At 72.2% G+C, this 104246-nt stretch carries 148 protein-coding genes and 1 pseudogene (1 of these 149 running past the window's edge); 116 read left to right on the forward strand and 33 right to left on the reverse strand.

Annotated features, from left to right (window positions below):
- The 5 genes from J2S42_RS00005 to J2S42_RS00025 form a co-directional block, all read right to left on the reverse strand.
- Positions 1-221: hypothetical protein (locus tag J2S42_RS00005; protein WP_307233875.1), on the reverse strand; the 221-nt coding region annotated here is incomplete at its 3' end.
- 146 nt (positions 222-367) lie between these two features.
- Positions 368-958, reverse strand: coding sequence for an HD domain-containing protein (locus tag J2S42_RS00010; RefSeq protein WP_307233876.1), 591 nt, complete (start codon positions 956-958; stop codon positions 368-370).
- Positions 955-2160, reverse strand: coding sequence for a hypothetical protein (locus J2S42_RS00015; protein WP_307233878.1), 1206 nt, complete (start codon positions 2158-2160; stop codon positions 955-957). The genes J2S42_RS00010 and J2S42_RS00015 overlap by 4 nt, the downstream gene beginning before the upstream one ends.
- 204 nt (positions 2161-2364) lie before the next feature.
- Positions 2365-3153, reverse strand: a complete 789-nt coding sequence (locus J2S42_RS00020; protein WP_307233879.1) for a GntR family transcriptional regulator — start codon at positions 3151-3153, stop codon at positions 2365-2367.
- 4 nt (positions 3154-3157) lie between these two features.
- Positions 3158-3688, reverse strand: a complete 531-nt coding sequence (locus J2S42_RS00025; protein ID WP_307233881.1) for a GntR family transcriptional regulator — start codon at positions 3686-3688, stop codon at positions 3158-3160.
- 287 nt (positions 3689-3975) lie between these two features.
- Between J2S42_RS00025 and J2S42_RS00030 the strand changes: the two genes are divergently transcribed.
- The 28 genes from J2S42_RS00030 to J2S42_RS00165 all read left to right on the forward strand — a co-directional run bounded on the left by J2S42_RS00030 (position 3976) and on the right by J2S42_RS00165 (position 11666).
- Entirely contained in the window at positions 3976-4290 is a 315-nt protein-coding gene (locus J2S42_RS00030; RefSeq protein ID WP_307233883.1) for a hypothetical protein, read from the forward strand.
- 70 nt (positions 4291-4360) lie between these two features.
- Positions 4361-4732, forward strand: coding sequence for a TroA family protein (locus J2S42_RS00035; RefSeq protein ID WP_307233885.1), 372 nt, complete (start codon positions 4361-4363; stop codon positions 4730-4732).
- Positions 4729-4980: a hypothetical protein gene (locus J2S42_RS00040; protein WP_307233887.1), complete on the forward strand. Its 252-nt coding sequence runs from the start codon at positions 4729-4731 to the stop codon at positions 4978-4980. Before J2S42_RS00035 ends, J2S42_RS00040 begins: the two co-directional genes overlap by 4 nt.
- Positions 4977-5165: a hypothetical protein gene (locus tag J2S42_RS00045; RefSeq protein ID WP_307233889.1), complete on the forward strand. Its 189-nt coding sequence runs from the start codon at positions 4977-4979 to the stop codon at positions 5163-5165. Before J2S42_RS00040 ends, J2S42_RS00045 begins: the two co-directional genes overlap by 4 nt.
- Positions 5162-5431 (forward strand): hypothetical protein, encoded by a 270-nt coding sequence (locus J2S42_RS00050; protein WP_307233891.1) that lies wholly within the window; start codon positions 5162-5164, stop codon positions 5429-5431. Before J2S42_RS00045 ends, J2S42_RS00050 begins: the two co-directional genes overlap by 4 nt.
- Complete coding sequence (locus tag J2S42_RS00055) at positions 5428-5685, forward strand: hypothetical protein (protein WP_307233893.1); 258 nt, start codon at positions 5428-5430, stop codon at positions 5683-5685. Before J2S42_RS00050 ends, J2S42_RS00055 begins: the two co-directional genes overlap by 4 nt.
- The gene (locus J2S42_RS00060; protein WP_307233895.1) at positions 5682-5918 is read left to right on the forward strand and encodes a hypothetical protein; all 237 of its coding nucleotides are present in this window, start codon (positions 5682-5684) and stop codon (positions 5916-5918) included. The genes J2S42_RS00055 and J2S42_RS00060 overlap by 4 nt, the downstream gene beginning before the upstream one ends.
- A 231-nt stretch (positions 5919-6149) precedes the next feature.
- A complete protein-coding gene (locus tag J2S42_RS00065; protein ID WP_307233897.1) occupies positions 6150-6362 on the forward strand; it encodes a hypothetical protein in 213 nt (70 codons plus the stop codon).
- Between the two features lie 5 nt (positions 6363-6367).
- Complete coding sequence (locus J2S42_RS00070; protein ID WP_307233899.1) at positions 6368-6673, forward strand: hypothetical protein; 306 nt, start codon at positions 6368-6370, stop codon at positions 6671-6673.
- A complete protein-coding gene (locus tag J2S42_RS00075) occupies positions 6670-6798 on the forward strand; it encodes a hypothetical protein (protein WP_307233901.1) in 129 nt (42 codons plus the stop codon). The genes J2S42_RS00070 and J2S42_RS00075 overlap by 4 nt, the downstream gene beginning before the upstream one ends.
- A complete protein-coding gene (locus J2S42_RS00080) occupies positions 6795-7028 on the forward strand; it encodes a hypothetical protein (protein WP_307233903.1) in 234 nt (77 codons plus the stop codon). Before J2S42_RS00075 ends, J2S42_RS00080 begins: the two co-directional genes overlap by 4 nt.
- Positions 7025-7258: a hypothetical protein gene (locus J2S42_RS00085; RefSeq protein WP_307233905.1), complete on the forward strand. Its 234-nt coding sequence runs from the start codon at positions 7025-7027 to the stop codon at positions 7256-7258. The genes J2S42_RS00080 and J2S42_RS00085 overlap by 4 nt, the downstream gene beginning before the upstream one ends.
- Entirely contained in the window at positions 7255-7407 is a 153-nt protein-coding gene (locus J2S42_RS00090; RefSeq protein ID WP_307233907.1) for a hypothetical protein, read from the forward strand. Before J2S42_RS00085 ends, J2S42_RS00090 begins: the two co-directional genes overlap by 4 nt.
- Positions 7404-7847, forward strand: coding sequence for a Pycsar system effector family protein (locus tag J2S42_RS00095; protein WP_307233909.1), 444 nt, complete (start codon positions 7404-7406; stop codon positions 7845-7847). Before J2S42_RS00090 ends, J2S42_RS00095 begins: the two co-directional genes overlap by 4 nt.
- Positions 7848-7933: 86 nt before the next feature.
- Positions 7934-8245 (forward strand): hypothetical protein, encoded by a 312-nt coding sequence (locus tag J2S42_RS00100; protein ID WP_307233911.1) that lies wholly within the window; start codon positions 7934-7936, stop codon positions 8243-8245.
- A gap of 91 nt (positions 8246-8336) precedes the next feature.
- Positions 8337-8516 carry a hypothetical protein gene (locus J2S42_RS00105; protein WP_307233914.1) on the forward strand — a complete coding sequence of 60 codons (180 nt, stop codon included), beginning with the start codon at positions 8337-8339 and terminating at the stop codon, positions 8514-8516.
- On the forward strand, positions 8513-8761 hold the full coding sequence (locus tag J2S42_RS00110; protein ID WP_307233916.1) for a hypothetical protein: 249 nt from the start codon (positions 8513-8515) through the stop codon (positions 8759-8761). The genes J2S42_RS00105 and J2S42_RS00110 overlap by 4 nt, the downstream gene beginning before the upstream one ends.
- 196 nt (positions 8762-8957) lie before the next feature.
- Entirely contained in the window at positions 8958-9188 is a 231-nt protein-coding gene (locus J2S42_RS00115) for a hypothetical protein (protein WP_307233918.1), read from the forward strand.
- An 81-nt stretch (positions 9189-9269) separates the two neighbouring features.
- Positions 9270-9434 carry a hypothetical protein gene (locus J2S42_RS00120; RefSeq protein ID WP_307233920.1) on the forward strand — a complete coding sequence of 55 codons (165 nt, stop codon included), beginning with the start codon at positions 9270-9272 and terminating at the stop codon, positions 9432-9434.
- Positions 9434-9646 (forward strand): hypothetical protein, encoded by a 213-nt coding sequence (locus J2S42_RS00125; RefSeq protein ID WP_307233922.1) that lies wholly within the window; start codon positions 9434-9436, stop codon positions 9644-9646. Before J2S42_RS00120 ends, J2S42_RS00125 begins: the two co-directional genes overlap by 1 nt.
- Positions 9643-9864: a hypothetical protein gene (locus tag J2S42_RS00130; protein ID WP_307233924.1), complete on the forward strand. Its 222-nt coding sequence runs from the start codon at positions 9643-9645 to the stop codon at positions 9862-9864. Before J2S42_RS00125 ends, J2S42_RS00130 begins: the two co-directional genes overlap by 4 nt.
- Positions 9861-10058 (forward strand): hypothetical protein, encoded by a 198-nt coding sequence (locus J2S42_RS00135; RefSeq protein ID WP_307233926.1) that lies wholly within the window; start codon positions 9861-9863, stop codon positions 10056-10058. The genes J2S42_RS00130 and J2S42_RS00135 overlap by 4 nt, the downstream gene beginning before the upstream one ends.
- Positions 10055-10258, forward strand: a complete 204-nt coding sequence (locus J2S42_RS00140; protein ID WP_307233927.1) for a hypothetical protein — start codon at positions 10055-10057, stop codon at positions 10256-10258. Before J2S42_RS00135 ends, J2S42_RS00140 begins: the two co-directional genes overlap by 4 nt.
- The gene (locus J2S42_RS00145) at positions 10255-10569 is read left to right on the forward strand and encodes a hypothetical protein (protein ID WP_307233929.1); all 315 of its coding nucleotides are present in this window, start codon (positions 10255-10257) and stop codon (positions 10567-10569) included. Before J2S42_RS00140 ends, J2S42_RS00145 begins: the two co-directional genes overlap by 4 nt.
- Entirely contained in the window at positions 10566-10973 is a 408-nt protein-coding gene (locus J2S42_RS00150; RefSeq protein ID WP_307233931.1) for a hypothetical protein, read from the forward strand. The genes J2S42_RS00145 and J2S42_RS00150 overlap by 4 nt, the downstream gene beginning before the upstream one ends.
- Complete coding sequence (locus tag J2S42_RS00155; RefSeq protein WP_307233933.1) at positions 10970-11284, forward strand: hypothetical protein; 315 nt, start codon at positions 10970-10972, stop codon at positions 11282-11284. Before J2S42_RS00150 ends, J2S42_RS00155 begins: the two co-directional genes overlap by 4 nt.
- Positions 11281-11529 (forward strand): hypothetical protein, encoded by a 249-nt coding sequence (locus J2S42_RS00160; protein ID WP_307233935.1) that lies wholly within the window; start codon positions 11281-11283, stop codon positions 11527-11529. Before J2S42_RS00155 ends, J2S42_RS00160 begins: the two co-directional genes overlap by 4 nt.
- Positions 11526-11666: a hypothetical protein gene (locus J2S42_RS00165; protein ID WP_307233937.1), complete on the forward strand. Its 141-nt coding sequence runs from the start codon at positions 11526-11528 to the stop codon at positions 11664-11666. The genes J2S42_RS00160 and J2S42_RS00165 overlap by 4 nt, the downstream gene beginning before the upstream one ends.
- Positions 11667-11728: 62 nt before the next feature.
- On the opposite strand, the gene J2S42_RS00170 is transcribed toward J2S42_RS00165, so the two are convergent.
- From J2S42_RS00170 to J2S42_RS00210, 9 genes are all read right to left on the reverse strand, one after another.
- Positions 11729-12031 (reverse strand): hypothetical protein, encoded by a 303-nt coding sequence (locus J2S42_RS00170; protein WP_307233938.1) that lies wholly within the window; start codon positions 12029-12031, stop codon positions 11729-11731.
- Positions 12032-12267: 236 nt separating this feature from the next.
- Positions 12268-12528, reverse strand: a complete 261-nt coding sequence (locus J2S42_RS00175) for a hypothetical protein (RefSeq protein ID WP_307233940.1) — start codon at positions 12526-12528, stop codon at positions 12268-12270.
- Positions 12525-12746: a hypothetical protein gene (locus J2S42_RS00180; protein WP_307233942.1), complete on the reverse strand. Its 222-nt coding sequence runs from the start codon at positions 12744-12746 to the stop codon at positions 12525-12527. The genes J2S42_RS00175 and J2S42_RS00180 overlap by 4 nt, the downstream gene beginning before the upstream one ends.
- A gap of 122 nt (positions 12747-12868) precedes the next feature.
- Positions 12869-13219, reverse strand: coding sequence for a hypothetical protein (locus J2S42_RS00185; RefSeq protein ID WP_307233944.1), 351 nt, complete (start codon positions 13217-13219; stop codon positions 12869-12871).
- A gap of 96 nt (positions 13220-13315) precedes the next feature.
- On the reverse strand, positions 13316-13525 hold the full coding sequence (locus J2S42_RS00190) for a hypothetical protein (protein ID WP_307233946.1): 210 nt from the start codon (positions 13523-13525) through the stop codon (positions 13316-13318).
- Between the two features lie 15 nt (positions 13526-13540).
- Positions 13541-13849 (reverse strand): hypothetical protein, encoded by a 309-nt coding sequence (locus J2S42_RS00195; RefSeq protein WP_307233948.1) that lies wholly within the window; start codon positions 13847-13849, stop codon positions 13541-13543.
- 93 nt (positions 13850-13942) lie between these two features.
- Positions 13943-14194 carry a hypothetical protein gene (locus J2S42_RS00200; protein WP_307233950.1) on the reverse strand — a complete coding sequence of 84 codons (252 nt, stop codon included), beginning with the start codon at positions 14192-14194 and terminating at the stop codon, positions 13943-13945.
- The gene (locus tag J2S42_RS00205; protein WP_307233951.1) at positions 14194-14385 is read right to left on the reverse strand and encodes a hypothetical protein; all 192 of its coding nucleotides are present in this window, start codon (positions 14383-14385) and stop codon (positions 14194-14196) included. Before J2S42_RS00205 ends, J2S42_RS00200 begins: the two co-directional genes overlap by 1 nt.
- A gap of 90 nt (positions 14386-14475) precedes the next feature.
- On the reverse strand, positions 14476-15138 hold the full coding sequence (locus J2S42_RS00210) for a hypothetical protein (protein ID WP_307233953.1): 663 nt from the start codon (positions 15136-15138) through the stop codon (positions 14476-14478).
- A 244-nt stretch (positions 15139-15382) separates the two neighbouring features.
- Here J2S42_RS00210 and J2S42_RS00215 point away from each other — a divergent pair, with 244 nt between their 5' ends.
- The 6 genes from J2S42_RS00215 to J2S42_RS00240 all read left to right on the forward strand — a co-directional run bounded on the left by J2S42_RS00215 (position 15383) and on the right by J2S42_RS00240 (position 18070).
- On the forward strand, positions 15383-15793 hold the full coding sequence (locus J2S42_RS00215) for a hypothetical protein (RefSeq protein WP_307233955.1): 411 nt from the start codon (positions 15383-15385) through the stop codon (positions 15791-15793).
- On the forward strand, positions 15790-16092 hold the full coding sequence (locus J2S42_RS00220; RefSeq protein ID WP_307233957.1) for a hypothetical protein: 303 nt from the start codon (positions 15790-15792) through the stop codon (positions 16090-16092). The genes J2S42_RS00215 and J2S42_RS00220 overlap by 4 nt, the downstream gene beginning before the upstream one ends.
- 28 nt (positions 16093-16120) lie before the next feature.
- Positions 16121-16384, forward strand: coding sequence for a hypothetical protein (locus tag J2S42_RS00225; RefSeq protein WP_307233959.1), 264 nt, complete (start codon positions 16121-16123; stop codon positions 16382-16384).
- 165 nt (positions 16385-16549) lie between these two features.
- A complete protein-coding gene (locus J2S42_RS00230) occupies positions 16550-16858 on the forward strand; it encodes a hypothetical protein (RefSeq protein WP_307233961.1) in 309 nt (102 codons plus the stop codon).
- Positions 16859-16934: 76 nt separating this feature from the next.
- Positions 16935-17558, forward strand: a complete 624-nt coding sequence (locus tag J2S42_RS00235) for an Aca2/YdiL-like domain-containing protein (RefSeq protein ID WP_307233963.1) — start codon at positions 16935-16937, stop codon at positions 17556-17558.
- Positions 17555-18070 carry a hypothetical protein gene (locus J2S42_RS00240; protein ID WP_307233965.1) on the forward strand — a complete coding sequence of 172 codons (516 nt, stop codon included), beginning with the start codon at positions 17555-17557 and terminating at the stop codon, positions 18068-18070. Before J2S42_RS00235 ends, J2S42_RS00240 begins: the two co-directional genes overlap by 4 nt.
- Positions 18071-18120: 50 nt before the next feature.
- Here J2S42_RS00240 and J2S42_RS00245 read toward each other — a convergent pair whose 3' ends face one another.
- Complete coding sequence (locus J2S42_RS00245; protein WP_307233967.1) at positions 18121-18882, reverse strand: hypothetical protein; 762 nt, start codon at positions 18880-18882, stop codon at positions 18121-18123.
- A 95-nt stretch (positions 18883-18977) separates the two neighbouring features.
- A complete protein-coding gene (locus tag J2S42_RS00250) occupies positions 18978-19634 on the reverse strand; it encodes a hypothetical protein (protein ID WP_307233968.1) in 657 nt (218 codons plus the stop codon).
- A 142-nt stretch (positions 19635-19776) separates the two neighbouring features.
- On the opposite strand from J2S42_RS00250, the gene J2S42_RS00255 reads away from it, so the two are divergent.
- From J2S42_RS00255 to J2S42_RS00350, 20 genes are all read left to right on the forward strand, one after another.
- A complete protein-coding gene (locus J2S42_RS00255) occupies positions 19777-19953 on the forward strand; it encodes a helix-turn-helix domain-containing protein (protein ID WP_307233970.1) in 177 nt (58 codons plus the stop codon).
- A 155-nt stretch (positions 19954-20108) separates the two neighbouring features.
- Complete coding sequence (locus J2S42_RS00260; protein ID WP_307233972.1) at positions 20109-20306, forward strand: hypothetical protein; 198 nt, start codon at positions 20109-20111, stop codon at positions 20304-20306.
- Positions 20303-21781 (forward strand): DNA primase family protein, encoded by a 1479-nt coding sequence (locus tag J2S42_RS00265; protein ID WP_307233974.1) that lies wholly within the window; start codon positions 20303-20305, stop codon positions 21779-21781. Before J2S42_RS00260 ends, J2S42_RS00265 begins: the two co-directional genes overlap by 4 nt.
- 199 nt (positions 21782-21980) lie before the next feature.
- Positions 21981-22220, forward strand: a complete 240-nt coding sequence (locus tag J2S42_RS00270) for a hypothetical protein (RefSeq protein ID WP_307233976.1) — start codon at positions 21981-21983, stop codon at positions 22218-22220.
- The gene (locus tag J2S42_RS00275; RefSeq protein WP_307233978.1) at positions 22217-22561 is read left to right on the forward strand and encodes a hypothetical protein; all 345 of its coding nucleotides are present in this window, start codon (positions 22217-22219) and stop codon (positions 22559-22561) included. Before J2S42_RS00270 ends, J2S42_RS00275 begins: the two co-directional genes overlap by 4 nt.
- 15 nt (positions 22562-22576) lie before the next feature.
- Positions 22577-23044: a hypothetical protein gene (locus tag J2S42_RS00280; protein ID WP_307233980.1), complete on the forward strand. Its 468-nt coding sequence runs from the start codon at positions 22577-22579 to the stop codon at positions 23042-23044.
- Entirely contained in the window at positions 23041-23235 is a 195-nt protein-coding gene (locus tag J2S42_RS00285) for a hypothetical protein (RefSeq protein ID WP_307233982.1), read from the forward strand. Before J2S42_RS00280 ends, J2S42_RS00285 begins: the two co-directional genes overlap by 4 nt.
- Positions 23232-23459, forward strand: a complete 228-nt coding sequence (locus J2S42_RS00290; RefSeq protein WP_307233984.1) for a hypothetical protein — start codon at positions 23232-23234, stop codon at positions 23457-23459. The genes J2S42_RS00285 and J2S42_RS00290 overlap by 4 nt, the downstream gene beginning before the upstream one ends.
- A complete protein-coding gene (locus J2S42_RS00295; protein WP_307233986.1) occupies positions 23456-23737 on the forward strand; it encodes a hypothetical protein in 282 nt (93 codons plus the stop codon). The genes J2S42_RS00290 and J2S42_RS00295 overlap by 4 nt, the downstream gene beginning before the upstream one ends.
- Positions 23734-23985 carry a hypothetical protein gene (locus tag J2S42_RS00300; RefSeq protein ID WP_307233988.1) on the forward strand — a complete coding sequence of 84 codons (252 nt, stop codon included), beginning with the start codon at positions 23734-23736 and terminating at the stop codon, positions 23983-23985. Before J2S42_RS00295 ends, J2S42_RS00300 begins: the two co-directional genes overlap by 4 nt.
- 2 nt (positions 23986-23987) lie before the next feature.
- On the forward strand, positions 23988-24377 hold the full coding sequence (locus tag J2S42_RS00305) for a hypothetical protein (protein ID WP_307233990.1): 390 nt from the start codon (positions 23988-23990) through the stop codon (positions 24375-24377).
- The gene (locus J2S42_RS00310; RefSeq protein ID WP_307233992.1) at positions 24377-24595 is read left to right on the forward strand and encodes a hypothetical protein; all 219 of its coding nucleotides are present in this window, start codon (positions 24377-24379) and stop codon (positions 24593-24595) included. The genes J2S42_RS00305 and J2S42_RS00310 overlap by 1 nt, the downstream gene beginning before the upstream one ends.
- A complete protein-coding gene (locus J2S42_RS00315) occupies positions 24592-24828 on the forward strand; it encodes a hypothetical protein (protein ID WP_307233994.1) in 237 nt (78 codons plus the stop codon). The genes J2S42_RS00310 and J2S42_RS00315 overlap by 4 nt, the downstream gene beginning before the upstream one ends.
- On the forward strand, positions 24825-25058 hold the full coding sequence (locus tag J2S42_RS00320; protein ID WP_307233996.1) for a hypothetical protein: 234 nt from the start codon (positions 24825-24827) through the stop codon (positions 25056-25058). Before J2S42_RS00315 ends, J2S42_RS00320 begins: the two co-directional genes overlap by 4 nt.
- Complete coding sequence (locus tag J2S42_RS00325; protein ID WP_307233998.1) at positions 25055-25585, forward strand: HAD domain-containing protein; 531 nt, start codon at positions 25055-25057, stop codon at positions 25583-25585. The genes J2S42_RS00320 and J2S42_RS00325 overlap by 4 nt, the downstream gene beginning before the upstream one ends.
- On the forward strand, positions 25582-25800 hold the full coding sequence (locus tag J2S42_RS00330; RefSeq protein ID WP_307234000.1) for a hypothetical protein: 219 nt from the start codon (positions 25582-25584) through the stop codon (positions 25798-25800). Before J2S42_RS00325 ends, J2S42_RS00330 begins: the two co-directional genes overlap by 4 nt.
- On the forward strand, positions 25797-25997 hold the full coding sequence (locus tag J2S42_RS00335) for a hypothetical protein (protein WP_307234002.1): 201 nt from the start codon (positions 25797-25799) through the stop codon (positions 25995-25997). The genes J2S42_RS00330 and J2S42_RS00335 overlap by 4 nt, the downstream gene beginning before the upstream one ends.
- A gap of 111 nt (positions 25998-26108) precedes the next feature.
- On the forward strand, positions 26109-26357 hold the full coding sequence (locus J2S42_RS00340; protein ID WP_307234003.1) for a hypothetical protein: 249 nt from the start codon (positions 26109-26111) through the stop codon (positions 26355-26357).
- Positions 26354-26839 (forward strand): hypothetical protein, encoded by a 486-nt coding sequence (locus J2S42_RS00345; RefSeq protein WP_307234006.1) that lies wholly within the window; start codon positions 26354-26356, stop codon positions 26837-26839. Before J2S42_RS00340 ends, J2S42_RS00345 begins: the two co-directional genes overlap by 4 nt.
- Positions 26836-27351, forward strand: coding sequence for a DNA-processing protein DprA (locus J2S42_RS00350; protein WP_307234007.1), 516 nt, complete (start codon positions 26836-26838; stop codon positions 27349-27351). Before J2S42_RS00345 ends, J2S42_RS00350 begins: the two co-directional genes overlap by 4 nt.
- Here the strand turns inward: J2S42_RS00350 and J2S42_RS00355 are convergent.
- Complete coding sequence (locus tag J2S42_RS00355; protein WP_307234009.1) at positions 27348-27743, reverse strand: hypothetical protein; 396 nt, start codon at positions 27741-27743, stop codon at positions 27348-27350. The genes J2S42_RS00350 and J2S42_RS00355 overlap by 4 nt on opposite strands.
- Positions 27744-27811: 68 nt before the next feature.
- Here J2S42_RS00355 and J2S42_RS00360 point away from each other — a divergent pair, with 68 nt between their 5' ends.
- The 21 genes from J2S42_RS00360 (at position 27812) to J2S42_RS00460 (ending at position 37147) form a co-directional block, all read left to right on the forward strand.
- Complete coding sequence (locus J2S42_RS00360; protein WP_307234011.1) at positions 27812-28198, forward strand: hypothetical protein; 387 nt, start codon at positions 27812-27814, stop codon at positions 28196-28198.
- A gap of 192 nt (positions 28199-28390) precedes the next feature.
- The gene (locus tag J2S42_RS00365) at positions 28391-29362 is read left to right on the forward strand and encodes an ATP-dependent DNA ligase (RefSeq protein ID WP_307234012.1); all 972 of its coding nucleotides are present in this window, start codon (positions 28391-28393) and stop codon (positions 29360-29362) included.
- A 48-nt stretch (positions 29363-29410) separates the two neighbouring features.
- Complete coding sequence (locus J2S42_RS00370) at positions 29411-29968, forward strand: hypothetical protein (protein WP_307234014.1); 558 nt, start codon at positions 29411-29413, stop codon at positions 29966-29968.
- Positions 29965-30237, forward strand: a complete 273-nt coding sequence (locus J2S42_RS00375; protein WP_307234016.1) for a hypothetical protein — start codon at positions 29965-29967, stop codon at positions 30235-30237. The genes J2S42_RS00370 and J2S42_RS00375 overlap by 4 nt, the downstream gene beginning before the upstream one ends.
- A 102-nt stretch (positions 30238-30339) precedes the next feature.
- A complete protein-coding gene (locus J2S42_RS00380; RefSeq protein WP_307234017.1) occupies positions 30340-30681 on the forward strand; it encodes a hypothetical protein in 342 nt (113 codons plus the stop codon).
- An 85-nt stretch (positions 30682-30766) separates the two neighbouring features.
- The gene (locus J2S42_RS00385) at positions 30767-31624 is read left to right on the forward strand and encodes a phage antirepressor (protein ID WP_307234019.1); all 858 of its coding nucleotides are present in this window, start codon (positions 30767-30769) and stop codon (positions 31622-31624) included.
- 14 nt (positions 31625-31638) lie between these two features.
- On the forward strand, positions 31639-31827 hold the full coding sequence (locus J2S42_RS00390; protein WP_307234021.1) for a hypothetical protein: 189 nt from the start codon (positions 31639-31641) through the stop codon (positions 31825-31827).
- Positions 31824-32015 carry a hypothetical protein gene (locus J2S42_RS00395; protein ID WP_307234023.1) on the forward strand — a complete coding sequence of 64 codons (192 nt, stop codon included), beginning with the start codon at positions 31824-31826 and terminating at the stop codon, positions 32013-32015. The genes J2S42_RS00390 and J2S42_RS00395 overlap by 4 nt, the downstream gene beginning before the upstream one ends.
- A complete protein-coding gene (locus tag J2S42_RS00400) occupies positions 32012-32248 on the forward strand; it encodes a hypothetical protein (RefSeq protein WP_307234025.1) in 237 nt (78 codons plus the stop codon). Before J2S42_RS00395 ends, J2S42_RS00400 begins: the two co-directional genes overlap by 4 nt.
- Positions 32248-32484 carry a hypothetical protein gene (locus tag J2S42_RS00405; protein WP_307234027.1) on the forward strand — a complete coding sequence of 79 codons (237 nt, stop codon included), beginning with the start codon at positions 32248-32250 and terminating at the stop codon, positions 32482-32484. Before J2S42_RS00400 ends, J2S42_RS00405 begins: the two co-directional genes overlap by 1 nt.
- Positions 32484-32696 carry a hypothetical protein gene (locus tag J2S42_RS00410; protein ID WP_307234029.1) on the forward strand — a complete coding sequence of 71 codons (213 nt, stop codon included), beginning with the start codon at positions 32484-32486 and terminating at the stop codon, positions 32694-32696. The genes J2S42_RS00405 and J2S42_RS00410 overlap by 1 nt, the downstream gene beginning before the upstream one ends.
- Positions 32693-33370: a hypothetical protein gene (locus tag J2S42_RS00415; RefSeq protein ID WP_307234031.1), complete on the forward strand. Its 678-nt coding sequence runs from the start codon at positions 32693-32695 to the stop codon at positions 33368-33370. The genes J2S42_RS00410 and J2S42_RS00415 overlap by 4 nt, the downstream gene beginning before the upstream one ends.
- A complete protein-coding gene (locus tag J2S42_RS00420; protein ID WP_307234033.1) occupies positions 33370-33783 on the forward strand; it encodes a DUF6283 family protein in 414 nt (137 codons plus the stop codon). Before J2S42_RS00415 ends, J2S42_RS00420 begins: the two co-directional genes overlap by 1 nt.
- Before the next feature lie 13 nt (positions 33784-33796).
- Positions 33797-34063: a hypothetical protein gene (locus J2S42_RS00425; protein WP_307234035.1), complete on the forward strand. Its 267-nt coding sequence runs from the start codon at positions 33797-33799 to the stop codon at positions 34061-34063.
- Positions 34064-34092: 29 nt separating this feature from the next.
- Entirely contained in the window at positions 34093-34488 is a 396-nt protein-coding gene (locus J2S42_RS00430) for a hypothetical protein (protein ID WP_307234037.1), read from the forward strand.
- The gene (locus J2S42_RS00435) at positions 34485-34772 is read left to right on the forward strand and encodes a hypothetical protein (protein WP_307234039.1); all 288 of its coding nucleotides are present in this window, start codon (positions 34485-34487) and stop codon (positions 34770-34772) included. Before J2S42_RS00430 ends, J2S42_RS00435 begins: the two co-directional genes overlap by 4 nt.
- Positions 34769-35035 (forward strand): hypothetical protein, encoded by a 267-nt coding sequence (locus J2S42_RS00440; RefSeq protein WP_307234041.1) that lies wholly within the window; start codon positions 34769-34771, stop codon positions 35033-35035. The genes J2S42_RS00435 and J2S42_RS00440 overlap by 4 nt, the downstream gene beginning before the upstream one ends.
- The gene (locus J2S42_RS00445) at positions 35032-35244 is read left to right on the forward strand and encodes a hypothetical protein (protein WP_307234044.1); all 213 of its coding nucleotides are present in this window, start codon (positions 35032-35034) and stop codon (positions 35242-35244) included. Before J2S42_RS00440 ends, J2S42_RS00445 begins: the two co-directional genes overlap by 4 nt.
- Complete coding sequence (locus tag J2S42_RS00450; protein WP_307234046.1) at positions 35241-35564, forward strand: DUF4326 domain-containing protein; 324 nt, start codon at positions 35241-35243, stop codon at positions 35562-35564. The genes J2S42_RS00445 and J2S42_RS00450 overlap by 4 nt, the downstream gene beginning before the upstream one ends.
- Before the next feature lie 386 nt (positions 35565-35950).
- A complete protein-coding gene (locus tag J2S42_RS00455; protein WP_307234048.1) occupies positions 35951-36358 on the forward strand; it encodes a winged helix-turn-helix domain-containing protein in 408 nt (135 codons plus the stop codon).
- Between the two features lie 303 nt (positions 36359-36661).
- A complete protein-coding gene (locus J2S42_RS00460) occupies positions 36662-37147 on the forward strand; it encodes a hypothetical protein (RefSeq protein WP_307234050.1) in 486 nt (161 codons plus the stop codon).
- Here J2S42_RS00460 and J2S42_RS00465 read toward each other — a convergent pair.
- Together J2S42_RS00465 and J2S42_RS00470 are read right to left on the reverse strand one after the other, a co-directional pair.
- Complete coding sequence (locus J2S42_RS00465) at positions 37144-37332, reverse strand: hypothetical protein (protein WP_307234051.1); 189 nt, start codon at positions 37330-37332, stop codon at positions 37144-37146. The genes J2S42_RS00460 and J2S42_RS00465 overlap by 4 nt on opposite strands.
- 44 nt (positions 37333-37376) lie before the next feature.
- Positions 37377-39059 (reverse strand): recombinase family protein, encoded by a 1683-nt coding sequence (locus J2S42_RS00470; RefSeq protein WP_307234053.1) that lies wholly within the window; start codon positions 39057-39059, stop codon positions 37377-37379.
- Here J2S42_RS00470 and J2S42_RS00475 point away from each other — a divergent pair.
- The 3 genes from J2S42_RS00475 to J2S42_RS00485 all read left to right on the forward strand — a co-directional run bounded on the left by J2S42_RS00475 (position 38952) and on the right by J2S42_RS00485 (position 42962).
- Positions 38952-40037 (forward strand): DUF4331 domain-containing protein, encoded by a 1086-nt coding sequence (locus J2S42_RS00475; RefSeq protein ID WP_307248566.1) that lies wholly within the window; start codon positions 38952-38954, stop codon positions 40035-40037. The genes J2S42_RS00470 and J2S42_RS00475 overlap by 108 nt on opposite strands.
- 73 nt (positions 40038-40110) lie before the next feature.
- On the forward strand, positions 40111-41388 hold the full coding sequence (locus J2S42_RS00480; RefSeq protein ID WP_307234055.1) for a tetratricopeptide repeat protein: 1278 nt from the start codon (positions 40111-40113) through the stop codon (positions 41386-41388).
- On the forward strand, positions 41385-42962 hold the full coding sequence (locus J2S42_RS00485; protein ID WP_307234057.1) for a hypothetical protein: 1578 nt from the start codon (positions 41385-41387) through the stop codon (positions 42960-42962). Before J2S42_RS00480 ends, J2S42_RS00485 begins: the two co-directional genes overlap by 4 nt.
- A 63-nt stretch (positions 42963-43025) precedes the next feature.
- Here the strand turns inward: J2S42_RS00485 and sodN are convergent, their stop codons facing one another.
- The 3 genes from sodN to J2S42_RS00500 form a co-directional block, all read right to left on the reverse strand.
- On the reverse strand, positions 43026-43430 hold the full coding sequence (gene sodN / locus J2S42_RS00490; protein WP_307234059.1) for a superoxide dismutase, Ni: 405 nt from the start codon (positions 43428-43430) through the stop codon (positions 43026-43028).
- A gap of 1 nt (position 43431) precedes the next feature.
- Positions 43432-43938 (reverse strand): flavin reductase family protein, encoded by a 507-nt coding sequence (locus J2S42_RS00495; protein WP_307234061.1) that lies wholly within the window; start codon positions 43936-43938, stop codon positions 43432-43434.
- 91 nt (positions 43939-44029) lie between these two features.
- The gene (locus J2S42_RS00500; protein ID WP_307234063.1) at positions 44030-44287 is read right to left on the reverse strand and encodes a YbaB/EbfC family nucleoid-associated protein; all 258 of its coding nucleotides are present in this window, start codon (positions 44285-44287) and stop codon (positions 44030-44032) included.
- 195 nt (positions 44288-44482) lie between these two features.
- Here J2S42_RS00500 and J2S42_RS00505 point away from each other — a divergent pair, with 195 nt between their 5' ends.
- Together J2S42_RS00505 and J2S42_RS00510 are read left to right on the forward strand one after the other, a co-directional pair.
- Positions 44483-46048: a flavin monoamine oxidase family protein gene (locus tag J2S42_RS00505; protein WP_307234064.1), complete on the forward strand. Its 1566-nt coding sequence runs from the start codon at positions 44483-44485 to the stop codon at positions 46046-46048.
- Positions 46049-46190: 142 nt separating this feature from the next.
- Positions 46191-46460 carry a hypothetical protein gene (locus J2S42_RS00510; RefSeq protein ID WP_307234066.1) on the forward strand — a complete coding sequence of 90 codons (270 nt, stop codon included), beginning with the start codon at positions 46191-46193 and terminating at the stop codon, positions 46458-46460.
- 25 nt (positions 46461-46485) lie between these two features.
- Here the strand turns inward: J2S42_RS00510 and J2S42_RS00515 are convergent, their stop codons facing one another.
- Positions 46486-47250, reverse strand: a complete 765-nt coding sequence (locus tag J2S42_RS00515) for an SDR family NAD(P)-dependent oxidoreductase (protein WP_307248569.1) — start codon at positions 47248-47250, stop codon at positions 46486-46488.
- Positions 47251-47436: 186 nt separating this feature from the next.
- Between J2S42_RS00515 and J2S42_RS00520 the strand changes: the two genes are divergently transcribed.
- From J2S42_RS00520 to J2S42_RS00530, 3 genes are all read left to right on the forward strand, one after another.
- Positions 47437-47844 carry a YciI family protein gene (locus tag J2S42_RS00520; protein ID WP_307234068.1) on the forward strand — a complete coding sequence of 136 codons (408 nt, stop codon included), beginning with the start codon at positions 47437-47439 and terminating at the stop codon, positions 47842-47844.
- Entirely contained in the window at positions 47841-48962 is a 1122-nt protein-coding gene (locus tag J2S42_RS00525; protein ID WP_307234071.1) for an RNA polymerase sigma factor, read from the forward strand. The genes J2S42_RS00520 and J2S42_RS00525 overlap by 4 nt, the downstream gene beginning before the upstream one ends.
- A gap of 215 nt (positions 48963-49177) precedes the next feature.
- Positions 49178-50590: a glycoside hydrolase family 43 protein gene (locus tag J2S42_RS00530; RefSeq protein WP_307234073.1), complete on the forward strand. Its 1413-nt coding sequence runs from the start codon at positions 49178-49180 to the stop codon at positions 50588-50590.
- A 150-nt stretch (positions 50591-50740) separates the two neighbouring features.
- Here J2S42_RS00530 and J2S42_RS00535 read toward each other — a convergent pair whose 3' ends face one another.
- From J2S42_RS00535 to J2S42_RS00545, 3 genes are all read right to left on the reverse strand, one after another.
- Positions 50741-51895: an EAL and HDOD domain-containing protein gene (locus J2S42_RS00535; RefSeq protein WP_307234075.1), complete on the reverse strand. Its 1155-nt coding sequence runs from the start codon at positions 51893-51895 to the stop codon at positions 50741-50743.
- A gap of 55 nt (positions 51896-51950) precedes the next feature.
- Positions 51951-52460 carry an HAD domain-containing protein gene (locus J2S42_RS00540; protein ID WP_307234077.1) on the reverse strand — a complete coding sequence of 170 codons (510 nt, stop codon included), beginning with the start codon at positions 52458-52460 and terminating at the stop codon, positions 51951-51953.
- 84 nt (positions 52461-52544) lie between these two features.
- Positions 52545-53294 (reverse strand): SDR family NAD(P)-dependent oxidoreductase, encoded by a 750-nt coding sequence (locus J2S42_RS00545; protein WP_307234079.1) that lies wholly within the window; start codon positions 53292-53294, stop codon positions 52545-52547.
- A gap of 96 nt (positions 53295-53390) precedes the next feature.
- Here J2S42_RS00545 and J2S42_RS00550 point away from each other — a divergent pair, with 96 nt between their 5' ends.
- The gene (locus J2S42_RS00550) at positions 53391-53999 is read left to right on the forward strand and encodes a TetR/AcrR family transcriptional regulator (RefSeq protein WP_307234081.1); all 609 of its coding nucleotides are present in this window, start codon (positions 53391-53393) and stop codon (positions 53997-53999) included.
- Positions 54000-54275: 276 nt separating this feature from the next.
- Here J2S42_RS00550 and J2S42_RS00555 read toward each other — a convergent pair whose 3' ends face one another.
- Entirely contained in the window at positions 54276-55526 is a 1251-nt protein-coding gene (locus tag J2S42_RS00555; protein ID WP_307234082.1) for a saccharopine dehydrogenase family protein, read from the reverse strand.
- A 114-nt stretch (positions 55527-55640) separates the two neighbouring features.
- On the opposite strand from J2S42_RS00555, the gene J2S42_RS00560 reads away from it, so the two are divergent.
- The 10 genes from J2S42_RS00560 to J2S42_RS00605 all read left to right on the forward strand — a co-directional run bounded on the left by J2S42_RS00560 (position 55641) and on the right by J2S42_RS00605 (position 69690).
- Complete coding sequence (locus J2S42_RS00560; RefSeq protein ID WP_307234084.1) at positions 55641-56357, forward strand: TetR/AcrR family transcriptional regulator; 717 nt, start codon at positions 55641-55643, stop codon at positions 56355-56357.
- 135 nt (positions 56358-56492) lie between these two features.
- The gene (locus J2S42_RS00565) at positions 56493-57179 is read left to right on the forward strand and encodes a hypothetical protein (RefSeq protein WP_307234086.1); all 687 of its coding nucleotides are present in this window, start codon (positions 56493-56495) and stop codon (positions 57177-57179) included.
- A 154-nt stretch (positions 57180-57333) separates the two neighbouring features.
- Positions 57334-58512 carry an alpha/beta hydrolase gene (locus J2S42_RS00570; protein WP_307234088.1) on the forward strand — a complete coding sequence of 393 codons (1179 nt, stop codon included), beginning with the start codon at positions 57334-57336 and terminating at the stop codon, positions 58510-58512.
- A gap of 195 nt (positions 58513-58707) precedes the next feature.
- The gene (locus J2S42_RS00575; RefSeq protein ID WP_307234090.1) at positions 58708-62181 is read left to right on the forward strand and encodes a PA14 domain-containing protein; all 3474 of its coding nucleotides are present in this window, start codon (positions 58708-58710) and stop codon (positions 62179-62181) included.
- A gap of 19 nt (positions 62182-62200) precedes the next feature.
- Positions 62201-64123: a glycosyltransferase gene (locus tag J2S42_RS00580; protein ID WP_307234092.1), complete on the forward strand. Its 1923-nt coding sequence runs from the start codon at positions 62201-62203 to the stop codon at positions 64121-64123.
- The gene (locus J2S42_RS00585; protein ID WP_307234093.1) at positions 64120-65520 is read left to right on the forward strand and encodes a glycosyltransferase; all 1401 of its coding nucleotides are present in this window, start codon (positions 64120-64122) and stop codon (positions 65518-65520) included. The genes J2S42_RS00580 and J2S42_RS00585 overlap by 4 nt, the downstream gene beginning before the upstream one ends.
- Positions 65510-67054 (forward strand): hypothetical protein, encoded by a 1545-nt coding sequence (locus J2S42_RS00590; RefSeq protein WP_307234095.1) that lies wholly within the window; start codon positions 65510-65512, stop codon positions 67052-67054. The genes J2S42_RS00585 and J2S42_RS00590 overlap by 11 nt, the downstream gene beginning before the upstream one ends.
- Before the next feature lie 123 nt (positions 67055-67177).
- Entirely contained in the window at positions 67178-67726 is a 549-nt protein-coding gene (locus J2S42_RS00595) for an RNA 2'-phosphotransferase (protein ID WP_307234097.1), read from the forward strand.
- 9 nt (positions 67727-67735) lie between these two features.
- Positions 67736-68749 carry a class I SAM-dependent methyltransferase gene (locus J2S42_RS00600; protein WP_307234098.1) on the forward strand — a complete coding sequence of 338 codons (1014 nt, stop codon included), beginning with the start codon at positions 67736-67738 and terminating at the stop codon, positions 68747-68749.
- Positions 68746-69690 carry a pyridoxal-phosphate dependent enzyme gene (locus J2S42_RS00605; RefSeq protein ID WP_307234100.1) on the forward strand — a complete coding sequence of 315 codons (945 nt, stop codon included), beginning with the start codon at positions 68746-68748 and terminating at the stop codon, positions 69688-69690. The genes J2S42_RS00600 and J2S42_RS00605 overlap by 4 nt, the downstream gene beginning before the upstream one ends.
- 321 nt (positions 69691-70011) lie before the next feature.
- On the opposite strand, the gene J2S42_RS00610 is transcribed toward J2S42_RS00605, so the two are convergent.
- A complete protein-coding gene (locus tag J2S42_RS00610) occupies positions 70012-71148 on the reverse strand; it encodes an acyl-CoA dehydrogenase family protein (protein WP_307234102.1) in 1137 nt (378 codons plus the stop codon).
- A gap of 52 nt (positions 71149-71200) precedes the next feature.
- On the opposite strand from J2S42_RS00610, the gene J2S42_RS00615 reads away from it, so the two are divergent.
- From J2S42_RS00615 to J2S42_RS00625, 3 genes are read left to right on the forward strand one after another with little or no spacing between them, the layout of a single operon-like run.
- Positions 71201-72178 (forward strand): aldo/keto reductase, encoded by a 978-nt coding sequence (locus J2S42_RS00615; RefSeq protein ID WP_307234104.1) that lies wholly within the window; start codon positions 71201-71203, stop codon positions 72176-72178.
- 56 nt (positions 72179-72234) lie between these two features.
- On the forward strand, positions 72235-74520 hold the full coding sequence (locus J2S42_RS00620) for a hypothetical protein (protein ID WP_307234106.1): 2286 nt from the start codon (positions 72235-72237) through the stop codon (positions 74518-74520).
- A gap of 18 nt (positions 74521-74538) precedes the next feature.
- Positions 74539-75000 carry an Lrp/AsnC family transcriptional regulator gene (locus J2S42_RS00625; protein WP_307234107.1) on the forward strand — a complete coding sequence of 154 codons (462 nt, stop codon included), beginning with the start codon at positions 74539-74541 and terminating at the stop codon, positions 74998-75000.
- Here J2S42_RS00625 and J2S42_RS00630 read toward each other — a convergent pair.
- The gene (locus J2S42_RS00630; protein WP_307234109.1) at positions 74975-75541 is read right to left on the reverse strand and encodes a histidine phosphatase family protein; all 567 of its coding nucleotides are present in this window, start codon (positions 75539-75541) and stop codon (positions 74975-74977) included. The genes J2S42_RS00625 and J2S42_RS00630 overlap by 26 nt on opposite strands.
- A 131-nt stretch (positions 75542-75672) precedes the next feature.
- Here J2S42_RS00630 and J2S42_RS00635 point away from each other — a divergent pair, with 131 nt between their 5' ends.
- Entirely contained in the window at positions 75673-75873 is a 201-nt protein-coding gene (locus J2S42_RS00635) for a CsbD family protein (RefSeq protein WP_307234111.1), read from the forward strand.
- 120 nt (positions 75874-75993) lie between these two features.
- Here the strand turns inward: J2S42_RS00635 and J2S42_RS00640 are convergent, their stop codons facing one another.
- Both J2S42_RS00640 and J2S42_RS00645 read right to left on the reverse strand, forming a co-directional pair.
- Positions 75994-77151: a flavin monoamine oxidase family protein gene (locus J2S42_RS00640; protein WP_307234112.1), complete on the reverse strand. Its 1158-nt coding sequence runs from the start codon at positions 77149-77151 to the stop codon at positions 75994-75996.
- Between the two features lie 10 nt (positions 77152-77161).
- Complete coding sequence (locus J2S42_RS00645) at positions 77162-78496, reverse strand: KamA family radical SAM protein (RefSeq protein WP_370879131.1); 1335 nt, start codon at positions 78494-78496, stop codon at positions 77162-77164.
- Between the two features lie 89 nt (positions 78497-78585).
- On the opposite strand from J2S42_RS00645, the gene kdd reads away from it, so the two are divergent.
- The 7 genes and pseudogenes from kdd (at position 78586) to J2S42_RS00680 (ending at position 86614) form a co-directional block, all read left to right on the forward strand.
- The gene (gene kdd, locus J2S42_RS00650; protein WP_307234116.1) at positions 78586-79584 is read left to right on the forward strand and encodes an L-erythro-3,5-diaminohexanoate dehydrogenase; all 999 of its coding nucleotides are present in this window, start codon (positions 78586-78588) and stop codon (positions 79582-79584) included.
- A 153-nt stretch (positions 79585-79737) separates the two neighbouring features.
- On the forward strand, positions 79738-81249 hold the full coding sequence (locus tag J2S42_RS00655) for an amidohydrolase (protein ID WP_307234118.1): 1512 nt from the start codon (positions 79738-79740) through the stop codon (positions 81247-81249).
- 17 nt (positions 81250-81266) lie between these two features.
- Positions 81267-82838: a lysine 5,6-aminomutase subunit alpha gene (kamD, locus tag J2S42_RS00660; RefSeq protein WP_307234120.1), complete on the forward strand. Its 1572-nt coding sequence runs from the start codon at positions 81267-81269 to the stop codon at positions 82836-82838.
- Complete coding sequence (gene kamE / locus J2S42_RS00665) at positions 82835-83545, forward strand: lysine 5,6-aminomutase subunit beta (RefSeq protein WP_307234122.1); 711 nt, start codon at positions 82835-82837, stop codon at positions 83543-83545. The genes kamD and kamE overlap by 4 nt, the downstream gene beginning before the upstream one ends.
- Positions 83542-83904 (forward strand): annotated as a pseudogene (gene kal / locus J2S42_RS00670) (3-aminobutyryl-CoA ammonia lyase); the annotation flags it as partial. The gene kamE and the pseudogene kal, both read left to right, overlap by 4 nt.
- Before the next feature lie 489 nt (positions 83905-84393).
- Positions 84394-85995, forward strand: coding sequence for an apolipoprotein N-acyltransferase (gene lnt / locus J2S42_RS00675; protein WP_307234124.1), 1602 nt, complete (start codon positions 84394-84396; stop codon positions 85993-85995).
- A 70-nt stretch (positions 85996-86065) separates the two neighbouring features.
- Positions 86066-86614, forward strand: coding sequence for an FxsA family protein (locus J2S42_RS00680; protein ID WP_307234127.1), 549 nt, complete (start codon positions 86066-86068; stop codon positions 86612-86614).
- A 717-nt stretch (positions 86615-87331) separates the two neighbouring features.
- Here the strand turns inward: J2S42_RS00680 and J2S42_RS00685 are convergent.
- On the reverse strand, positions 87332-87676 hold the full coding sequence (locus J2S42_RS00685) for an RNA polymerase-binding protein RbpA (protein ID WP_306829562.1): 345 nt from the start codon (positions 87674-87676) through the stop codon (positions 87332-87334).
- Positions 87677-87902: 226 nt separating this feature from the next.
- Positions 87903-89027, reverse strand: coding sequence for a serine/threonine protein kinase (locus tag J2S42_RS00690; RefSeq protein WP_307234129.1), 1125 nt, complete (start codon positions 89025-89027; stop codon positions 87903-87905).
- Positions 89028-89173: 146 nt separating this feature from the next.
- Between J2S42_RS00690 and J2S42_RS00695 the strand changes: the two genes are divergently transcribed.
- The 11 genes from J2S42_RS00695 to J2S42_RS00745 all read left to right on the forward strand — a co-directional run.
- Complete coding sequence (locus tag J2S42_RS00695; protein WP_307234131.1) at positions 89174-91066, forward strand: ABC transporter ATP-binding protein; 1893 nt, start codon at positions 89174-89176, stop codon at positions 91064-91066.
- A gap of 115 nt (positions 91067-91181) precedes the next feature.
- On the forward strand, positions 91182-91811 hold the full coding sequence (locus J2S42_RS00700; RefSeq protein ID WP_307234133.1) for a carbonic anhydrase: 630 nt from the start codon (positions 91182-91184) through the stop codon (positions 91809-91811).
- Between the two features lie 87 nt (positions 91812-91898).
- On the forward strand, positions 91899-94457 hold the full coding sequence (locus J2S42_RS00705; protein ID WP_307234134.1) for a DUF4132 domain-containing protein: 2559 nt from the start codon (positions 91899-91901) through the stop codon (positions 94455-94457).
- 133 nt (positions 94458-94590) lie between these two features.
- Positions 94591-95262, forward strand: a complete 672-nt coding sequence (locus tag J2S42_RS00710) for a TetR/AcrR family transcriptional regulator (RefSeq protein ID WP_307234136.1) — start codon at positions 94591-94593, stop codon at positions 95260-95262.
- Between the two features lie 12 nt (positions 95263-95274).
- Entirely contained in the window at positions 95275-96159 is an 885-nt protein-coding gene (locus J2S42_RS00715) for an ABC transporter ATP-binding protein (RefSeq protein ID WP_307234139.1), read from the forward strand.
- The gene (locus J2S42_RS00720) at positions 96156-97754 is read left to right on the forward strand and encodes an efflux permease Rv1217c-related protein (RefSeq protein WP_307234140.1); all 1599 of its coding nucleotides are present in this window, start codon (positions 96156-96158) and stop codon (positions 97752-97754) included. The genes J2S42_RS00715 and J2S42_RS00720 overlap by 4 nt, the downstream gene beginning before the upstream one ends.
- 241 nt (positions 97755-97995) lie before the next feature.
- Positions 97996-101589, forward strand: a complete 3594-nt coding sequence (gene metH / locus J2S42_RS00725; protein ID WP_370879132.1) for a methionine synthase — start codon at positions 97996-97998, stop codon at positions 101587-101589.
- Positions 101590-101675: 86 nt separating this feature from the next.
- The gene (locus J2S42_RS00730; RefSeq protein WP_307234141.1) at positions 101676-102338 is read left to right on the forward strand and encodes a maleylpyruvate isomerase N-terminal domain-containing protein; all 663 of its coding nucleotides are present in this window, start codon (positions 101676-101678) and stop codon (positions 102336-102338) included.
- 76 nt (positions 102339-102414) lie between these two features.
- A complete protein-coding gene (locus J2S42_RS00735; RefSeq protein WP_307234143.1) occupies positions 102415-102939 on the forward strand; it encodes a PadR family transcriptional regulator in 525 nt (174 codons plus the stop codon).
- Positions 102936-103610 carry an ABC transporter ATP-binding protein gene (locus J2S42_RS00740; RefSeq protein WP_307234145.1) on the forward strand — a complete coding sequence of 225 codons (675 nt, stop codon included), beginning with the start codon at positions 102936-102938 and terminating at the stop codon, positions 103608-103610. Before J2S42_RS00735 ends, J2S42_RS00740 begins: the two co-directional genes overlap by 4 nt.
- A protein-coding gene (locus J2S42_RS00745; RefSeq protein WP_307234147.1) for an FtsX-like permease family protein crosses the window boundary here: on the forward strand, positions 103607-104246 show its start. 1622 nt of this gene lie beyond the right edge of the window; only the first 640 of its 2262 coding nucleotides appear in the window; it begins with the start codon at positions 103607-103609; its stop codon lies off the right edge, out of view. Before J2S42_RS00740 ends, J2S42_RS00745 begins: the two co-directional genes overlap by 4 nt.

Consider the following 104246-nt stretch of genomic DNA (forward strand, 5'->3'; position numbering starts at 1 on the left):
TCGGCGTCCTTGACCTCGACCTTCGTGACGGTCCACGTGGCCTGCACGGCGCCGGTGTCGACGGTGAGCGCCTGGCCCACCTTCACGGACTGCGGGGCCGCGGTCGTCGCGGCCGGCGCGGGCGCGGCGCCGGTGTCATCTGCGGTGATGTCGGCGGCTGACCCGCAGCCGAGCACGGCGAAGGCGACTGAGGCGAGCAGGGCGGCGGTGGTCTTCCGCATGACGGGTACTCCCGGGGTGGACTGCTACCGGACTGCAGCAGCCCCGCCGGGCAGTCCGGAGCCGGCGGGGCGCGCAGGAGGGAGTCCGGTAGCGGTACGGAGTTACGCGTGTCTGACCGACCGGCGGTAACCGGTGACCGAGTCGGCTAATCCGTTCCGGGTCGGCCGTAGGAGGCGACGATCTTGTGCCACCACGCGTCCACCGGCTGCGATGCGGCAGCCTCAGCCAGCCGCCGGCCGGTCTCGGTCTTGACGGCGGCGAGCATGGTGTCGATCCACGGCTGCACGAGCGTGTTCCCGGCCGCCTGGTAGGCACGGGCCTGGAGCAGGCACTCCAGCTTGTCGGCGTCCTTCGCGCACACCGCCTCGATGGTTTCCTTCGCCTCGAACTCGGCGACCAGGCCGCGGATGCGCGCGGCGAGGCCAGGCGGCAGCCCTGCCGTCTGGACGGCGGCGACGTCGTTGGGGTCCTGGAGTGTGACGTGCTGCTTCCCGACCGACGGCACATCCCCGGTGCGGGCCTCTGGCACGTCGTGGAACAGGCCCAGCGTGGCCGCCCGGTCCGCGTTCGCTCCCTCCAGCGTCGCGATGACGTAGGCGATGATCCCGACCCGGTAGGAGTGCTCGGCGACGGACTCCGGCTGCCGGATCCCGGCTAGCAGCCAGCCGGCCCGCGGCAGGTTCTTCAGGTGCCCGGCCTCGGCCAGGAACGCCACGGTGGCGTCGTCGGCGCTCATGCGACTTCCTCCCCTTCGATGATGTTCGGGTCGTCCAGGGCGTACAGCCGTCGAGCTGGCGATTCCCGGCGTGCCAGCCGTCGCTCAAAGAGCTGCTCGATCGTGGGCATTACTCCGCCGTTCGCGTCGACCTCGGCCTGAAGCTCGGCAGCAGCGTCGCGGGCTCCTTGGGCGCGCTTTGTGCCGGTTGACATCGGCCGTTCGGGTTCGGTTGCGGCCTTTGCCTGTTTGGTGGCCTGCCGGCAGAGGAAGCAGGGCTGCCAGCCGTCCCCAGGCATGGGTAGGTTCCCGCCGGGCTCGCCGTGCTCGCAGCGCGGCTGGGTTTCGCAGTGGGCGTTGTGGGCGGCGATGCGCTCCTCGCGGCTGGCCGGCCGGGTCTGCTCCTCGGCCTGCGCCCACCACGGGCCGTCGTGCGGGAACCGGCCGGGGCTCATCGTCGCGGTGTCGGCTGCGCAAAGGGGGAAGGCGGCGACGATGAGGGGCCAGGGCCGTCCCTCATCGGTAGCGCTTTTGATCGCGTCGAGGATCTTCCGCATGGTCCAGGCGGGCCGGATGCCGCGGATGGTCTTCGCTAGTTCTTGCTCCTTCGAAGATTCGATCTCCTCCTCCCACTCCCCGGGTTTGGGCGCGACGGTCGGCGTTGCCGCCGCCGGGCCTGAGGGGGTAGGGGGAGGTGAGGTAGTTCTTTGAGGAGATCTTTGAGGAAAAACCTGAGGGTTAGGGCCTACCAAATTGGTAGGCCTGTCCTTGCCGTTTTGGTAGGCCTGAGGCCCCCCATTTTGGTAGGCCTCAGGGGGGCCATTTTGGTAGGCCTGATCGACGGCAGGCCCCCCATTTTGGTAGGCCTCAGTAGCCGGTGCACCACGGAACGCGGCCAGGACGTCGCGAGCCGGGAACCGGAAGCGGGTCCGGACCCCGGTGCGCGAGAAGTACGGCCTACCGTCCTTACCGACACCGAGCGGCACCCGCAACTCGATCCACTTGCTGGCAATCCGGGCCAAGGTCACCCCGATCTTGTCCTCGCGGATGTCGGTTTTCTCGGCGAGCCAGTCGAAGCCGGGCCAGCCTTCACGGGCGGGGCCGTTGTCGTCGCTGTCGTCGCGGCAGTTGTCGGCCAGCTCCAGGACGAGGAGCCGCTCGTTTGCGGTCAGCACGCCGGGCGGGAGGAGGTCGCGCACCTCGCGGCGAAGCTTGAAGCCCACGGTCAGACCTCCCCGGTCGTGGAAATCCGGGGGAGCGTTACCGGTGCGCTGCCGCTACCCTTGGAGGAGCAGACGTAAGGGGCAGGCTTAGCCTGCTTCATGGTCACTCGCTTTCTGATCCTGGTTGCAAGCTCGGACTGCTGGTGAGTGGCAAGGCCCCGGACTGGTGTTGGCGCACCGGCCGGGGCCGACTTGTTTCTGCTGCTAGGCGCTCGTTTCCGGCTTCCACCGATAGCGCAGTTGCCACCGATTGCCCGGCTTAACGATCACCTCGGCGCTGATGACGGCGCCGTCGCTGTCGTGAACGACCCGGAACGTCCGGAGCATCGGTACGGCCTTCGACAGGCCGAACACCTCGAGTTCCTTCATCGTCGCTCCGCGGGTGGCGAGCAGGTCGTCGAATGCTGCTGGTGCTCGGCCCATCTCCGCAAGTACGGCCGGCGCCCCGCCCTTGATCCTCCGGGCCTCGGCGAGGCGAGTGCCGCGGCCGAGGTCGACGGGGAAGTAGATGTGGTCGTATTCGACGGGCGCACCGTCGAGGAGAAAGACCTGCTCGCGGCAGATGACCGGGTCGCCGAGCTGGATGCCGAACGCCGCCGCAACCTGGCCGGGCGCGGGCACCTCTCCGACACTGCGCAGGTCGATCGAGCGGGGGCGGCCTTCGGTGGCTGGCCGGGTGATCCACGGGTATGCCTCGCCGGCAAGCGGGACGCGTCCGTAGTCGGCCGGCTCGATGGTCTCGTGCGGGGTGGTGCGGACGAAGGTGCCGCTGCCACGGCGCCCTTCGAGGTAGCCCTCCTCTTTGAGGAGGTCGTAGGCGTTCTGGGCCGTCGACCGGCCAGTGTCGTACTGCTCGGCGATGGTCGGGATGGATGGTGCTTGCGAGCCGGGCGGCAGGTTGCCGTCCATGATCTGTGCACGGATCTCGGCGGCGATCTGTGCGCTGCGCTCGCGGTCGACTTTGGGCTTGGGCGGTGGAGTGGGGCTGTTCACCGGGTCACGCGGCCTGCATCTGGTAGCGCAGGTGCTGACCGTCAGACATGGTCATGGCCGCGTACTCGAAGGGTGTGCCGTCGGCGGTGAGGCTGAGCCGGGTCAGGACGAGGACGGGTGCGGTGGGCGTTAGGTGCAGGATGGCGGTCTCCTCTGCGGTGGGGTGACGTGCGGTGACGTCTTCGTGGATCTCGGCGGCGTGGTAGCCGAGCTGGTCGAGCAGGGTGACGGCGCCGCCAGGGATCTTGCCGGGTGTAGCGAGGGCGGTACCGTCGGCGATCGCGGTGGGGTAGTAGGAGTCGGCGATCTCGACGGGTCGTTCGTCGGCGAGGATGAGCCGCCGCCGGAGGACGACGGACGTGCCGGGTTCGACGCCAAGGGCGGCGGCGACGTCGGCGCGTGCAGGAACCGGTCCGGCGTGCAGGATGCGTTGGGTGCCGGTGCGGGACGTGGCCTGCGCCTGTTTGGCCCAGGCGTCTCCCTGTCCGGGTGTGAGGTAGATGGTGGAGTCGCTGGTCCACTTTTCGCTGGTCATGTCCCACCTCCTAGTGCTTGATCGCGGGTCGATCTAGCTGTTCGGAACATTACCGCCGACTCGGTCAGGTTTCTTCGGTGTCATCTGCCCGAGAGTGCTTGTGACTTTACCGTCACGGCGGTAACGTCCTCAGCATAGGTAAAGGAAAGCCCCACGTCGATCACAGTCCTGGCAGACCTCGACGCGGGGCACCCGCAACCCCCACGAAAGGGGCTACGCGTGCACGCTACCAAGCCGCGTACCGCACTCACCGTCACCGGCCGGACGTTCGCCCGTGAGGTGACCGCATGACCCGGCCCATCTACCCGCTGTCCGAGCTCGGCGAGCCGCACCCCGGCTGGTGCCACATCCGCCACAACGGCGAGGTCCCGCACCGCTCGCACCCGCGGGACGTCGACACCGAGCAGGGCCCGCTGTCCGTGTGGGTGTCCCTGCACGACGGCGACCCGGCCCCGACCGTGCACCTGCTGCCCCCGGGCAGCACGAAGCCGATCAACCTGACCGGCGCCGACGCCGTCCGGCTGGTCTCGTCGCTGACGTACCTGACGGACTCCCGCGCTGTCGACCCGCTGCCGGTCCGCCGCGCGCACGCCAACTCCTGACCCACGTCTCTCGCAGCCCATGTCGGCCGAGAGCCGCGGGCTGATTCCGCCGGAATCAAGGAGCTTCAGCATGTCCAACACCGTCACTGCGGGCCGCCCGGTCCCGCCGCCGTTCACCCCGCCGGCCTCCCCGTTCGCCGACGAGCTGCACCCCGACTGGTGCACCGCGACCGACGCCCGCGGCTGCGGTGTCTGCGGCGCCGCCCACGTCGAGATCGGCTCCACGTTCGACGACTACTCCAAGTCCGCGCAGATCGCCCCCGTCATGGACTCCGAGACCGGGAAGCCGGGCGTGGACATTACGCTCACCTCGGCTGTCGGCGAGACCAGCATCTACTTCACCCCGGACGAGGCCGAGAAGGTCGCCGCCGAGATCCTCGCCGCGGCCCGTACCGCCCGGCGCCCGGTGGCCCGTGCGACCCGGCCGGCGGTCACCCGATGAGCGCCCCGGCCGTTCTCGCCCAGACCGAGGCGCTGACCCCCGGCGACTACTCGTTCGCCGCCGCCTACGCCCTGACCGGTCACGCCCTGCCCGAGAACTTCGCGGGCGTCACCACGGTCGCCGCCGGCCAGTCCGGTGACGACGTCCGGGACGCGCTCACCGCCCGGTTCGCGGACGCGATGGGTGTCGACCCGGCCGACGTGACCCCGCTGGCCCTGCGGCTGCGGCGTACGGCGGTGACCCGATGAAGATCGTCGCCACGGTCACGCTGCAGGTCGGGGAGCGCGTCGAGACGTTCACCGCCGTCACGGACGCGCCGACCGGCCCGGACTTCTGGATCGACGCCCGCGTCACCCTGGACGCCGCGCACCTGCAGGCCACGAACTGGACGCACGACGAGCACCTCGCCGCGCACAAGGCGGCCCGCCGATGACCGCCCCCGCCCTGACCGCGCTCGCGACCGGCGACCACCAGCCGTGGTGCGTCGAGCACCACGGCACCACCTGCTACTCCGCGCCCGACCTCATCCCGAACGTGGACGGCGGGCACTTCGGGCAGCTGATCGTCGAGGCGCACGACGACGGGACGCTCCTCGCGTCCCTGGACGTCGGCATGGTCGCTCTCGACGAGACGGGTCTGCTGGACCTGGCCGCGAAGGCGACCGCTGCGGCGGCCCGGATCGCGCAGGCACGTCGATGAGCACCTGGAAGCCGATCGACCTGGAACTCGCCCACGCCCACAACCTGGAAGAGATCCTGAATTACGCCGCGACCCACGACATCGTCCTCACCCCGACCGGCGACGAGTTCGGCGGGATCGACGACCAGGGTTGGATCAACCTGGAGCACGTCCAGGACCTCGGCGACCTGCTGGAGAAGACCGGCCCGTGGTCGTGGCGGATCTCGGAGGCAGGCCGCCGCCGACTGGCCGTCGCGAACGGGTGGCGACCGTGAACGCCGCCGAACTGGCCGCCGCCGCAGAGGCTGACGTTCTGGCCGCGCTCGCCACGGCCGGTGACGTGCCGGTCCTGGTCGAGGCCGGGCACGTCTGGCACGGTGGCCGGCTGGTCGCGGACGAGGACGCGGCCCTGAACCTGATCGCCCGCGGCCAGGTCCGTGAGGTCGGTACCCAGCTGCAGCTGACCGCGGCCGGCCACAACGCCTACGCCTCCGGTGGTGTCGCGTGACCGGCGAGCAGCAGCCTGCCCCCGAGGCGGACCCGGGTATCGCCCGGCTCCGTGCGGAGCAGCGCGACCCGGCCCGGGTTGCCCGCCGGACCCCCGTGAACGAGCACCCGCGTGAGGAGCGGTCCCGGCGCTGACCGGCGGCTCTGGCCCTCTAACCCGCGTGCACGACGGCACGGGTGGAGGGCTGGGGCGGCCGGGCCAGACCGGGCCCGCCGAGACAAGGAGAACAGCATGGACGCGATCGTCACGATCACCGTCGAGGTCGACGGGAACAGCAAGACGTTCACCGCCAGCACCGCCACGGACGGCAGCCCGCACCGTGCCGCTGACAGCCTCCTGTCCGCCCTCCGCGGCGACGCGGGCGAGTGGGTGCGGGAGCGGAGCGAGGCCGCCCGCGGTCGGCCGGACCGGCTCGTCACCGCCCCGTTCCTGACCGGCCGGTGACCGGCATGGAGACACGCACCTTCGCTGACCTGACCGAGGCGGCGACGATCACCGTCCAGCCCGGAATCTACGACGCGTCGATGAACCTCGCCATCTTCCGGCGCGACGACGCCGTGGCACCCGACATGAGCTGGCTGAACAAGACCGTCCTCGTCGACACAACCCGGACTCTCGACCTACTGATCGCCGACCTGGGCAAGGACATGCTTGTCGAGTCTGGCTGCCCGAACCCGTACTCGTGGTCGGTGCACAGCGCGGCCGTGACGGGCCTGTTCGGTGGCGTGCTGACGCGGATGGAGCTGGCGGCATGACCCCGACCCGCCTGTCCGACGGCTTCACCCGCCGCGCCCCGCTCGCCGGCCGCCGCCGCAACATCGTCCCCGTGCCGTTCGGTCGGCGCCGGATCCGGCGCCGGCGCGTGGAGGTGGCCCGGTGAGCGCCGTAGACGCAGGCTCCGTCGAAGCCCTGCTGCTGGAGGCCGTCGGCCGGGGCGAGTTCACCGTCGACGCTGACAGCCCGACCTGGTTCCGGCGCAACGGCACCCAGGTCGAGTACGACCTGTACGCAAAGTTGAACAACCTGGGCTGCGACGGGTTCCTCGACTACGACGACGCCGACGGCGCCCCGGTCGAACTGACCGAGGCGGGCCGGGAGGTGCTCCGATGAGCCTGGTGTGGACGGCCTGGTTCTCGGGCGTGCTGACCGTGATGGTCGCGACCGGCCCGACGTCCCGCCGCGTGTACGAGTGCCACGACGGCACGTGGGTGCGGGTCACCGACGACCTGCACCCGACCCAGTCGAACACCTGGGAGGAGCACCGGATCGACCCGGTGCCGGCCGCGTCCGCCGTCGAGGTGACCCTGACCGCGCTGGCCGCTGAGGAGATGGCTCGGTGACCGCCGCCCTGACCCCGGAGGAAACCCAGCGGGCCGTCGCCGCCCGGGCGACCGAACTCGCCGCCGCCCGCGGCCAGTCGACGCGGGCGGCTCAGCTCGCGGAGGCATCCCGTCAGGCCGCCGCCCGGAACGAGCGGAACGGCCGATGACCGCCGCCGTCGACCTGACCGGCCCGGTCGAGGCCGCGCACGCCCGGGTCGAGCAGCAGCTGGCGAAGGCGGACACCAAGGCGGGGATCGTGTCCACGTCCGCGGTTGCCGCCGTCGCGGTGTTCGCCGCAGCCGCCGCTGCCACCCACGGCAGTGTCCGGGCCGGGCTCGTCACCGCCGCCGTGGGTGCGTTCGCCGCGCTCGGGGCGACGCTGTCCGCGCTGTGGCCGCGCCTCGGCGGGGACCACGGGTTCGTGCGGTGGGCGGGCATGGCCCCGGACGCGCTCGCGGCCGAGCTGGTCGAGTCGCCGCCGGTGGATGCCGCCGCGGTGGTGGGCCTGTCCCAGACGGCGTGGCGCAAGAACAGGGCGATCCAGGCCGCAATCGTGCTGCTGTTCGTGGCGCCGCTGGCCGGCGTGGTGACGGCGGTCGCGGTCTGAGCGGCGCCCAGAGCCCACCCGACGCGAGCCGGGTGGGCGTGGGGACCGGGCCAGCACACGGCCAGCCCGGAGATGAGGAGATCCACATGAACGTGAACAACATGCAGGAGCACCGCGACCTGGTAGCGCAAATTGTGAGTGAGTTCGGCATCCACCCGAGCTGGGTGGGGATCGATGCCGTCGGTGACCTGAAGATCGGCTGGGACGCCAGCGGCGGTAACGCCATCGTCGACACGAGGGTCGAGCGGTTCTCGGACGGCCTGTGGGGCGTGTTCCGGCACGAGCGCCTGAACCACGAGGCCGAGAGTTTCGAGACGGCGCTGCGCTGGGCTCTGAAGCCGCTGGCCGAGGAGGGCCTCTACAAGACCGGTCCGGTCGGCGCCTTCACGGTCGGCTAGGTCGGCGTCTGACGGCCCCCGCGACGCATCCCGGCGGGTGCGTCAAGGAGACCGCCAGAGCATCCGGCTCAGCGGAGACAAGGAGATCAGCATGAGTTTGACCGAGACGCAGTCCCGTCTCTACCAAGACGTGATCGGCGCCGCCGACGGCGACGACCACCGGGACGTCCTCGCCGGCATGGACGCGTCCCTGGACGACAAGGTGGCGGTCGCTGAGGAGCTGGGCGGCCCGGGTGCGGGCGAGGCGTACCGGCAGGAGGTCGGCCGGTGAGCAGCCCGGTGCAGATGTGGCCGGGCCTGGTCGAGCAGCCGCGCCCCGGCTACGGCTACCTGGTCACCGCCCCCGACCGTAAGTGGTGGGTGTCGGAGGTCGGGCAGCAGTGGGACGCGTGGCCGTGGCCGGAGTGCGAGGCGCCCGGGTTCGACGACCAGGCGTACATGTGGGAGCACCTGCGCGGCCGGGGCACGTTCACGGCCGTCGAGAAGATCACCGAGCTGATCGGGGACCCGCAGTGACGGACGCGTTCACGGCGGTCGTCGCCCAATTCCAGGAGTGCCCGGCCGGACGCCTGTGCTCCTGCCAGCACCCGGGCGGCGAGTACAGCTGTGTCCACTGCCGCTGCGACTGCCCGTTCCCGGACCCGTGCACGGGCGTGGAGTCCCCGGACGCCTGCCAGTGCTGCGGCCGGGACTTCTTCCACCGAGGTGAGCGGTGAGCGCCTACGCCAGCGACGACCGGGTGGTCGTGTTCGGCGGCGGTCACCTCGGCGTGTATCTGCCGCAGGACGACCGGAACGAACGTACCCCGTCCGGCGATGTCCGGCCGCGGACGGAGGGCTGGTTCGCGGCTTACGTGGCCGGCGAGCCGCAGGGTTCGTTCCGGTCGCTGGATGAGGCGGTGGAGTCGTTGATCGGCCCGCCGCGCACCACCGAGGTTCTGTAGTTCCGCGCGGGGAGCAGCGTCCACCTGCCAAGACGAGCGCTGCTCCCCACCACCAACCACCCCCCGAAGGAGGGGATCAGCATGCGACAGGATACGACCTGCAACCACCAGCCCTGCCACTCCTACTGCCCGCGGATCGGCCGTCTCGCCGCCGACGAGGGCCGCCCGCCCGTCCAGCGGACCGGTGTCGGCGCGCTCGCCTCGACCGACACGGTGACCACGTCCAACTCGACCAAGGCGGCGTGATGAAGACCGACTCCCGATCCGCGCACCGATGCCGGCCGCTGACCCGCAGGGCGCCCGGTGGTGATCCGCAGCCGCTCGTGATGCGCGAGTCGTCGATCGCCGCGCTCGCCCTGAACCCGCCGCCCCGCCACGACGTGCTCCTCGGCGCGGGCGGGGTCCTGACCGAGGTGACCGTGGCGGGTACGCCGGTCGCGTCCTGGAGGCTCGTATGACCGGCGCGCAGATGACCGGTGCTCAGATCGACAACGCCGTACACAGCCTCGAAGCCGCCGGCGTCCACACGGCGATCTCGGTCGAGTCGGGGACCGTCAAGGTCGCGGTGCTGTCTACCGTCTACGGCCGGGAGGCGACGATCCGGGTCCTCGCCGGGTTGCTGCCGGACGGGGTCGCGTTCGAGGTCGTCTCCTGGCCGAAGGGGGTGGCGTCGTGAGCCGCACCTGGGTGACCGCCGACGACGGTGTGACGCGACTGGTCGAGATCGTCGCCGACGACGCGATCGCCGGCTACCGGGCCCGCTGTACGACGCACGGCTGGCTGGACACGAACGGCGAGCACGGACTCAACCCGGTGATCGGGTACGCCGGGAACCACATCGACTACGACCACCGGGAGGTGGCGGCATGAGCGCCCCGGTGCTGGCGGAGCCGATCGAGTGCCTGTGCGCGGACCTGGCCGCCGCCGGCCTGCCCGTCACGTGTTGCGTGGAGGGCGGCCGGGTGTGGCTGACCCCGAACGGCCCGGTCGACACGGTGATCGAGGTGCGGGCGCTCGCGGTCGCGCTGCGTCGCGTGCCGGATCCGGTGTGGCGGGAGGCGAGCCGATGAGCGACGACCGGCCCGCAATCCGCTTCGTCAACTACATGTCGGACCGGGAGACGATGAACGCCCGGCTGATCATCGGCCCGTACGAGACGACTGCCGAGCGGGACGCCGACCTGGACCGCCTGTCCGGGCTGCCGCTCGGTGACGACTGCTTCTACGGCGGGCAGGAGTTCGACGCCGCGACGATGGCCGAGGCCAGCGACGGCTGGCATGACGAGACGGTCGAGCCCGCCCAGGTCGCGCACGCCACCACCATCCGCGGCTTCCACGCCGCGTTCGACGGCGTGCCCGAGGACGAGGAGGACGACGAGTGAGCGACCTGTTCTTCGACTGGATGTTCACGCGCCGGTTCGCCAAGCACGCCTACGACGACCGGTTCCTTCTCCACGACGGCACCCGGTACATCGTCTGTAACCTGTCCGACCGCGACCATCAATGCTGGGTCGCTGCGTGGACGGCCGACGGGCAGATGCCGCTGACACCACTCAACGTTCTCAGCGAGCAGCACGTGTGGGAGCGTCAGTATCGGCCCGCCGCGGAGATGATGGCGCTGTGGAACGGGATCTTCAAGCCGGGCGATGACCTGCCCGGGTGTGTGTTCACCGGCCGGTCCTGGGACGGGGTCGCTGTCCGGGACGTGTTTCGGGACTCGGGCTGGTCGACGGACGCCGTCCGCGGTGAGTTGGTCGCGCTGCTCGACGCTGTGGAGGCGTCGTGAGGCCGTCGCGGGAGCTCGACCACCTCATCTGGCCGCACTCCGACATCACGCACATCTGGCCGGACCTAAAGCCCGGCATGACGATCGGCTGGTGGGAGGGGCCCGACGGCCCCGACTACCTGAACGTCCTCGCCGTCCACCCGCCAAACCCGGACGACGAGGAGTGGGTGTACATCGACGCGGTCGAGGGCCGCTTCCGGCGCCTGCCCGGCGACATCTTCGAGGAGATCACACCGGAGATGGCGGACCTGATGGGTGTGATCGTCGTGGCCGAGTCGGCACGGCTGGCCGCGAACGGCGGTGCCTCGTGACCACCATCTACGAGGAGCCGCTGCTGGCCCTCCAGGACACCACGACCCGCGAGACGATGCAGATCGCCTGGGACGGCGACGGGCCCGCGCTCGGCCTGCACTTCGCGCTCAAGCCCGGCATCCGCTGGGTGACCGTCACCAGCGCGGTCGTCGACGACGAGAGCGGGCAGATCACCGTCACGGTCGACGGGGTCGAGTCGACCTGGACCCGCTACTTCCCGGCGACGTACCGGAGGGCGTTATGACCGCCGCGCACGAGGCGGAGCCGGCCGCCCAGACTGCGGAGGAGCTGCTGGCCGAGTTCGGGCGGGACGGCCTGGACGCGACCACAGAGCCGGTCCTGGATCAGATCGTGGCGGGGGAGTGGCCCGCCGGCGAGTAGAGCACGCACGTGAGAACGCCCCGCACGGCTTCGGCCGGCGGGGCGTTGCGCTGCCTGGGGTTCTACTCGCCGGCGAGGGCCGTGTTCGCGGCGGTCGCGAGGGCGAGTGCGGCGGTGCGGACCTGGGCGAGCTGGGCCGCGTTCAGGCCTGCCTGGCTGCCTGCGGCGAGCGCGGCGGTGAGGGCCTGCATCTGGCTGGCGAGGGCGGCTGCGGTCGGCTGGCTGGCCGGGGACGCCGGTGCGGCCGGTGCGGGGGTGGGGCTGTGGGGGGTGGGGAAGCCGAGCACCTGCGACAGGGTCGGGCCGGCGGCGGCGGTGGAGCGGAGCAGGGCGTACCTGGCGGCTGCGGACGCGGATGCGGGCATGGGGTGCCTCCTGGGGCTGGTGCGGGGGTTTGGGGGTTGCCCTCGCGGCGTGGCCTGCGGTGGGGCTGACACCAGCTTGCGGGCTGAGAAATTCGGGGTCAAGGTGGGCGAATGTGTTTCCCTGACTGGGTGACACGCGCTGCGCGTCCACTGTGGAGTCCGTGCCGGTTTGGGGGCGTGCGGACGCGGGAACGCCCCGCCGGCGGGGGCCGTGCGGGGCGTTCTGCTGTCCGGGATCAGGTGATCGGCTGGCCGGCGGCGAGCCGGGACAGATAGCCGATGACCTCGTCGGCGGTCAGCCCGTCCATGACGATGACGCCGCGGGCGGTGTCGGTGGCGGGTTCGTCGTCGGTCGGGTCGACCTCCAGCTCGTACAGCCAGATGCTGTGCGGGTCGGTGGTGACGTTCGCGCCGCGGCCGGACGGGAACTGGTAGTGGGCGTGGCCGGGCGCCGAATCGGTGATGAAGAAGTCCAGGTCGGCGAGGGTGGCCGTCATGCCGCCGCCAGCTGGAGCAGCTTCGCGGTCGCGTCGTCCTCGGACAGGCCGCGCATGCTGGGTCCGTCGGAGACGGCGATGCTCCAGGTGGTGCCGTTGAAGACGATGGACGCCTCGGTGCCGTCCGGGAACTGGTAGCGGGCGGAGTCATCGTTACGGCTGACGAGGTGCTGGTCGAGGCCGTCGCGCCACGGCAGGGTGTTGGTCGGTGCGGTCATGCGGGGCTCCTTGCGGGGGTGAGGGGTCCGCCGCCGTCCGGGGAAGAGAACGGCGGCGGCTGGCCGGTTGGCCACCGTGCCCGCCCGAGCAGGTGCGATCGGGCGGGCCGGAAGCACAGCGGTCAGTACCGGCGTTCGGCGTCGGGCCGGTTGAGGGTGTTGACCCCGTTGAGCGCGTCGTTCCAGGCGTCCTGCTCGCCGGCGGGAAGCGTGATCCCGGAGCCGAGCATCGCCGCGGTCTGGGCGAGGACGGCGAGGGTGTGCGCGGACTCGCGCAGGTGCGCGGCATACACGCCCGGGCCCTCGTTGCGGTGCTCGCGGTTGTAGACGTGCTGGCCGTTGAAGCGGTTGTAGACGCCGCTCCCGGCAGGGTTGTTCATCTGGGCGACCACCCGGTCGGCCTCGTAGAGGCGGCGGATCGATTCGGCGGCGAGTTCGGGGCCGGAGTAGAGGCGGACGGTCGTGTCTGTCACGTGCTCTCCTGCTGGTCGAGGTCCGGGCTGTCCGGCCTGCCACCGCCACAGCACCCGCCACATACGGGCGCGGATGCTGGACGGGGCCAGGCCGGGCTACCGGAACGTGACCGTGATCCCACGGGCCGCCCCGTAGTCGACGATCAACTTGGTGCGCTCCTCCCCGAGAACGAAGAAGCCGAGGTCGAGCGTCAGGCTGGTCGCGGTGTGTGCGGCCACGGTGACGAACGCGCGGACGTCGAGCGCAACCATCTCGGCGTGCTCGAATACGTCGGTGACGGTCGGGGTTCGGTCGGTGCTGTCCATGCTGGTGTCCCCCGGTCAGCCGATGTTGTAGGTGCCGGAGTGCTCGACGTGCTCGATCTCGACGGGCCGCACGCCGTCCGCGGTGGCGACCGTGAACGAGCCGCCGTTGATGCCGGTGACGACGCCCTCGACGCGCTTACCGCCGTACAGGACCGCGATGAACCCGGTCAGGGTCGGGGCGTTGAAGCTGAACTGGGCGTGGGCGGTGATCGTGGCGATGGCCTGCTCGCGGTGGCGGCGCTCGCGTGGGGTCTGCGGCTCGGCGTGCTGGATGGCGTCGTTGCGGGTGCTGATCTCGTCGAGCATGGCGCGGATGTCGCTCATCGGGTGGTCTCGCTTTCGGTGTCGGGTGGGCTGGCCGGGCGCGTCCAGCGGGGGTCTGTGACACGCCCGGCCAGCAGGGGGAGGGAGGAAAGATCAGTTGATGCAGCAGAGGTACGAGCCGCACGGGCCGTCCGGCTTGCAGTCGCCGTCCGGGTCGTGGTGGTGGCCGCAGCCGCAGCACGCCCAAGCGCCGAGGTCGTGGATGTCGCCGCAGCAGCAGCGCATCTGCGCGTAGACGGTCCAGTGCTGGCCGCCGCACAGCCGGTGGCCGGTCATCGTGCCGACCTCGCCGTCGACGACCTCAGGCTGTACGACCTGGCTGGGGCGGGGGACGAGGCTGCCCATCAGGCGGCGATCCGGGCGAGGCCCGCGGTCCGGGCGCGCTGCACGCCGATCGACTCGGCGATCGCGGCACGGCGGGCGGTCTGCCGGCCAGGGCGGCGCCGGGGGCGGGCGGGGCGGGTGTCGTCGAGGTCCAGGTCGCGGGCGGGGCGGGTGTCGTCGAGGTCCAGGTCGCGGGCGGTGATGGCGCGCATGGGGTGCTCCTTCAGAGCTGGATGGGGGCGGCTGGCCGGGCGGTCCTGTGCCGGACGCGCCCGGCCAGCCATTACGGGGGAGAAAAAAGATCAGGCGGCGGTGAAACCGAGCAGCGCGGTCGCCTTGCCGGTCGGCTGCCCGCCGGCCAGGTAGCCGTACGTCTCCAGCCAGCACCGCCCGGCGGCGTTCAGGCGGCCGGCGGACCAGTTCCCGCGGCAGGTGTCGCCGGGGGCGGTGTCGAGGTCCATGAGCAGGCGGGTCCCGGCGGCGTCAAGGGCGTCACGGCGGGCGGTCCGGTGCTTGTCCCGGCCGCGGCCAGCGCGCCAGACGATGCCGTCGATCGCGGCGATGAGCATGGCGCGGATTGCCGACGGGCCGGGCGGGGTGGTGGAGGCGCCGCCGCGGCGGATCGGGACCTGGCGGCCGCGGTCGACGGCGAAGTCCTTCAGGCGGGCGGTCGGCTCGGCCGGCGCGGGTGCCGGGGCGGTCCACTTGGCGCTGCCGTCGGCGGTGGCCATCTTCTCGACGATCTGCGCCGCGCTCATCTGCGCCTGGGCGAGGTAGGCGACTCGGGCCCAGTAGTCGCGGGCGCTGTCCTTGTTCTCGAACGGGTTGGTGAGCTCGTCGTGGCGGGTCATGCCGGAGCGGGCGGTGACGGTGTAGCCGTCGACGGCGGTGGAGAGGGACAGCGTCAGGGTGCCGTAGGTGCGCTCGGCGACGACGGTCCCGGGCGAAGCGGTAGTGTTCTGCATTGCTGATCGCTCCTGGTAGCTCAGGGTCGGTCGGTTCGCGGTTGGCATTCGCAGTGCTTTCCGCGTGGCCCGGTCGGGAGTTCGCAGCTCCTGGCCGGGCCGTCTTGCGTTGTGCCGGGGTTCGCAGCCCCGGCGGCCTTGCTGGGGACTACTTTGCCCCACGCCGACCGTAAGTGTCAAGTGACTTGGCACAGTGGCCTTGCTTAGTTGCTTGGCAAAGCTGCTTTGTGTCATTCTGTGGAGGATGACCGACTACTCACGCGCGCTCCACAACGCCGCAGACGAATACCGGGCCGCAGAAGCCCAGCTCAACCGCGCCCGCGACAACCTCGCCGCCACCATCCGCGCCGCCTACTTCGACACCACGAAGAAAGCCGACGTCCTCCGCGGCATCAACTACGAGTGGTCCCGCACCCATCTCGACGACACCATCATCAAAGCCTGGTGGAACGAACTCGACGACGCGCTCCGCCAGCGCCTCCTCGCCGCCGTCGACCAGCCGCACCTACCCACGGAGCTGATCCCCGAACTCGCGGAGGCCGGCGTCGCCGTCCAGTTCTGGAGATTCGCCGGCGAAATGGAACCCGTCTGGCCGCGCGGACTCAAGCACTTCCTCGCCGAACGCAAGCCCCGGACCCCCAAGGAGCCCGCATGATCCTCGAAGGCCAGAGCGGCAACTACCTCGACAGCGACGCGTTCGACGCCGCCTACCGCGCCCTCATGCCGTTCAACCCGATCGCCCAGGCCCGCGCCACCATCGCCGAGACCGTCGTCGCCACACTCATCGAACAGCGCGCCACCAACGGGATCGACCACCTGCGCGACCTGGCGCAGTCACCGACCCTCCGCCTGCCCCTCGTCGAGCAGATCAAGGCGCAGCTCTCCGGGTCGCTGAACGCGCCGCGCACTGGGGTCGACGAGGCGATCGCGGCTGGCGCCGCCGCCCTGTCCTGACCGCGGTCAAGAGGCAGAAGGAGCCCGCATGACGATTCCGACTTCTGCGGAAGGCGACGTCCCCTGGGATGCCGTCGATGGTTGGGGTGGGCACTACCGGTCGAGAATCGACCCGGCGTGGGAAGTGCATGAGGCTGCCGGTGGCGCGGGCTGGGAGCTGCGTAACACTGCGACCGGCTCCGTGCGGCCGATCGATACGCGCGGCGGACTGTATGCGGCGCTGGATATCGCCGAGGCTGCGATTCGCAGCGTGGTGCACGGTGATCCTGGCAGCCAACGCTGGACAACCTGACCTGTGTCGCCCGATGCCCGGCGTGCCGCCTTCCCGGTGGCGCGGCCGGGCATCGTCGCGTCTGGCCCCGTTGGAGTGACGAAGCTTTTGCTTCCTAAATTAGGATGCTAATGTTGGTGCATCGCCAGGGGACAGCCCCAGGCAACCACAGACAGGAGACCCACCATGGTCACCACCACCAGCTACGGCACCTGGGCCAACCACGGCGACGGCGAACTCACCCTCGAAGCGGGCGTCGCCACCTCCCTCGGCGAATACGCCAACGACTACGACCTCGACGCGCTCACCACCGCCTACCGCGACGCGATCAACGACGCCCTCCCGGACAGCATCAGCCTCGCCGGCAGCGACTTCTACGGCCCCGCCTACGACACGGACCGGGACTTCACCGGCGAGCCCGCCGACGCCATCCGCGAGGCGATCGCCTCCGTCGACTTCTGGTCCCTTGCCGCGAAGTACGACAAGACCGCCTGACCCGTCCCGCCCAGCTGGCCCGGACCCCCACGATGGGGCCGGGCCGCTCGTCATAGAGGAGCCCACCGTGCCGCACATGACCGGCGCCGCCCTGCACATCCACCGCCGCGGGCTCGGCCTGACCGGCGACCAGCTCGCCGCGATCGTCGCGGTCACCGGCCGCACCATCCGAGCCTGGGAAGCAGGCCGCGACCCGATCCCCGCCGGCGCCGCAACCGAGATCGAGCGGCTGCGCGAGCGAACCCGGGAGGCGATCACCGCCCTGACCGTCGACCTCGCCGACCACGACGGCGACCCGACCATCGCCGTCTACCGCGGCGACGACGAGTTCTGGGCCGCCCACCCCGACGCCAAACCACTGCCGGCCGCCTGGCACCAAATGGTCGCCGCTCGCGTCGCCGAACACGTCCCGACCGCCCGGATCGTCTGGGCCGGCGCCACCGGCGATCAGCCGGTCCGGCGCTGGCCGCTGACCCGGCTCGCCGAGGCCGCCGCAGCCGCCAGGCAGAACCGGGACGCTGGCGCCGTGAAGAAGATGCTGCCGCACCTGCGGCTCCTCGCCCTCGACGAGCGCGTCCAGGCCGAGACCCGGATCAACGTGCTCCTCTCGGCCGCGCGCGCGATCGACCCGCGCATCGGTCGCGCCGCCAGCCCAGCCGACGCGCTGGACGTGCTCCTCGTCGCGGCCGACGCCCGATGAACGACCGGCAGCTCGTGGCGCCGCCGGTCGTCCGGGTCACGCCCGGCACGGCGGCGCACCGCGAACTACTCGCCGACCTGGGCCGTGAGCCGCTGGCGGGGGAATGGTGGGAGGACGCCGAGTCCGCGGTGGACGCAGACAGTGCACGTACCTCGTACATGGTCGTCTACGCGGACGGGCCGGACAACCGACCGGTGCCCGCAGCGTGGGCCGGCTGGCGGCTGGAGGCCGACGGCACGCGGCTGAAGTGCGTCGACAACTACGTCCGGCGTGGCTTCCGGCAGCGCAGCCCCGAGCTGTATCGGCTCGTCTACGCGGCCCGGCACCGCCAGGTCGTCCTCAAGCTGCGCCTGCCCGCCGAGACGTACCTGTTCCCGGAGCCGATCGGCCGGCACCTCGCCTCCGGCTGGCAGATCGACCCGGCGCCGGGCGCGGCTGGGGAGTCCACGCCCTACGGCGGCGGGCCGGTCCACCGGTGGCAGCGGCTCGTCTGGACGCCACGGGCGCGCTGACTGCAGTTCGGCGCGCCGCAGGGAGGGCAGCATGCCGGGGAACGGCGCGTCTACCACCGGTGCTGGCGCCACTGCCAACGATTCCGCAGGTCATGCCACCGATTCGACAATCCTCCGCGCTGGTTCATCGACCGTACGTAGGCGGCATGATGCGGATGCCTTTGCAGTAGATCAACGAACTCGCGCAACTCCACTGCGGCGTCAAAGGAGCGGCCGTCCAAGACCGCCGCCCTCGTCCGGTCCACGAAGGCGTTCAGGACCGGATCGTCGCTGACCTGCAATGCACGCATCAGTGCAGGGATATGATCGTCAATCAGGGCCCGCAGGTGCGCGAGGAACCTTTCTTCGCCGTCGGCGTCAATGAACGGTAGCTCCGCTGGAAGCGTGTGCTCGTCCATGAAGTCGAGCCCGTCCCACCGCATGTGAAGAACTTCCTTCAGTCCATGGCAGTGCACCGCATGCAGGGGCGGGTGAGGCAAGGCGGAGCTATGGAGCATACGGTTTGCCGACCGCTCCGGAGCCGCCAGGAGGGCGGTGGCGGCATGGATTTCGCGTCGCCACTTGCGTGCTGCCAAGACGACGGCATCCTTGCGCTCTTGGGCTCGCTCGCTGGCGGCCGCCCGGTTGAACAGCGTGGCCGCGATCAGCGCCGTGGTAGAGAAGCCGGTCGCCCCGGACAGCAGGTTGACGAAGTACGGGTGCCCCTGCAGGAAGTCGAGCGCGAGCCACTCCAGCAGCACGCCGGCTGCGAACGTGGTGACGGCGACTACGGCGAGCCCGCGCAAGACCGAACCGGGGAGACGCTGCTGCATGACGTTCAGTGTCCCAGCGGAAGTCCACCATCGAACGTGCTCGTTGAAGGCCCGCGCGCTTCCGATGGGGGCGGCGGGCCTTCAGCATGTCCGGGCTACGCGCTCGGCCCTTCCGCGTCTGCATCGGAGGCGGATCGTTCGCTCGACTGCTCTGCGCCTAGCGACGCCTCAATATGCTCGATGCCGCGCTGTGCTTCGTCACGCCATCCTGTGACGACGAAAATGTCGCCGTCTGTTTGGTGAGTCGTCGGCGCTGACCCTCGTGCAGAAGTCGTCTTCATGCCGCGGGCTGGCGGTAGCAGGCCGGCCAGGCGCGCCTCTCGAATCCACGAGTAAATCGTGTTCTCCGGGTGCCCTGACGCGCGTGCCATGTCCCGGCTGGGCTTTGGGGAGTACCGCGACCAGGTCTTGAAGTGTTCGGCGACGAGCGTCAGAAATTCGCCCTTGCTCAGGCTGCCGCGTTCGAGCGGCGGCAGGGCGGCGAGGTCTTCGGCTTGCTTGCTGGTGCCGACACCCGCGAGCGCGTCTTCGAGGGCGCTCGCGGGAATTTTCCGCAGTGCGTCGGTGGTGACTCTGTCGGTGAGCAGCAGCATGCCGGTGATGACGGGCCGGCCGTGTTCGTCTGGCTGGTGCTGGGTCCAGAGTGTCGCGCCGGGGATGCCCGCGTCGTCGCCGGGCCATTGCGTCCAAGCGCCGCCGAACTGCGCCTTCAGCTGCTCGGCGATGTCGGTTCTGTCAGTTTCGGCGGACACAGGTGTCGAGGCTAGCAGGACGGCTTCCGTCCATGATCGGAACTTGGGGGTATCGCAAGGGTTTCGCGGGAAGCTTGCGTGGCTCGGTGGGATGTGATGGGATCTACGCAAGCTTTCCGCGATTTGCTTGGAGTGATCGAGATTGAACGAGTACCTCACGCCGGCCGAAGCCCGCACCCGGATCAAGGTCTCCAAAACCTTTATGAGCGACCTGCTCACCAGCGGCCGACTGCGGTCCTCAAAGGTCGGCAGGCTCCGGCGCATCGCCGCCACGGACTTGGAGGAGTACATGAAGGCCCGCATCGACCGCGCCGCCTGACCCCCCAAAGCGCAAACGCCGGGGTGGCTAGACCCCGGCGTTGCAGTGACCTCGAAAGGCCCACAGTGACCACAGCATCGCACACCCGGGAAGCGTTCGGAACCATCCCGAACCAAGTCACACCCGAAGACGCCGGCTCGCCCGAGGTCATCGTCTTGACCCGCGCCGAGTACGAACAGCACGCCACCCTCCACTGGCGGCTCGGACACCAAGCGGGCATCGTCGCCGGCATCCGCTGGGCCGACCGGCAGTACAACAACGCCATCGCCGAGGTCGCCGCCGGCATCCCCGCACCCGCACACGAGATCGTCGCCGCATACGTCCGCCGCCTCGACCGGCAGGCCGCCGCGTGACCGACGCCGCCCGGCCGCGCGGCGCCGACATGTTCCCCGACGACCCGCAACTCGCCGCGGAATGGGACCGCGCCGACGCCCCCGAACAGCCCAAGCGGCGCGGCCCGGCCGCCGCCAAGCTCACGTTCGGGCCGATCAAGCTCGCCGACCTCGTCTACCCGCACATGGTCGGCGTCTTCCGATGGAACGCGCAGCTCGGCTGGATGCACTACACCGGCGCGAAATGGGCGACCGGCGCCGACCCGGCGGCCCTGCTCTGCGTCGTCGACACCGTCAAGCAGTACGCGCACCAGCTCATCGACGCTCGGCCGCTCGGCCCGACCGCCGACGACCTGAAAGAGCTCGCCGCGATGTCGTCCGGCGCTGTGCACTCGCACGCCCTGAAGATCCTGCGCGGGATGGACGACATCTTCACCCCGGTGGAGGAGTTCGACCGGCCGCCCGATCCGGGCCAGCCGTGGCGGCTGCACTGCGCGAACGGCGTCACGCTCGTTCTGCGCGCCGATGGCACCATGAGCCGCCGGCAGACGTCGCCCGACGACCGGAACACCCTCGTTGCCTGCGACTACCTGCCGGATGCCGAAGCGCCCGCGGTCGGTGCGGCGTTCGCCGCCTACCAGCCCGACGCCGAGGTGCGCCGCTACCTGATGCAGATGTGGATGCGCGGACTGTCCGGGCTCGGCGCGGAGAAGTTCATGGTCAACCTCGGGGCGACCGGCGGGAACGGCAAAGGCACCATGCAGGCGATCCTGACCGGCGTTGCCGGCAGCTACTCGGCCGAACTCCCCGTCGAGGTCATCCTCAAGGGCAACCGTGCTGCCCGCGAGGTCTACCGGTCCGAGCTCGCGCTGCTGCGCGGCGCCCGCCTGGTGTGGTGCGACGAGCCCGAGGAAGGCGCCCGCTACGACACCGGCGTGCTGAAGAAGCTCACCGGCGGCAACGAGGTCTCCGGCCGCGGCATGGGCAAGGAGGCGGTGACGTTCGCCGGGCACTGGCTGTTCTCGATGGCGTCGAACAGCCGCCCGTCGTGGTCGGCGGACGGCGGCATGGACCGCCGCTACATCGAGGTCCCGTGGGACTACCAGATCCCCGAGAGTCAGCGCCGCGAGGACTTCAAGGAAGCCCTGCGCGCCGAGGCGCCCGGCATGTTGAACGAGCTGCTGAAGCACTGGCTCGGGACCGCGCAGCCGCCGGTGCCGGCCGTCGTGGCGAAGCAGACCGCGGAGGGCCGCAACGAGTCGTCGCCGGCGGCCGGGTTCGTTCGGGACGCGATCGAGGAGCGACCGGAGGAGTCCGTCTCCGGCGTGAACATGTACGCCGCGTATTCGGAGTGGGCGCGCCAGAACGGCATCCGGCCGGTGTCGTCGACCAAGCTCGGGGCCGAACTGACCCGCCTGGGCTTGGAGAAGGAGCACACGAGGAGCGGGAAGAGGTATCTGGGGGTGTCCGTCGTGCCCGAATACGTCCGCATTTAGAGCGTGGAGCGTGACGGGTGTGACGGGTTGAGGCCCGTTTCCACATAGCTCCTTACATATACGCGAAGGGCCTACCCCAAAAACGCCCTCAACCCGTCACACCCGTCACAGAGATCAACAGCACGGTAAGTAGCCAACCCGAGCCCACCTTCCATCGGTGCGCTCTTGGCCCTCCCGACCACGAACCGAGGAGACCCCGATGACCATCACCACCAGCGACGTGGACGACGTCCTCGCCGCCTGCATCGCCGCCGGCCTGCCCCACCCGCGGGGCATCGTCACAGACGGCACCGCCATCCGCTTCCACATGGCGACCGCCGCCGACGTGGACACCTACGCCGAACGCCTGGACGCCTCGCCCGTCGTCGACGGCGACCAGACGCTCGTCGAGTTCGCGTCCGACGGCCACCAGATCATCATCACCGGGCCCACCGCATGACCGCTGACGGCGACCTGCTCACCCAGGCCGCCGACTACCTCGACAACGTCCTCGCCGCCTGCTCGCCCGGCCCGTGGCGGCGCACCGGCCACGGCGACTTCGGGCCCGGCGTCAGCGCAACCCCCGACCGCTGGGACCCGACCGACCCGCACCTGAGCGTCGAAACCGACGACGGCGATCGTGGCCGGGCCGACGCCGCCTACATCGAGGCCGTGAACCCGATCGTCGGGCACGCCCTGCGAGATCTGCTGCGCGTTGCCGTGCAGTCGTCCGCGCCGTCCGACTACCTGCTTGCCGCGGCCCGGGAGATCCTGGCCGGCCGCGACGCCTACCCGTACTGACCGAAGGAGACGACCATGACCACGATTGACATCACCGACGAGATGATCGCCGCCTACATCGACGGCACCCGCGCCGGTGCACACCCGCCCCGCACCGAGGCCCAGGTGACCCGCGCCGGCCTGGCCGCCGTCCTCAACCACCCCGCCGTCCTCAACCACCCCGCCGTCCGGCGGGCCGTCCTCACCGCGGTCTCCGCCGAGCACGCCGAGATGATGGCCGGCTTGCCCCGCTGGGACGACCTGTCCGACCTCGACAAGGGCGCCGTCCTGCTGCACCTCGCCAAGGTCGAGAACGAGGGCGCCGCGTACGCCGCCGAGAACTACCCGGCCAAATTTATCGACGACCCGCGCCTGACCGCGCTCGACGACGAGGACGCCTGCGACCACGCGCTCGCGCTGGAGAGCGAGTGCGAAGACCTCGACGACGGCGAGCGGCGGCGGCTCTACAACCTCGCCCTCAACCACAAGCGGGGTACGGCGTGACCGACCCGCAGCCGGCCGAGGACTTCAACGACCCCCGGCACATCTACCAGGCCCGCGCCGCTCAGGCCGCCCGCGAGGCGGAGCACGACTTCGTGCGCGGCATCGACGCTGAGATCAGCACGCCGGCGCCGGGCATCGGCACCCTGATGCGGCGGGCGCTGAGTAGCCTGCCCGACGAGGAGGACGCGTGACCTCCCCGCTGATCCTGATCCCCACGCACCGCCTGGACCCGGCCGAGCCGCACATCATCGCCGAGCCGGACGCGTGCACCCTCTGCGGCATCCCGCGACGCGAGCACGGCCAGCACTACTTCGCCGGCCACGAGGGCGATGACCGGAAGGGCTGGGTCGCCCCGGACAACCAGACCAGGCTGGCCCGGATGCGGGCGCGGCGCGCGGCAAGGACGACAGCATGAACGCCGACGCGTTCTTTGAGGGCGCCGCCGAACTCGGCCGGATCATCGCCGCCCAACGGGCCGTCATCCGCGAGGAGGAGAACGCCGCCCGCCAACGGCGCAAGGACGCCACGAACGCCCGCCGCCGGGCCCGGTACGCGGCAACGAAACGCCTGCGGCCCGCGCGTACGGCGGTCGCCACCGAGGACGACCACGAGGAGACGTGCACCTGCTTCCGCGGCTTCGCGCCGTGCTCGTACTGCACCACTTACGACCCCGACGCCGAGGAGACCGCATGATCGAGCCCGACGACCACACGATCGTCATGATCGGCAGCCTGGTCGACAACGACCCCTGGCACCTCGAACTCTGGGCCCGCGACGACACGAACGCGAAAACGCCCACGAGGCCGGAAGCGCGCTGGTTTCGGACCGGTGACGGTGTCGACAGCGACGAGCCCCACCCGGGCATCGAGTGGCGGCTCCTGGAGCGCCGCGCCGAGCTGCGCAAGGACAAGCTCACCGTGCTCGGATCGGCGGCGCCGTGACCGTGGACCACGACACCCTGACCACACTCCTCGGCGACCTGTACGAGGAGTGTGACGGCGGCCGGCCCTACGTCGACCCCGAGTACGCCGGCCTGCTCCTCGACGTCGTCACCGCCACGCTCGACCCGGCCGAACTGGCCGGCTACCCGACCACCCTGCGGGCGTTCGTGCAGTTCCACCACGACGACCTCGCCGAGATGATCCGCGACTACGGCCCGGACAGCGCGTTTGCCAAGCACGTGTGGCCGTACCAGCTCGTCCGGACCCCGCACGCCATCGCCCTGTGTGAGCGGCTGACGGTGAAGCCGATCGACCTGACCTACTACTGGAACGAGAACTTCGAGTCGGACACGCCGATCGACGACCTCGCCTGTGCGTGGGGGAGAGGCTGATGGGCGCCCGCCTGCGCAAGCTGTGGTGGACGTACGGGCCGACGTTCCAGTGGCGCACCTTCCGTCTCCACGGCGACCCGCCGAACGGCGCCTGGCGGTTGATCCGCATCACCCAGATCTGCGGCGGCAGGAACTGGTCGCTGGCCATCACCCAAACCGGGCCGGTCCAGAACGCGCCCGACCAGCCGCGAACCACCACAACCGAGGAGGCCCGATGACCATCCCGACGTACACGTTGCGCTGCCACAGCGCCGACGACGCCACCCGGCTCGTGCCGTTCCTGCACCGCATGGGCCTCATCGGAGCCGAAGCCGACAACGGCACCGTCACCTTCCCGTACGGCAGCCCGAACCCTATGAACACCCTCATCGAGGTCATGGAACTCGCCCGGCACCTCGACCTGGCCGGCGACATCGATGCGTCCGAGCTGCTGATCCAGGGCACCCGATGACCGCTGACCTTATGCCCGACGACGAGTTCGACGCGATGATCGCCGAGCTGGACGCCGCGATCGCCAAGGCCGGCGGACGGGTCCGGTTCTGGACCTGCCCGGTCCGCGCCCACCGCGAACGCCTCGATGAGAACGGCTGGCCGGTCGTGACCGTCGAGTGGCGGAACGGGATCGCCCACTGCACCGCGCCCCGCTGCAACCAGACGAGCCGCCAGAGGAGCACCACATGACCACCCGGCCCGTGTGGTTGCTCGACGTCGACGGGGTCATCAACGCCTGGGACGCCGACTGGGGCACCGGCCCGACCAAGACCCGCGTCGACCGGCTCAACATCCGCTGGGCACCGGAACTCGCCGCACGCATCCGCGCCGTCGCGCCCGCCGTCGACATCGTGTGGGCGACCACCTGGTGCGGATTCCCCGACCAGCTCACCGCGCTCGGGCAGATGCTCGGGCTGGAAGGCCTGCCGTCCGCGTTCGACGGCCGGCCACTCAGCAAGACCTGGGCCGACCAGAAGCTCGAAGCCGCGCTCCGCGTCCTCGACGGCGGGCGCCGGCTCATCTGGACCGACGACACCGAAGTCCAGGCCGCCGCCGACCTGTACCCGCAGATCGCCGCGGCAGCCCGCGACAGGCGGGCGCTGCTGATTGAGCCGGACGGTCGGCGCGGCCTGCGGCCCGCACACCTGGACGCGATCGAGGCGTTCACCCGGCCGTTGACCACCACGACCACCGCCAGCACCGAGGAGAGCCGATGACCACGCCCCGCACCGACACCCAGCGCCTCGCCGACGCCGCCGAGGCCCTGTCCGGAAACGCCGACAACGGCCCGTGGCGGACCATCGAAGACCCGCGCATCCGCAGCTTCGTCGCCGAGCACGTCATCGGGGCGTGCCGGGACGTGGCGAAAGCCGCGGGCCTGGACGACGTGGCCGCCGAGTGCACGAAGCTCCTCGCCGAGGAGGCACGATGACCGATCTGTCCACCGGGCCGCGCGCCCTGAACCCTGCCGAGCTGGCTGGCGCGGTCGAGGACGGCGTCGAGTGCGGCACCTGCGCCAGCCCGCCGACCGCCGGCACTCTCGGCTACGACCGCACCCGGGCCGACCAGCCTGCCGTCTGGACGTACGAGTGCGCGGCCGGGCACACGTGGACGGACACGAGCAGCTGAGCCCGTCGCCCGTCCGGCTGCACCACGGCGCCGGGCGGGCGTGTCCCGCCGCACCTGCGGCACCCTGATCAAACCGCACCTCGCCGGGCACCTCAACGACAAGGAACCCACATGATCGACCGTGAGTACCACATCTACCAGCACCAGTGCACCAGCTGCGCGACGCCGTGCGACCCGGCCCGGTCGTGGCGGTGGGACGTCATATCCACATCGACGGAGACCGGCAACGAGACCGACCTGATGATGCCCGGCATGTACGCCACCGAGGCAGCCGCGCAGGCTGCTGCGGACGCCTACGAGGAGAACCAAGTGCGGATGGACCGCAAGGCGCTGGGCCTGCCGTACGAGGAGCCGGTGTGACCGGCGGGAAGGAAGTGGGAGCCGCAGCCGGGCTCGCTCGGCCACGGCAACCACTCGACGTCGACCAGCTCCCTCCGACCCAGGCGCTGCTGTTGGAGGTGCTCGCCGCCCGGTACCGGCTCGGCGAGCACCTGTGGACGTTCCCGAGCTCGTGCACGTCCGCTGCCCGCGGACTGTCCGGGCGCGGGCTGATCGGCTGGAAGGGCGGGGTCGCCCCGCGCACGATCCAGGCGTGGCTGACCGACGCCGGCCGCCAGGTGTGCCTGCTCGACGGGTACGAACCCGCACCGGTCAAGGCCGCGCGCGAGGCCGAGCGGAAGCGGATCGCTTACCGGATCCGGGCCGAGCTGGTCTGTTGCGACATCTACGACCGCGACCACGGCACCAACCGCGCCGGGCGCACCCACCCGATCTGCTTCTGGGGTGAGGCCGGCGCCCAGATTGCCGAGGACCCCAGCGGGCCGGATGAGGTCGCACCGTGACCTGGCCCGCGGTCGCGCTCACCGGCCACCGGGACCTGGGCGACGCCACGGACTGGGTTGCCGGCCAACTCGCCGACGGCGCCCGCCGTCTCGCCGACCAGGGCACGACGGTCGGGGCTTCCGGGATGGCGCTCGGCGCGGACACGCTCTGGGCCCGCGCCGTACTGGCCGCCGGGATGCAACTGCACGCCGTGATTCCGTTCGAGGCGCAGGCCGACCGATGGACGCCCGAGCAGCAGGCGCAGTGGCTGCGGCTGCGCGGGCTCGCCGCCCGAGAGACGGTCTGCGGTCCGAACCCGCGCGACCACGTGCGGGCGACCGCCGCGCTGCACTATCGGAACCAGGTGCTCATCGCGGCAGCGGAAGGGCTCGTGGTCGTCTGGGACGGCCGCCGGCGTGGCGGCACCTGGAGCGCGCTGCTGTTCGCGGCCACGCTCCACCACGAGGTGGTTTGGATCGACCCGGTCCGGCGGCAGACGATCAGGACCGCGGCCGCCGCGCTGGCCAGCTAAGCCGGGTCGGGTGCGAGGAGATCCCCAGCGGCGCGGGTGATCGCATACGTCCACCAGGTCGCGTGCCCGTGCACATACAGCATCGGCGACGTTGACCCCTCGCCGCGGGCGAGCGCGTCCCGGCCGATGACGATGTCGAGCGGGGCGCCGGGGATCCGCACCGGCACCTCGACGCCGTTCGTGCCGGTGAGCGTCCACCCGAACCGGCCGTCCGCGGACGGCTCGCTGCCCCCGTGCAGCACGTGCACGTCCAGGTCGGGGGAGCGGACGGGCTCGCCAGCCAGGACGGCGCCGTGCTCCTGAACGGCCTTGACGAACGCGGCCAGGACTACGGCGGCGGCTTCCTCGGTGGCGCCTTCGACGGGATCAGTCCCCGGGTTGATCACACTCACGCGAACACGGTAACCCGGACGGGTGAAGCGGCGGAGCGCGCGGGACCGGAAAGCGCAACCATCAAAGAATGACAGAAGGTAAGCGCCTCGCTCCGGAACAACGCCTAGCTGACCTCATCGCCGCCTACCGTTCCACCTTGGCGGCGCATGGCCGGGACCGCGCCGTGCGCGACCTAACGGCAAACCTCACGGAGATGAACCATTGGAGCCTCGCCCCGATTGTGATCGCAGCGATCGAACGCATAGTCCCGGCCGCGCCACCCGTCGCATCACCACTGGATAAAGGATTCACGCCATACACACCGCTTCCCCGCGATCCCCTCGCTGGCTGGCTACAGGAACCCCGAAATGACCCTCTGGGGCCTGGCATCAAGCGCTTGACCCCGAAGGCGAAGCGCGGCAAGCGTTCCAGCGGTGATGACGACGATTCTGCGGCAGGCGCCGATCAGGGTTGACGCACGTGGGTGGCGGTCGCCGCGGATTCAATGGCTCGCCCGGCGGGACCGGACACCGGAGTGACGTGCTCTCCGAGCGATTAACGGCCAGGCACGCAACTTCGCTGTTTCCACAGTTCGCGGCCCCTGCGCGTCGTACGGTGGCGGGTGTCGCACCACCGGGACGGCCCGCTCCGGCCGCCCATCGAACCCATGCGCGCCGCCACCGCCCCGCACCTACCGGAGACCCGCGGCTGGCGGCACGAACCCAAGTGGGACGGCTACCGGGCCACCGCCTGGCGGCTCGACAACGGCCGGGCCGTCATTTACTCCCGGCACCTCCGCGACCTCACCGCCTACTTCCCCGACGTGGCCGCGCACCTCGAGGCGTGGCTGCCGCCCGGCACCGTTCTCGACGGCGAACTGGTCTCCTGGAACCCGCAGACCGGGCGGACGGACTTCGCCGCGCTCGGCCGCCGCATCACCGCGGGGCGCGGACTCGGTGCGGAAGCCGCCGCCAACCCGGTGCACCTGGTCGCGTTCGACTGCCTCGCCGAGCGCGGCACCGTCCTGCTGCGCCGCCCGCTCGCCGAACGCCGCCAGCACCTCGAACAGCTGCTCGCCGGCGCCCCGGCCGCGCTGTCGCTGTGCGCGCAGACCGACGACCCAGACGAGGCCCGGGCGTGGATGGCCGACTACGCGCCCGCCGGCATCGAAGGCATCGTGAGTAAACCCGCTGCGAGCGTGTACACGCCCGGGCGGGCCGGATGGGTCAAGGTGAAGACCAGGGCCAGCGTCGAAGCGCTCATCGGCGGCGTCACCGGCAGGCTCGACCACCCGTCGTCGCTGCTGCTCGCCCGCTACGACGCCCGCGGAGGATTGCGGTACGTCGGTCGCACCCACCAGCTGCCCGCCGCCGTCCGTGCCGAACTCGACGGGCTGCTGCTGCCCGCGGACCGCCAGGTGTGGCCGGTGCCGCTCCCGGCGCGCTGGGCCGGCGACCTGACCGACCCGAAGCCGGTCCCGTACGTGCCGGTGGAGCCGCTGGTCGTGGTCGAGGTCGCGGCTGACGTCGCTTACGAACACGGCCGATGGCGGCACCGGCTACGGGCACTGCGGGTCAGGCCCGACCTCGACCCGGCTGTGCTGCCGCTGTGGACGCTCGACGCTGGAAGTGCTGCCTAACCCGGCGGAGGGCCTGATGGACGTCGATCGCGCATCGTATCCTTCGGCGTGGCCTCATGGACCCAGTACGTCATCCCCGCTCTCATCGCCGCCGTGGTTGCACTCACTGTTGGGATCTCCACAATCCTCACAACTCGTGCCGGTTGGCGGCGGGAAGCCGAACGCGAGCACCGTCGTTGGGCACGCGAGCAGCGCGTTACCGCATATCTGGAGTTTCTTGATCGATGCTGGGAATGCTGCGTCAATGCCCGGGATCAGTACTGGGAAGCCCCTGATCTGACCAGGGAGCCGCAGTGGTACGAGGAGGTGAATCGGGCACTTCTGCGTGTGGAGGCCTTCGGGTCGCCGGAGGTTGCCGAGCAGGCGCGTAGCACTGTAAAGGCTGTCGCCAAGGCCATCGACGAAGAATCTCGTGGTCAGTGGGCCGGTTCGTTCATCCCCGGCGGCGAGGGGGAGGTGCTGCTGCCTTTCATCGACGCAATGCGGCGTGACCTGGGCATTGGTGCTAATGGTATAGGCGGGCTGATGGCAGGCGTGGCGCTACCTCGACGTGGGCCTGATGAGAGCGACCCAGAATCCCAAACATCTGCCAGTCTGGATGCATGACCCCTGGTGAACGAAGCCTGGACGACATCGAGGCGAACCTGAACAAGGCGGCGGAAGCCCTGACGGCCGAGCCCGAAGGGCGCTTTCCGGAGTGGGCGTATCAGCTCGCGCACGTCCAGATCAGTATCGCCCGCGAGCAACTGAAGGAGCGGCGGGCGCTGGCCACTGTGCGGGCGGAGCTTGAAGTGGAGCTGAACGCCGCGAAGCTGGTCGTCCGGCGGCTGGGCGAGCGCCTGACCGAAATCGAAGGCTGGCGAAGGCGGCTGTAAGCGCGGCTCCACAGACTGAAATCGGTAGAAGTTATTGCTCTCAAGCCTGGCGGTCGCCTAACTTGGTAGATCAAGCATCTATCAACCAGGGAGATCGCCAGGGTGAGCACCGGAGTCCTCTATCGTCGGCGCGGTAACTTCCATCAAGTTCCGGAGGCTCCCGTGCCCGACCGCCCGTTCCTCAACCGCGACGACGTTGCGGCGATCGGCGGCGTCGAGCCGAAGACCATCTCCCAGCACCTCTACGAGTCGCAGGTTGAGATCGGCGCGGACAAGCGCGACGGCAAGTTCGCCGACGACCCCTTCCCGATCCCGGACGGCCGTGCCGGGCGCGCGCCGTGGTGGTACCTGGAGCGACGCGACGAGATCGCCTCCTGGTTTGAGCGGCACCCGCGCCGGCGCAAGGGCGACGGCATCGGGGGGCGCCCCCGTAAGGCTGATTGACCCCAAAACTCGGTAGAAGTTATTGACCGCAATGGCTCGTGCTCCTAAATTGGTAGTAGTTGAAGACACCGATTTCGGAGACCTGATGCAGAGCACCACCGCGAACCTCCCCGAGCCGGCCGCCGCCGATCCGCTGACCTTCACCAACCCGGACACCGGCGAGCAGATCCAGACCATCACCGCCGACGGCACCGTCTGGATCGTCGCAGCGCCCGTTGCCCGAGCCCTCGGTTACCGCGACGCCAACGACCTCGTTCGCAACCTCGACGCCGACGAGAGGGGTACGCAGACTGTGCGTACCCCCGGTGGTTCGCAGGTCATGACCGTGATCAGTGAGCCGGGCCTCTACCGGGCGCTCGCCACCCGCCGCTCTGGCGCGATCCGGAACCCGCAGATGAAGGACCGCGTCGAGCGCTTCCAGCGCTGGGTGTTCCACGAGGTGATCCCCGCCGCCGCCCGCGGAGGGCGGCCGCTCCCGCGCAACTTCGCCGAAGCTCTCCAGCTCGCCGCCGACCAGGCGCGCGCCATCGAGGAGCACAAGGCGCAGATCGCCGAGCTGGAGCCACGCGCCGCGCAGGCCGACCACTACCGGGCCGCCGACACCCTCGTCACGATCAGCTCGTTCGCCAACGACCTGCAGCTCTGGGCCAAGGAAACGCACAACGTGCGGATCCTCCACGAACACGTCTTCAACTTCATGGCCGAACTCGGCCTGCTCATTCGCGGCAACACGCTCCGGAACAACCAGCCCACCGCGAACGCGATCGACCGCGGCCTGCTGCGCCCCAAGCACACGGTGATCGAGCGGACCGCCGGCCCCGAGGAGAAGATCTCCGCCCGGCTCACGCAGAAGGGCGTCTCGTACGTGTGGGACAAGGCCACCGCCCGGATCGCCGCGAACGGCAACCTTGCCCCCAGTACCGCGCTCGCCACTACCAACTGACCAGGAGGAACACCATGCCCGAAATCTTCCCCGAGGCGCACGTCATGGCCGAGATTGACCGACTCAACGAGCGCATCCAGCAGATGCAGGCCGTCGTGGACGCCGCGACGAAGTGGCGCCAGTGGTACAGCGGCGGCGCCGAGTTCTCCTGGGACGCCGACCGCGACCTCGCCGCGGCCGTGGACGCGTTCCAGTCCGCATGACGCCGGAACTCCTCGCCGAGGCCATCAACTCGCTGGAGCGGGTGGGCTGCCAATTCTGGGCCTGCGAGGGGCCGACGCTCGACCCGATCGACATGGTCACCTGCTACCGGTGCACGACCCTCGGCAAGCTCTACGCCGTCCGCGACGGCAACCTCAACCCGACCACCGCCCTGGAGGCAGCAGGATGACCATCATCGCGACCGTCCCGTACGCCCCGGTCCTGCCCGTCGACGCGACCGTCACGATCAACGGCGTCGAGTACCCCATCCCCGCCGACCAGATCGACGGCATGTTCGTCGACGGCCCCGTGTACCGGATCACCGCCGCCGTCGCCGCGGCCGGCTACCGGCGGACCAGCATCATCCGGTACGTCGGCGACCTGGCCGAGTTCGACGTCGAGCCGATCGAGGGCGACGCCTGATGGACGTCCGCTCCCGCATCCAGCCCGTCGTCGCCACGCACCTGGCAGGCGACACCGTGGACGCCGACACGCTCGCCCAGCAGATCGGCGACGCGCTCGAAGCCGGCGGCATCTACACCGGCGACGAGATCGCCGACTACCTCACCGACATCCCCGACTGGGACCAGCTCGGGGCCGACCGGCTCGCGGAACAGCTGGCCGAGGCGATCGAGGCCGACCGGGACGAGGAGGGCTGATGTTCGACCTGCACCTCGCGAATATCGCCGCCGGCCACCGCCGCCTGCAGGCATCCGCCGACACAGCGCACGAGGCCGCCCACTGGGACGCCGAAGCCGCCCGGTTCGAGCAGCTGGCCGAGATCGCCCAGACCGACCCGGCCGCCGCCCGCGCCGCGTACCGGCCGACGAACGCCTACGACCCGACCAGCGCCCAGGAGGCGACCGCATGAACGTCTCCCCGGACCGCATCGGGCACGACCACCACGTCAACGCGGCCTGCGCGCTCAACACCGTGCCGCTCCTCGCCGCCCGCGTCACCGCGCTGCTGTGGTGGGGGCGGCGCATCACCGTCGTTCGCCGCTGGCTCGACCGAGACAGCACCCCGGACCTGAAGGTCGGCCTGACCGTCGACCACCAGCAGGGCGACCGGGCCGTCCGGGCGAACACCGGCGATGACTTTGCCGGTTTCGGCGTCCACCTCGCCCCCGGCATCGAAGGCTTCGGGTTCAACGCGTACGGCTCCGACGGCAGCCGCACCGAGGCGGAGGTGTGGAAGCGCTGGCACGCCGGCGACCGCCGGGAGATCACCCTCGTCGAGCTGTCGGGTGGCGGGGACAACGGGCCGGGCCTGAACGACTCTCTGACGATCACCCGCTACAACCAGCACCGGGTCGGCGAGCAGATCCAGATCGGCTTCGACCACCACGCCTACTCGGCCGTGTGGCAGGAGCGGTCCGATCGCGGCTGGCAGCTCGGCGGCGAGTCCCTGGACATCTCCTACTGCGATGCGTGGGCACAGCACGGCCCGTACCGAGTCCGGTGCGGCTTCCCGCTCGCCGGGGATGCGTGCGCGGGCGGCGACGACCACATTGATCGCACCGCGCCCGTGGTGGTGAGCGTCTGATGGCCGCCGAGATCGCCCGCCGCCGCGCCGATTTGAACCACGACGTCGTCACTCTCACCGGCAGCCAGAGGCTCCACCGGCGGTCGCCGTGCGGCGGCTGCCCGTGGCGCACCGACCAGAACGGCAGCTTTCCCGCCGAGGCGTTCCGGCTGTCCGCGCCGACCGCCTACGACATGGCCGACAGGGCGTTCGGCTGCCACGAAGCGTCGCACGACCACCCGCTCACCTGCGCCGGGTTCCTGCTCCGCGGCGCCGACCACAACTTCGCCATCCGTCTGGCCGCCGCCCGAGGTGACATCGACCTCGGCGCGGTCCACGACGGCGGACACAACCTGCACGACTCGTACCGGGCGATGTCCGTCGCGAACGGCGTCGACCCGGACGACCCCGCCCTGCGGCCCTGCCGACCCTGACCAGGAGGAACCCATGACCGACACCGCCAACGTCCGCCCGAACCAGCTGTGGGCCGACAACGACCCACGTTCCGCCGGCCGCACCCTGCGCGTCGTCTCCGTGGACGGCGACTACGCCGAGTGCGTCGTCGAGACGAACGCGACCGACATCCAGCACGAGATCGACAACCCGACCCGCACCTACTCGCGGCCCACCGACCGGCGCGGCAAAACGGTCCGGATCAAGACGTCCCGCATGCAGCCGACCAGCACCGGCTACCGGCTGGAGCGCGACGCGTGACTCGCTCACCGCTGTTTGCGGCGGCCGTCGTGTCCGCCGCCCTGCTGGCCGGCTGCGGCACCGCCGGCCCCGAGCCGTACCGGCCGGAGCCCGCCCAGCCGCCGGCGCAGCTGCCGATCTCCGGGGCGGGCGGCGGCGAGTCCGACGACGACTCGGACTGCGACGCCGAGGACCGGGCACGCAACGAGCTGCCCGACTGCGGGTGGACGGACGGCGGCCGGTTCGTGCAGTGGTCGTGGGTGCGCGCCGGGAAGACGACGCCACCCGCGGGCTGGCGGGCCGACAGCGAACGGAAGGTGACCGTGCAGACGCCGCAGCCGGTCGCGCCCAGGGCGACGGCGCCGCGGTCCAGCGGGGACGAGAAGCGCGAGCCCGCGCCGACCAAGACGAAACCGACCACACCGAGCAAGAGGAGCAAGCGATGACCGAGTTCGTTCCGCGCGGCGTGCCCGCGACCCTGGCGGCCGAGGCGGTGGCCGAGATGGTCTCGCCCGTCCGCTGCCTGATCTGCTCCGCCATCTACGACGTGGGCAAGGTGACCGTCACCGCCCGGTACACCGACTGCTCCGTCTGGGTGTCGCCGTGCTGCAACCAGCAGGTCGACGATCGGCAGCACCCGTGGACCGCCACGCCGCGCATCGAGACCATCGACAAGGCCAGCTTCAGCCCTTACGCGCTGGACGTGTTCGGCCGGATGGAGTGGTCGTGACTGATGCCCTCGCCGACGCGGCCGTCATCATCGAGCCGTACATCAGCTCCGACTTCAAACGCCAACCCCGAGCGCTCGGCGCAGCAGAAGACCTCCGCAACGCCGGGCTTCTCGCCGGGTGCGAGCCGACCACCCGCAGCCCGCTGCCGGTTGAGGAGCAGGCCGCGAACATCCTCGGCTGCCGCCTCGACTGGCCGGCCGCTGTCGAGATCGCGGGCAAGCTCGGAGCGCGCGGCCTGCTCCGAGAGGCGGTCGCGGCGTGAGCGGGACCGTGCCGCTGGCCGCCCTGCCGGACGGCTACACCGCCGCCGAGACTAACTACGGCAACCTCACCCATGCCGCCGAAACCGGCTCTGGCCAGACACTGTGCGGCCGGGCGGTGTTCTCGTTCCTCAGTGTGGAGCGGTGGCCGGTCGAGTGCCCGCGCTGCATCAAGCAGGTGTCGAACCAGCACGGCGGGGGAGAGGCGTGACCGGCCGCCGGGTGAAGGTCCGCGGCGGCCTCTACGCGCCCCGCGTCCCTGCTGGCGCCGTCTACATCGGCCGACGCGGGCCCGCCCTCGCCGGCTCCCCGTACGCGAACCCGTACCCGGCCCGCGAACACGGCCGCGCCGAAGCGCTCCGGCTCTACACCGCCTGGCTGCACCGGCAACCCGACCTCATCGCCCGCGCCCGTACCGAGCTCGCCGGCAAGGACCTCGCCTGCTGGTGCGATGAGCAGCTGCCGCTCGGCTGGACCGGCCCGTGGTGCCACGGGGACGTGCTCCTCAAGGTGCTCGCCTCGCCGGCCTGAACCCCTGGCTTCGGCCTACGCCTCACCCGGTGGTTTGTGCCACCAGGTGGGGCGTTGTGCTGCCGAGCTGCGGTGGTTTGCCTTTCGGGTGTTGGCCGTTGCGGCAGTACGGCATCATGCCGGTGCCGAGCGCCCTGCGGGCCTTCGTGGGCCAGGTGCAGACGAAGCAGGCCTTCTCTCGTGAGTCTGTTTCACTAGGCATGCACGTACCGTTTCATGCAACTTGCAGATTTGCATGACCCCCGAACGGAGATCGGGGCACCTGTCTGCCCCGCACGACCAAACCGGACAGCCCTGACCAGTAGAAAGACGAGCGGCAGTCCTTGAAATTGGGATGCCTGTGCATCCCACGAGCGCAAAAACGACACCCCCATAACCTCACCCGCGTGACCCTGCCCGGCCGCGGCCCACGCGGCTACCGCGAACTCGCCGAGCACCTCGCCCGGCAAATCCGCGACGGCATCTATCCCGCCGGGCAGCGCCTCCCGTCCGAGCTCGCGCTCCAGCAGACGTACGACCTCGCCCGGAACACCGTCCGCAAAGCCGTCGAAGAGCTCGAATACCAAGGCCTGGTTGTCGTACAGCGCGGCTACGGTGCCGTCGTGGCCATCGAGCAGGAGAAACAGCGGGTCATCGTCCCCGCCGGCACCGTCGTGTCCGGGCGGATGCCGACCCTCACCGAGGCGTACGAGTGGGGCCTGCCGCGCGGCATCCCCATGCTCATCGCCACCGGCCCGGACGGCACCGTGATCCAGGCGCTACCCGCCGACCGGTTCGAGATCGTAACCGAATAGGGCAGGTTACGGGTCTGACCTGCCTAAGACACGCGTACGCATGTTCGGCTGGATGCAACTCCCGCAATGGCATACTTGCCTGAGTCGCAAGTTTGACCCGGACTATCCGCCCAAAGGGGCATAACCCGCGTCACTCGGACACCCAGTGCGCCGTTGATCCCATACCGCCGACACGATCACGGCGACATCGACCACGCGCAACGTCCGCACCCCGACTCCCCACGGGGCGGAGCACAACCGCACCACCTCGCTGACACGTGCCAACGGCCGGGGCCTCACCCCGGCGCACCACGGGGGACACCCATGGATGACCTCACACCCCGCATCACCCACGACCGCGGACTCTGGGCCACCGCCGTCATCGCCGCCCTCACCGCCGTCATCGGCCTCACCCTCGGCGCTGGCCTCGACCTCGCCCACGGCAACCGATGGCCCGTCCTCGACGACATCGCCCACGCCGCCGGCTGGGTCGCCCTCGGCGCCTGGATCACCACACTCATCCGCGGCGCCCATCGCGCCGGAGCCGACACCGCCGCGCGCATAGAAGCCCACGTCCAGTCGGTGCGCGAGGAGATCCGCGCCGACCGTGCCGAAATCGAACGCATCCGGGCGCTGATCGAGGCCCTACCCGATGTCATGGACAAACGCGTACGAGACGCCGTCGACGAACTCGAGGAACGCCTCGCCGCCGACTTCGTAGCCAAGACCGCGGCCCCACTCGAAAGCCTGGCGGAGCGAAGCGGGGTGCGCCGCCTCCCCCACGCGCGGGGCGGGAAAGTGACGGGCTAGGCCGCGTCGATACGACGCCCCGCCGCCGGGGCGGCCGGCGGGAGGCGGCGAGCCAGGATCGCCACCGCCTTCTGCCGCTGCTCCTCGGTGATCGGAGGCAGCCCTGCCAGCAGCGCGGCCACACGCCGCTGCATGGCCTCAGCGACGTCCGGCGGGAACGGGGCGGTGAAGTCCGCGATGGGCATGAACCCATGCTCCGCCAGAAGCCGCCAGAAAACAAGCGAAAACGCTAGTCAAGGCGTCGAGGGTGAATCGTCACCCGCTCGGGGTCAAACTTCGGCGACCGCCGCCCCGGCCCGATCACGACCTTGTCCACGAACAGCCCGCACAACTCCGTCTGCTCCAGCACGTCCAGATCTCCCCGAAGCCAACGCTCCGCCAGATCCGGCAGCGGCTCCCGCAGCGACTCGACGCCCGCAACCGCAGCCAACTCCTCGCGCGCCTCAGTGATCCGCCGCCGCACACCCCGCAGCAGGGACACCACCTCAGGAACATCACCGTCGTCCGCGCCGTCCAGCGTGCCGGCCAGCACCGCCGCCCGGCCTTCCAGGGACGTGATCCGATCCATGATTGATGCAGTGCGTGACGCCGACGCCGCTTCCCGCTCCGCCAGCAGCCGCGCCGTCGCAGGGTTCTGGAGCATCGACACGACGAACATGCCGATCATCGCCTGCACCTCCTCCAGCCCGACGAACCGGCCGTTGCAGCCGCCGTTATTCGGATCGCATCGCCAGCGCAACCGTTCCTGCTTTTTGTACGCACTCATCGGAATGCCGCGCACCACACAATCGGAACAGAAGACGAAACCGCTCGCCCAGTACTTACGCCGCCCACCGCTCGACGGCGCAGCCGGCTTCATCGCCAGCAGCGACCGTAGCTGCTGGTGCTCCTCCGGCTCAATGATCTTCGGCCACACCGCTTCGCTCGTCACCTCGCCAAGATGTTCCCGAAGTCCGGCGATCCTCGCCGACGACAAGATTTTCTGTAGGCGCACCCGGGTGAACACGTTCCCCTTCACCGTCAGATGCCCGGCGCCCACCACCCACCGATGCACCTGCTGCATGCTCTTGCCGTCCTTCAGCAACAGGTCTTTGCAGTGGCGGATGACGGCAGCCTCCTCCTCGTTGATCTCCTCCCGCACGATGACCCGGCGATGACCCAGCTCGGCGATGACACGGTTGTATCCGTACGGCCGGGTTCCCCCACCGTTGATGCCGCCGAGTTCCGCCAGCTCACGCACCCCGACCTTGACACGGTCTGACCGATGCTCCGACTCGTACCGAGCCCGGTTGACCTTCGCCCGAGCCTCGGCACGCCCGTCTGCGGTCTCCAGGTCGAGGTACCCGGACTGCTCGATATAGACGAGCGGTTTGACCTTCAGGGCAACGTCGAGAAAGTCCTCGAATTCGCGGGGCGTACGCCAAAGACGGTCCGTATGCCACGCGACGATGCCGCGGCGCCCGGGCTTCTCGGCAATCCAGTCCAGCAGGGCGTAATAGCCCGGTCGGGGTTTAAACTTCGACGACTTGTCGTATGCGGACATGTCGTCGTCGATCTTCGACGTGCCCTCATTTCCGCCGATCTTTTCGATCGCTTTCCGGTTGAGGCGGTTTTGGCGCTTGGCGCTGCCTGCGGTGCTGTTCTTGTTGTCGCTGAGCCGGGCGTAGTTGCCCCACTCGTACTCGTCATCCACGACAGGGCGCATGGCCGGAACTCCGAACTGGACACGGAACGCTACTGGGATGATTAGAGTACCGCCGGGCAGGCCGACGACCCGTTCTTCCTGGATCTGCGCGTCTTCGACCTGCTCTACGGCGGCGACCTGAGCGAGACCGGCAACGACTCGCTCGCCGGCTTCAACGTGAACACGATCGCGCTGGAGGTGCCGTACAAGGACGTCGCGCTCGGCCACGACGCCGGCCGCAACCCGGTGATCGGCGTCTGGGCAAGCACGGAACGGCCGAAGGTACGCATCACCGGGGAGAACCGCGGTGTGACCGGCGAGACCGTGCAGGTCTCCCGGCTCGGCAACCCGCTGGTCAACGAGGTGGTCGTGCCGGCCGGGCTGAAGGACACGTTCAACGCGTCCGCACCGGACCGGGACGCGGACAACCCGGCGCTGGTCGCCCGGGTCAACGAGCCCGAGGTGCCGAAGCTGATCGCGCAGATCTACGGCGTCCCGGCGCCCGCGACACCCCGCGCCGACCTGGCCGAGATCTACCTGACCGGGCTCACCACGAAGGCCGGTGGCCCGATCAGGGCGGACCTGAACTCGCAGCTGGCGAACCCGGACGCGGACCCGGACGCGTTCCGCCCGTCCGAGCAACTGCGGCTGAACCTGACCACGCCGGTGACCGCGAACCCGTCCCGGCTCGGCGTGCTCGGCGGCGACCCGCAGGGTTTCCCGAACGGCCGCCGGCTCACCGACGACGTGGTCGACATCTCGCTGCAGGCGCTGGCCGGCGCCGCGCAGACCGGGAAGCTGGTCGACGCGCTCGGCACCGGCGACAAGGTGGACGCGAACGACCAGGGGTTCACCGGCACGTTCCCGTACCTGGCGCTGCCGAACACCGCGCGCACCGGCGGTGGCGCCGCGCCGGCCGCGGACCAGCAGGGCACCGGTGTGGTGCCGCAGCCGGCGGCGCGGACCGGGCCGCCGGATCAATCGTTGCTGACCACGGCCGCGGCCGGGCTCGCCGGTGCGGCCGGTGCGGCGCTGGTCGTCTTCGGGCTGCTGTGGCGCCGCCGGCAGCGGGCCGCCACGGCCGTGCCGTCGAGCCCGGCGCCGGTCGTCCCGTTCGCGCCGGGACGCGTGGTCGGCACGGCCCGCGTCTCGGACGATCCCACGCTCCGCCCGCCGAGCGACCCGTTCACCACGAACGCCGGCTGAACCGCCCGCACCACGAACAGAGATCCACGACGACGGTACGGCCGGGAGCAGCGGGAGAGGGGAGAGCAGGGCGATGGCAGGCAGGACGGGGCCGGTACGGGCCGCGGTGCTGACGATCGCGTCGGCCGTGGTGCTCACGGCGGGGGCCGCGGTGCTGTACCGGCCGGACGCGCCGCCGGAGATCGCGACCGGCGCGGAGCCGCCGGTGGACGCGGTCGCGGTGCTGCGGGAACGGCTGCGGCTGGTGCCGGGCGACTGGAGGTCCTGGGCCGGGCTCGCCGTGCGCTACGTTGAGCGGGCCCGCGGCACCGGCGACCCGGGCGACTACGCGCGGGCCGAGGAGTCGGTGCGGCGCTCCTACGCGCTGCACCCGGACGGCAACGCGGACGCGCTGGTCGCGGACGGGATGCTGGCCAACGCGCGGCACGACTTCGCGGCCGGCCGCGACCGGGCGACCGAGGCGCTGGCGCTGAACGACCACGACGCGGGCGCGCAGGCGGTGCTCGCGGACGCGCTCACCCAGCTCGGCCCGGCCGGTACCGCGACCGGCGCGGTGCAGCGGCTGCTCGACCTGCGGCCGGGCCTGTCCGCGTACACGCGCGGCTCCTATGATCTCGAACTTCGCGGCGACGACGCGGGCGCGGCCGACCTGATGACCCGCGCGCTGACCACCGCCACCGCACCGGCGGACATCGCGTTCTGCCGGGCGCAGCTCGGCGACCTCGCGTTCCACCGCGGCGACCTGGCCGGTGCGGCCGCCGCGTACGCGGCCGGGCTGGCGGCCGATCCGGGCAGCGCGGCGCTGCGGCGCGGGCAGGCCCGGGTGCTGGCCGCGCAGGGACGCACCGCGGCGGCGCTGGAGATCTGGGCCGGGCTGCCGCCGGAGGCCGGGAACCTGATCGAGTACGCGGACCTGCTGCGTGCGCTCGGCCGGCCCGGCGACGCGCGGGCGCAGCTCGCGCTGGCCGAGGCGCAGCACGGGCTGTTCACCGCGAACGGAGGCGTGGACGGGATCACCGGCGCGCACCTGGCGATCGCGCTCGGCGACCCGGACGCGGCCGTGACAGCGGCCCGCGCGGAGTACGACCGGCGGCGGCACCCGGACGTGGCCGACGCCTACGCGTGGGCGCTGCACGCGGCCGGGCGCGACGCGGAGGCGCTGCCGGTGGCCCGCGAGGCGCTGGCCGGCGGCGCCCGGCCCGCGTCCTACCTGTACCACCTCGGCGTCATCGCGCACGCGCTCGGCGACCCGTCGTGGCGTGGGCACCTGGCGGAGGCACTGACCCGCAACCCGGCGTTCTCCCCGTCGGGCGCGGCGGACGCCGGCCGGCTGCTGGCGGTGCCGGCATGATCCGGCGACTGCTCGCGCTGCTGGTGGCCGGGACCGCGGTGGCGCTGTGGCCGGCCGCACCGGCGGCCGCGCACCCGCTCGGCAACCTGTCGACCAACCAGTACGTCGGCGTGACGGTGCGGCCGGACCGGGTCGAGGCGCTGGCCGTGCTCGACCTGGCGGAACTGCCGACGCTGCAGGGCACCGCGCCGGACTGCGCGGAGTTCGCGGCCGCGATCACGCTGCGGATCGACGGGCGGCCGGTGCGGTGGGCGGTCGAGCCACGCGGCCTGGCATACCTCCCCGGCGAGGGCGGTCTGCGGACCAGCCGGCTCACCTGCCTGCTGCGCGTCGCGCAGGGACCGTCCGGCACCCTTGAGATCATCAACGGGTACGCGCCGGAGCGCGTCGGCTGGCGCGAGATGACCGCGACGGCGGTGGACGGCGTGCGGCTCGTCGACCCGCCGGTTCCGGCCGGGAGCGTCAGCGACGTGCTGCGTACCTATCCGGTCGACCCGCTGGCCGCGTCGCCGTCCGTGCGGTCGGCGCTGCTGCGGGTCGCGCCCGGCGTGTCCGGTGCGGCTCCGGGTGCCGCGGCGGACACGCCGGGCGTGCTGCGGGAGTGGTTCGCGGCCGCGGAGTCCGGGTTCCAGCGGCTCGCGGCCGGCCGGCTGACGCCGCTGGTCGGAGTGCTGGCGGTGCTGCTCGCGCTCGCGCTGGGCGCCGGCCATGCGGCGCTGCCCGGGCACGGGAAGCTGGTGATGGCCGGGTACACGCTCGGCGACGGCTCGTTCGCCGGTCCCCGGCGGCGCCGGTGGGACGGCGCGGTGGTGGTGGCGACGGTGACGGCGTCGCACACCGGCGGCGTGCTGGTGGTGGGGCTGCTGCTGACCGCGACGTCGCTGGCCGGGGAACGGGTGCTCGCGGCGCTGGGCGTGGTGAGCGGCGCCGTCGTGCTGGCGGTCGGCATCGGCATGTTCCGCCACCGCACGACCGGCCATCATCACCATCACGGGCCGGGCGGGCACACGCACGGCCCGGACGGGCACACGCACGACGGCGGCCGCGCGCATGACGGGGACGGGCGCGTCCACCCTCATGGGCGCCCTGGTCACGGTCATGCCGGAACCGGCCGGGCCGGTCAGCGGCATGCGCACTCGGGGCTCGGCGGCGGTCGCGCGGACGGTGCGGTCGCCGTGGTGGCCCGGCCGGCACCGGGCGCCCACCGCCACGACCACGACCACGACCACGACGGCGGCGGCGCGGCGCGGACGGGGCGGCGGCTCGGGCTGGCCGGGGTCGGGCTCGCGGGCGGGCTGGTGCCGAGCCCGAGCGCGGTCGTGGTGCTGCTCGGCGCGATCGGGCTCGGCCGTACCGCGTTCGGTGTGCTGCTGGTGGTCGCCTACGGCGCCGGCATGGCCGGCACGCTCACGCTGGTCGGCCTGGTGCTGGCCACGGTGCGCCGCGGGCTCGGCCGGCTGCCGGAGCTGCCGCGCGCGATCCGGTGGCTGCCCCGGTTCGCGCCGCGCGGCACCGCGGTGCTGGTGATGATCGTCGGCCTGGGCATGGCGGCCCGCGCGGCGCTGATGCTCTGAGACCTCACCCCCCATCGGTGCGGCGCCGGCGACTCTCCTCCGCCGGCGCCGCACCCCGGGTGATCAGGCCTGCTTCGTCTCCCAGAAGATCTTCGAGATCTCCTCGATCTTCGCGAGCAGCCGGTCCGCGACCGCCGGGTCGGCCGAGCCCTTCGCGCCGCTCGCCCCGGCCAGCTTCGTGGCCTCGTTGAACAGCGCGTGCAGCTGCGGGTACTTCTCGAAGTGCGGCGCCTTGAAGTAGTCGGTCCAGAGCACCCAGAGGTGGTGCTTGACCAGCTCCGCCCGCTGCTCCTTGATGATCAGCGCGCGGGTGCGGAACTCCGCGTCCGTGCTGGCCCGGTACTTCTCGGCGATGGCCTTGACCGACTCGGCCTCGATCCGGGCCTGCGCCGGGTCGTAGACGCCGCACGGCAGGTCGCAGTGCGCGCTGGCGACGGTCGCGGGCGTGAGGAAACGCGGGAGACGCAACTCAGTGTCCTTTCGGGGCGTCGACCGTGCGGAACGTACGGTCGTGGTGAATCAGGCGGTCGCCGGGCACGCCGAGCAGGACCTCGACGACCTCGGCGACCACGACGGTGGACGTGCCGACCGGCAGCAGGTGCAGCGGCCGGCAGCGGAGCGCGGCCTGGGCGTCGCGCAGCAGCGGTTCGCCGGTCGGGAGCGTGAGCCAGCCCTGCTCGGGCGTGAACCGGGGCGCGCCGGGCCGGGCGAACGACCGCGCGACGTCCGCGTGCGCCGGGCCGAGCAGGTGCACCACGAATGCCGGCGCGGCCGTGATGACCCGCGCGGACGGCGAGCCCATCACGGAGAAGGACAGCGCGGGCGGGTCGACCGACACGGACGCGACGCTGGACGCGGTCAGGCCGGCCGGCCCGTCCGGCCCGGTGGCGGAGATCAGCGCCACGCCGGTCGGGTAGCCGCGGAACGCGTCCCGGAACCGTGCGGACAGGCCGGTGTCGATGTCGCTGATGGTCACGTGAATCCTCGCTCGCCGGGTTGTGCTCCGGAGAACGCTAAGACTTCAACCGTGCTTCAGGTCAAGGTGAGCCGCGTCGGCGAGACCGGTGTCACGGCCTCCCCAGGTGGTTGAGTGCCTCGGTCAGCGCGCCGGTGAACCGGGCCATCTCCGCCGCGTGCGGGTCCGGCAGCGAGTCGTCCAGCGCGGCGTTCACGGCCCGGAGCACCGCGGCGGCCATCTCGTCGAGGTGCAGCCGGCGCAGGCCCGGATCCAGCCGGATGCCGGTGATCCGGCCGTCGCGGCCCGCGGTCACCCGTACCAGCCCGTCCAGCGCCTCGCCCCGGCCCTCCCGGTCGTTGTCGATCACCGTCACCACATCCCCCCAGCGTGGTCGTCGGCGTACCGTGCCATTCGACCACGCGCATGCAAGCGCGTCTATGGGATTAGGCGACCACCGCATTGCTCATCCCGGCCCGCGCACCGTTGTTGATCGAGACTTTGACATATCTCGTTAACGACTGTTACGTGGCTGCGGCAATCAACGGACTCCACACTCCCGGGCATGACTACCAGACGTGACTTCCTGTGCGCCGTCGGTGTCTCCGGCGGTGCCGGCGCCATGTTCGCCACGATGGGCGCGCTCGGGCTGGCCCCGGACGCCGCGCACGCCGCCGCCCCGCCGTACCGGGCACCGCGCACCGGCGACTTCACGCTCACCGGCCGTACCGCCAAGAAGGTCGTGATCCTCGGCGGCGGCGTGGCCGGCCTGGCCGCGGCCTACGAGCTGGGCAAGGCCGGCTACGACTGCACGGTCCTCGAGGCACGGGCGGTCGCCGGCGGCCGCAACCGCACGATCCGCGGCGGCGACGCGGAGACCGACCTGGACGGCCGCACGCAGCGGGCCACGTTCTCGCCCGGGCAGTACCTCAACGCCGGCCCGGCGCGGATCGCTCAGTGGATGGTCACGCTCGACTACTGCCGCGAGCTGGGCGTGCCGGTCGAGGTCTTCACGAACAGCAACGCGGACGCGCTGATCTACAACACCGGCATGACCGCGCCGGTCCGGTATCGCACGGCGAAGGCCGACATGTTCGGCTACGTGTCGGAGCTGCTCACCAAGGCCACGAGCCAGGGCGCGCTGGACGCCACGCTCACGCCGGAGGACCGGGACCGGCTGATCTCGTTCCTGTCCGGCTTCGGCGGGCTCACGAACGGCGTCTACGCCGGTGGCGGGCGGCGCGGCTACGCCAGCCCGCCCGGCGCCGGCAACGACGCCGGCACACTGCTCGGCGACCCACCGGCACTGTCCGAGACGTTCGCCTCCGGCGTCGGCCGCTACTTCAGCTTCGAGTTCGGCTACGACCAGGCGATGCTGATGTTCCAGCCGGCCGGCGGCATGGACACGATCCCGCGCGCGCTCACCGCCGCGATCGGACCGCGCCGGGTCGTGCTCGGCGCGATCGTCACCTCGGTCACCTCCGCCGACACCGGCGTCATCGTCGAGTACACCGCCGGCGGGCGGGCCCGTGAGCTGCGCGCCGACTACTGCGTGGCCACGCTGCCGCCGCACCTGATGGCCCGCGTCCCGCACAACCTCGGCACCGCCGTGACCGCGGCGCTGAACACGTTCCGCGTCGCGCCGTCCGGCAAGATCGGCCTTGAGTACCGCACCCGCTGGTGGGAACGCGAGATGCGCATCTACGGCGGCATCACCGAGACCGACCTGGACGTGTCACACATCTGGTACCCCTCCTACGACTACCACGGCCGCCGCGGCGTCGTCGTCGGCTACTACAACACCGGGCAGAACGCGCTGGCGTACGGCAATCTCACCCATCCGGAACGGCTGGAACGCGCGCTGACCGCCGGGGCGCTCATCCACGGCCCGCGCTACCGCGAGGACCTCGCCTCGTCGTTCTCGATCGCGTGGCAGAAGGTGCCGCACCTGGAGGGCGCCTGGACCGGCCCGCCCTACGGCACCCCCGGCTACGACCTGCTCCTCGCGCCGGCCGGCCGGGTCTACTTCGCCGGTGACTGGCTCAGCCATTCGGTCGCCTGGCAACACGGCTCCTTCGTCTCCGCCCGCGCGGCCGTCACCGCCCTCCACTCCCGCGTCATGACGACCTGACCCCACCGGCTCCTTCGTACGCATCCCGCTCGACCGGGCCGCGAGCGGCGTCCCTCGCGCTCCGCCGGTCCGCGGCTCTCCCCCGGCCGGGGGCCTGCCCGGCCGCGCCCGGAACGGCGTCGCCCGCCCTAGGAACGGGGTGGTGAGCGTCGTGGTGCCGGAGTGGCGCCTGACCGGGAACTTCATCGGCACCTGTGCCGACGTGCGCTGTCCGGCGGTAACGCTGTTCCTCGACGGCGAGTCGGAACTGGCCGACGGGGTGGTCCGGGCCGTCCTGTTCGACCTGACCAGCGGGCCGCTCCTCGTCGATCCGCGGCACCTGGACGGGATCCGGATCGGTGGCGCGGCCGACGCGCGGGCACTCCGCGTGGAGTGCCCGGGTGTGCGGACCGGCGGCGTGCGTGTGCCGTAGGGGCCGGTCAGCGGGTGGGGTCGGATCAGCGGGTGGGGTCGAAGATGCGGGACATCAACGCGGCGGTGCGGCGGCGGGGGAGGAAGCGGGTCAGCGTGACGGTGAGGCGGTTGGCGCGGCCGTCGATGACCGCCGGGGCGGGATTGCGGCGTTCGAGGTGGTGCAGTGCGGTGGCCACGACGTCCTCGGGGCGGCGGACCTTTCCGGCGGTGAGCACGGCCGCGTCCGGGCCCATGTGTGCGGTGAAGCCGGTGGCGGTGGCACCGGGGGCGACGGCGAAGACGGTGAGGCCGGTGCCGCGCAGCTCGGTCCAGAGCGACTCGGTGAAGCTCAGCATGAACGCCTTCGTGGCGCTGTAGACGGCCATCCGCGGCGACGGCAGGTAACCGGAGGCGCTTGCGAGGTTGATCACGAAGCCGTTGCCGGCGTGCCGCAGGCCGGGCAGGAACGCGGCCGTGAGCTGCACCGGTGCCGCGACGTCGAGCGCGATCTCGGTGGCCAGCTGCCCGGGGTCGGCGTCGGCGAACAGCGTGAACGACCCCACCGCGGCGTTGTTGATCAAGCTGGTGACGTGCAGGCCGCGGTCGGTGACCGCCCGGTGGAGGTCGGCGGCCGCCGCCGGGGCGGACAGATCAAGCGCGACGACCTCGACCGGCACGGTACGGCGGAGCTCGTCCGCGAGCGCGGCCAGTGGCCCGGCGCGGCGGGCGACGAGGACGAGGTGCGCACCACGGGCGGCCAGGGCACGGGCGAACGCGGCGCCGATGCCGGCGCTGGCCCCGGTGATCAGAACGGTCTAGATCGGGGAGCACCCGGCCAGCGTATCCGTGAGGCGGATCCGGCATCACGCCGGCGAACGGTCCGGAGGAACGCCAGAAAAAGTTCGGCCGGGGATGTCGAGATCGTGCCGGTGGCTCCGTCCCCGGGGTGACGGTGGCGACAATGGGTCGCACCGGACCGACCGAGGAGACCGATCATGGCGAAGTATCTGCTGCTCAAGCACTACCGCGGCGCACCGGCGGCGGTCAACGACGTGCCGATGGCCGAGTGGACGCCGGCGGAGGTCGAGGCGCACGTCCGGTACATGAACGACTTCGCGGACCGGCTGCGGGAGAGCGGCGAGTTCGTGGACGGCCAGGCGCTGGCACCGCGGGGCGAGTGGGTGCGGTACGACGGGGAGGGCCGGCCGCCGGTGACCGACGGCCCGTTCGCGGAGACCAAGGACCTGATCGCCGGCTGGATGGTGATCGACGTGGACGGTCACGAGCGCGCGGTGGAGCTGGCCGGTGAGCTGTCGGCCGCGCCGGGTGCGGGCGGCAAGCCGATCCACGAGTGGCTGGAGCTGCGTCCGTTCCTGACCGAGCCCCCGACGATCACCGAATGAGGGAGTTCGTCCCGGTCGTGATCGGCGTCCTCGTCCGCCGCGGAGCCGGCTTCGCGGCAGCCGAGGACGCGGTCCAGGACGCGCTGGTCGAGGCGATCCGGGTGTGGCCCTCGAACCCGCCCGCGGATCCGAAGGCGTGGCTGATCACGGTGGCCTGGCGGCGGTTCGCCGACGCGGCGCGGGCCGACGCGGCCCGCCGACGGCGCGAGGAACTGGTCGAGCAACAGCCGGCCCCGGGGCCGGCGAGCACGACCGACGACACCCTGCACCTGTACTTCCTGTGCGCGCACCCGTCGCTGTCGCCGTCGTCCGCGGTCGCGCTGACGCTGCGCGCGGTCGGCGGGCTGACCACTCGGCAGATCGCGGCCGCGTACCTGGTGCCGGAGGCGACCATGGCGCAGCGGATCAGCCGGGCCAAGCGGACCGTGTCCGGCGTGCGGTTCGACCGGCCGGGCGACGTCGCGACCGTACTGCGCGTGCTCTACCTGGTCTTCAACGAGGGCTACTCCGGCGACGTCGACCTTTCGGCGGAGGCGATCCGGCTGACCCGGCAGCTCGCGGCCGGGTACGACCATCCGGAGGTGTCCGGGCTGCTGGCGCTGATGCTGCTGCACCACGCGCGGCGGGCGTCGCGGACCGGGCCGGGCGGCGAGCTGGTGCCGCTCGCGGCGCAGGACCGGAGCCGCTGGGACACCCGGCTGATCGCGGAGGGCGTCGAGATCCTGCAGGCCGCGCTGGCCCGGGACCGGCTGGGCGAGTTCCAGGCGCAGGCCGCGATCGCGGCGCTGCACGCGGACGCGCCGGCCGCGGCGGAGACCGACTGGGTGCAGATCCTGGAGTGGTACGACGAACTGGCCGCGCTGACGGACAGCCCGATCGTGCGGCTGAACCGGGCGGTCGCGGTCGGCGAGGCGGACGGGCCGCGGGCCGGGCTGGCCGCGCTCGCGGCGCTGGACGACACGCTGCCGCGCTACACCGCGGTGGCGGCGTACCTGCACGAGCGGGCCGGGGAGCTGGACACGGCCGCGCGGCTCTACGCCGAGGCCGCGCACCGGGCACTCCACCTGGCCGAACGTGATCATCTGATCCGCCAGGCGGCCCGGCTCAACGCGCGCTGACCGACATATGTTCGCGCTCACAGCGCACCGATGCGGACCCATTGACATCGCCGGGGTGAGCGCTAACATCACCTCACGTCGATTTGTAGCCGCCATGTTTCGCCGGTGCGAAGACACCGTGACGGGAAAGGACGGTCCGCCATGCCCCAGTCCCGGAGAACGTTCCATCGGCTCGCGGACGTCACGTTCCGGGTGACCGCACGAAGGGCGACCGTATGAAGGCACGTGTGCTGACCGTCGTCGTGGCCGTGCTGCTGCCGCTGATCGTGGTGGCGGCGCCGGCGCAGGCCGCTACGTACACCGGGTACCTGATGGCGCATTTCACCGGCGAGTCGTCGGAAGGGCAGCAGATCTATCTGTCACACAGCACGGACGGGCTGCGCTGGAGCGACCTGAACAACGGTGCGCCGGTGGTGCGGACCACGATCGGCACCCGCGGCGTCCGTGATCCAGCGATCGTGCGCTCGCCGGCCGGTGACCGGTACTGGATCATCGCGACGGATCTGTGCATCGGCTGCGGGCAGGACTGGAACGCGGCGATCAACAACGGCAGCCGCAGCCTCGTCGTCTGGGAGTCGGCGGACCTGGTCACCTGGTCCGCGCCGTGGCTGCTCAATGTGGCGGGTGCGATCCCGGACGGGCGCAACGCGTGGGCGCCGGAGGCGATCTGGAACCCGGACACCGGCGACTACGTGCTCTACTGGGCGACGAACGTGCCGCAGAACGGGGCCACGAAGCACCGGATCTACTACGCGCGCACGTCGAATTTCCGGTCGATCGGCACGCCGGCTCCGTACATCACCCGGCCCGGCGCGCAGGAGATCATCGATACGCAGATCGTGGAGTCGAACACCGGCGGCTACCGGTACGTACGCACGTCCGGCGACGGGCAGATCACCATCGAGGGAAGCAACAGCATCCTGGGTACGTGGACCACGCTCGGCGATCTCTCCGGCATCGGGCTGACCGGCGCGCAGGTCGAGGGCCCGATGTGGACGAAGTTCAACGACCGCAACGAGTGGGCGCTGTACCTGGACCAGTACGCGTCCGGGCGCGGCTACCTGCCGGTGCTGACGACGCACCCGGCGAGCGCGACGGCGTACCGGCTGCCGTCGTCCGGGTCGTACGCGATGGGCGGCACCCGGAAGCGGCACGGCACGATCCTGAACCTGACCGTGGCCGAGCAGTCGCGGGTGCTCGCGCGGTGGCCGAGCGCGCCGGTGAACCGGTTGCAGTCCTACAACGCGCAGGACCGGTACGTCCGGCACATCAACCTGGACGTGCGGATCGACGCGAACGTGAGCCCGGCCGCGGACGCGCAGTTCCGGATCGTGGCCGGGCTGGCCGGCGGGACCGGCACGGTGTCGTTCGAGTCGGTCAACTACCCCGGGTACTACCTGCGGCACTACGGGTTCGACTTCCAGCTGGCGCCCGGGGACGGCTCGGCCACGTTCGCGGGGGACGCCACGTTCCGCCGGGTGGCCGGGCTGGCGGACGCGTCGTGGAGCTCGTTCCAGTCGTACAACTACCCGGACCGGTACCTCCGGCACAGCAACTACCTGCTGCGCCTCGACCCGATCACGGACGCCACCGGCCGGGCCGACGCCACGTTCCGGGTGACGTCCTGACCCTCCGGGCGTCACGATCACACATCGTGGTCTTCGGTTCTCCGGCGACCACCCGCGCAACGGACAGGGAGGAGCGCCGGCGACGACCGGTGCCCGCGGGAGCGTGCGGACCGTGACCACGCCGGAAGCGGGTATATCCGCTTCGTGCCTTCAGTCATGTCGTGGCGGATCGATCACCTCGTACGCGGTGATCAGGCCGAGGAGGTTGCCGAGCGCGCCGGTGCCGTCGGTGAGCGCGTCGGTGATCTCCGCGTTGAGCGACAGGCGCGGTGCGAGTTCCGCGGTCGGCGTGCCCAGCGCCTCCGCGGCCGTGGAGACCAGGCCGACCACGAACGCCTCGTCGGCCGGCAGGTTGAGCCGGCGGGCCAGGTTCTGCGCCATCCGGGCGCGGCCGAGACCGGCCGGGGTCTGGCGCAGCACCTCCTCGTCACCGACCGTGTCCCCGGCCAGCATCAGCGTGGTCCAGTCGCGCAGCCGGTCCTCACCGAGCAGCAGGATCGCCTCCTGCACGGACTTGACCTGCACCGGCAGGCCGAGCGGGTCCGCGTTCGCGGCCGCGAGCATGCGCACGGACAGCGTGGCGTCCGAGGTGATCAGCGAGTGGACCTGGGAGTGCGGCAGCTTGTTGTCGACCAGCATGCCGAGCAGTTCGATGCCGCGCAGGCGCGGCGCGGGCAGCGCGGCCGCGGAGACCACCTCCGGCCGGGAGATCGCGTAGCCCTGGAAACCGTCGAAGCCGGCGGCCAGCGCGAACTCCATGTGCTCCGCGTTCTCGACCCGTTCCGCGATCACCATGACCTGCGGGTAGCCGCGGCACAGCGCGAGCGTGGCGAGGATGTCGTCGCGCGTCGACTCCAGCACGTCGACCTTCACGTAGGCGGCCAGCGGCAGCAGCCGGTCCGCGCCGGTGCCGGGCACGAAGTCGTCCAGCGCCACCTCGTAGCCCTCGTTGACCAGCCGGCGCACGCCGTCGACGACCGCGTCGTCCACGTCGATCGTCTCCAGGATCTCCAGGACGACCTTGTCCGGCCCGAACGGCAGCGGCAGCTCGCCGGTCACGAACTCGCGGGTCAGGTTCAGGAAGCACCGCGCGCCGCCGCCCAGCGACTCCAGCCCGATGTCAGTGATCGACGTGACGATCACCTGACTGGTCGCGCCCGAGTCGCGGTGCGTCGCCTCCAGCGACGCCGAGTCGCGGCGGAACAGCAGCTCGTGGCCGATGACCGCCCGCTTGCGGTCGAGGACCGCCTGGCGGCCCACGTGTACGGTCCGCGCGGCGCGCGCACCTTCGGGGGAGTTGGACATGGCCGCCGTATCGGCGGCGTGCGTCCGGAGCTGAACCTTTCCCGCAACGCGCCCGCTACCCGGCCGCGGCCGCGAACTCCTCGACCGCGTCCAGGTCCGCGGGCTGCAGGCCGCGGCGGGAGTCCGGCGCGATCAGCAGCGCCCGGCCGCCCGCGGTGAGCGCGTCCCGGGCCGGGCCGGCCGCCGGCAGCGCCTCGTCGTCGGTCCAGATCAGCCGCCGCCCCTCGGCGTGCAGCACGTCACGGGCGGCCCGGTACTTCAGCGGCCGGCACTCCGGCCCGCGCGGCAGCGGTTGCCGGGTGAGCGCGGCCGCCAGCGGCGGCAGCGACCAGATCCGCTCCAGCAGATGCGCCTCCGGGCACCAGGTGGTGCACCAGCGCACCTCCACCCGCTCCGCCGTGATCAGCTCCCGCAGCCGCTCGATCAGCGGAGGCGCGAAGCGGATCGGGTAGGTGTAGTCGTCGGCGGGCGAGTAGACGTCCCGGCGCAGCGGCGGGCCGCTCCAGCCGGGCCGTTTCGCATTGATCACCCCGTCGACGTCGAGCAGCCAGACCGGGGGTGTCATGCGGCGACTCTAATCCGCCGGCGCGCGCGGGCGCGCGCCGGTTTCCGGCCCGTGACGGCGGGGGCCGCCGCCACGGGGTGAGGGTCAGATCTGGTTCTCGCCGCCGTCGACGTAGAGGTTCGCGCCGAGCATGTAGCTGCTGTCGTCGGAGGCCAGGAACGCGACCGCGGCCGCGACCTCGTCCGGGCGGCCCATCCGGCCGATCGCCACGTTCGCGCCGAGCGCGGCCTTCGCGACCGCCTCGTTCTCCGCGCCGAACAGCTCGGTGATGCCGGACGTGTCGATCGGCCCGGCGGAGATCGCGTTCACCCGTACGCCCCGGCCCTTCAGCTCGTTCGCCCAGGTGCGGGCGAACGTGCGGATCGCGGCCTTGGACGCCGCGTAGGCACCGAACGCCACCGTGCCGTGCCCGGCTGCGGTGGAGGCGTTCAGGATCACCGACGCGCCCGGGTTGAGCAGCGGCAGCGCGCCCTGCACGGTGAGCATCGTGCCGCGTACGTTGACCGCGAGGATCCGGTCCAGTTCCGCCACGGTCAGCTGCTCCAGCGTGGCGTGCGAGGCGGTGCCCGCGTTCGCGAACAGCACGTCCAGCCCGCGCCCACGCGCCCGCACCGCGTCGTAGAGCCGGTCCAGGTCCGCCGGTGCGGTGATGTCGCCCGGCACCGCCGTGACACCCTCGCCGATCTCCGCGACCGCCTCGTCCAGCAACTCCGTGCGCCGCCCGGTGATGAACACGTGCGCCCCCTCGGCCACCAGCCGCCGCGCGGTCGCCCGCCCGATCCCGCGCGTCCCGCCGCCGGTCACCACCGCGGTCCTGCCGTCCAGCTTGCCCATGATGCTCTCCCGTCCCCTGCCTTACGCACCGATCGGTACTAAAGTAGGACCGTAGCACTTCCATACCGCTCGGTACCGAAGGGTATGATCGAGATCATGGAGGACATCCGGAAACCCCTGATCGGCCGGCCGCGCGGCTTCGACGCCGACGAGGCCCTCGAACGGGCCATGCGGGTCTTCTGGGAGCAGGGTTACGAGGGCGCCAGCCTCGCCGACCTGACCGCCGCCATGGGCATCACGAAGACCAGCATGTACGCGGCGTTCGGCAACAAGGAGGAACTGTTCCGCAAGGCGCTGAAACGGTACGAGCAGGGACCGGCGGCGTACGTGGCGTGCGCGCTGATGAAGCCGACCGCGCTGGAGGTCGCCACCGAGTTCCTGACCGGCTCGGTCACCGCGAGCACGCTGGCGGACAGTCCGGCCGGGTGCCTGAGCGTGCAGGGGTCGCTGGCCGCCGGTGAGGCCGGGCGCGTCGCCCGCGACATTCTCGCCGACTGGCGCAACCATGGCCGTACGCTGCTGCGGGAGCGCTTCCAGCGGGCGCTGGACGACGGGGATCTGCCCGCCGGATCCGATCCGGCGCTGATCGCCCGCTACGTGATGACGGTGGCGAACGGCATCGCCGTGCAGGCGGCCGGCGGTGCCACCCACGAGGAACTGCGGGAGGTGGTCACCGCGGCCCTGCGCCACTGGCCGCCGGCGTGATTGAGCGCTGCGCGCGGCGGGCCTCGTACCGGTCCGCGCCGACCGGTTCGCCGGCCAAGGCCTGGACCGGCGGAGAACCGCGGGCCGCGTTCACGGCATGGTGCCTTTTTCGTCGATGGACGGCATCCGGATGCTGCTCGACGCCGGGGTGATGCCGGTTCCCGGTGCCGCCGGCGACCAGGGGTGCGGCGCGTGCCGGGGGCCGGCGGCTGAACCGCGGTGTCGAGGCGCCGTCGAGGCGTCCCGGCGTGGCCTCGACGGTGCCGGGAGAGCGGGTCACGCGGCCTGCAGCCCGGCCGGGAGCGTGGCCGGCGTGAGTTCGCGCATGCCCCACGGGCTGCCGTACGCCGTGAGCAGGTCGAGGAAGGGCCGGGCCGGGAACGCCTCCGGGCCGAGGACGCCGGTGCCGGACCAGGTGCCGGAGGCGAGGAGTTCGAGCGCGACGACCGGGTTGATCGCGGTCTGCCAGACCACGGCCTGGCAGCCGTACTCGGCCATCGACCACTCGTTGTCCACCACGTGGTAGAGGTAGACCTCGCGTGGCACGCCGCGGTACGTGCCGCGCACCCAGGTGCCGGCGCAGGTCTTGCCGCGCATGCGGGCGCCGAGCGTGGCGGGGTCGGGGAGCGTCGCGGCGACGACGTCGCGTGGGGAGACGGTGACCGGGCCGGCCGGCCCGGGGACGATGATCTTGTCGGCGCGGTCCAGGCCGATCTGGTGCAGCGTGCGCAGCGTGCGGATGAACTCCTCGCCGAGGCCGTACTTGAACGTGACCCGGCGGGCCGGGACCCAGCGCGGGATCAGCAGCACCTCCTCGTGCTCCACGTTGACGCACTGGACCGGGCCGATGCCCTCGGGGAAGTCGAAGACCTCCGGCTCGCTGAACGGCGCGGTGGTGAACCAGCCGCGGCCCTTCTCCCACACGACCGGCGGGTTCAGGCACTCCTCGATGGTCGTCCAGATGTTGAACGACGGCGCGAACTCGTGGCCGTCCACGGTCAGGTTCGCGCCGTCCCGGACGCCGATCTCGTCGATGTCGTCGAAGAGTTCGTCCGCGGCGTGCCGGGCGAACACGTCGGAGAGCCCGGGTTCGACGCCCATGCCGACCAGGGCGAGCCGGCCGTCGCGGGCCCAGGCGCCGTCCCGGGCGAACTGATCGTCGCCGAGCTTGACGCCGCACCGGGCGTACGGCGTGTCCGGGTGCGGGCGGGACAGCGACATCGCCATGTCCAGGTAGGTCACGCCGGCCGCGTACGCGGCGTCGAAGATCGGCATGACGAAGCGCGGGTCGACCGCGTTCAGCACCACGTCGGCGCCGGTGCGCCGGATCAGCGCGGTGATGGCCGTAGGGTCGGCGGCGTTCACTCGCTCGGCACGGAACCGGGTGTCGCCGGCCGCGGTGACGGCGGCCTGCGCGCGGCCGAGGTCGTAGTCGGCCACCACCATCTCGTCGAAGAACATCCGCCGGGCGGCGATCCGGGTGATCGCCGTACCGACACCGCCGGCACCCAACAGCAGGACTCGCATGGGGGAGAGACTCCTATCGATCTTGCGTCAATGTTGTGGGGCCCCGCAGCTGATCAAACGCGCCCTCCTCGCGTAAGGTCAACTGTGTTGGCATAAGAATCCTGGGGAGGGCCCGTGCCGAAGACGGTGGTTCCGGAGGAGAAACGGCGCCGGCGGCGGCCCACGCGCGGCGGCACCGTGCTGTCCGAGACGCTGATTGTGGACACCGCGTTACGGCTGCTCAGGGAGCACGGCAGCGCGGGTCTCAGCGCCCGCCGGCTCGGTCTGGCGCTGGACTGCGACCCGAGCACGCTGTACCGCTACTTCCGCGGCATGGACGAGCTGACGCTCGCGATCGGCGACACGCTCATCGGCCAGGCGCTGCGCGGCTGGCGGCCGGCCGGTGCCTGGCGCGACGACCTGCGCGCGCTCGGCCTGCGGATCCACGCGGCCTACGTGGCGCACCCGCAGGCCGCGGTGCTCACCACCAGCCGGGTCACCGGGAAGACGAACGAGCTCGCGGCGGACGAGGCCGTGCTCGCGGTGCTGCGCGCGTCCGGCCTGCCGGTGCCGGAGGCGGTCGGCGTCTACCACGCGTTCATCGACCAGGTGCTCGCGTTCGCCGCGCTGGACGCGGCCTCGCTGGCGCTGCCGAACGCGGCGCTGCTGGCCGAGGAGGAGGTGTGGCGCTCCACCTACGCCCGGCTGCCGTCCGCCACCCACCCGCACATCGCGGAGGCGGCGCCGCTGCTGGCCACGCAGATGGTCGCCAGCGCCTTCCCGGCGGCGCTGGACCTCCTGCTGGACGGTGTAGCCGCGCGGCTGCACGGTGTGGCCGCGCGGATGGCCTGAGAGGACCCAGAAACCGAAAATCAAGCCTATCGGGTACGGATGCCCGCGCGACGGTCCGGCGGACGCGCTGTGGCGCGTCGCAACGGCCGGTACCGCGGGCGCGCACCACGGGCGTGGACCCGGCATGCTGTCAGGGTGATCGGGCTTGTCGTGGTGGCGTGGGTCGGGGTGGGGGTGACCGCGCTGCTGTGGGGCCGGTCCTGGGTGCGGTGGCTGCGGCTGCGGCGGCGGCCGGTGCTGCAGGCCGATCAGCTGTCCGGCGTGAAGGACGGCAGCCCGGTGACCGTGGGCGGCACCACGGCGGCGGACGACGGGCGGGTGGCGCCCTGGTCGCGGCTGCCGGCCGCGTGGCACGAGGAGACCGTGCGGCGCGGGCACCGGGAGCCCGGCGGCGGCTACGTCGACTGGCGCACCGACACCCGCCGCGCCGCGGGTGATCTGAGCATCCAGCACGGCGGCGTGCGCGTCGAGGTGGCGGCGGACCTGGCCCGGCAGAGCCTGTTCGCGCTGCGGGCGCCGATGGCCGCCCGGTCCTATCAGGACAACGGCCGGGAGCGGACCGGGGACCGGCGGCCGTACGCGGTGGCCGAGCACATCGCCCGCCCGGCCACCGCGGTCGTGGTCACCGGCACGCTGCTGGCCGAGCCGGACGGCACCCGGCGCCTGGTCCGCGGCGGCTGGGCGGACGGCACCGCGGAGGGCGACGCGCGCGAGGTCCGCGGACGCTACGCGGCGTACCGGCGGAAGGTGCTGATCGCCGGCGCGGCCTTCCTGGTGCCGGCGATGACGCTGACCGTGCTGCTGGTGCTGGACGTGCTCTGAGCCGGTCGCGACGGCGCCGGCCACGGGCCGGGTGTGCCGGTGACGCACGGTGCGGGTTCGTGACAACCCCGCAACAAAGCGTGTCCGGCTCGTGACTCCTAGCGGTCGGATCGACCACAGTGATCCGGGAGGAGCGACCCCGGGGAGTGGCTTCATGATCGACGAGCGGATCGGCACGCTGCTGGCACAGGTACGCGCGGGGGCGCCCGAGGCGGCGGACCGCCTCTGGAACGCGGCACGCGCCGCGGGCGGGCCACTGATCTCGCCCGGCACCGGCGGTACGTCGCTGGTGACGTTCGTCTGGCGCGGCGAGGCGCGGACCACCACGGTCTGCTGGGGCGTCGAGGCCTCGCTCGCCCGGGTGCCGGGCACCGACCTGTGGCACCGGACCGTGGCGGTGCCGTCCCGGCTGCGCACGCTCTACTACCTCGGCCACGGTCGCACCGGCTCGCCGCCGGACGCGTCCGGTACCGGCGCCACGCACGTCGACCCGCTCAACCCGCGTACGGTCGCGTTCCCGCGCGACCCCGGCGACCCGACCGACCGCGACGGGTACGCCTCGCTGCTGGAGCTGCCGGACGCGCCGCCCGAGCCGTGGCTGTCCGGCCCGCCGGTCCCGGCCGGCCCCCGCGAGCAGCTCGAGGTGCCCAGCGCCGCGCTCGGCGGCGCCCGGCGCGTCACGGTGCACCGCCCCGCCGGCGCGTCCACGGTGGACGCGAACGTGCTGGTGGTGTTCGACGGGCACCTCGCGCAGGCCGTGCTGCGCTTCCCGGACCTGGTCGACCGGCTGGTCGCGGCCGGCCGGATACCCCCGGTGGTGGTGCTCTACGTGCACATCGAGGACGCGCGCCGGGAGCTCGAGCTGGGCAGCACGCCGGAGTACACCGAGTTCGTCGCGCGCGAGCTGATCCCGTGGGCGCGCGCGGAGTACCGGGTCGCCACGGATCCGGCCCGGGCCGGGCTGGCCGGTGCGTCGCTCGGCGGGCTGACCGCCGCGCACGTCGCGCTGGCCGCGCCGGACGTGTTCGGCCGCGCGCTGTCGCACTCCGGCAGCTTCTGGCGAACCGGCCCGGACGGCGAACCGGAGTGGCTGACCCGCCAGTTCGCCACCCGCCCGCGCGCGGACCTGCGGCTCTACCTCGACGTCGGGGACCGGGAGACCGGCCCGGGCCCGGCCGGCGCGGCACCCCAGGTGGACGTGAACCGGCGCCTGCGCGACGTGCTGACGGCGAAGGGCTACCCGCTGGACTACCGCGAATACCCCGGCGGTCACGACTACGTGAACTGGCGGCGCCTGTTCCCGGACGCGCTCACCGGCCTGTTCGGCCACTGAGGACACACGCCGGAAAGGAAACCGTCGCCCACGCGACTCGGGTGGGCGCCCGGATTCGCGAGGTTCACGCGATTACGCCGGACCGCGAAACGGTGCCGAATCACGGCCGACTCCATTCATTTCGATTAACGCGGCGAACCGGAAACCCCGTCTCTCTACGGTGGACCACGTCGCGAATCGAAGGGGGGCGGACACGTGCGCGCCCGTATGTCGTTCCTGCTCGCCTGGCTGCTCGCCGCCGTGCTGCTGCCGGCGCCCGGGCACGCGGCCCCACCAGCGGATTTCCGCACTTCGCTGATCGTCGGCGCCGGCCTGGACGGGCCCAGTGGATTCGAGATCGCGCCGGACGGGCGGATATTCGTCCTGGAACGGTCCGGCACCGTCAAAATTGTGAAGAACGGTGTGCTGCTGCCCGCACCGTTCGCATATCTGCCGTCCGAGGCGAGCGGTGACCGCGGCCTGATCGGCATCGCGTTCGACCCGGAGTTCGGCGTTACGAATCACTATGTCTACTTCTATTACACCGGTCTTGATCTGCATAACCGGCTGGTCAGATTCGACGCGTCCGGCGACGTCGGCACGGACGGCCCGTTCACGATCTTCCGCACCGAGTCGCTCTCCCAGCACCTGCACGTCGGCGGCAGCATCCGGTTCGGCCCGGACGGGATGCTGTACTTCGCGGTCGGCGACAACGGCTACTCCAGCAACGCGCAGCTGCTGACGAACCCGCACGGCAAGATCCTGCGGATCCGCCGGGACGGCACGATCCCGGCCGACAACCCGTTCTACGGCCAGGCCGGGAAGGAACAGGCGATCTGGGCGTACGGGTTCCGCAACCCGTGGCGGTTCCAGTTCGACGCCGCGACCGGTGCGCTCTACGGCGGCGACGTCGGCGACTTCACCTGGGAGGAGGTGAACCGGATCGTCAAGGGCGGCAACTACGGCTGGCCGCTCAAGGAGGGCTACTGCACCGTGGACTGCGCCGGGTTCACCGACCCGGTCCACGTCTACCCGCACGACGGTGAGAGCGCGGCCGTCACCGGCGGGCCGGTCTACCGCGGCGATGACTTCCCGCCCGCGTACCGTGGGAATCTGTTCTTCGGCGACTATGCCAAGGGCTTCCTGCGCCGGGCCGAGCTGGACGCGGCCGGCGCGGTCACGGCGGTGCACGACTTCGACCCGGTCGCCGGCAGCGTGGTGGACATCAAGCAGGCGGCGGACGGGTCGCTGTACTACCTGACCTACATCCCCGGGCGGCTCTACCGGATCGCGTACGAGCTGGGCAACCACTCGCCGTCCGCGGTCGCCGGCGCGGACGTCACCAAGGGCCTCGGGCCGCTGACCGTCCACTTCGACGCCACCGGCAGCACCGACCCGGACGGCGACCCGCTCGGCTACGCCTGGGACTTCGGCGACGGCACCACCGGCACCGGCCCGGCACCGGTCAAGACCTACCCGGACGTCGGCGTCTACCAGGTCACGCTGACCGTGGACGACGGACAGGGGCACACCGCGCAGGCCGTGCCGATCGTCATCCAGGTCGGGATCCCGCCCACGGTCACCATCGCGGTACCGGCGGACGAGTCGCCGTACCGGGCCGGCGACGTGATCACCTACAACGCGTTCGCCACCGACGCGGCCGGGTTCGACCTGGACGACAACGACATCCGCACCACGGTGCTGCTGCACCACGGCACGCACACGCACCCGTTCGCCGGGCCGCTGACCGGCCGCGCCGGCTCGTTCACCATCCCGGTCACCGGCGAGTCGTCCGCGGACACCTGGTACGGGATCACGGTCACCGCCACCGACGCCAACGGGCTCAGCACGTCGAGGACGATCGAGATCCGGCCGGTGACGGCGCCGCTCACGGTCACCACCGACCCGCCGGGGCTGGTCGCACACCTGGACGGCATCCCGGTGGGCACGCCGCACCCGGTGCGCGGCGTGGCCGGGTTCCAGCGGGAGATCTACGCGCCGCCGACCGCGGTCGCGGCGGACGGCACGGTCCACCACTTCACCGGCTGGTCCGACGGCGGCGCGATCCGGCACACGATCACCACGCCGGACACGCCGTCGGTCTACACCGCCGGCTACGCGCGATCGCCGGACTTCACCGCCACGTTCTTCAACAACACCGGCCTCGCGGGTACGCCGGTGCTGCGCCGGTCGGACCCGGCCGTCGGCTTCGTCTGGGGCGCGGACCCGCCCGGTCCCGGCGTCGCCGCGGACGGTTTCTCGGCCCGGTGGACGAAACGGCAGCACTTCGCGGCCGGCCGGTACCGGTTCACCACGGTCACCGACGACGGCGTACGGCTCTACGTCGACCGGAAACTGGTGCTGGACCGGTGGCAGGGGCAGTCCGGGACCGCGCACGACTGGGTCGGCGACCTCGGCGCCGGCGACCACACGATCACCATGGAGTACTACGACGAGGGCGGCGACGCGCTGGCCACGCTCGGCTGGACCGCCACCACCGACCAGCCGGACGAGCGCTTCACCGCGCACTACTGGAACACGCCCGGCACCGGCGGCGCACCCACGATCCCGGCCACGGTACCGACGCTGACCAGGCAGGAGCGCGCGGTCGACCACGACTGGGCGCTCGGCTCGCCGGACCCGGCGATCGCCGCCGACCACTTCGCGGCCCGGTGGACGCGCACGGTCAGCCTGGCGCCCGGCGAGTACACGTTCACCGCGACCGCGGACGACGGCGTCCGGCTGACCGTGGACGGGCAGCGGCTGATCGACGCGTGGGCGGACAGCGGCGCGACCACGCACACCGCGACCACGGTGCTCGACGGCGGGCCGCACACGATCGTGCTGGACTACTACGAGAACGGCGGCGACGCGGTCGCGAAACTGTCCTGGCGGCAGACCGCGGACGCGGCGGACCCACCGGACTACGCGGCGGAGTACTGGAACGCGCCCGAGCGCCCACCGGCCGTACCCGCGCGGGCCCCTGATCTCGCTCGCCCGGAGCCGGCCGTGGACGCCGACTGGGGCGGCGGGTCGCCGGACCCGGTGATCGCGCCGGACGGGTTCGTGGCGCGGTGGACGCGCACGGACACGCTGCCGGCCGGCGTCTACCGGTTCAGCGGCGCCAGCGACGACGGCATCCGGGTGTTCGTGGACGGTGCGCCGGTGGTGGACCGGTGGGTCGACCAGAACGCGACGTTCAGCGCCGACCTGGTGCTGGCCGCCGGGCCGCACGAGATCCGCGTCGAGTACTACGAGGACGGCGGCGGCGCGCTCGCCCGGTTCGGCTACCAGCGGATCGCGGACGTGGCGCCGGCCGCCGGCTGGACCGCGGCCTACTTCGGCAACCCGGACCTCGCCGGTACGCCGCTGCTGACCCGCGAGGACGACGCGGTCGACTTCGACTGGGGCTACGGCACACCGCACCCGGACGTGCCGGCGGACGGGTTCTCCGCCCGCTGGACCCGCACCGCCACCTACCCGGCCGGCACCCACCGGATGACCGTCACCGGCGACGACGGCGTGCGGGTGCTGGTCGACGGCGTGCTCGTGATCGACGGCTGGTCCGACCACGGGCCCGCCACGTTCACCGCGGACGTGCCGCTCGACGCGGGCGCGCACACCGTGGTCGTCGAATACTACGAGCGCGGCGGGGGCGCGCTCGCCCGGTTCGGTCAGATACGCATCTAGCAGGGAGGACACACCGGTCATGGCGGATATCGCGCCCACCCGGATCAGGCCCGCCGAGACCGCCGCGCCACCCGCGGTCAGCGTCGTGGTGCCGACCCGCAACGAGGCCGGCAACGTCCGGCCGCTGGTCGACCGGCTGCGCGCCGCGTTCGGCAGCACACCCACGGAGATCGTCTTCGTGGACGACAGCGACGACGACACCCCGGCCGCGATCGCCGGGACCGGTGCGCGCCTGGTGCACCGGCCGGCCGGGCAGCGCGCCGGCGGGCTCGGCGGCGCGGTCGTCGCCGGGTTCCGCGCCGCCACCGCGCCCTGGGTGGTGGTGATGGACGGCGACCTGCAGCACCCGCCGGAGACCGTGCCGGACCTGCTCGCGGCCGGGGAGGTGGACAACGCGGACGCGGTCGTCGCCAGCCGCTACCGGGGCGCGGGCAGCGCGGGCGGGCTCTCCGGCCGGTTCCGGCGGCTCGTCTCACGGGCCACCGGCGCGCTGGCCAAGCTGGTCTTCCCGCTGCGGCTGCGCGGCGTCACGGACCCGATGAGCGGGTTCTTCGCGGTCCGCCGCGACGCGGTGCCACCGGACGCGCTGCGCCCGGACGGCTACAAGATCCTGCTGGAGGTGCTGGTCCGCGGCCGGATCGGCCGGGTCGTCGAGGTGCCGTACACGTTCCGGTCCCGGCTGGCCGGCGAGAGCAAGGCGTCGCTGCGCGAGGGCCTGCGGTTCGGCCGGCACCTGCTCACGCTGCGGCTGTCCCGGCCGCGGATCGCCGGGTTCGCGCTGGCCGGCGCGTCCGGGATCGCGGTCAACTCGGGCGCGCTGTGGCTGTTCGCGCTCGGCCTGCCGTACCTGGTCGCGGCCGTGCTCGCGGTGCAGGTCGCGATCGGCTGGAACTTCCTGATCATCGACCGGCTGGTGATGCCGCCCGGCCGGCGGACCCGGCTGCGCCGCTTCGGCCGGTTCCTGCTGCTCAACAACACGCTCACGCCGATCCACGTCGGGTTGCTGTACGCCATGGTCACCTACGGCGGGCTGCACTACCTGGCCGCCAACGCGATCGCGATCATGGTCGTGTTCGCGGTGCGCTACCTGGCCACCAGCCGCTGGGTCTACGGCGAGGTCGCGATGCCCGGCATGCGCGGCGTGGCCGGGGCCGTGCGGCGGGCCGCGCTGACCCGGCTGCTGCTGGCGTTCACGCTGACCACGGTCGCGTTCCCGGCGCTGGCCGGCTCGGTGTGGGACGCGCTGTGGGAGCGCGGCGGCACCGTGCCGCTGCTGATCCCGCTCGTGGCCGCGTCCGCGCTGGTGGCGGCGCGGCTGCGGCCGTCGTCGCGGGAACCGGACGTGCACGACCGGCAGGTGGACGGGCTGCTCGCGGCCGCGCTGCTGGTCTGCGCGGGCACACTGGTGCTGGTCACGCCGGAGCTGACGCTGGTCGCGGGCGTGGCGTTCCAGGCCGGCGCCGCGATCCTGCTGCTCGGTACGCGGGCCACCGCACGGCTGCGCTGGGTGATGCTGTTGCCGCTGGTCGCCGCGATCCCGACCCCCGGCGTGGTACGGCCGGGAGCGCTGGTCCCGCTGCTCGGTGCGGTGCTGTGCGTGACGGTGTGTGCCGGTGTCCTCGGTGTGCGGCGGGCCGGGCGGTCGTTCGTACCCTCGTTGCTGTCCTTGATCGTGGTTGCTCTTCTGCCCGCGCTGCTGGGCCGGATGCTGGACGCCGTGCCGCCACCCGGCGTGACGGATGTGCTGCTCGCCGTCATGGTCGCGTTCTGGGCCGTGCGGTGGGGACGTGCGGAAACGCCCGCGATCGCGCGGCAGTACCTGCCCCGGGCCCGGTTCGCGGCGGTGGTGCTGGTGGTGATCGCGCTGGTGCTCGGCTTGCGGGCGCTCCCCGAGGTCACGCCGCTGCCGGCCCGGCTGTCGTTCGCGGAGGTGGCCGAATGAGTGCGCCGGTCGACCTCCGGACGCGCTGGCCGGACCACTCGGCGCACGTGGTGCTCAGCCGGGTGCAGCGCGGCGGGTTCGCGGTGCTGCTCGCGGTCGTGCTGGCCGGGCTGGTGCTGCGGCCGATGCTGGTGGTGCAGGCCGTGGTCGCGCTGATCACGCTGGCCTACACCGCGGCGATCGTGTTCCGGGTGGTGCTCGTCTACGCGGCCGGGACCGGCGAGCACCGGGTGCGGGTCAGCGACGCGGACGCGCTGGCCGAGGACGACCTGCCGGTGTACACCGTGCTGGTGCCGGCCTACCGGGAGCCGCGTGTGATCGGGCTGCTGATGGAGCACCTGGCGGCGCTCGACTACCCGCCCGGCAAACTCGAGGTGATCCTGCTGCTGGAGGCGGATGACGCGGAGACGATCGCGGCCGCGGAGGCGGCGCTGCCCGGGCCGCACGTGCGCATCCTGGTCGTGCCGGAGTCGCAGCCGCGCACCAAGCCGAAGGCGTGCAACGTCGGGCTGGCGGAGGCGCGCGGCGAGTTCGTCACCATCTATGACGCGGAGGACATCCCGGAACCGCTGCAACTGCGGCGCGCGGTCGTCGCGATGCGCCGGCTCGGCCCGTCCTACGTGTGCCTGCAGGCCGAACTCGGCTACTTCAACACCGACCAGAACCGGATCACCCGGTGGTTCGCGCTGGAGTACGCGTCCTGGTTCCGGTCGCTGCTGCCCGGCCTGGTCGCGCTGCGCATGCCGATCCCGCTCGGCGGCACCAGCAACCACTTCCGGGCCGCCGCGCTGCGCGACCTGGGCGCGTGGGACCCGTTCAACGTGACCGAGGACGCGGACCTCGGCATGCGGCTGGCCCGCGCCGGATACCGGGTCGGCGTGCTCGACTCGGTCACGCTGGAGGAGGCGAACTCCGACTTCATCAACTGGATCAAGCAGCGGAGCCGGTGGTACAAGGGCTACCTGATGACCTGGCTGGTGCACCTGCGCGCACCCCGGGCCACGGTGATGCAGCTGGGCTGGCGCGGGCTGCTCTGCCTGAACCTGTTCGTCGGCGGTACGCCGCTGGCCGCGCTGCTGAACGCGGCACTGTGGGCGACGACCGCGCTGTGGTTCCTGGACCGGCCGCCGATCCTCGAACAGATCTTCATCCCGCCCTACTACTACCTCGGCCTGGCCTGCCTGGTCTTCGGCAACGCCACGGTGATCTACCTGAACCTGCTGTCCGTGCGCACCATGGACCGGCCGGACCTGCTCGGCACCGCGCTGCTGTCGCCGCTGTACTGGGCGATGATGAGCCTGGCCGGCGCGAAGGCCGCGTGGCAGCTGGTGTTCCGGCCGTCCTACTGGGAGAAGACCACGCACGGCCTGCACCTGGAGTCGTCCCATGCCGCGTAGGATCTGGATCGTCCCGGTCGTGCTGCTCTACCTGGCCGTCGCGCTCTGGTTCTGGGACGCGCGACTGGTGCCCGGCGACTCGACCAGCCGGGTGGCGAACGCGTACTACACGCTCTACAGCCGCGATCCGCACCTGGCCGCGATCGGGTTCGTCTGGAACCCGCTGCCGTCGCTGGTGCTGCTGCCGTTCCTGCCGCTGCGGCACGTGTTCCCGGCACTCACCCAGGAGTCGCTGCTGCCGGTGCTGGCGTCCGCGGTGTTCATGGCCGCGGTCGTCTGGCTCGTGCACGACGTGCTCCGCCGGGCGTCCGTGGCACCGGTGCCGCGCGCGCTGCTCACGGCCGCGTTCGCGCTGCACCCGATGATCGTGGTGTATGCCGGGAACGGGATGAGCGAGGCCTGCTTCCTGCTGTGCCTGCTGCTCGCGGTGCGATATCTGCAGGAGTGGCTGACGTCGGCGCGGGTCACGCTGCTGGTGCCGCTCGGGCTCGCGGTCGGGCTCGCCTACGGCGCGCGCTACGAGGCGCTGGCACCGGCCGCTGCCGTACCGGTGCTGGTGTTCCTGGTGACCTGGTGGCGCACCCGGTCGGCCGCGCTGGCCCGGGTGGACGCGGTGATCGTGGCGTTCCCGGCCGCGCTGGCCGTCGCGGTGTGGGCGCTGGCCAGCCGGCTGATCGTCGGCCAGTGGTTCGCCACGTTCTCCAGCGAGTACGGCAACTCCGCGCAGGTGACGGCGAACGCGTCCGGCATCTCGTCGGTCACCGGGACGGACCTGGCGTCCCGCGCGATGTACGGCTGGCAGCAGCTGCTCGGGCTGTCGCCGTTCGTCGCGGTGCTGCTGGTGGCGGCGCTCGTGCTGGCCTGGCGGCGGCGGTCGGCCGGGGTGCTGGCACCGGTCGCGGTGCTGGGGGCGGTGCTGGCGTTCGACGCGCTCGCGTTCCTGAGCGGCACGTCGTTCGGGTGGCTGCGGTTCCACATCGCGGTGATCCCGCTGGCGGTGCTGCTGGCGGGGTACTGCCTGCCGTCCGGCCGGGTTCCGGCCCCGGGAGCGGCGGCGGGCGGGGTCCGGCGGCGGACCGTGGCCGCGGTGCCGCTGCTGCTGGCGGTGGCGGCGGTCCCGGCCGCGCTGGTCACGCTGAGCCGGCCGGAACTGGCGCGGGAGGAGTCGGAGTGGTTCACCGCGTCCGGTGCGGCCCGGACGGCCGGGCTGGCCGAGGTCAACGCGACGGTGGCCGCGGACCTGGACCGGCTGGGGTTGCCGGAGGGCGCGGTGGTGACGGACGCGGCGTACGCGTTCGGCGTGATCCTGGCCAGCGACAACCCCCGCCAGTTCGTGATCACCCCGGACCGCGACTTCACGGCGACGCTCGCGGCGCCGCGGGAGTCGGGGGCGCGGTATCTGCTGATCTCGGCGAAGGGCGCGGCGGACGCGGTGCGGCGCAGCGCGTTCGGCGAGGCACCGGTCACGGTGCCGGGGGCGTGGAGCTGGCACGATCCGGCGGGGAACGTGCAGTGGACGCTGGTGCCGATCTGAGGATCGGGTTTCGGCGGGGCCCCGGCGGTCAGCCGAGGTCCCGCTGGACCCGCCGGCTGCCGCGCTGATCAGCACGCCGGTACGGAAATTCGCTGGCCGCCGGTCGATACGCTGAAGAGCGACATGGACATCAAGCGGATCAGTAAACGCCTCTCCCTCGTCCTCCGGCACCGCCCGGAGAGCATCGGCGTCACCCTCACCGCGGACGGCTGGATCCCCGTCCCTGCCCTGCTCGCGGCGCTTGCCCGGCACGGGCTCCCGCTGACCCGGGACCAGCTCGGCCGCGTCGTCGACGAGAACGACAAGAAGCGATTCACGATCGAACGGACATCCGGCGGCGAGCGCATCCGGGCGAACCAGGGGCACTCGGTCGCCGTCGAGCTCGGCTACGCGGCCGAGGCGCCGCCGGGCACGCTCTACCACGGGACCGCGGACCGCAACCTCGCGTCGATCCGGGAGCGGGGTCTGGTCAAGGGCGGCCGGCACCACGTGCACCTCTCGCCGGACCCGGCCACGGCCCGGACGGTCGGCACCCGGCACGGCCGGCCGGTCGTGCTCACGGTCGCGGCCGCGCGCATGGCGGCCGATGGGCATGCGTTCTTCCGGAGTGCGAACGGGGTCTGGCTGACCGACGCCGTACCGCCGGAGTACCTCGACGTACCGCGCTCCTAGACTGAGCCGATGAGCGCCACCTCCGAGGAGCACACGGATCCCCGGATCGTGGCGCTGCACGACGCGCTGCACCCGCAGCCGCGGGAACATCCGTTCTACGTCGACCTGGCCGCGCAGCTGCCGGCGGTGTCGGTGGCGGACGTCGGGTGCGGCACCGGGCGTCTCGCGGCCGAGCTGGCCCGGCGTGGCCACCGGGTGACCGCGGTCGACCCGTCCGCGCCGATGCTCGACCTGGCCCGGCGGCGGCCGATCGGCGCGCTGGTGACCTGGCTGCGCGGCGACGCCCGTACCCTGCCGGAAAACGCGTTCGACCTGGTCGTCCTGGCCGGGGGTGTGGTCTCGGAGATCACCGACGACCGGGAGCTGATCGCCTCGTTCGCGGCGGTCCGGCGGGCGCTGCGGCCGGGTGGGCGGCTCGCGTTCGACGCCCGCCGGTACCGTGCCCGGGACTGGACCCGGTGGACGCGCGCCGCGTCGTACCGCCGGCTCGCGGACGGTGCGGCGGCGTGGCGGGAGGACGCGCGGGCGGACGGCGACCGGATCCGCTACCGGGCCGGGTACCGGCTCGCGGACGGCACCGAGCTCGCGTTCGACCGGGAGGTCCGGCTGCGCTCCGACGTCTGGTACCAGACCGTGCTGACCGAGGCCGGTTTCCGCGTCGACCCGGCCGACGACGACGCGGACGGGCTGCTCGTGCTGGCCGCGGCCGGCCCGCCGCGGCGCGCGTCCGGGCTGCGGTTCGAGCGGGCGGCGGACCGGCTGTGGGCGGTGGTCGACGACGACACCGGCCGCCCGGCCCGGGTGCCGATGCCGGACGACTCGCTGGAGATCATCGCTCGGCTGCGGCGAATGGGGGTGGCGCTGGACCAGGTCGTGGCCGCGGCCCGGGACGCCGGGCTGGACTGGGATCCGGCCGGTGAGGTCCGGGCCCGTTCGGAGGCCGGCATGGACGAGTGGCGACGCCGGGACCGCGAGGAACGGGAGCGACGGAAGCAGGCGTTCCGTGACAGAATGGCGCGGTGAACGCGGCCGATGTCCGCGACGCGGCGGCTCGTCTCGCCGGAGTCGCCCACCGTACCCCCGTGGCCGTCTCCCGGACCTTGAACGCGCGCACCGGGACGGAGGCGTTCCTGAAGTGCGAGAACCTGCAGCGTGTCGGCGCGTTCAAGTTCCGCGGCGCGTTCAACGCGATCTCCCGCCGCACGCCGGAGGAGCTCTCCCGCGGCATCGCGGCCTACTCGTCCGGCAACCACGCGCAGGCGGTGGCGCTGGCCGCGCGCGAGCTGGGCGCCCGTGCGGTGGTGCTGATGCCGGCGGACACGCCCACGTCCAAACGCGACGCGGTCCGCGACTACGGCGCCGAGATCCACACCTATGACCGCTACACGCAGGACCGCGTCGCACTCGGCGAGGCTCTGGCCGCGGAGCGCGGCCTGACGCTGATCCCGCCGTACGATCATCCGCACGTGATGGCCGGCCAGGGCACCGCCGCACTCGAACTGATCGAGGACACCGGCCCGCTCGACACGCTGCTGGTCCCGGTCGGCGGCGGCGGCCTGATCGCCGGCTGCGCCACGATCGCCAAGGCGCTGCTGCCGGACATTCGCGTGATCGGCGTCGAACCGGCCGTCGGCGACGACACGCTGCGCTCGCTGCGCGCGGGCGAACGCGTCCGCATCCCGGTGCCGCGCACGATCGCGGACGGCATGGCCGCCGACACGCCCGGCACGCTCACCTTCGAGGTCAACCGCCGCCTGGTCGACGACGTCGTTCTGGTCACCGACGAGGAGATCCGCGACGCGATGCGCTTCGCCTTCGACCGCATGAAACTCGTCCTCGAGCCGAACGGCGCCACCGGCCTCGCCGCCCTCCTCCAGGGCCGCGCCCCCGCCGCGCACCGCGTCGGCGTCCTGCTGTCCGGCGGCAACATCGACGTCACCCGCTTCATCGACCTGCTGGCCTGACCCTTCCCGGCGGCTCAACCCCGACACCAAGCCCTTGATCTTCCCACTTCCGGCGTGGTGCGGCCCGCACGCTCCCGCGGGCACCGGTCGTCGCTGGCGCTCCTCCCTGCAAGTCCCGTCGCCGGTCACCACAGGACCGGAGCCCTCCCGAAGCCGCCGCCCGAAGGCCCCGCACGCCGGCGTCATCCCCGGCAGCTGGGCACCGCGCGCGGCGGCACCGCATGCCGGATATTCGGCCATATCTCGGGCGTAAGGCCGCCCAAACGCAGCCCGCGGCAGGGGCGCGCACTTCCCGCCTGTGAGGCGGGATGGGTGGGGCGGTCAGGGTTTGGCGAGGGAGCGGGCGATGACGAGGCGCTGGATCTGGTTGGTGCCCTCGACGATCTGAAGGAGTTTGGCCTCGCGGAACCAGCGTTCGACCGGGTGGTCGGTGACGTAGCCGGCGCCGCCGAGGATCTGGACGGCGTCGGTGGTGACGCGCATGGCGGTGTCGGTGGCGAAGAGTTTGGCCTGGGCGGCCTCGGTGCTGAACGGCAGGCCTGCGTCGCGGAGGCGGGCGGCGGTGTAGAGCAGGGCGCGGGCGGCGCTGATGCCGGTGGCGGCGTCGGCGAGCAGGAAGCCGATGCCCTGGAAGTCGATGATGCGGGAGCCGAACTGGGTGCGTTCGCGCGCGTAGGCGACGGCGTGGTCCAGGGCGGCCTGGGCGAGGCCGACGGCGCAGGCGGCGATGCCGAGGCGGCCGGCGTCGAGCGCGGACATCGCGATCCGGAAGCCCTGGCCCTCGGCGCCGACCAGGCGGTCGGCGGGCACCCGGGCGCCGGTGAGCACGACCTGGGCGGGTGCGCCGGCGTGCAGGCCCATCAGGCGTTCGCGGGGCTGTGGCGCGAGGCCGGTCGTGGTGGCGTCGAGCAGCAGGCAGGAGATGCCGCGCGGGCCGGGCTCGCCGGTGCGGGCGAAGACGGTGTAGAAGTCGGCGCTGCCGGCGTGCGTGATCCAGGCCTTGGTGCCGTCGACGACGTAGTGGTCGCCGTCCCGGACCGCCCTCGTGGTCAGCGCGGCGGCGTCGGAGCCGCCGGCCGGCTCGGACAGGCAGTACGCGCCGAGCAGCTCACCGCCGATCATGTCGGGTACGAGCTTGCGCAGCCGGTCGTCGCCGTGGACCGCGGCCGGATAGCAGGAGAGCGTGTGCACGCTGACCGCCTCGGCCACGGTCAGCCACCGGTACGCGAGGCGCTCCAGCACCCGCAGGTACACCTCGTAGGGCTGGCCGGCGCCGCCCAGCTCCGCGGGGTAGGGCAGGCCGAGCAGGCCGGCCCGGCCGAGCGTGCGGACGATCTCGCGGGGGAACTCGCCGCGTGCCTCGTGATCGGCGGCGGCCGGCGGGGTCAGCTCGCCGTCGGCGATCTCTTCGACGAGGCCGAGCAGGTCGCGGGCCTCCTCGGAGGGTGGGATCCACATCGGCCAAGGTTAACGGTCGTTAGGGCGTACGGTCGAGTAACGTCTCCAGATCATGGAGTACACGCGGCTCGGCTCGACCGGTCTGAAGGTTTCCCGGATCTGCCTCGGCATGATGACCTACGGTTCGCCGTCCTGGCGCGAATGGGTGCTGGACGCGGAGGCCGGCAAGCCGATCGTGCGCCGCGCGGTCGAGCTCGGCGTGACGTTCTTCGACACCGCGGACATGTACTCGGTCGGCGGCAGTGAGGAGGTCACCGGCCGGCTGCTGCGCGCGTTCTTCCACCGCCGGGACGACTACGTGCTGGCGACCAAGGTCTACCACCCGATGGGCGACGGGCCGAACGACCGCGGCCTCTCCAGGAAGCACATCCTCTCCTCGATCGACGACTCGCTGCGCCGGCTCGGCACCGACTACGTCGACCTGTACCAGATCCACCGGTGGGACTACGACACGCCGATCGAGGAGACCATGGAGGCGCTGCACGACGTGGTGCGTGCCGGCAAGGCCCGCTACATCGGCGCGTCCAGCATGTTCGCCTGGCAGTTCGCCAAGGCGCAGCACGTCGCGGCGGTCAACGGCTGGACCCGGTTCGTGTCCATGCAGCCGCAGTACAACCTGGTCTACCGCGAGGAGGAGCGGGAGATGCTGCCGCTCTGCGCGGACCAGGGCGTCGGCGTGATCCCGTGGAGCCCGCTCGCCCGCGGGCTGCTGGCCGGCTCGCGGACCCGGGAGGGCCTGCACACCACCCGGGCCCGGACCGACGCGATCGCCCGCGACCTGTACACCGACGACGATCTCACGGTCGCGGAGGAACTGCGCCGGATCGCGGACGCGCGTTCGCTGCCGCCGGCCCAGGTCGCGCTGGCCTGGTTGCTGTCCCGGCCGGTGGTCACCGCGCCGATCGTGGGCGCGTCCCGGACCGCGCACGTCGAGGACGCGGCCGCGGCGGTCACCGTGTCGCTCACCCCGGAGGAGATCGCGGCGCTCGAGGCGCCGTACCGGCCGCACGCGGTGACCGACCACGGCTGACCGGCCAACTTCCCGGAAACCCCGGACAAAAGCGAATACGGCGACAAAATGATCAGGTGACGGGATCCCATCGTGCGCCGGGCCGACACCACCAGATCCAGCCTGCGGGCAACTCGCGCTGGCGCTGGCTCGTCGGCATGGGCGCGGTGATCGCGCTCGGCGCGTTCGGCGTGCACCAGGTGCTGGCCGACGAGGCCCCGCCCGCCACGCCGGTCCCGGAGTTCACCAGCCGGATCGCCGGTGTGACCGGCCTGCCCGCGCCGCCCGCGGACGCGGCGAGCTGGGCCGCGCACCGGCGGATCGCCGGGAACGGGCTGAAGGTGGTCGCGCAGGCGATGGGCGAGCAGTTCGTGCTGCACACCGCGTCCGGCAGCAAGACGTTCCTGCCCGGCGTCAACCTCGGCTCGACCACGCCCGGCCACCAGCCGGGCGAGCTGGCGATCACGGCGGAGGACTACCGGGCCTGGTTCGCCGCGATGGACCGGATGGGCATCCGCGTCGTCCGGATCTACACGATCCACCCGCCGGCGTTCTACCAGGAGCTGGCCGCGCACAACCGGAAGAACCCGGACCGGCCGCTCTACCTGAGCCAGGGCGTGTACCTGCCGGACGAGTCCTACGCGCGCACCGGCGACCTCTACGACGACGCGGTCACCACTGCGTTCATCCGGGAGCTCAAGGACGCGTCCGCCGCGGTGTCCGGCGCGCTGGAGCGCGAGCCGCAGCGAGGGCGTGCGCACGGCACCTGGACCGCGGACGTCAGCCCGTGGCTCGCCGCGTGGATCATCGGCGTGGAGTGGGACCCGAACGGCGTGCACGAGTCCGACCGGAAGAACGCGAAACGCCCGCTCTTCGCCGGCCGGTACTTCGCGGCGACCGCGAACGCCTCGCCGACCGAGCGGTGGCTGGCCACCCGGATGGACAATCTGGCCTCGGCCGAGGCCGCCCGCGGCCGCAGCGCGCCGATCGCGTTCGTGAACTGGCCGACCACCGACCCGCTGCGGCACCCGGAGGAGCCGCTGCCGCAGGAGGACCTGGCCGGCGTGGACGCGAACCACGTGCGGGCCACCGAGGCGTGGCCGGGCGGCACGTTCGCCAGCTACCACGCCTACCCGTACTACCCGGACTTCCAACGGCACGAGCCGGCGTTGCAGCAGGCGATCTACAACGGCCGGCCGGACGCGTACGCCGGGTATTTGACCGCGCTGCGCCGCCACCACGCGGGCATGCCCGTGATGATCACGGAGTTCGGCGTACCGTCGAGTCTCGGCACCGCGCACGCCGGACCGCTCGGCCGCGGCCAGGGCGACCACAGCGAGCGTGAGGCGATGACGATCAACGCGGAGCTGCTGCGCGTCATCCGCGGCACCGGCATGGCCGGTGGTTTCCTGTTCGGCTGGGCCGACGAGTGGTTCACGTTCACCTGGAACACGATCGCGCACCAGCTGCCCGCGGACCGGCGGCAGCTGTGGCACGACCCGCTCACCAACGAGCAGCATTTCGGGATCGTCGCGACCGACCCGACCGGGCCGCCGGAGGGCTGGCCGCAGCAGGTGCTGGACGCGCCGGAGTCGCCGATCGCGACGCGTGCCGTGGCCGCGGTGGACGAGTCGTACCTCTCGCTGGGTCTGGTTCTGGCGAAGCCGGCGCCGAAGGCGCTGACGCTGGGCCTGGACGTGATCCCGGAGATCGCCGGCAGCCCGCCGCCCGGCTCCACCGACGAGGGCGCGGACCTGGCGATCCAGCTGGACCTGGCGGCGCTGACCGGTCAGGTGTGGGTGCGCGAGCAGCTGGACCCGATGCCGCTGGACTACCAGGTGCCGGCCGGGCTGCGGCCGAAGCCGGTCAACGGCTGGCAGCGCTACCAGCTGATCATCAACCGGGACCTGACCGTGCCGTCCACCGGGCGGAAGCTGCCGGCCGAGCTGTTCGACGTGGGCCGGCTCAACCACGGCGTATGGGACCCGGCCGGGCAGGACGCGGACAACCGGAACCTGTGGCGGCTCACCGACGACGGCACGCTGACCATGCGCATCCCGTGGGCGTTCGCCGGCTTCGCCGACCCGTCGTCGCTGCAGGTGCTGGTTCCGGACGGGAACGTCGCGACCACCAGGACCGCCACCGGGGTACGGGTCCGGCTGGCCGCGGACGGCAAGCTGGAGCCGCTGGAGGAGATCGCGTGGGAGCCGTGGAACCGGGTCTACTACACCGAACGGCTGAAGGCCGGTGCCGAGCTGCTGCGCGAGGCGCTGATCGAGACCGCGGCCGGTGCACTGCCCGCGCCGTCCTCGTCCCCGGCACCGTCCGTGACGACGTCCCCGAATGACGGCACGGTGGGTTAGCGCGGTAGGTTCTTCGGCGTGGAGGAGATCGACGGGGCGATCGTGACGGCGCTGACCGCGGACGGGCGGCTGTCGTACACGGACCTCGCGGAACGCGTCGGCCTGTCGGTGTCGGCCGTGCACCAGCGGGTGCGTCGCCTGGAGCAGCGCGGCGTGATCAAGGGCTACACCGCGCGCGTCTCGTACGAGGCGATCGACCTGCAGCTCACCGCATTCGTGGCGATCCGGCCGTTCGACCCGTCGCAGCCGGACGACGCGCCGGAGCGGCTGGCCCACCTGCCGGAGATCGAGTCGTGCTACTCGGTGGCCGGCGAGGACTTCTACATGCTGCTGGTCCGGGTGGCCAGTCCCGGCGAGCTGGAACGGCTGCTGCAGCAGATCCGCACCGCCGCGAACGTGACCACCCGCACCACCGTGGTGCTCTCCACGCCGTACGAGGGACGCCCGCCGACGGTCAGCGCGAGTTCCACTCCAGAATGACCGGCCGGCCGTGCTCGAACCCGAGCCGGCACAGCGTGGCGGTGTCCAGCCGGAGCCGCCCGCCGACGCGGACCGGCTCCTCGATCCACCGGGCCCCGGCCACACGCAGCGCGTGACCGTGCGCGACCAGCGCGACGTCGCCGTGCCGCAGGTGTTCCCGGGCACGCGCCAGGACCCGGTCGAGGCGGGCACCGATCCGCTCCGGTGACTCGCCGCCGGGGACGCCGTCGTCCCAGAGGTACCAGTCCGGGTCGGTGCGGTGGATCTCGGCCGTGGTGATGCCCTCATAGGCGCCGTAGTCCCACTCGGCCAGGTCGTCGTCGATCGCGGTCACCCCGAGGCCGGCCAGCTCCGCGGTCCGCCGCGCGCGGATGCGCGGGCTGCACAGCACGGCCGCGAACTCGCGTCCCTTGATCTTCGCGCCGATCGCGCGCGCCTGCTCCTCGCCCGCGGCCGTGAGGGGGATGTCGGTGCGGCCGGTGTGCCGCCCGGCGACGCTCCACTCGGTCTGCCCGTGCCGTACGAGAACGATCTCCGCCATGGTCGTCAGTCAACCAGACCGGGTTTCCGGCTAGCCTCCTAGGAAGGACACGCCACGGTCTGTTTGGCGGCCGGGCAGAGTGGAGACGTTCCGGAGTGCAGGTCAACGACGCAGACACCGGAGGTACGACGATGAGCTTCACCGACAAGATCCGGAACAAGGTCGACGAGCTGAAGGGCGAGACCAAGGAGAAGGCGGGCGACGCGACCGACAACCCGCGTCTGCAGGCCGAGGGTTCCGCCGAGGCGACCGCGGCCCGGGGCCGTCAGGCCGGCGAGCACGTCAAGGACGCCGCCCGCGACGTGAGCGACGCGATCCGCGGACACCGCTGAACGTCACCGTCGAGGGGCCCGGACAGGTGAGTCCGGGCCCCTCGACGTGGGCAGCGCGTGCATGACCTGGCCACGGCGGTGAAGCCGGCGCGGGGTGCGGCGGGCCGGCCGGTGCGGCGATCATGCGGCGGCGTGCAGCACGTCGGTGAGCACGCGGGTGGTGATGTCGTGGTCGGTGCCGGTCCAGAGGGTGTCGAGCCAGGGGCCGGCGAGGAGCCCGACGAGCGTGGGGGTGCCGTCCGCGTCGGTGGCGTCGAGCCATTCGCTGATCGCGCCGTCCGTGGGTCCGTGGATGCGGAAGTACCCGGTGTGCGGCCAGAACCGGTCGGTGGCGCGGAGGATGATCTTTTCGACGCGTCCCATGCCGAGGTGGCCGAGCGCGGTGCGGTGCGCGGCCGGGAGCGCGGGAGTGAACGTGATGTCCGGCAGTGCGCCGATCGGTACGGTGACGATCACGGCGTCGGTCCGGAGTCCGTCGACGGACACGCCGTCCGCGGTGTCGGTGATGGTGCGGACGGGTGTGCCGAGGCGGATGTCGAGGCCGTCGGCGAGGTGGTCGACGAGGCGCTGGTAGCTGCCGATGATCCATCGGTCGCCGTCGCCGACGCCGGGCTCGAAGCCGTGGCGGGCGCTGAGCCAGCCGAGGTCGGCGCCGGTGTCCATGACGATCTCGGAGTCGACGAGCCGGCGGAGTGCGGCCGGTGGTGCCGGCCAGGCGGCGAGGACGTCGGCGACGGACGCGTGTTCCGGTGCGGCGGCGAGCCGGGCGCGCAGTTGGCGTTCCAGGTCGTCGAGACCGGACCCGAATGCCGTGGGTACGACCGGGAGCGCGAGCTTCTCGGCAAGGCGCGCGAGGACGTTGTCGTCGTACTGCTGGAGCCAGTTCGCGCCGAGGTCGAAGGTGAACCCGCCGACGTCGGTGCCGGTGGTGCGGCCGCCGGTGCGGTGCCGGGCCTCAAGGACACGCGTGGTGATGCCGCGGGCGCGCAGGTGCTGTGCGGCGCCGAGGCCGGCCATGCCGGCGCCGATGACGGTGACGTCGCGGTGTCCGTGGCCGGCGGCCCAGGCGGCGGCCTCGATGCCCTGTTCGTGGGCGCCGTGGGTCATGCCGGCGCGGGTCGGGTGGGTGGCCTCGCCGGCGAGGCGGATGCGGTCGCGGATCGGGGTGCCGAGCGTGGCGCGGTCGGCGGGGCTGCCGTGCCGTCCGATGAGGCTCCAGGATCCGCGGCTCCAGGGGTTGTCGGCCCAGTGGGTGACGGCGCTGGCGGTGATCGGCACGGCGGGGAGGTTAGCAGTGCGTGGCCCAGTGGTCGCGGCCTTTTCGGGGGAGGGTGTGGATCGGGTCGTAGTAGTGGTGGCGGGCGTCGACGGTGTCGTCGGTGAGGGTGGTGCGGTAGTTCTTGGTCCAGTGCGTGATGCCGAGGTCGCGGTCGTAGCCGGTGGCCATGTGGACCCAGCGTTTGCCGACGTAGGGGACGTCGCAGACGATGCGCGGGGTGGCGTAGCCGGGCAGGTATCCCATGATGTCGTGCTGGAGGGTCTGGGCCCGGTGGACGGGCAGCCGCCAGTGCTCGGCGCCGGGGATCATGTCGCACAGGTAGAGGTAGTAGGGCAGGATGCCGGCGTCGTCCTGCAGGGCGAAGCAGAGGTCGAGCAGGTCGTCGGCGGTGTCGTTGACGCCGTGCAGCAGGACGCCCTGGTTGCGGACGTCGCGCACGCCGATGTCGAGCATGGCGTGTGCGGCGCGGGCGACCAGCGGGGTGATGCTGTTCGCGTGGTTGATGTGGGTGTGGACGGCGAGGTTGACGCCGCGGCGGGCGGCGGTGCGGGCGACGCGTTCGAGGCCTTCGACGACGTGCGGCTGGAGCCAGTGCTGGGGTAGTCCGGCGAGGGCCTTGGTGGCGAGGCGGATGTCGCGGACGGTGTCGAGGTCGAGCAGGCGCATGAGGTAGGTCTCGAGTTGCCGCCAGGGGACGTTGGCGATGTCGCCGCCGGAGACGACCACGTCGCGGACCGTGGGGTGGGCGCGCAGGTAGTCGAGGTGGGCGTCGTGCCGGTCGACGGGTTTGAGCGCGAGTTTGAGCTTGGTGACCGCGGGGGTGTCGGTGCCGACGAGGTCCATCCGGGTGCAGTGCCCGCAGTATTGCGGGCAGGTGGGGACGAGTTCGGCGAGGACCTTGGTGGGGTAGCGGTGGGTGAGCCCGTCGGCGACCCACATGTCGTGTTCGTGGAGTGAGTCGCGGGTGGCGTACGGGTGGTCGGGTAGCCGTTCGCCGGCGAGCGGGAGCATGTAGCGGCGGATCGGGTCGGCGCGCAGGTCGGCGGTGTCCATGGTGTTGAGCATCTGGGGTGGCAGCAGCATGGTCATGGTGGCGCGGGTCGCCTGGTCGGCGGCGAGGTCGTCGTAGAAGGTGTCGTCGGCGAGGTCGCCGAGGACGTGCCGCAGCTGGCGGATGTTCCGGATGCAGTGGGCGCGTTGCCACTGGGCGGATTCCCACTGGTCGCGGGTGGTGTGCCGCCAGCCGGGGAGGCGGGTCCAGTCGGGTTCGTGGAGGGGACGGCGGGTGTAGGTGTAGGGCTGCCGTACTTCGTGGAGTGTGCTGGTCACGACGGCCTCCGACATTGGTTTTTCTTCCGTATGCCGCAGATTACTGGAAATCCTCCGGCACAGAGAATATTCTGCCGTAAGTTTTATTGTCGGAGGTGGATGTGGTGGTCGACGTTCCGGGCGCGCACCGCGTCCTCGGCCCGCCGGGTGTGCTGCCCCAGGCGGCGTGGCGGCTGGATCCCGATCCGGCGTTGAAGGACACCGCCGAGACACGGGTACGGGTGGAACGGCTGAACCTCGACGCGGCGAGTTTCCGGCAGCTGCGGGACGCGCACGGTGACCGGGTGCGCGACGAGGTTCTGCGGATCGTGGCCGAGCGCGGCAAGATGCACAACCCGGTGACCGGTTCCGGCGGCATGCTGATCGGCGTGGTCGAGGAGTCCGGTCCGGACGCGACCGTGGGCGTGCGGCCGGGGGACCGGATCGCGACGCTGGTCAGCCTGACGCTGACGCCGTTGACGATCACGGACGGGCTGGCCCGGTGGGACGGCCGGGCGGAGCAGGTGCCGTGCGACGGGTTCGCGATCCTGCACGGGCGTACCGTCGCCGCGGTCCTGCCGGGCGATCTGGATGCGGCGCTGGCGCTGGCCGTGTTCGACGTGTGCGGCGCGCCGGCGCTGACCGCGCGCGTGGTGGCCGGCTACCACCGGCCGGTGGTCGCGGTGATCGGCGGGTCCGGGAAGTCCGGTTCGCTGTCGCTGGCCGCGGCCCGGCGGGCCGGCGCGAGCCGCACCGTCGGCGTCTGTCCGGACGGGACCGAGGCGGCGCGGCTGCGCGAGTCCGGCCTGGCCGACGAGATCGTGGTCGCGGACGCGCGCGCGCCGATCGGCGGGGTCCGCGCGGACGTGACGGTCGTGTGCGTGGACGTGCCCGGCTGCGAGCACGCCGCGATCCTGGCCACCCGGGACGGTGGCACGGTGGTGTTCTTCTCGATGGCGACCAGTTTCACCGCGGCCGCGCTCGGCGCGGAGGGCCTGGCCGCGGACGTGACGCTCCTGATCGGCAACGGTTATGTGCCCGGCCACGCCCGGATGGCACTGGACCTGATCCGCGCCACGCCGGGCCTGCGGCAGTTGTTCACCCGGCGACTGCGGGCAGACTGACCGAATGAGCGAGCTTGCGAGCGAATCATCGGCTCAGCGCCGGCCACCACGACACCGCCGCATGTCCGGGGAGCCCGGCACATGTGAGCTTGCGAGCGAATCATCGGCTCAGCGCCGGCCACCACGACACCGCGGCGGCGTGGGGGATCCGGCATGAGCGTTCTCTACAGGAGCGGCGTCGTCCATTCCGCCGCGGATCCGCGGGCGACCGCACTGCTCGTCGTCGACGGGAAGATCGCCTGGCTGGGCGCGGACGATGACGCGCCGTCCGCGGACCGGGTCGTCGACCTGGACGGCGGGCTGGTCACGCCCGCGTTCGTGGACGCGCACGTGCACGCCACGTCGACCGGCCTGAACCTGGCCGGCCTGGACCTGACCGCGGCCCGGTCCGCGCGCGACGTGCTGGACGCGGTCGCGGCCAAGGCCGGCGAGCTGCCTGCGGACGGGGTGCTGCTCGGCCACGGCTGGGACGAGTCGACGTGGGAGTCGCCGGAGCTGCCGTCCGCGCACGAGATCGGCGTGGCCGCCGGCGGCCGGCGCGTCTACCTGTCGCAGGTGTCCGTGCACTCCGCGCTGGTGTCGTCCGCGCTGCTGGAGGCCGACCCGACGATCACGGCCGCGGCCGGGTTCGACTCCTCCGGCTGGTTGCGCGTCGACGCCCACCACACGGTCCGCGACCTTGCCCTGGCATCGGTCACGCCGGCGCAGCGCCGGCACGCGCAGCACGTCGCGCTCGCCCACGCGGCCACGCTCGGCATCGGTGCGGTCCACGAGTGCGGCGGCCCGCGGATCTCCAGTGAGGACGACTTCACCGACGTGCTCGCCGCGGGCGGCCCGGCGCACGGCCACCCGGAGGTGTTCGGCTACTGGGGCGAGCTCGGCGCGGCCGCGAAGGCGAGGGAGCTGGGCGCGGTCGGGGCCGGCGGTGACCTGTTCGCGGACGGCGCGCTCGGTTCCCGGACCGCGTACCTGGAGCACGCGTACGCGGACGAGCCCGGCAGCCGCGGTCACGGCTACCTGACCGCGGCACAGGTCCGCGATCATCTGCTGGACTGTCACGCGCACGGGATGCAGGGCGGGTTCCACGCGATCGGGGACGCCGCGATCGGCGCGGTCCTGGCCGGGATCGGCGAGGCCGCGGAGAAGGTCGGCAACGAGGCGGTCCGGGCGGCCCGGCACCGCATCGAGCACGCGGAGCTGCTGGACCGGACGCTGATCGCCCGGATGGTCGAGCACGGCGTGGTGGCGTCCGTGCAGCCGGCGTTCGACCGGCTGTGGGGCGGCGGGACGCGGATGTACGCGGCCCGGCTCGGCCGGGAGCGGGCGCTGACCGCGAACCCGTTCGCCGCCATGCACAACGTGGGCGTACCGCTGGCATTCGGGTCGGATGCGCCGGTGACGCCGCTGGACCCGTGGGGCACGGTCCGCGCGGCCGTGCACCACCACACCCCGCACAGCCGGATGGGGGTGCGGGCCGCGTTCGCCGCGCACACCCGCGGCGGCTGGCGGGCGCTGCCGGGCACGGTGGCCGGTGGCGCGGTCGAGCCGGGCGCACCGGCGACGTTCGCGGTCTGGGACGCGGTGGCGGACCTGGCCGCCGCGGTCGAGTCGACGCCGGTGTGCCGGCGGACCGTGGTGCACGGGAGCACGATCCACGACATCTGATCAATCTGGAGGGTGCGATGGCCGGGAAGCTCGATCTGGACCCGGAGCTGGTGGCGCGGGCCCGGACGTTGGCGGCGCGGGCCGGGCGGCCGGTCGTCGACCTGGCCCGCACGCACACCACGGTCAGCGTGGAGCGGGCGATGCTGCGCCTGTTCGGGCTGACCGGCGCGGACGCGGACGGCACGCCGTGGGTGAACCGGCTGACCGACGCGGTGACCGCGCAGACCGGCCTGACCCACGGCGTGGTGCTGCCGGTGCTGCACGCGCTGCGCCGGTTCCAGCCGCTGTCGGCACCCGCGGCCGCGTACGGTGACGGGTTGCGGACGCTGGCGGAGAAGGCGCCGTCGATCGATTTCACGCTGCCGTCCGGCCGGGACGCGGTGACCGTGCGGAACGCGGCCGGGCGGTTGGCCCGGCACGCGGTGAAACGGCTGGACGCGGCCCGGGCGACCCGGGAGCGGCTGATCCGGCGGTACGGGGACCCGCCGCGCCGGCCGTGGATCTACCTGATCGTGGCGACCGGTGACATCCACGAGGACGTCCCGCAGGCGGTCGCGGCGGCCCGGGCCGGTGCGGACGTGATCGCGGTGATCCGGTCGACCGGCCAGTCACTGCTGGACTACGTGCCGGAGGGCGCGACCCGGGAGGGCTTCGCCGGCACGTACGCGACGCGGGAGAACTTCCGGCTGATGCGGGCCGCGCTGGACGGCGTGTCCAGGGAGCTGGGCCGGTACGTGCGGCTGACGAACTACGCCAGCGGCCTGTGCATGCCGGAGATCGCGGCGCTGGCCGGGCTGGAACGGCTGGACATGATGCTCAACGACAGCATGTACGGGATCCTGTTCCGGGACATCAACCCGATCCGGACGTTCGTCGACCAGCGGTTCTCCCGGCAGATCCACGCCCGCGCCGGGATCATCATCAACACCGGTGAGGACAACTACCTGACCACCGCGGACGCGGTCACCGAGGCGCACACCGTGACGGTGTCGCAGTTGCTCAACGAGTACTTCGCGCACGAGGCCGGGCTGGCCGACGCGCAGCTCGGGCTCGGGCACGCGTTCGAGATCGACCCGGACCTGCCGGACTCGCTGCGCCTGGAGATCGCGCACGCGCTGCTGGCCCGGGAACTGTTCCCGGACGCGCCGCTGAAGTGGATGCCGCCGACGAAGCACATGACCGGGGACGTGTTCCGCGGGAACCTGCTCGACGGCATGTTCAACCTGGTCGGCGCGCTGACCGGGCAGCAGATCCTGCTGGTCGGGATGATGACCGAGGCGGTGGTGACGCCGTGGCTGTCCGACCGGGACATCGCGCTGCAGAACGTGCGGTACGTGCTGTCCGCGGCCGGGAACATGGCCGAGGACCTGGTGCCGGCGCCGGGCGGGTTCGTGCAGCGGCGCGCGCACACGGTGCTGGCGGAGGCGGTCGCGCTACTGGAACGGATCGTGGACGAGTCGCTGCTGACCGCGATCGGCCGCGGCACGTTCGGGATCATGAAGCGGCCGCCGGACCGGGGGCGCGGGCTGTCCGGCGTGGCCCCGATATCGCAGATGTACCACAATCCGTTCGAGGGGTTGCTGTCATGAAGGTCCGGCCCTACGGGGACACCACCGGCGACGGGATGGTGCAGACGTCGTTCACGCTGCCCGTCCCGGCCGGGAAACGCGCCGACGGCGCCGCCCTGCAACTCGCGGCCGCGATGGGCCTGGACCCGGCGATGCTGGTGCACGCGCGGCCGGTCGGTGCCGGGCACACGTTCTTCGTCGTCTACGGCCGGGTCCGGCACCTCGTCGACCTGGACGCGGTGCGGGTCACCGCGCGCGACTACCCGCTGCTGTCCGCGGCCGCGGTCAACGCCGCGGTCCGGCGCCGGCTGCGCCGCAAGCTCACGGTCGTCGGCGCGTGCATCGGCACCGACGCGCACACCGTCGGCATCGACGCGATCCTCAACCTCAAGGGCGTCGCGGGGGAGAAGGGCCTGGAGTGCTACCGGGAACTGTCCGTGACGAACCTCGGCGCGCAGGTGCCGATCGCGGACCTGGTCGAGGCGGCCGCCGGTGCGGACGCGGTCCTGGTGTCCCAGGTGGTCACCCAGCGCGACGCCCACCTGCACAACGTGCGGGAGCTGGCCGCGGCGTTCCGGACCCGGCCGGGCCGGCGTCCGCTGCTGATCGTCGGCGGCCCCCGGTTCGACGAGACGATGGCCGCGGACCTCGGCGTCGACCGGATCTTCGGGCGCGGCACCACGCCCCGGGAGGTCGCCTCCTACCTCGTGCACCGGCTCGCCGCATGATCGGCCTGACCGTCAGCCACCGCCGGTACGTGGCGCACGCCCACTACGGCGGCGGGCTCGTCGACGGCGCGTACGCGCTCGCCCTGTTCGGGGACGTCGCCACCGAGGTGTGCATCCGCACCGACGGTGACGAGGGCCTGTTCGCCGGGTACGCCGACGTGCGCTTCCTCGCCCCGGTCCGGGCCGGTGACGTGGTCGAGGCGACCGCGGTCGTGGTCGCGGCCGGCACCCGCTCCCGGCGGCTCGACCTGCGCCTGACCGTGCTCTGCCGGGCCCGCCGCGACCTGCGCCCGTCCGCGGCCGAGGTCCTCGACCCGCCGCTGCTGGCCGTCACCGCCACCGGCACGGTCGTCGTCCCGATCGGACACCCGCACGGTCCCACGGAAGTGGGCAAGGAGGGAAACGCAACCAAAGAGAAAGCAAACCCCGGTTGACGGGTAACCGACCCCAGCGCGTAAAGTTCTTGAGTCCACACGCGGGCAGGCGATCCCACGTTCGCTCCAGCCCCTTCGTCCGCTGGCCGACCAGGCCACGCAGGCGGGGGTCGGCGGGGCGGCGCGAACCGGGGCCGTCGCCGGCGGAACGAACGGCGAGGAACGCGCGGCCAGTAGACAACGGCCACACGGGGGCAACCAGCCGTCGTGAGGTCGGTCCGAAGGTCTCGTCACCTCGTCCGACGCGCCGGACCGCTCTGGGCCAGGGAGCAGCGGGGCGCGGCCGACCACGGCCGGGCTCCGCTTTCCCGTCCCCACCGACGACGAGCGCAGCGCCCGGCCGGGCACCGGCCCGCCCCGCTGCGGCGCGGTACCCTTGGTCGCCGCGACGTCGAGACACTGGGTGAGGCACGGGTGACGAAGGTCGACACAGCCCCGGAGGCCGGCACCGCACCCACCCGGCAGGACCGGCCGGTGATCCGCCCGCTGTGGGCGTCGATCCTCGCCGCGGCGCTGGCCGGGCTGGCGCTGCTGACGTCGTTCCCGCCGTACGGGCAGTGGTGGCTCGCCCCGGCCGGCGTCGCGCTGCTGGCGCTGGCCGTGCACGGGCGGCGGATGCGGGCCGGGGCCGGCCTCGGATTCATCGCCGGCCTGCTCATGTTCGCCCCGATGATCAGCTGGACGAACATCCACGTCGGGAACGTGCCGTGGCTGCTGCTGTCCGTGCTGGAGGCCGGCTACCTCGCCCTGATGGGCGCGGCCTACGCGTACGCCGCGCCGCTCGCCGACCGGCGGCGCTGGCTGACCCCGCTGCTCATCGGCACGCTGTGGGTGGCGCAGGAGGCGCTGCGGTCCCGGACGCCGTTCGGTGGGTTCCCGTGGGGCAAGCTCGCGTTCGGGCAGGGCGAGGTGCCGCTGCTGCGCTGGGCCGTGCTCGGCGGCGCGCCGCTGGTCACGTTCATGGTCGCGGTCACCGGCGGGCTCGTCGCCACCGCCGCGCTCACCGTGCTGCGCCGCGCCGGCGACGCCGTACCGTCGAAGCGCTTTCTTGCCCCGGTGGCGTGGGTGGCCGGCGCGGTCGTGGCCGCGCTCGCCGGTGCGCTCGTCCCGGTCGCCCGGCCGGCCGGTGACCCGGTCACCGTCGCGTTCGTGCAGGGCAACGTGCCGCGGCTCGGCTTCGACTTCAACGCGCAGCGGCTCGCCGTCCTCGACAACCACGTCCGGGGCACGCTCGACCTGGCCGCCCGCGTCGCCGCCGGCCAGGAGAAACGGCCGGACCTGGTGGTCTGGCCGGAGAACGCCAGCGACGTCGACCCGCTCAACAGCCAGGTCGCGGCCGCGCAGATCTCCCGCGCCGCCGACGCGATCGGCTCGCCGATCCTGGTCGGCGGCGTCACCGACGGCTCCACGCCGCGCAACGTGCGCAACATCGGCGTGCTGTGGTGGCCGGACCGAGGCGCCGACCTGGACCAGCTCTACGTCAAACGGCACCCGGTCCCGTTCGCGGAGTACATCCCGCTGCGGTCGATCGCGCGGATGGTGAGCAAAGAGGTCGACCGGGTCAGCCGCGACTTCGAACCCGGCGACCGGCCCGGCGTCGTCGACAGCGGAGCGACCGTGATCGGCGACGTCATCTGCTTCGAGATCGCCTACGACGGCCTGGTCCGCGACGTCGTGACCGGCGGCGCGCAGATCCTCGCCGTGCAGACCAACAACGCCACGTTCAACACCGCCGAGGCCGAGCAGCAGCTGGCCATGGTGCAGCTGCGTGCCGTCGAGCACGGCCGGGACACACTGATGGCCTCCACGGTCGGCGTGTCCGCGTTCGTCGGCGCGGACGGGCACGTGCACGACCGGACCGTGTTCAACACCGCCGCGGTCGTGGTCCGCGACCTGACCGAGAGCACCGCGACGACCGTCGCGACCCGGCTGGCGTACTGGCCGGAACTGGTCCTCACCGTGATCGGCCTCGGGCTGCTGGCCGGCGCCGCGACGATCCGGCTGCGGCGGCCGTAAGGCTCACAGCCGGGGCCCAGGATTGCGTGGCATGCTGTCAAGGGCCACCTCACGCAGGGAGAGATACAGCATGCAAGCCACCCCGGTGACCAGCCCGCGGCGCGGCCGCCTGCTCACCTGGGCGCCGCTCGGCCTCGCCGGGTTCGCGGTCGCCGAGATCGCCGTCTTCCTCCTCATCGCCCATCAGATCGGCTATTTCACCACGATCCTGGCCGGGCTGCTGCTGTCCGCGGTCGGCGGTCTCGTGCTGCGCCGCGAGGGGATCCGCGGCTGGCGCCGCTTCCGGGACGCGGCCCGTGGCGGGCGGCACCCCGGCACCGAGGGCGCCGACGGCGTCATCGGCATCGTCGCCGGCCTGCTGCTGTCCGTCCCCGGCTTCCTCACCGACCTGGCCGGCCTGCTGCTGATCATCCCCCCGATCCGCGCGCTGGCCCGCCGCTCCCTGATCCGCCGCGCCGAACGCCGCATGACCTCCGCCCAGGCCGGCGACCTGTTCGGCCCCCGCCGCGTCCGCCCCGCCAACGACTACGCCCACGCCGAGCCGAAACCCGCCCCCACCAGCGCCGGCAACACCGGCACGGCTTCCGGCGACGAGGTCATCGAAGGCGAGATCGTCTAACTGCTTCCGCGGGAGAACCACAGTTCCTGGTCTTCCCCGCTTCCGGCGTGGTGCGGCCCGCATGCTCGGAGCGGGCCAACCTCGCCGGCCGGCAAGCGGAGTCTTGCCGGCCGGCATCGGAGCCGGTTTCCCGCGCCGCCGGAAAGGCCATGCGGGCTCCGCGGTGCTACCGGCCGCCGGCGGGTGCCGGCCGCTGAGCGCCCTACCCGGTTTCGTGCCGGGTCGGCGATCGCGTCGTCCGGCGGCACCGGTCCGGTGCCACTCGGCTTTGTTTGATCTTGAAATGGGCGTCGTGCGGTCGCGCGTTTCCCAGCTGCGGGAATGATCCCTCCCTACCGCCGGAGGCCGGTGCGGCGTTTCGCCGGAAGTACCGGTGATCAAGTCAGTCGAGTGGCGTGGGTCGCGACGGGGGCCGCGCCTACGCCTGCCGCAGGCCGCTCGCTGTGACATCCACACAGCTGTCGCTGGGTGGCGGAAAGGCGTGGTGGCCCTTGTGCCGATGGGTTCGAGGGCCCATGATCGCCTGGATTGTCGCGGTGGCCCGGTGTGGTATGCGGCGCGGAGCCGGGCCAGGAACCCCGACACCACTACGCGAGAGCCGGAATGCCCGCCCGCCGGCCGGATGCCGAAACTGTGCTGGCCTGTGCGGGATGCCGTGGAGTGGGCAGCGAAAAGCCCTCCGCCCGGGTGGGTGGAGGGCTTTGTCGTGGATCTGGGTCAGGCGACCTGGCCGCGGCGGGCCCGGACCTCCTGCAGGCGCTCCTGGAGGATGTCCTCCAGCTCCGCGATGGAGCGGCGCTCCAGCAGCATGTCCCAGTGGGTGCGCGGGGGCTTGACCTTCTTCTGCTCCGGCTCGGTGCCGTCGACCAGGCGTGCGACGCTGCCGTCGAACTTGCACTCCCAGGTGATCGGGACCTCGGCGTCGACCGCGAACGGCACCTCGAAGCGGTGGCCCTTCGCGCACAGGTACTCGCGCGTCTGCCGGGGCGCCAGCTCCGTGTTGCGGTCCGACTCGTAGCTGACTGCGCCCAGACGGCTGCCGCGCAACATGCGCTCGCCCATGAAGCTTCCCCTCGCTCGGTGCTGATCTTGCTTGGTACGACGTGGTGGTACTACAAGGTATCGATGTGGCGCCACCCGTGCCCGGGGTGTGCAACGATCCGGCCGCCCCGACGATTCCCCCGGATCGGCTGTTGTGTCGGCAGTGTTAACAGTATTGAGGGTAACCGGCCGGTAGACGGTTCGTCGATCTAGGGCAAACCGCCCGGCCGGGCACTCGTGGGCAGGACTACCCCGAATCGGGCCCGCCAAGCGCGGACCGGCTGCCCAGGTTCGCCAGCGCGGACGCCAGGTTGGAGACCTGGCCGGCCAGCTGACCGGCCTGCGCCACCGCCGCGTCACGCTCCGCACGCAGCGTGGTGAGCTGGTCGTTCAACCGGGCGATCTCGCCGTCCCGGGCCGCGACCGCACCGGCCAGCGCGCGGGCGTCGGCGAGTTCGGTGGTGAGTTGCGCCACCCGGGCGTTCTCCGCGGCGAGCGCGGCGCGGACGCGTACCGTGTCGGCCTCTCGGTCCTTGGTCTGCTGCTCCTGGGCGGCGAGGTCGCGGCGGGCGGCGGCGGTCTCCTCGCGGGACGTGGCCAGGTCGCCGTGCGCGGCCGCGAGCGCGGTCACCGACTCGCGCAGCCGTGCCTCGACCGCGGCGTGCGCGTCCGCGGCCCGCTCCAGGTCGGTGGTGAGCGCGGCCCGGGCGGCGCGGGTGATCTCCAGGTCGCGGGACAGCTCGTCCTGGTAGCGGCGCTCCGACTCCAGCTCCCGGCGCAGCGCGGTCACCTCGGCACGGGCGGTGTCGAGGTCGTCGGCGGCCTGCCGGCGCAGCGCCTCCGCGCCGGTCGCGGCCTGCTCCGCCGCGAGCCGGGCCGCGCGTGCCTCGCGGGCGGCGGACTCGGCCGCGGTTGCGCGGGCCCCGGCCGCCTCGGCCCGCCGGTCCGCCTCGGCCGCCTCCTCCCGCGCGGCCGCGGCATCGTGCGCGGCGAGGGTCGCGGCGGAGCGGGCCGCGTCGGCGTCCTCGCGGGCCTCGTCCCGGGCCGAGTGCGCGGCCGCGACCTGCGCGGCCGTCTCCGCGCGGACCTCGGCCAGCTGCCGTTCCACCCCGGCCGGGGAGAGTTCCGCGTGCAGCGCGTCGCTGAGCGTGGTCACCAGCTGATCGAGCCGGTCGACCGCCTCCCAGGTACGGGCCACCTGGCCGGCCAGGCCGGGCGCGGACCGCTGCCGCATCCGTGACGCCCGGGACGCGCGCTGGCACTCGCCGTCGTTGTCCCGGCAGTAGCGGAACGGGCGTCCCGCGCTCGCCTTCTGCGGCACCGGCCGGCCACAGTGCGCACACGGACGCGTGATCTCTTCCGCCGTCTCCATCGCGGCCGGAGTCTAGCGGGAAACTGTCACACCCTCGTGGGAGGCTCACCCGGACTCGCATCCCGGACCTGACTCGCCGTCCTTGACCTCTAGCGCGGATGAGGTTCTACGGTCGGGATCGAGCGCTCTCGAGGGGGATTTCGGGCATGAGCATGGAGATGACCGCGTGGAACTCGCTGTACCACGCGATGAACGCCCAACAGGGGCAGAGACCGTTCAGCCGGGCCACGCTGCGGCGCATCCTCGCGTTCGCCCGCCCGCACCGACGTAAACTCGCCGCGTTCCTCGCGGTCGGCGTGCTCACCGCGCTGCTCGCGGTCGCGGCGCCGGTGCTGGCCGGGCGGGTCGTCAACGCGATCGTCGACGGCGCGCCGTTCGGCACCGTTCTCACGCTCGCGCTGCTGATCGGCGCGATCGCGATCGCCGAGGCCGGGCTCGGCCTGGTCAACCGGTGGCTGTCGGCCGGGATCGGCGAGGGGCTGATCCTCGACCTGCGGACCGCCGTGTTCGACCACGTGCAGCGCCAGCCGGTCGCGTTCTTCACCCGCACCCGCACCGGCGCGCTGGTCAGCCGCCTCAACAACGACGTCATCGGCGCACAGCGGGCGTTCTCCGACACGTTGTCCGGTGTGGTCGGCAACACCGTCACGCTGCTGCTCACGCTGGTTGTCATGATCGGCATCTCGTGGCAGATCACGCTGCTGGCGCTGGTGTTGCTGCCGGTGTTCGTGTTCCCGGCCCGGCGGATGGGCGGGCGGATCGCCCGGCTGGAACGGGAGGCGGCCGCGCACAACTCGGCGATGAGCACCCAGATGACCGAGCGGTTCTCCGCGCCCGGCGCCACCCTGATCAAGCTGTTCGGGCGGCCGTCCGCGGAGTCGGCCGAGTTCGCCACCCGCGCCCGCCGGGTCCGGGACATCGGCGTGCGTACCGCGATGGTGCAGTGGGTGTTCATCACCGCGCTGACGCTGGTGTCCACGCTCGCCCTCGCGGTCGTCTACGGCGTCGGCGGGTTCTACTCGCTGCGCGGGCAGCTCGACGCCGGTGCGGTCGTGTCCATGGCACTGCTGATCACCCGGCTGTACGCGCCGCTGACCGCGCTCGCGTCCGCCCGGGTCGAGGTGATGAGCGCGCTGGTCAGCTTCGACCGGGTCTTCGAGATCCTCGACCTGCGGCCGCTGATCGAGGAGCCGGCCGCGCCGAAGCCGGTGCCGGACGGGCCGTTGTCCGTCGAGTTCGACAAGGTGCGGTTCGCGTACCCGGCCGCGGACAAGGTGTCGCTGGCGTCGCTGGAGGAGGTGGCGGTCCTCGACACCCGCGGCGGCACCGAGGTGCTGCACGAGGTGTCGTTCACCGCCGCGGCCGGGGAGATGATCGCGCTGGTCGGGTCGTCCGGTGCCGGGAAGTCGACGATCGCGCAGCTGCTGCCGCGGCTCTACGACGTGGACTCCGGCGCGGTCCGGATCGGCGGCGTCGACGTGCGCGACCTCGGCTTCGCCGACCTGCGCGACACGCTCGGGCTGGTCACCCAGGACGGGCACCTGTTCCACGAGTCGGTCCGGGCGAACCTGCTGCTGGCCCGGCCGGAGGCGGGGGAGGACGAGCTGTGGGACGTGCTGCGCCGCGCCCGCCTCGACGACCTGGTCGCGTCGCTGCCGGACGGGCTGGACACGATCGTCGGTGAGCGCGGCTACCGGCTGTCCGGCGGCGAACGGCAGCGGCTGACCATCGCCCGGCTGCTGCTGGCCCGGCCGCGCGTCGTCGTGCTGGACGAGGCGACCGCGCACCTGGACAACACGTCCGAGGCCGCGGTGCAGGCCGCGCTCGCCGAGGCGCTCGCCGGGCGGACCGCGGTGGTGATCGCGCACCGGCTGTCGACGGTTCGCGCCGCCGACCAGATCCTCGTCGTCGAGGCCGGGAACATCGTCGAACGCGGCCGGCACGAGGAACTGCTCGCGGCCGGTGGGCGGTACGCGGAGCTGTACCGGACGCAGTTCGCGGCCGGCGGCGCACCGGAGCCGGCCACGGTCGCCGGGTGACCCCCGGTGGCGTGGCAGGCGTCACGTTGTCTGCCCTTACCGGTGCGTACGCGCGACAGTACGGTCCCTGTCTGGCACTCTCGGGCAGACCCCGACGTACCTGGTGGAGGCCGACGTGAGCGAAGTGACGGCACCGAAGATCGCCCGGACCCCGGCCGCGGCGCTGGACGACCTGATCGCCGGTAACGAACGATTCGTCACCGGCGTCAGCGTCCACCCGAACCAGGACGCGGCCCGCCGCGCCACGCTCGTCGACGCGCAGGCGCCGAAGGCCGTGCTGTTCGGCTGCTCCGACTCCCGCCTCGCCGCCGAGATCATCTTCGATCAGGGGCTCGGTGACCTGTTCGTCGTCCGTACCGCCGGGCACGTCGTCGGGCGCGAGGTGCTCGGCAGCATCGAGTACGCCGTGTCGGTGCTGCACACGCCGCTGATCGTGGTCCTCGGGCACAACTCGTGTGGTGCGGTGCAGGCCGCGCGGGAGGCGGAGGCGACCGGCGCGTCCCCGACCGGGCACCTGCGCGCGGTCGTCGACGCGCTGATCCCGAGCGTGGAACTGTCCGCGGCGCGCGGTGTCACGGACGTCGACGGGATAGTGGACGTGCACATCCAGAGCACCGTCGACCAGCTCCGGGCGAACTCGGCCGCGCTCGCCGGCGCGGTCTACGCCGGCACGTGCGCGATCGTCGGCATGTCCTACCAGCTCGACGCGGGCCGTGCCCGGCTGATCACACCCGACCCGCGCTGACGCCCGTCCGGGCCGGTCCCCGCCGGAATTGTCGGGGGCCGGCCCTATCCTGCGGACCGAACACATCGGACCGTGGGAAGGGCATCAATGGAGATCCCGCTGCCGGCCTCGTGGTCGGCGCCGCTACCGCGCCGTGCCGACGCCGGCGACGTCACCGGCACCGTCGCACCGGACCCGGGCGCACCGGCCGCGGTCGCGGCGCTCTACGCGGAGCATCCCGGGCGGCGGGCGGAGTGCCTGGCGATCGCCGGCACCGACCCGGAGCTGGCCGCAGCCGACCCGGACAGCCCGCTCGGCGCGGCCGTCAGCGCGCACATCCACCAAGCGGCCGGTGACTACCGCTACTCGGCGCGGCTGATCGCGGTCCTCGCCGACGCCTGGCTCGCCGCGCACGGGCCGGTGTTCGCGGCCGAGGCCGCCGCCGCCCTGTTCGGGCTGCGGGACGTGTACGACCCGCGCACCGCCCAGGGTGCCCCGGCCGCGGTCGCCTGGCGGGCCGAGACCGGCCTCGCCGACTGGGAGGCGCTGCGGCTGCGCCTCGCGGTCGTCCACCGGGTCCGGGACGCGCTCGCCGCCGCCACCGAGGACGTCTACACCGACGCGGTCGCGGTCCTGGCCGGGATGCTCGACCGGTCCCGGCAGGTGCGGCTCGCCGCCACGTTGCTGCACCCCGGCGAACCGGACTGGGCCGCGCCGCTCATCGACGAACAGGCCACGGCGGTGTTCCCGAGCCACATGCTCGGCGCGCTGCTGGCCGCCTGCCCCGGCTCCGGCGGCGTCGACCGGATCGGCGACCTGAAGATCACCCTGCGGGTGTACCTGCTGGACCCCGGCCGGCGGCTGCTGCCGACGATCCTCGCCCGGGGTGGCGCACCCGCCATGATCCGGCTGTTGCAGGACACCGACGAGCCCGCGTTCCACCTGCTGCTGGCGTTCCTGCCGGACGACGCGGCGTTCGTCGCGCTGCGCAACCGGGCCGCCGAACGTGAGATCCGCGAGCCGCTGCGCCTCGCCGCGGACCTGCGGCCCGAACGCGCGGTACGGCTGTTCGCCGAGGGCGCCGGGCGGCGGCTCGGCCCGGACCTGCTGCGCTGGCACGTCACGCTGCACCCGAAGGCCGCCGCGGCCGTCGCACCCACGCTCACCGGCGACGCCGCCGACCGCGTCACCGCGCTGCTCGACGAGCTCGCCGCCCGCACCGACGCGCCGCCCACGGCCGTCCCGGACCTGGCCGGTGACGTGCCGGCCAAGCCTCCCGTGATACCGGAGTGGATGCACGACGGCGTGCTGCCGCCGCTGTTGCGCGACGGCGCCGGCGCGCTTCCGGCCGCGCACGTGCCCGCGCTGCTGACCGCGTGCGCGCTCGGCCGGACCGGCACGGTCGCCGGGGCGTTCGACCGGGCCGACTTCGCCCGGTACGCGTGGGACGTGTTCTTCCGCTGGTACTACCTCGGCGGCACCGCGAAGGAGAACTGGACGCTCGGCATGCTGGCCGCGGTCGGTGACGACGACACGGTCCGGCGGCTCACCCCGACGATCCTGGCCTGGCCGGGTGAGGCCGGGCACGCCCGCGCCGTCGCCGGTCTCGACGTCCTCGCCACGATCGGGACCGAGACCGCGCTGATGGCGCTCAACCGGATCGCGCAGCGCGCCGCGTTCAAAGGGCTGAAGAACGCGGCCCGGCAGAAGATGGACGCCGTGGCCGCCGGTCTCGGCCTGGATGGTGACCAGCTCGCCGACCGGCTCGTGCCCGACCTCGGCCTCGACCCGGCCGGGCGGACCGTGCTCGACTACGGGTCGCGCGCGTTCACGGTCGGGTTCGACGAGACGCTCACGCCGTACGTGACGGACGCGGCCGGGAAACGCCTGAAGGCGCTGCCGAAGCCCGGTGCCAACGACGACCCGGTGACCGCGCCGGCCGCGCAGAAACGGTTCACCGCGCTGAAGAAGGAGGTTCGCGGGATCGCCGCCGATCTCGTCGCCCGCCTGGAACGCGACATGATCTACGAGCGGCGGATCAGCGGCGCGGAACTCAAGGCCTACTACGTGACGCATCCGCTGGTGCGTCACCTGGCCGGGCGGCTGGTGTGGGGCGTCTACGACGGCGAGGGGCGGCTGACCGGGGCGGTCCGGGTGGCGGAGGACGGGTCGATCGCGGACGCGGCCGACGAGCCGGTGGACCTGGCCGGTGTCGCGCGGGTCGGTGTCGCCCACCCGATCCATCTGACCGGCGAGATCGCGGCCGGGTTCGCGGAGGTGTTCGCCGACTACGCGATCCTGCAGCCGTTCCCGCAACTGGCCCGCGAGGTGTACCGGCTCACCCCGGACGAGGCCGCCGGGCGGGACCTGCACCGCCTCGCCGGGCGGAGCGCACCCGAGGGCCGGCTGATCGCGCTGGAGAAACGCGGCTGGCTGCGCGACAGTCCGCAGGACGCCGGGATCATCAACGCGATCGGGCGGGCGCTGCCCGGCGGCGCCGAGATCAGCGCCGCGCTCGACCCGGGCATGACGTACTACGAGCCGGGCGGGCACCAGACGTTGCGCCAGGTGCGGCTGTTCGGTCCGGTCGCCCGGCTCGGCGAGCTGAACCCGCTGCTGGTCTCCGAGGTCATCCGCGATCTCCTGCTGGCCACCGCGGAGGACTGACCGCCCGGGGCGCCACGCAGCCGGGGACGGTGGGCGTCTCTCCCGTGCCGGAGCGGGTGGACGCACGTACCCCCGTTGATCTTTGTTTGGGTTTATTGTCAGACCGACGGTCGGTTTGGGAAAGGGGGCGGGCGTGGCGCGGACGGTCGATCCGGTGGCGCACTCGCAGCGGCGCGAGGCGTATCTGGACGCGGCGCAGCGGATCATCCAGACCAAGGGGTACGAGGCGCTGAGCATCCAGGACGTGCTGGCCGCGACCGGCACGTCGAAGGGCGCGTTCTACCACTACTTCACCGGCAAGCCCGCACTGCTCGACGCGATCGTGGCCCGCATGGTCGACGCCGCCGCCGCGCAGCTCGCCCCGGCCGGTGGAAGCGCGCTGGACCGGCTCGACGGCGTGTTCGCCGGGCTCGCCACGTTCAAGGCCGGGCAGAAGGACCTGATCGTGGCCATGGTCAAGGTCTGGATGTCGGACGAGAACGCGGTGATGCGCGAGCACTTCCGGCGCCGCGCGATCGCCGCACTGACCCCGCCCCTGGCGGAGATCATCCGGCAGGGCGCGGACGAGGGCGTCTTCGACGTGGCCGACCCGGACGCCACCGCCGGTGTGTTCGCGGCCATGGTCCTCGGCGCGAACGACGCCGCCACCGCACTGATCGGCCAGCACGCCACGTATGAGCAGGTCATCGACCGGCTCGGTGCGTTCGGCACGGCGTTCGAGCGGGTGCTCGGCGCCGCACCGGGCGCGCTGCGGTTCGACCGGCGGCTCGCCACCGTCCGGGAATGGTTCGACGCGATCGCCTGAGAGAAGGCAGAAATGATCATCGAAACCGAAGGGCTCAGCAAACGGTACGGACGCCGCCGCGGCATCGACGACGTCACGCTCGGCATCGGCCAGGGGGAGATCTTCGGGTTCCTCGGGCCGAACGGCGCCGGCAAGACCACCACCATCCGCACGCTGCTCGGCCACCTGCGCCCGACCGCGGGCCGGGCCCGGATCTTCGGCCTGGACGTCACCACCGGGCAGGCCGCGATCCACCGCCGGCTCGGCTACCTGCCCGGCGAGTTCGGGCTCTACGACCGGCTCACCGGCGCGCAGACCGCGGACTTCTTCGGCCGGCTGTACGGCGGCGTCGACCGCGCCTACCGGGACCGGCTGATGGAGCGGCTCGGCGTCGACCCGGGGCGGCGGTTCCGGGAGCTGTCCAAGGGCAACAAGCAGAAGATCGGCCTGGTCGTCGCCTTCCAGCACCGGCCGGACCTGCTCGTCCTGGACGAGCCGACGTCCGGGCTGGACCCGCTGGTGCAGCGGGAGTTCCACGCGCTGGTCCGCGAGGCCCGCGACGAGGGCCGCACCGTGTTCCTGTCCAGCCACGTGCTGTCCGAGGTCGAGGCGGTCTGCGACCGGGTCGCGCTGATCCGCGACGGGCGGATCGTGCGCGCCGGCAGCGTCGAGTCGCTGCGCGACCTGGCCCACCACCAGGTGCTGCTGCGCTTCGCCGAGCGGGTGCCGGTCGACGCGTTCGCGCACCTGCCGGGCGTGTCGGACGTCGAGGTCACCGGCCACACGCTGCGGCTGCGGGTCAGCGGGCCGATGACGCCGGTGGTGCGCGCGGCCGCGGCCTACGAACTGCTCGACTTCGAGTCCCGGGAGCCGGGGCTGGAGGAGACGTTCCTGCGCGCCTACCAGGCGGCGTCATGATCACCGTGTGGTCGCGTGCGCTCACGGACTCCCGGCGCGGGCTGATCACGCTGCTGATCCTGCTCGGCGGGCTGGTCTTCGCGGTGCTCGGCGGCGTCGCCTCCGCCTACCCGACCACGGCGGCCCGCACGGAGATCGCCAGGATCGCGGAGTCGCTCGGCACCGCCTCGACCGGGCTGACCGGGCCCGCGGTCGGCGTCGGCACCATGGGCGGGTACGTGCAGTGGAAGTACGGCACGGTGCTCGTCATGATCGCCGCGAGCTGGGCGATCCTGGCCCTGACCCGGGTGCTCACCGGCCGGCACCTCGACCTGCTCGCCGCCACGCCGGTCGGGCGCCGCCGGATCGCGCTGGCCACGATCGGCGCGCTGCTGACCGTGCTCACCACGGCCTGCGCGGCCGCGACCGCGGGCGCCTGGCTGGGCGGGCTCGCGTTCGCGCGGCTGCCCGGCGATGCCGTGCCGTTCGCGGACGCGGCCGGGCTCGGCGCCTGGCTGTGGGTGATGGCGGTCGCGTTCGGCGGGCTCGCGTTCGCGCTCGCGCCGTGGCTCGGCCGCGGCGCCGCGGCCTGGATCGCCGGGGTGGCGCTGGTCGGTGGGCTGGTCGCGGTCGGCTACCGCGGGGTCAGCCCGGCCCTGGACGCGCTCGCGCCGGTCACCCCCTGGGACTGGACCTACGGCCATCTGCCGCTGGCCGGGCGGCTGGACTGGGCGTCGCTGGTGTGGCCGCTGCTGGCCGGCGTGCTGCTGCTGACCGCCGGCGTGGAGACGTTCGCCCGCCGGGACCTCGGCGCGGTGCTCGCCCTGCCCCGGGTGCGCCCGCCCGCGGCCGGGCTGCGCGGCGTGGCCGGGCGGGTGTTCGCCGAACGGCTGCCGGCCGCGCTCGGCTGGGGGAGCGGGCTGGCCGTGCTCGGGTTCGTGCTCGCCGCGTCCAGCGCCACCATGGCCGCGCAGTTCACCCGGTCGCCGGGGTTGCGGGAATCGTTCGGCGCGATCTTCCCGGACTTCGACATCAGCACGCCGGGCGGGTTCCTGCAGCTGGTCATGCAGCTGCTGTTCGTGCTCGCCGGGTTCGCCGCGGTCAGCCTGCTCGCCGGGTGGGGCGCGGACGAGGACGCCGGGCGGGTCGAGATGCTGCTGGCCACGCCGGTCACCCGGGCCGCGCTGATCCTGCGCGGCGGGCTCGGGCTGCTCGGCGCGGTCGCGGCGGTCACCGCGCTCGCGTCCGCCGGGGTCGCGGCCGGTGCCGCCGCGTCCGGCAGCGCCGAGATTTTTCGGCCCGCCGCCGGCACCGGCGTGCTCGGCCTGTTCGCGGTCGCGGTGATCGGCGTCGGCGTGGCCGCCGGCGGGCTCGCCCGGATGTCCGCGGCCGGGACCGTCGCCGGGATCGCGGTCCTGGTCACCTACCTGATCGACCTGGTCGCGCCCGCGTTGCAGATGCCGGACCGGGTGCACGAGCTGGCGCTCACCGCGCACCTCGGCCGGCCGCTGGTCGGCGAGTGGAACCTCGCCGGGGTGGCCGCCTGCCTGATCCTCGCGGTCCTCGGCGTGCTCGCCGGCGCCGCCGGTCTCACCCGCCGGGATCTCAGACACTGAGACGGTACGGCCGGGGTGAGCGCAGCGTGACGAGCGCCCGGCCGGCCGTACCCCCTGGTCATGGTTTGATGGTTTTTGGGGCCGGGGTTGCGGTGCCAGCCGGTGAGCCCGGCGGCATCGGCGATCGGGTAGTCTTGGCGACCGGGCCGAGAGGCGCTGCGACGGGGCCCACCCCCGCCACGCTCGACCTGGATCGACTTGTCAAGGGCGCCTCCGAGACGGACTTCGGAGGGGGTCGACAGTGAGTGACACCACGCGCATCGACGCGTTGAAGCAGCTGCTGAGCGAGCGGATCGTGGTCCTCGACGGCGCCTGGGGCACCATGCTCCAGGCCGCCAAGCTCGCCCCCGAGGACTACGCCGGGCCGATGGTCCCGGCCGACCACCCCAAGGACGTCGTCGGCGACCCCGACCTGCTGATCCTCACCCGGCCCGACATCATCCTCGACGTCCACCGGCAGTACCTCGCCGCGGGCGCGGACATCACCACCACGAACACGTTCACCGCGACCACCATCGCCCAGGCCGACTACGGGCTGGAGCACCTGGTCCGGGAGATGAACGTGCAGGGCGCGCGGCTCGCCCGGCAGGCCGCGGACGAGGCCGGTGGCAACCGGTGGGTCGCCGGCAGCGTCGGCCCGCTCAACGTGACGCTGTCGCTGTCCCCGCGCGTCGACGACCCGGCCTACCGCGCGGTCACGTTCGACCAGGTCAAGGCGACCTACGCGGAGCAGATGTCGGCGCTGGTCGAGGGTGGCGTCGACATCTTCCTGATCGAGACGATCTTCGACACGCTGAACCTGAAGGCCGCGATCTCGGCCGCGCACGAGGTCGCACCGCAGATCCCGCTGTGGATCTCGGTGACGATCGTGGACCTGTCCGGGCGCACGCTGTCCGGGCAGACCGTGGAGGCGTTCTGGCGGTCCGTCGAGCGGGCCGAACCGCTCGCGGTCGGCGTGAACTGCTCGCTCGGCGCGGCCGAGATGCGCCCGCACGTGGCGGAGCTGGCGAAGCTGTCCAACGTGTACGTGTCGTCGCACCCGAACGCGGGCCTGCCGAACGCGTTCGGCGGCTACGACCAGACGCCCGCGGAGACCGGCGCGCTGGTCGCGGAGTTCGCCGAGTCCGGGTTCGTCAACATCGTCGGCGGCTGCTGCGGCACGTCCCCGGCGCACATCAAGGCGATCGCGGACGCGGTGCGCTCGTTCCCGCCGCGGGTGATCGACCCGCCGGCGCCGACCACCCGGTTCTCCGGCCTGGAGCCGTTCGAGATCGGGCCGGACACCGGCTTCGTCATGATCGGCGAGCGGACCAACGTCACCGGGTCGGCGAAGTTCCGCCGGCTGATCGAGGCCGAGGACTACCAGGCCGCGGTCGACGTGGCGCTGGAGCAGGTGCGCGGCGGGGCGAACCTGCTGGACGTGAACATGGACGCGGACCTGCTCGACAGCGAGAAGGCCATGACCACGTTCCTCAACCTGATCGCGACCGAGCCGGAGGTCGCCCGGATCCCGGTCATGATCGACAGCTCGAAGTTCTCCGTGCTCGAAGCGGGCATGAAGTGCGTACAGGGCAAGGGGGTCGTGAACTCGATCTCCCTGAAGGAGGGACCGGAGGCGTTCCTCGCGCAGGCCCGGGTGATCAAGTCCTACGGGCTCGGCGTGGTCGTGATGGCCTTCGACGAGCAGGGCCAGGCCGACACCACGGAGCGCAAGGTCTCGATCTGTGGCCGGGCCTATGACCTGCTGGTCAACGAGGCGGGATTCGCGCCGGACGACATCATCTTCGACCCGAACGTGCTCGCGGTCGCGACCGGCATCTCGGAGCACAACGGGTACGCGAAGGCGTTCATCGACGCGCTGCCGCTGATCAAACAGCGGTGCCCGGGCGCGCGCACCTCCGGCGGCATCTCCAACCTGTCGTTCGCGTTCCGCGGCAACGACGTGGTCCGTGAGGCCATGCACTCGGCGTTCCTGCTGCACGCGGTGCGCGCCGGGCTGGACATGGGCATCGTCAACGCCGGCCAGCTCGCCGTCTACGCCGACATCCCCGCCGACCTGCTCGAACTCGTCGAGGACGTGATCTTCGACCGGCGGCCGGACGCCACCGACCGGCTGGTGTCGTTCGCGTCCACCGTCACCGGCTCCGGCACCAAGCGCGAGGTCGATCTGTCCTGGCGCGAGGGCACGGTCGGCGAGCGCCTGTCGTACGCGCTGGTCCACGGCATCGTCGACTACGTCGAGGCGGACACCGAGGAGGCCCGGCAGCAACTGCCCCGGCCGCTCGACGTGATCGAGGGCCCGCTGATGGACGGCATGAAGGTCGTCGGTGACCTGTTCGGCTCCGGCAAGATGTTCCTGCCGCAGGTGGTCAAGAGCGCGCGCGTGATGAAGCGCTCGGTGGCCTACCTGGAGCCGTACATGGAGAAGGAGAAGGCCGCCGGCCGCGGGCAGGGCAAGGTCGTGCTCGCCACCGTCAAGGGCGACGTGCACGACATCGGCAAGAACATCGTCGGCGTCGTGCTCGGCTGCAACAACTACGAGGTCATCGACCTCGGCGTGATGGTGCCGGCCGCGAAGATCCTGGAGACCGCGATCGCCGAGGACGCGGACGCGATCGGCCTGTCCGGGCTGATCACGCCGTCGCTGGACGAGATGGTCGCGGTCGGGCAGGAGATGCAGAAGCGCGGCATGACCATGCCGCTGCTGATCGGCGGCGCCACCACCTCCAAGCAGCACACCGCGGTCCGGATCGCGCCCGCCTACACCGGCGACACCGTGCACGTGCTGGACGCGTCCCGGGTCGTCGGGGTCGTGTCCGACCTGCTCGACGCGGACCGCCGGGTCACGCTGCGCACCGCGAACCTGGCCGAGCAGGAGCGGCTGCGGATCGCGCACGAGAACCGGCACTCCCAGCCGCTGCTGAGCGTGGCCGACGCGCGGGCGAACCGGGAGCAGGTGTCGTTCGACGAGATCCCGACGCCCGCGTTCACCGGGCTGCGGCGGGTGGAGCCGTCGATCGCCGAGCTGCGCGAGATGATCGACTGGCAGTTCCTGTTCCTGGCCTGGGAGCTGAAGGGCAAGTACCCGGCGATCCTGGACCAGCCGGTCGCGCGCGAGCTGTTCGACGACGCCAACGCGATGCTCGACCAGATCATCGCGGACGGGTCGCTGCGGGCCGCCGGCGCGTACGCGTTCTGGGCGGCGCACTCCGACGGGGACGACATCGTGCTGCCGGGCGAGGGCGTGACGTTCCCGATGCTGCGCCAGCAGACGCAGAAGCCGGACGGGCGGGCGAACCGCTGCCTGGCCGACTACATCGCGCCGGCCGGTGCCGGTGATCACCTGGGCGGGTTCGCCGTGGCGATCCACGGTGCCGAGGAACTGGCCGCGCGGTACGAGGCCGAGCAGGACGACTACAAGGCGATCATGGTGAAGGCGGTCGCGGACCGGCTCGCCGAGGCGTTCGCGGAGTACCTGCACCTGCAGGTCCGCCGCGAGTGGTTCGAGCCGGACGCGCAGCCGGAACTGGCCGACCTGCACGCCGAGCGGTTCCGCGGCATCCGGCCCGCGCTCGGCTACCCGGCCAGCCCCGACCACAGCGAGAAGCGCGACCTGTTCGAGCTGCTCGACGCGGAGGCGATCGGGATCGGGCTGACCGAGTCGTTCGCGATGACGCCGGCCGCCGCGGTCTCCGGCTTGATCTTCGCCCACCCGGACTCCCGCTACTTCACGGTCGGCCGCCTCGGCCGCGACCAGATCGAGGACTACGCGGCCCGCCGCGGCATGCCGGTCGACGAGGTCGAGCGGTGGCTGCGCCCGAACCTGGCGTACTGAGCGTCCTCCGGCGGCCGTGACCCGGATCAGCCACCGATCCAGGTCACGGCCTCGCCGTACCCGGCGCGGCACTATGCTCGGGCACCATGCAAGATCGTGCCCTCGATGCCTTCGCGGCGGAGTCCTCGGCGCTCGTCGCGGCGCTGGCCGGCGTACCGGCGGAGGGTTTCGATCTGCCGTCGCCGTGTCCGCCGTGGACGGTCGGCGGGCTGCTCGGGCACGTGATCGTGACGGTGGGGCGGGTGCCGGGGATGCTGGCCGAGCCGGCGCCGGCGGTGGCGACGGTCGACGCGGCCGGGTATTACCGGCGGGACGAGCGGTCCTCGGCGGCGGCGAACGCCGCGCGGATCGCGGCCGGTGACGACCGTGCCGCGCGGCCGGGTGCGTCGCTGGTCACCGAGTTCACCACCATCAGCGGGTACGTGGTGGAGCTGTGCCGCCGCGAGCCGGCGGACCGGGTGGTGCGCACCCGGCACGGTGATGCCATGCTGCTGGCCGACTTCATGCTGACCCGGGTGGTCGAGGTGGCGGTGCACGGGCTGGACCTCGCGGCCGCGCTCGGCCGGCCGGCCTGGACCACACCGGCCGCGGTCACGGCGGTCAGCGGGCTGCTGCTCGGCGACACGCCGGTGCCGCTCGGCTGGGACCGGCTCACGTTCCTGCGCAAGGCGACCGGGCGGGCGCCGATGACCGCGGCGGAACGGGCGGCGGCCGGACGGCAGCGGATCCGCTGGCTCGCCCTCGGGTGAGTTCGTGCGGTATTCGTGAAAAAGTCATTGATCTGCGTACACACCGAGTGTATAAGCGAGGTGTACAGTGGCGGGCATGTCAGTGGGATTCGCGTTGTTGGGGCTGCTCGAGACCGGGCCCAAACACGGCTATGACCTGAAGCGGACCTACGACGAGCGGTTCGGCGCCGGGCGGGCACCGCTGCACTACGGCCAGGTCTACTCCACGCTCGCGCGGCTGCTCAAGCACGGCCTGGTCGAGGTGGAGTCCGAGCCGGGCGACGGGCCGGACCGCAAACGCTATGCGATCACCGACGCCGGCATCACCGACGTCTCCGAGTGGCTCGGCCGGCCGGAGAAACCGGAGCCGTACCTGCAGAGCACGCTGTTCACCAAGATCGTGCTCGCGCTGCTGACCGGCCGCGACGCGAACGATCTGCTCGACACCCAGCGCCACGAGCACCTGCGGCTGATGCGCGAGCTGACCCAGCGCAAGATGAGCGGTGACCTCGCCGACGCACTGATCTGCGACCACGCGCTGTTCCACCTGGAGGCCGACCTGCGCTGGCTGGAGCTGACCGCCGCGCGCCTCGACCAGCTCGCCGAGCGGGTCACCCGATGACCCTGCTGACCGCGACCGACCTGCGGCTGAGTTTCGGCCCGACGAAGGCGCTGGACGGCGCCTCGCTGACCGTGCACGCCGGGGAGGTGCTGGCGCTGATGGGGCCGTCCGGCTCCGGCAAGTCCACGCTGCTGCACTGCCTGGCCGGCATCCTGCGCGCCGAGTCCGGCACGGTCACGTTCGACGGCCGCGAGCTGGCCGCGATGACCGACGCCGCGCGCAGCGAGCTGCGCCGCACCGCCTTCGGGTTCGTGTTCCAGTTCGGCCAGCTCGTGCCGGAACTGACCTGCCTGGAGAACGTGGCGCTCCCGCTGCGGCTGTCCGGCACCGGCCGCCGCGCCGCACACGCCGAGGCCGCGAGCTGGCTGGAGCGGCTGGAGGTCGCCGACCTGGCCGGCAAACGCCCCGGCCAGGTCTCCGGCGGGCAGGGCCAGCGGGTCGCGGTCGCGCGGGCCCTGGTCACCCGGCCCCGCGTGGTCTTCGCGGACGAGCCGACCGGCGCGCTCGACTCGCTCAACGGCGAGCGCGTCATGCAGCTGCTCACCACGGCCGCCCGCGACACCGGCGCCGCCGTGGTGCTGGTGACGCATGAGGCGCGCGTCGCGGCCTACTCCGACCGGGAGGCGATCGTCCGCGACGGCCGGGTCCGCGAGCAGGAGTTCGCCCGATGAGCGTGCGCCGCCGCGCCGCCGACCTGCTGCTCGGCATGCGGCTGTCGGTCGCCGGCGGCCGCGCCGGCTGGACCCGGCTGGGCCTGATCGCGGTCGGCGTCGGCCTCGGCGTCGCCATGCTGCTGATCACCGCGAGCATCCCGACGTTGGTCGCCGCGCGCAGTACCCGGCTGGCCGAGCGTGCCGAGGCGATCGACATCTACCGGCCGGTGCCGCCCGGCGACCACACCGTGCTGGTTCAGCCCGCCGACACCGACTTCGCCGGCCGGTCGATCCACGGCCGGCTGCTGCAGGCCGACGGCACCAGCCCGGTGCTGCCGCCCGGCGTCACCGTCATGCCGCGACCCGGCGAGATGGTCGTCTCCCCGGCGCTGGCCGCGCTGCTGCGCTCGGACGACGGCGCGCTGCTGCGCGAGCGGTGGGCCGCGCGCACGATCGGCGAGATCGGCCCGGCCGGGCTGGCCGGCCCCGGCGAGCTCGCGGTCTACCTCGGCACCGACCGGCTCGCCGGTGACGACTCGCGCCGCGTCGACCGGTTCGGCCGGCCGGAGCTGGACGAGGGCAACGACCCTACGCTCGTGCTGCTCGGCGCGGTCGGCCTGGCCGTGCTGCTCGTCCCGGTCGCGGTGTTCGTCG

Origin of the sequence: Catenuloplanes indicus, assembly GCF_030813715.1 — a bacterium.
In the GTDB taxonomy this organism is placed as follows: Bacteria; Actinomycetota; Actinomycetes; order Mycobacteriales; family Micromonosporaceae; genus Catenuloplanes; species Catenuloplanes indicus.

What these genes read in the sequence shown, in the direction of transcription:
- J2S42_RS00540 (WP_307234077.1), bottom strand. Translation starts at nt 52,460, where the DNA reads ATGACACCCCCGGTCTGGCTGCTCGACGTCGACGGGGTGATCAATGCG.
- J2S42_RS00030 (WP_307233883.1), top strand. Translation starts at nt 3,976, where the DNA reads ATGACCCGGCCCATCTACCCGCTGTCCGAGCTCGGCGAGCCGCACCCC.
- J2S42_RS00095 (WP_307233909.1), top strand. Translation starts at nt 7,404, where the DNA reads ATGACCGCCGCCGTCGACCTGACCGGCCCGGTCGAGGCCGCGCACGCC.
- J2S42_RS00055 (WP_307233893.1), top strand. Translation starts at nt 5,428, where the DNA reads ATGAGCACCTGGAAGCCGATCGACCTGGAACTCGCCCACGCCCACAAC.
- J2S42_RS00525 (WP_307234071.1), top strand. Translation starts at nt 47,841, where the DNA reads ATGAGGGAGTTCGTCCCGGTCGTGATCGGCGTCCTCGTCCGCCGCGGA.
- J2S42_RS00125 (WP_307233922.1), top strand. Translation starts at nt 9,434, where the DNA reads ATGAAGACCGACTCCCGATCCGCGCACCGATGCCGGCCGCTGACCCGC.
- J2S42_RS00230 (WP_307233961.1), top strand. Translation starts at nt 16,550, where the DNA reads ATGGTCACCACCACCAGCTACGGCACCTGGGCCAACCACGGCGACGGC.
- J2S42_RS00050 (WP_307233891.1), top strand. Translation starts at nt 5,162, where the DNA reads ATGACCGCCCCCGCCCTGACCGCGCTCGCGACCGGCGACCACCAGCCG.
- J2S42_RS00045 (WP_307233889.1), top strand. Translation starts at nt 4,977, where the DNA reads ATGAAGATCGTCGCCACGGTCACGCTGCAGGTCGGGGAGCGCGTCGAG.
- J2S42_RS00435 (WP_307234039.1), top strand. Translation starts at nt 34,485, where the DNA reads ATGACCGAGTTCGTTCCGCGCGGCGTGCCCGCGACCCTGGCGGCCGAG.
- J2S42_RS00410 (WP_307234029.1), top strand. Translation starts at nt 32,484, where the DNA reads ATGTTCGACCTGCACCTCGCGAATATCGCCGCCGGCCACCGCCGCCTG.
- J2S42_RS00180 (WP_307233942.1), bottom strand. Translation starts at nt 12,746, where the DNA reads ATGACCGCACCGACCAACACCCTGCCGTGGCGCGACGGCCTCGACCAG.
- J2S42_RS00335 (WP_307234002.1), top strand. Translation starts at nt 25,797, where the DNA reads ATGACCGATCTGTCCACCGGGCCGCGCGCCCTGAACCCTGCCGAGCTG.
- J2S42_RS00555 (WP_307234082.1), bottom strand. Translation starts at nt 55,526, where the DNA reads ATGCGAGTCCTGCTGTTGGGTGCCGGCGGTGTCGGTACGGCGATCACC.
- J2S42_RS00535 (WP_307234075.1), bottom strand. Translation starts at nt 51,895, where the DNA reads ATGTCCAACTCCCCCGAAGGTGCGCGCGCCGCGCGGACCGTACACGTG.
- J2S42_RS00360 (WP_307234011.1), top strand. Translation starts at nt 27,812, where the DNA reads ATGACAGAAGGTAAGCGCCTCGCTCCGGAACAACGCCTAGCTGACCTC.
- J2S42_RS00425 (WP_307234035.1), top strand. Translation starts at nt 33,797, where the DNA reads ATGACCGACACCGCCAACGTCCGCCCGAACCAGCTGTGGGCCGACAAC.
- J2S42_RS00280 (WP_307233980.1), top strand. Translation starts at nt 22,577, where the DNA reads ATGACCACGATTGACATCACCGACGAGATGATCGCCGCCTACATCGAC.
- J2S42_RS00465 (WP_307234051.1), bottom strand. Translation starts at nt 37,332, where the DNA reads ATGCCCATCGCGGACTTCACCGCCCCGTTCCCGCCGGACGTCGCTGAG.
- J2S42_RS00320 (WP_307233996.1), top strand. Translation starts at nt 24,825, where the DNA reads ATGACCGCTGACCTTATGCCCGACGACGAGTTCGACGCGATGATCGCC.
- J2S42_RS00655 (WP_307234118.1), top strand. Translation starts at nt 79,738, where the DNA reads ATGAGCGTTCTCTACAGGAGCGGCGTCGTCCATTCCGCCGCGGATCCG.
- J2S42_RS00295 (WP_307233986.1), top strand. Translation starts at nt 23,456, where the DNA reads ATGAACGCCGACGCGTTCTTTGAGGGCGCCGCCGAACTCGGCCGGATC.
- J2S42_RS00730 (WP_307234141.1), top strand. Translation starts at nt 101,676, where the DNA reads ATGCAAGATCGTGCCCTCGATGCCTTCGCGGCGGAGTCCTCGGCGCTC.
- J2S42_RS00075 (WP_307233901.1), top strand. Translation starts at nt 6,670, where the DNA reads ATGACCCCGACCCGCCTGTCCGACGGCTTCACCCGCCGCGCCCCGCTC.
- J2S42_RS00715 (WP_307234139.1), top strand. Translation starts at nt 95,275, where the DNA reads ATGATCATCGAAACCGAAGGGCTCAGCAAACGGTACGGACGCCGCCGC.
- J2S42_RS00200 (WP_307233950.1), bottom strand. Translation starts at nt 14,194, where the DNA reads ATGGGCAGCCTCGTCCCCCGCCCCAGCCAGGTCGTACAGCCTGAGGTC.
- J2S42_RS00550 (WP_307234081.1), top strand. Translation starts at nt 53,391, where the DNA reads ATGGAGGACATCCGGAAACCCCTGATCGGCCGGCCGCGCGGCTTCGAC.
- J2S42_RS00245 (WP_307233967.1), bottom strand. Translation starts at nt 18,882, where the DNA reads ATGCAGCAGCGTCTCCCCGGTTCGGTCTTGCGCGGGCTCGCCGTAGTC.
- J2S42_RS00385 (WP_307234019.1), top strand. Translation starts at nt 30,767, where the DNA reads ATGCAGAGCACCACCGCGAACCTCCCCGAGCCGGCCGCCGCCGATCCG.
- J2S42_RS00505 (WP_307234064.1), top strand. Translation starts at nt 44,483, where the DNA reads ATGACTACCAGACGTGACTTCCTGTGCGCCGTCGGTGTCTCCGGCGGT.
- J2S42_RS00040 (WP_307233887.1), top strand. Translation starts at nt 4,729, where the DNA reads ATGAGCGCCCCGGCCGTTCTCGCCCAGACCGAGGCGCTGACCCCCGGC.
- J2S42_RS00645 (WP_370879131.1), bottom strand. Translation starts at nt 78,496, where the DNA reads ATGTCGGAGGCCGTCGTGACCAGCACACTCCACGAAGTACGGCAGCCC.
- J2S42_RS00405 (WP_307234027.1), top strand. Translation starts at nt 32,248, where the DNA reads ATGGACGTCCGCTCCCGCATCCAGCCCGTCGTCGCCACGCACCTGGCA.
- J2S42_RS00010 (WP_307233876.1), bottom strand. Translation starts at nt 958, where the DNA reads ATGAGCGCCGACGACGCCACCGTGGCGTTCCTGGCCGAGGCCGGGCAC.
- J2S42_RS00310 (WP_307233992.1), top strand. Translation starts at nt 24,377, where the DNA reads ATGGGCGCCCGCCTGCGCAAGCTGTGGTGGACGTACGGGCCGACGTTC.
- J2S42_RS00210 (WP_307233953.1), bottom strand. Translation starts at nt 15,138, where the DNA reads ATGCAGAACACTACCGCTTCGCCCGGGACCGTCGTCGCCGAGCGCACC.
- J2S42_RS00480 (WP_307234055.1), top strand. Translation starts at nt 40,111, where the DNA reads ATGGCAGGCAGGACGGGGCCGGTACGGGCCGCGGTGCTGACGATCGCG.
- J2S42_RS00690 (WP_307234129.1), bottom strand. Translation starts at nt 89,027, where the DNA reads ATGGAGACGGCGGAAGAGATCACGCGTCCGTGTGCGCACTGTGGCCGG.
- J2S42_RS00390 (WP_307234021.1), top strand. Translation starts at nt 31,639, where the DNA reads ATGCCCGAAATCTTCCCCGAGGCGCACGTCATGGCCGAGATTGACCGA.
- J2S42_RS00085 (WP_307233905.1), top strand. Translation starts at nt 7,025, where the DNA reads ATGAGCCTGGTGTGGACGGCCTGGTTCTCGGGCGTGCTGACCGTGATG.
- J2S42_RS00570 (WP_307234088.1), top strand. Translation starts at nt 57,334, where the DNA reads ATGATCGACGAGCGGATCGGCACGCTGCTGGCACAGGTACGCGCGGGG.
- J2S42_RS00740 (WP_307234145.1), top strand. Translation starts at nt 102,936, where the DNA reads ATGACCCTGCTGACCGCGACCGACCTGCGGCTGAGTTTCGGCCCGACG.
- J2S42_RS00635 (WP_307234111.1), top strand. Translation starts at nt 75,673, where the DNA reads ATGAGCTTCACCGACAAGATCCGGAACAAGGTCGACGAGCTGAAGGGC.
- J2S42_RS00600 (WP_307234098.1), top strand. Translation starts at nt 67,736, where the DNA reads ATGAGCGCCACCTCCGAGGAGCACACGGATCCCCGGATCGTGGCGCTG.
- J2S42_RS00315 (WP_307233994.1), top strand. Translation starts at nt 24,592, where the DNA reads ATGACCATCCCGACGTACACGTTGCGCTGCCACAGCGCCGACGACGCC.
- J2S42_RS00025 (WP_307233881.1), bottom strand. Translation starts at nt 3,688, where the DNA reads ATGACCAGCGAAAAGTGGACCAGCGACTCCACCATCTACCTCACACCC.
- kamE (WP_307234122.1), top strand. Translation starts at nt 82,835, where the DNA reads ATGAAGGTCCGGCCCTACGGGGACACCACCGGCGACGGGATGGTGCAG.
- J2S42_RS00225 (WP_307233959.1), top strand. Translation starts at nt 16,121, where the DNA reads ATGACGATTCCGACTTCTGCGGAAGGCGACGTCCCCTGGGATGCCGTC.
- J2S42_RS00035 (WP_307233885.1), top strand. Translation starts at nt 4,361, where the DNA reads ATGTCCAACACCGTCACTGCGGGCCGCCCGGTCCCGCCGCCGTTCACC.
- J2S42_RS00100 (WP_307233911.1), top strand. Translation starts at nt 7,934, where the DNA reads ATGAACGTGAACAACATGCAGGAGCACCGCGACCTGGTAGCGCAAATT.
- J2S42_RS00330 (WP_307234000.1), top strand. Translation starts at nt 25,582, where the DNA reads ATGACCACGCCCCGCACCGACACCCAGCGCCTCGCCGACGCCGCCGAG.
- J2S42_RS00190 (WP_307233946.1), bottom strand. Translation starts at nt 13,525, where the DNA reads ATGGACAGCACCGACCGAACCCCGACCGTCACCGACGTATTCGAGCAC.
- J2S42_RS00680 (WP_307234127.1), top strand. Translation starts at nt 86,066, where the DNA reads ATGCAAGCCACCCCGGTGACCAGCCCGCGGCGCGGCCGCCTGCTCACC.
- J2S42_RS00375 (WP_307234016.1), top strand. Translation starts at nt 29,965, where the DNA reads ATGACCCCTGGTGAACGAAGCCTGGACGACATCGAGGCGAACCTGAAC.
- J2S42_RS00165 (WP_307233937.1), top strand. Translation starts at nt 11,526, where the DNA reads ATGACCGCCGCGCACGAGGCGGAGCCGGCCGCCCAGACTGCGGAGGAG.
- J2S42_RS00170 (WP_307233938.1), bottom strand. Translation starts at nt 12,031, where the DNA reads ATGCCCGCATCCGCGTCCGCAGCCGCCAGGTACGCCCTGCTCCGCTCC.
- J2S42_RS00195 (WP_307233948.1), bottom strand. Translation starts at nt 13,849, where the DNA reads ATGAGCGACATCCGCGCCATGCTCGACGAGATCAGCACCCGCAACGAC.
- J2S42_RS00485 (WP_307234057.1), top strand. Translation starts at nt 41,385, where the DNA reads ATGATCCGGCGACTGCTCGCGCTGCTGGTGGCCGGGACCGCGGTGGCG.
- kamD (WP_307234120.1), top strand. Translation starts at nt 81,267, where the DNA reads ATGGCCGGGAAGCTCGATCTGGACCCGGAGCTGGTGGCGCGGGCCCGG.
- J2S42_RS00215 (WP_307233955.1), top strand. Translation starts at nt 15,383, where the DNA reads ATGACCGACTACTCACGCGCGCTCCACAACGCCGCAGACGAATACCGG.
- J2S42_RS00275 (WP_307233978.1), top strand. Translation starts at nt 22,217, where the DNA reads ATGACCGCTGACGGCGACCTGCTCACCCAGGCCGCCGACTACCTCGAC.
- J2S42_RS00415 (WP_307234031.1), top strand. Translation starts at nt 32,693, where the DNA reads ATGAACGTCTCCCCGGACCGCATCGGGCACGACCACCACGTCAACGCG.
- J2S42_RS00610 (WP_307234102.1), bottom strand. Translation starts at nt 71,148, where the DNA reads ATGTGGATCCCACCCTCCGAGGAGGCCCGCGACCTGCTCGGCCTCGTC.
- J2S42_RS00300 (WP_307233988.1), top strand. Translation starts at nt 23,734, where the DNA reads ATGATCGAGCCCGACGACCACACGATCGTCATGATCGGCAGCCTGGTC.
- J2S42_RS00720 (WP_307234140.1), top strand. Translation starts at nt 96,156, where the DNA reads ATGATCACCGTGTGGTCGCGTGCGCTCACGGACTCCCGGCGCGGGCTG.
- J2S42_RS00545 (WP_307234079.1), bottom strand. Translation starts at nt 53,294, where the DNA reads ATGGGCAAGCTGGACGGCAGGACCGCGGTGGTGACCGGCGGCGGGACG.
- J2S42_RS00065 (WP_307233897.1), top strand. Translation starts at nt 6,150, where the DNA reads ATGGACGCGATCGTCACGATCACCGTCGAGGTCGACGGGAACAGCAAG.
- J2S42_RS00695 (WP_307234131.1), top strand. Translation starts at nt 89,174, where the DNA reads ATGAGCATGGAGATGACCGCGTGGAACTCGCTGTACCACGCGATGAAC.
- J2S42_RS00735 (WP_307234143.1), top strand. Translation starts at nt 102,415, where the DNA reads ATGTCAGTGGGATTCGCGTTGTTGGGGCTGCTCGAGACCGGGCCCAAA.
- J2S42_RS00395 (WP_307234023.1), top strand. Translation starts at nt 31,824, where the DNA reads ATGACGCCGGAACTCCTCGCCGAGGCCATCAACTCGCTGGAGCGGGTG.
- J2S42_RS00325 (WP_307233998.1), top strand. Translation starts at nt 25,055, where the DNA reads ATGACCACCCGGCCCGTGTGGTTGCTCGACGTCGACGGGGTCATCAAC.
- J2S42_RS00530 (WP_307234073.1), top strand. Translation starts at nt 49,178, where the DNA reads ATGAAGGCACGTGTGCTGACCGTCGTCGTGGCCGTGCTGCTGCCGCTG.
- J2S42_RS00365 (WP_307234012.1), top strand. Translation starts at nt 28,391, where the DNA reads ATGCGCGCCGCCACCGCCCCGCACCTACCGGAGACCCGCGGCTGGCGG.
- J2S42_RS00420 (WP_307234033.1), top strand. Translation starts at nt 33,370, where the DNA reads ATGGCCGCCGAGATCGCCCGCCGCCGCGCCGATTTGAACCACGACGTC.
- J2S42_RS00580 (WP_307234092.1), top strand. Translation starts at nt 62,201, where the DNA reads ATGGCGGATATCGCGCCCACCCGGATCAGGCCCGCCGAGACCGCCGCG.
- J2S42_RS00520 (WP_307234068.1), top strand. Translation starts at nt 47,437, where the DNA reads ATGGCGAAGTATCTGCTGCTCAAGCACTACCGCGGCGCACCGGCGGCG.
- J2S42_RS00630 (WP_307234109.1), bottom strand. Translation starts at nt 75,541, where the DNA reads ATGGCGGAGATCGTTCTCGTACGGCACGGGCAGACCGAGTGGAGCGTC.
- J2S42_RS00595 (WP_307234097.1), top strand. Translation starts at nt 67,178, where the DNA reads ATGGACATCAAGCGGATCAGTAAACGCCTCTCCCTCGTCCTCCGGCAC.
- J2S42_RS00120 (WP_307233920.1), top strand. Translation starts at nt 9,270, where the DNA reads ATGCGACAGGATACGACCTGCAACCACCAGCCCTGCCACTCCTACTGC.
- J2S42_RS00240 (WP_307233965.1), top strand. Translation starts at nt 17,555, where the DNA reads ATGAACGACCGGCAGCTCGTGGCGCCGCCGGTCGTCCGGGTCACGCCC.
- J2S42_RS00105 (WP_307233914.1), top strand. Translation starts at nt 8,337, where the DNA reads ATGAGTTTGACCGAGACGCAGTCCCGTCTCTACCAAGACGTGATCGGC.
- J2S42_RS00340 (WP_307234003.1), top strand. Translation starts at nt 26,109, where the DNA reads ATGATCGACCGTGAGTACCACATCTACCAGCACCAGTGCACCAGCTGC.
- J2S42_RS00235 (WP_307233963.1), top strand. Translation starts at nt 16,935, where the DNA reads ATGACCGGCGCCGCCCTGCACATCCACCGCCGCGGGCTCGGCCTGACC.
- J2S42_RS00140 (WP_307233927.1), top strand. Translation starts at nt 10,055, where the DNA reads ATGAGCGCCCCGGTGCTGGCGGAGCCGATCGAGTGCCTGTGCGCGGAC.
- J2S42_RS00175 (WP_307233940.1), bottom strand. Translation starts at nt 12,528, where the DNA reads ATGACGGCCACCCTCGCCGACCTGGACTTCTTCATCACCGATTCGGCG.
- J2S42_RS00130 (WP_307233924.1), top strand. Translation starts at nt 9,643, where the DNA reads ATGACCGGCGCGCAGATGACCGGTGCTCAGATCGACAACGCCGTACAC.
- J2S42_RS00400 (WP_307234025.1), top strand. Translation starts at nt 32,012, where the DNA reads ATGACCATCATCGCGACCGTCCCGTACGCCCCGGTCCTGCCCGTCGAC.
- J2S42_RS00270 (WP_307233976.1), top strand. Translation starts at nt 21,981, where the DNA reads ATGACCATCACCACCAGCGACGTGGACGACGTCCTCGCCGCCTGCATC.
- J2S42_RS00070 (WP_307233899.1), top strand. Translation starts at nt 6,368, where the DNA reads ATGGAGACACGCACCTTCGCTGACCTGACCGAGGCGGCGACGATCACC.
- J2S42_RS00685 (WP_306829562.1), bottom strand. Translation starts at nt 87,676, where the DNA reads ATGGGCGAGCGCATGTTGCGCGGCAGCCGTCTGGGCGCAGTCAGCTAC.
- J2S42_RS00220 (WP_307233957.1), top strand. Translation starts at nt 15,790, where the DNA reads ATGATCCTCGAAGGCCAGAGCGGCAACTACCTCGACAGCGACGCGTTC.
- J2S42_RS00205 (WP_307233951.1), bottom strand. Translation starts at nt 14,385, where the DNA reads ATGCGCGCCATCACCGCCCGCGACCTGGACCTCGACGACACCCGCCCC.
- J2S42_RS00705 (WP_307234134.1), top strand. Translation starts at nt 91,899, where the DNA reads ATGGAGATCCCGCTGCCGGCCTCGTGGTCGGCGCCGCTACCGCGCCGT.
- J2S42_RS00460 (WP_307234050.1), top strand. Translation starts at nt 36,662, where the DNA reads ATGGATGACCTCACACCCCGCATCACCCACGACCGCGGACTCTGGGCC.
- J2S42_RS00585 (WP_307234093.1), top strand. Translation starts at nt 64,120, where the DNA reads ATGAGTGCGCCGGTCGACCTCCGGACGCGCTGGCCGGACCACTCGGCG.
- J2S42_RS00615 (WP_307234104.1), top strand. Translation starts at nt 71,201, where the DNA reads ATGGAGTACACGCGGCTCGGCTCGACCGGTCTGAAGGTTTCCCGGATC.
- J2S42_RS00145 (WP_307233929.1), top strand. Translation starts at nt 10,255, where the DNA reads ATGAGCGACGACCGGCCCGCAATCCGCTTCGTCAACTACATGTCGGAC.
- J2S42_RS00590 (WP_307234095.1), top strand. Translation starts at nt 65,510, where the DNA reads ATGCCGCGTAGGATCTGGATCGTCCCGGTCGTGCTGCTCTACCTGGCC.